This window comes from Streptococcus sp. HMSC061D10 (genome assembly GCF_001808865.1).
Taxonomy (GTDB): domain Bacteria; phylum Bacillota; class Bacilli; order Lactobacillales; family Streptococcaceae; genus Streptococcus.
Window position 1 is genome coordinate 130,631 of the sequence record NZ_KV795020.1, and the last position, 92,483, is coordinate 223,113.

General features: G+C 39.5%; 89 protein-coding genes and 1 pseudogene. 14 read left to right on the forward strand and 76 right to left on the reverse strand.

All coding sequences use genetic code 11. The annotated features are described in order from the left end of the window. Positions 1-121 precede the first annotated feature (121 nt). The 19 genes from ftsX to HMPREF2728_RS07370 all read right to left on the reverse strand — a co-directional run bounded on the left by ftsX (position 122) and on the right by HMPREF2728_RS07370 (position 20,946). Positions 122-1,048: a permease-like cell division protein FtsX gene (ftsX, locus tag HMPREF2728_RS07280; RefSeq protein ID WP_070459836.1), complete on the reverse strand. Its 927-nt coding sequence runs from the start codon at positions 1,046-1,048 to the stop codon at positions 122-124. Beyond that, positions 1,041-1,733 carry a cell division ATP-binding protein FtsE gene (gene ftsE / locus HMPREF2728_RS07285; protein WP_049508675.1) on the reverse strand — a complete coding sequence of 231 codons (693 nt, stop codon included), beginning with the start codon at positions 1,731-1,733 and terminating at the stop codon, positions 1,041-1,043. Before ftsE ends, ftsX begins: the two co-directional genes overlap by 8 nt. A gap of 15 nt (positions 1,734-1,748) precedes the next feature. Next, positions 1,749-2,844 (reverse strand): peptide chain release factor 2 gene (gene prfB, locus HMPREF2728_RS07290; protein ID WP_148130293.1). Its coding sequence is split into 2 segments (ribosomal slippage): positions 1,749-2,771 and positions 2,773-2,844, totalling 1,095 coding nucleotides; the frame shifts between segments, so codons are not numbered across the junction. Positions 2,845-3,140: 296 nt separating this feature from the next. Further along, on the reverse strand, positions 3,141-5,651 hold the full coding sequence (locus HMPREF2728_RS07295) for an MBL fold metallo-hydrolase (protein ID WP_075227648.1): 2,511 nt from the start codon (positions 5,649-5,651) through the stop codon (positions 3,141-3,143). Positions 5,652-5,730: 79 nt separating this feature from the next. Further along, positions 5,731-6,441, reverse strand: coding sequence for a LicD family protein (locus HMPREF2728_RS07300; protein WP_075227501.1), 711 nt, complete (start codon positions 6,439-6,441; stop codon positions 5,731-5,733). A gap of 3 nt (positions 6,442-6,444) precedes the next feature. Beyond that, the gene (locus HMPREF2728_RS07305; RefSeq protein ID WP_075227502.1) at positions 6,445-8,592 is read right to left on the reverse strand and encodes a LicD family protein; all 2,148 of its coding nucleotides are present in this window, start codon (positions 8,590-8,592) and stop codon (positions 6,445-6,447) included. Positions 8,593-8,600: 8 nt separating this feature from the next. Further along, entirely contained in the window at positions 8,601-9,566 is a 966-nt protein-coding gene (locus tag HMPREF2728_RS07310) for a glycosyltransferase family 2 protein (RefSeq protein WP_075227503.1), read from the reverse strand. Beyond that, positions 9,550-10,395 carry a LicD family protein gene (locus tag HMPREF2728_RS07315; protein ID WP_075227504.1) on the reverse strand — a complete coding sequence of 282 codons (846 nt, stop codon included), beginning with the start codon at positions 10,393-10,395 and terminating at the stop codon, positions 9,550-9,552. Before HMPREF2728_RS07315 ends, HMPREF2728_RS07310 begins: the two co-directional genes overlap by 17 nt. Positions 10,396-10,535: 140 nt before the next feature. Beyond that, positions 10,536-11,855 carry an LCP family protein gene (locus tag HMPREF2728_RS07320; RefSeq protein ID WP_075227505.1) on the reverse strand — a complete coding sequence of 440 codons (1,320 nt, stop codon included), beginning with the start codon at positions 11,853-11,855 and terminating at the stop codon, positions 10,536-10,538. Next, positions 11,852-12,700: a prephenate dehydratase gene (pheA, locus tag HMPREF2728_RS07325; RefSeq protein WP_075227506.1), complete on the reverse strand. Its 849-nt coding sequence runs from the start codon at positions 12,698-12,700 to the stop codon at positions 11,852-11,854. The genes HMPREF2728_RS07320 and pheA overlap by 4 nt, the downstream gene beginning before the upstream one ends. Further along, the gene (locus tag HMPREF2728_RS07330; protein WP_075227507.1) at positions 12,697-13,173 is read right to left on the reverse strand and encodes a shikimate kinase; all 477 of its coding nucleotides are present in this window, start codon (positions 13,171-13,173) and stop codon (positions 12,697-12,699) included. The genes pheA and HMPREF2728_RS07330 overlap by 4 nt, the downstream gene beginning before the upstream one ends. Then, positions 13,166-14,449 (reverse strand): 3-phosphoshikimate 1-carboxyvinyltransferase, encoded by a 1,284-nt coding sequence (aroA, locus tag HMPREF2728_RS07335; protein ID WP_075227508.1) that lies wholly within the window; start codon positions 14,447-14,449, stop codon positions 13,166-13,168. The genes HMPREF2728_RS07330 and aroA overlap by 8 nt, the downstream gene beginning before the upstream one ends. A gap of 89 nt (positions 14,450-14,538) precedes the next feature. Continuing rightward, entirely contained in the window at positions 14,539-14,877 is a 339-nt protein-coding gene (locus HMPREF2728_RS07340) for a YlbF/YmcA family competence regulator (RefSeq protein WP_075227509.1), read from the reverse strand. A gap of 11 nt (positions 14,878-14,888) precedes the next feature. Further along, positions 14,889-15,992, reverse strand: coding sequence for a prephenate dehydrogenase (locus HMPREF2728_RS07345; protein WP_075227510.1), 1,104 nt, complete (start codon positions 15,990-15,992; stop codon positions 14,889-14,891). Between the two features lie 9 nt (positions 15,993-16,001). After that, positions 16,002-17,168 carry a chorismate synthase gene (gene aroC, locus HMPREF2728_RS07350; protein ID WP_075227511.1) on the reverse strand — a complete coding sequence of 389 codons (1,167 nt, stop codon included), beginning with the start codon at positions 17,166-17,168 and terminating at the stop codon, positions 16,002-16,004. 9 nt (positions 17,169-17,177) lie between these two features. Then, on the reverse strand, positions 17,178-18,245 hold the full coding sequence (gene aroB / locus HMPREF2728_RS07355; RefSeq protein ID WP_075227512.1) for a 3-dehydroquinate synthase: 1,068 nt from the start codon (positions 18,243-18,245) through the stop codon (positions 17,178-17,180). Between the two features lie 16 nt (positions 18,246-18,261). Then, a complete protein-coding gene (locus HMPREF2728_RS07360; protein ID WP_075227513.1) occupies positions 18,262-19,119 on the reverse strand; it encodes a shikimate dehydrogenase in 858 nt (285 codons plus the stop codon). Further along, entirely contained in the window at positions 19,109-19,786 is a 678-nt protein-coding gene (gene aroD, locus HMPREF2728_RS07365; RefSeq protein WP_070459889.1) for a type I 3-dehydroquinate dehydratase, read from the reverse strand. Before aroD ends, HMPREF2728_RS07360 begins: the two co-directional genes overlap by 11 nt. Further along, on the reverse strand, positions 19,783-20,946 hold the full coding sequence (locus HMPREF2728_RS07370; protein WP_075227514.1) for a class I SAM-dependent rRNA methyltransferase: 1,164 nt from the start codon (positions 20,944-20,946) through the stop codon (positions 19,783-19,785). Before HMPREF2728_RS07370 ends, aroD begins: the two co-directional genes overlap by 4 nt. 245 nt (positions 20,947-21,191) lie before the next feature. Between HMPREF2728_RS07370 and HMPREF2728_RS07375 the strand changes: the two genes are divergently transcribed. Next, positions 21,192-22,643 (forward strand): alpha-amylase, encoded by a 1,452-nt coding sequence (locus tag HMPREF2728_RS07375; RefSeq protein WP_075227515.1) that lies wholly within the window; start codon positions 21,192-21,194, stop codon positions 22,641-22,643. Positions 22,644-22,884: 241 nt separating this feature from the next. Here the strand turns inward: HMPREF2728_RS07375 and HMPREF2728_RS07380 are convergent, their stop codons facing one another. The 4 genes and pseudogenes from HMPREF2728_RS07380 to HMPREF2728_RS11030 form a co-directional block, all read right to left on the reverse strand. Further along, positions 22,885-23,559, reverse strand: a complete 675-nt coding sequence (locus HMPREF2728_RS07380; RefSeq protein ID WP_075227516.1) for a DnaD domain-containing protein — start codon at positions 23,557-23,559, stop codon at positions 22,885-22,887. Between the two features lie 8 nt (positions 23,560-23,567). Further along, positions 23,568-24,512 (reverse strand): homoserine O-acetyltransferase MetA, encoded by a 945-nt coding sequence (gene metA / locus HMPREF2728_RS07385; RefSeq protein WP_001122704.1) that lies wholly within the window; start codon positions 24,510-24,512, stop codon positions 23,568-23,570. Positions 24,513-24,705: 193 nt separating this feature from the next. Next, complete coding sequence (locus tag HMPREF2728_RS07390) at positions 24,706-25,218, reverse strand: adenine phosphoribosyltransferase (RefSeq protein WP_006154681.1); 513 nt, start codon at positions 25,216-25,218, stop codon at positions 24,706-24,708. 122 nt (positions 25,219-25,340) lie between these two features. Beyond that, a pseudogene (locus HMPREF2728_RS11030) lies at positions 25,341-25,799 on the reverse strand (hypothetical protein); the annotation flags it as partial. Between the two features lie 123 nt (positions 25,800-25,922). On the opposite strand from HMPREF2728_RS11030, the gene HMPREF2728_RS07400 reads away from it, so the two are divergent. Further along, positions 25,923-27,179, forward strand: a complete 1,257-nt coding sequence (locus HMPREF2728_RS07400) for an ISL3 family transposase (protein ID WP_083280569.1) — start codon at positions 25,923-25,925, stop codon at positions 27,177-27,179. 188 nt (positions 27,180-27,367) lie between these two features. On the opposite strand, the gene HMPREF2728_RS07405 is transcribed toward HMPREF2728_RS07400, so the two are convergent. The 8 genes from HMPREF2728_RS07405 to cdaA all read right to left on the reverse strand — a co-directional run bounded on the left by HMPREF2728_RS07405 (position 27,368) and on the right by cdaA (position 35,776). Further along, on the reverse strand, positions 27,368-29,236 hold the full coding sequence (locus tag HMPREF2728_RS07405; protein ID WP_075227518.1) for an ABC-F family ATP-binding cassette domain-containing protein: 1,869 nt from the start codon (positions 29,234-29,236) through the stop codon (positions 27,368-27,370). Further along, on the reverse strand, positions 29,233-30,432 hold the full coding sequence (locus HMPREF2728_RS07410) for a CCA tRNA nucleotidyltransferase (RefSeq protein ID WP_075227519.1): 1,200 nt from the start codon (positions 30,430-30,432) through the stop codon (positions 29,233-29,235). The genes HMPREF2728_RS07405 and HMPREF2728_RS07410 overlap by 4 nt, the downstream gene beginning before the upstream one ends. Beyond that, positions 30,429-31,196, reverse strand: coding sequence for a 4-hydroxy-tetrahydrodipicolinate reductase (gene dapB / locus HMPREF2728_RS07415; protein WP_075227520.1), 768 nt, complete (start codon positions 31,194-31,196; stop codon positions 30,429-30,431). The genes HMPREF2728_RS07410 and dapB overlap by 4 nt, the downstream gene beginning before the upstream one ends. 281 nt (positions 31,197-31,477) lie before the next feature. After that, positions 31,478-32,326 carry a DegV family protein gene (locus HMPREF2728_RS07420; protein WP_075227521.1) on the reverse strand — a complete coding sequence of 283 codons (849 nt, stop codon included), beginning with the start codon at positions 32,324-32,326 and terminating at the stop codon, positions 31,478-31,480. A 3-nt stretch (positions 32,327-32,329) separates the two neighbouring features. Then, on the reverse strand, positions 32,330-32,704 hold the full coding sequence (locus HMPREF2728_RS07425) for a DUF1149 family protein (RefSeq protein WP_001050093.1): 375 nt from the start codon (positions 32,702-32,704) through the stop codon (positions 32,330-32,332). 65 nt (positions 32,705-32,769) lie between these two features. Continuing rightward, the gene (gene glmM, locus HMPREF2728_RS07430) at positions 32,770-34,119 is read right to left on the reverse strand and encodes a phosphoglucosamine mutase (RefSeq protein WP_075227522.1); all 1,350 of its coding nucleotides are present in this window, start codon (positions 34,117-34,119) and stop codon (positions 32,770-32,772) included. A gap of 21 nt (positions 34,120-34,140) precedes the next feature. Continuing rightward, entirely contained in the window at positions 34,141-34,932 is a 792-nt protein-coding gene (locus HMPREF2728_RS07435) for a CdaR family protein (protein ID WP_075227523.1), read from the reverse strand. Beyond that, the gene (gene cdaA, locus HMPREF2728_RS07440; protein WP_060955431.1) at positions 34,919-35,776 is read right to left on the reverse strand and encodes a diadenylate cyclase CdaA; all 858 of its coding nucleotides are present in this window, start codon (positions 35,774-35,776) and stop codon (positions 34,919-34,921) included. Before cdaA ends, HMPREF2728_RS07435 begins: the two co-directional genes overlap by 14 nt. Before the next feature lie 134 nt (positions 35,777-35,910). On the opposite strand from cdaA, the gene HMPREF2728_RS07445 reads away from it, so the two are divergent. Then, a complete protein-coding gene (locus HMPREF2728_RS07445; protein WP_075227524.1) occupies positions 35,911-36,879 on the forward strand; it encodes an NAD(P)/FAD-dependent oxidoreductase in 969 nt (322 codons plus the stop codon). Between the two features lie 33 nt (positions 36,880-36,912). Here the strand turns inward: HMPREF2728_RS07445 and whiA are convergent, their stop codons facing one another. The 13 genes from whiA to rlmD all read right to left on the reverse strand — a co-directional run bounded on the left by whiA (position 36,913) and on the right by rlmD (position 49,355). Then, positions 36,913-37,824 carry a DNA-binding protein WhiA gene (whiA, locus tag HMPREF2728_RS07450; protein ID WP_075227525.1) on the reverse strand — a complete coding sequence of 304 codons (912 nt, stop codon included), beginning with the start codon at positions 37,822-37,824 and terminating at the stop codon, positions 36,913-36,915. After that, positions 37,821-38,798 carry a YvcK family protein gene (locus HMPREF2728_RS07455; protein ID WP_075227526.1) on the reverse strand — a complete coding sequence of 326 codons (978 nt, stop codon included), beginning with the start codon at positions 38,796-38,798 and terminating at the stop codon, positions 37,821-37,823. The genes whiA and HMPREF2728_RS07455 overlap by 4 nt, the downstream gene beginning before the upstream one ends. Continuing rightward, the gene (gene rapZ / locus HMPREF2728_RS07460) at positions 38,795-39,685 is read right to left on the reverse strand and encodes an RNase adapter RapZ (protein ID WP_075227527.1); all 891 of its coding nucleotides are present in this window, start codon (positions 39,683-39,685) and stop codon (positions 38,795-38,797) included. Before rapZ ends, HMPREF2728_RS07455 begins: the two co-directional genes overlap by 4 nt. Positions 39,686-39,736: 51 nt before the next feature. Further along, positions 39,737-40,117, reverse strand: a complete 381-nt coding sequence (locus HMPREF2728_RS07465) for a RidA family protein (protein WP_075227528.1) — start codon at positions 40,115-40,117, stop codon at positions 39,737-39,739. Positions 40,118-40,126: 9 nt separating this feature from the next. Further along, positions 40,127-40,714: a ribosome biogenesis GTP-binding protein YihA/YsxC gene (yihA, locus tag HMPREF2728_RS07470; protein ID WP_006148034.1), complete on the reverse strand. Its 588-nt coding sequence runs from the start codon at positions 40,712-40,714 to the stop codon at positions 40,127-40,129. 8 nt (positions 40,715-40,722) lie between these two features. Beyond that, a complete protein-coding gene (gene clpX / locus HMPREF2728_RS07475) occupies positions 40,723-41,955 on the reverse strand; it encodes an ATP-dependent Clp protease ATP-binding subunit ClpX (RefSeq protein WP_075227529.1) in 1,233 nt (410 codons plus the stop codon). Between the two features lie 31 nt (positions 41,956-41,986). Beyond that, entirely contained in the window at positions 41,987-42,157 is a 171-nt protein-coding gene (locus tag HMPREF2728_RS10680) for a hypothetical protein (RefSeq protein WP_000442253.1), read from the reverse strand. Then, positions 42,157-42,663, reverse strand: a complete 507-nt coding sequence (locus tag HMPREF2728_RS07480) for a dihydrofolate reductase (RefSeq protein ID WP_075227530.1) — start codon at positions 42,661-42,663, stop codon at positions 42,157-42,159. Before HMPREF2728_RS07480 ends, HMPREF2728_RS10680 begins: the two co-directional genes overlap by 1 nt. 127 nt (positions 42,664-42,790) lie before the next feature. Next, positions 42,791-43,309 (reverse strand): Dps family protein, encoded by a 519-nt coding sequence (locus HMPREF2728_RS07485; protein ID WP_075227531.1) that lies wholly within the window; start codon positions 43,307-43,309, stop codon positions 42,791-42,793. 149 nt (positions 43,310-43,458) lie between these two features. Continuing rightward, positions 43,459-45,240: an ABC transporter ATP-binding protein gene (locus tag HMPREF2728_RS07490; RefSeq protein WP_075227532.1), complete on the reverse strand. Its 1,782-nt coding sequence runs from the start codon at positions 45,238-45,240 to the stop codon at positions 43,459-43,461. A gap of 10 nt (positions 45,241-45,250) precedes the next feature. After that, complete coding sequence (locus HMPREF2728_RS07495; RefSeq protein WP_075227533.1) at positions 45,251-46,987, reverse strand: ABC transporter ATP-binding protein; 1,737 nt, start codon at positions 46,985-46,987, stop codon at positions 45,251-45,253. Between the two features lie 124 nt (positions 46,988-47,111). After that, positions 47,112-47,870, reverse strand: a complete 759-nt coding sequence (tpiA, locus tag HMPREF2728_RS07500) for a triose-phosphate isomerase (protein ID WP_000087887.1) — start codon at positions 47,868-47,870, stop codon at positions 47,112-47,114. 117 nt (positions 47,871-47,987) lie between these two features. Continuing rightward, a complete protein-coding gene (gene rlmD, locus HMPREF2728_RS07505) occupies positions 47,988-49,355 on the reverse strand; it encodes a 23S rRNA (uracil(1939)-C(5))-methyltransferase RlmD (RefSeq protein ID WP_060955422.1) in 1,368 nt (455 codons plus the stop codon). A 55-nt stretch (positions 49,356-49,410) separates the two neighbouring features. Between rlmD and HMPREF2728_RS07510 the strand changes: the two genes are divergently transcribed. From HMPREF2728_RS07510 to HMPREF2728_RS07520, 3 genes are all read left to right on the forward strand, one after another. Next, positions 49,411-50,184: an aminoglycoside 3'-phosphotransferase gene (locus HMPREF2728_RS07510; protein ID WP_075227534.1), complete on the forward strand. Its 774-nt coding sequence runs from the start codon at positions 49,411-49,413 to the stop codon at positions 50,182-50,184. A 10-nt stretch (positions 50,185-50,194) separates the two neighbouring features. Further along, positions 50,195-50,971, forward strand: coding sequence for a recombination regulator RecX (gene recX / locus HMPREF2728_RS07515; RefSeq protein ID WP_060955420.1), 777 nt, complete (start codon positions 50,195-50,197; stop codon positions 50,969-50,971). 88 nt (positions 50,972-51,059) lie between these two features. Continuing rightward, a complete protein-coding gene (locus tag HMPREF2728_RS07520; protein WP_000775325.1) occupies positions 51,060-51,593 on the forward strand; it encodes a nucleoside tri-diphosphate phosphatase in 534 nt (177 codons plus the stop codon). Between the two features lie 323 nt (positions 51,594-51,916). Here HMPREF2728_RS07520 and HMPREF2728_RS07525 read toward each other — a convergent pair whose 3' ends face one another. From HMPREF2728_RS07525 to HMPREF2728_RS07555, 7 genes are all read right to left on the reverse strand, one after another. Beyond that, positions 51,917-52,774, reverse strand: coding sequence for an Rgg/GadR/MutR family transcriptional regulator (locus tag HMPREF2728_RS07525; protein ID WP_075227535.1), 858 nt, complete (start codon positions 52,772-52,774; stop codon positions 51,917-51,919). 12 nt (positions 52,775-52,786) lie between these two features. Next, positions 52,787-53,560: a class I SAM-dependent methyltransferase gene (locus HMPREF2728_RS07530; RefSeq protein ID WP_075227536.1), complete on the reverse strand. Its 774-nt coding sequence runs from the start codon at positions 53,558-53,560 to the stop codon at positions 52,787-52,789. A 296-nt stretch (positions 53,561-53,856) separates the two neighbouring features. Then, positions 53,857-54,624, reverse strand: coding sequence for an epoxyqueuosine reductase QueH (locus tag HMPREF2728_RS07535; protein ID WP_000567559.1), 768 nt, complete (start codon positions 54,622-54,624; stop codon positions 53,857-53,859). A 70-nt stretch (positions 54,625-54,694) separates the two neighbouring features. Further along, positions 54,695-55,891 carry an MFS transporter gene (locus tag HMPREF2728_RS07540; RefSeq protein ID WP_075227537.1) on the reverse strand — a complete coding sequence of 399 codons (1,197 nt, stop codon included), beginning with the start codon at positions 55,889-55,891 and terminating at the stop codon, positions 54,695-54,697. Positions 55,892-56,112: 221 nt separating this feature from the next. Further along, positions 56,113-57,456, reverse strand: a complete 1,344-nt coding sequence (asnS, locus tag HMPREF2728_RS07545) for an asparagine--tRNA ligase (protein ID WP_049530249.1) — start codon at positions 57,454-57,456, stop codon at positions 56,113-56,115. Between the two features lie 150 nt (positions 57,457-57,606). After that, entirely contained in the window at positions 57,607-58,785 is a 1,179-nt protein-coding gene (locus HMPREF2728_RS07550; protein ID WP_075227538.1) for a pyridoxal phosphate-dependent aminotransferase, read from the reverse strand. Next, positions 58,782-59,270 (reverse strand): cell wall elongation regulator TseB-like domain-containing protein, encoded by a 489-nt coding sequence (locus HMPREF2728_RS07555; protein ID WP_025171282.1) that lies wholly within the window; start codon positions 59,268-59,270, stop codon positions 58,782-58,784. The genes HMPREF2728_RS07550 and HMPREF2728_RS07555 overlap by 4 nt, the downstream gene beginning before the upstream one ends. Before the next feature lie 261 nt (positions 59,271-59,531). On the opposite strand from HMPREF2728_RS07555, the gene HMPREF2728_RS07560 reads away from it, so the two are divergent. Continuing rightward, positions 59,532-60,080 (forward strand): NADPH-dependent FMN reductase, encoded by a 549-nt coding sequence (locus HMPREF2728_RS07560; RefSeq protein WP_075227539.1) that lies wholly within the window; start codon positions 59,532-59,534, stop codon positions 60,078-60,080. 50 nt (positions 60,081-60,130) lie between these two features. Here the strand turns inward: HMPREF2728_RS07560 and HMPREF2728_RS07565 are convergent, their stop codons facing one another. Further along, positions 60,131-61,321, reverse strand: coding sequence for an O-antigen ligase family protein (locus tag HMPREF2728_RS07565; protein ID WP_075227540.1), 1,191 nt, complete (start codon positions 61,319-61,321; stop codon positions 60,131-60,133). Positions 61,322-61,531: 210 nt separating this feature from the next. Here HMPREF2728_RS07565 and birA point away from each other — a divergent pair, with 210 nt between their 5' ends. Beyond that, positions 61,532-62,467 (forward strand): bifunctional biotin--[acetyl-CoA-carboxylase] ligase/biotin operon repressor BirA, encoded by a 936-nt coding sequence (gene birA, locus HMPREF2728_RS07570; protein WP_075227541.1) that lies wholly within the window; start codon positions 61,532-61,534, stop codon positions 62,465-62,467. A 55-nt stretch (positions 62,468-62,522) separates the two neighbouring features. On the opposite strand, the gene HMPREF2728_RS07575 is transcribed toward birA, so the two are convergent. From HMPREF2728_RS07575 to HMPREF2728_RS07605, 7 genes are all read right to left on the reverse strand, one after another. Further along, positions 62,523-63,713, reverse strand: coding sequence for an acetate kinase (locus HMPREF2728_RS07575; RefSeq protein ID WP_060955412.1), 1,191 nt, complete (start codon positions 63,711-63,713; stop codon positions 62,523-62,525). 49 nt (positions 63,714-63,762) lie between these two features. Then, positions 63,763-64,716 (reverse strand): class I SAM-dependent methyltransferase, encoded by a 954-nt coding sequence (locus HMPREF2728_RS07580; RefSeq protein ID WP_075227542.1) that lies wholly within the window; start codon positions 64,714-64,716, stop codon positions 63,763-63,765. 103 nt (positions 64,717-64,819) lie between these two features. Then, positions 64,820-65,932, reverse strand: a complete 1,113-nt coding sequence (locus HMPREF2728_RS07585) for an N-acetylmuramoyl-L-alanine amidase family protein (RefSeq protein WP_075227543.1) — start codon at positions 65,930-65,932, stop codon at positions 64,820-64,822. A gap of 120 nt (positions 65,933-66,052) precedes the next feature. Then, positions 66,053-67,660 carry a CTP synthase gene (locus HMPREF2728_RS07590; RefSeq protein WP_075227544.1) on the reverse strand — a complete coding sequence of 536 codons (1,608 nt, stop codon included), beginning with the start codon at positions 67,658-67,660 and terminating at the stop codon, positions 66,053-66,055. A 316-nt stretch (positions 67,661-67,976) separates the two neighbouring features. Further along, positions 67,977-68,552 carry a DNA-directed RNA polymerase subunit delta gene (gene rpoE, locus HMPREF2728_RS07595; RefSeq protein ID WP_000418422.1) on the reverse strand — a complete coding sequence of 192 codons (576 nt, stop codon included), beginning with the start codon at positions 68,550-68,552 and terminating at the stop codon, positions 67,977-67,979. Between the two features lie 281 nt (positions 68,553-68,833). After that, the gene (locus tag HMPREF2728_RS07600) at positions 68,834-70,033 is read right to left on the reverse strand and encodes an ABC transporter permease (protein ID WP_075227545.1); all 1,200 of its coding nucleotides are present in this window, start codon (positions 70,031-70,033) and stop codon (positions 68,834-68,836) included. Continuing rightward, complete coding sequence (locus HMPREF2728_RS07605; protein ID WP_006147212.1) at positions 70,030-70,923, reverse strand: ABC transporter ATP-binding protein; 894 nt, start codon at positions 70,921-70,923, stop codon at positions 70,030-70,032. Before HMPREF2728_RS07605 ends, HMPREF2728_RS07600 begins: the two co-directional genes overlap by 4 nt. Positions 70,924-71,250: 327 nt before the next feature. Between HMPREF2728_RS07605 and HMPREF2728_RS07610 the strand changes: the two genes are divergently transcribed. Further along, entirely contained in the window at positions 71,251-72,156 is a 906-nt protein-coding gene (locus HMPREF2728_RS07610; RefSeq protein ID WP_075227546.1) for an alpha/beta fold hydrolase, read from the forward strand. 119 nt (positions 72,157-72,275) lie between these two features. Here the strand turns inward: HMPREF2728_RS07610 and pheT are convergent, their stop codons facing one another. The 12 genes from pheT to HMPREF2728_RS07670 all read right to left on the reverse strand — a co-directional run bounded on the left by pheT (position 72,276) and on the right by HMPREF2728_RS07670 (position 84,386). Beyond that, positions 72,276-74,681 carry a phenylalanine--tRNA ligase subunit beta gene (pheT, locus tag HMPREF2728_RS07615; RefSeq protein WP_075227547.1) on the reverse strand — a complete coding sequence of 802 codons (2,406 nt, stop codon included), beginning with the start codon at positions 74,679-74,681 and terminating at the stop codon, positions 72,276-72,278. Between the two features lie 77 nt (positions 74,682-74,758). Further along, on the reverse strand, positions 74,759-75,268 hold the full coding sequence (locus tag HMPREF2728_RS07620) for a GNAT family N-acetyltransferase (RefSeq protein WP_075227548.1): 510 nt from the start codon (positions 75,266-75,268) through the stop codon (positions 74,759-74,761). Continuing rightward, on the reverse strand, positions 75,268-76,314 hold the full coding sequence (gene pheS / locus HMPREF2728_RS07625) for a phenylalanine--tRNA ligase subunit alpha (RefSeq protein ID WP_075227649.1): 1,047 nt from the start codon (positions 76,312-76,314) through the stop codon (positions 75,268-75,270). The genes HMPREF2728_RS07620 and pheS overlap by 1 nt, the downstream gene beginning before the upstream one ends. A 276-nt stretch (positions 76,315-76,590) precedes the next feature. Beyond that, entirely contained in the window at positions 76,591-77,307 is a 717-nt protein-coding gene (ldcB, locus tag HMPREF2728_RS07630; RefSeq protein ID WP_075227549.1) for an LD-carboxypeptidase LdcB/DacB, read from the reverse strand. An 11-nt stretch (positions 77,308-77,318) separates the two neighbouring features. Further along, positions 77,319-77,780: an HIT family protein gene (locus HMPREF2728_RS07635; RefSeq protein ID WP_075227550.1), complete on the reverse strand. Its 462-nt coding sequence runs from the start codon at positions 77,778-77,780 to the stop codon at positions 77,319-77,321. Positions 77,781-77,833: 53 nt separating this feature from the next. Continuing rightward, on the reverse strand, positions 77,834-78,790 hold the full coding sequence (locus tag HMPREF2728_RS07640; protein ID WP_075227551.1) for a hypothetical protein: 957 nt from the start codon (positions 78,788-78,790) through the stop codon (positions 77,834-77,836). A gap of 17 nt (positions 78,791-78,807) precedes the next feature. Next, complete coding sequence (locus HMPREF2728_RS07645) at positions 78,808-79,845, reverse strand: M42 family metallopeptidase (RefSeq protein WP_075227552.1); 1,038 nt, start codon at positions 79,843-79,845, stop codon at positions 78,808-78,810. A gap of 97 nt (positions 79,846-79,942) precedes the next feature. Next, positions 79,943-81,268 (reverse strand): branched-chain amino acid transport system II carrier protein, encoded by a 1,326-nt coding sequence (gene brnQ / locus HMPREF2728_RS07650; protein WP_060955398.1) that lies wholly within the window; start codon positions 81,266-81,268, stop codon positions 79,943-79,945. A gap of 166 nt (positions 81,269-81,434) precedes the next feature. Then, the gene (locus tag HMPREF2728_RS07655; protein WP_075227553.1) at positions 81,435-81,716 is read right to left on the reverse strand and encodes a rhodanese-like domain-containing protein; all 282 of its coding nucleotides are present in this window, start codon (positions 81,714-81,716) and stop codon (positions 81,435-81,437) included. Beyond that, positions 81,713-82,303, reverse strand: a complete 591-nt coding sequence (locus HMPREF2728_RS07660) for a uracil-DNA glycosylase family protein (RefSeq protein WP_075227650.1) — start codon at positions 82,301-82,303, stop codon at positions 81,713-81,715. The genes HMPREF2728_RS07655 and HMPREF2728_RS07660 overlap by 4 nt, the downstream gene beginning before the upstream one ends. 67 nt (positions 82,304-82,370) lie before the next feature. Further along, positions 82,371-83,771 (reverse strand): dipeptidase PepV, encoded by a 1,401-nt coding sequence (gene pepV / locus HMPREF2728_RS07665; RefSeq protein ID WP_075227554.1) that lies wholly within the window; start codon positions 83,769-83,771, stop codon positions 82,371-82,373. Positions 83,772-83,780: 9 nt separating this feature from the next. Then, the gene (locus HMPREF2728_RS07670) at positions 83,781-84,386 is read right to left on the reverse strand and encodes a nitroreductase family protein (RefSeq protein ID WP_075227555.1); all 606 of its coding nucleotides are present in this window, start codon (positions 84,384-84,386) and stop codon (positions 83,781-83,783) included. Between the two features lie 222 nt (positions 84,387-84,608). Between HMPREF2728_RS07670 and HMPREF2728_RS07675 the strand changes: the two genes are divergently transcribed. Further along, positions 84,609-85,418: an amino acid ABC transporter substrate-binding protein gene (locus tag HMPREF2728_RS07675; protein ID WP_075227556.1), complete on the forward strand. Its 810-nt coding sequence runs from the start codon at positions 84,609-84,611 to the stop codon at positions 85,416-85,418. A 64-nt stretch (positions 85,419-85,482) separates the two neighbouring features. Here the strand turns inward: HMPREF2728_RS07675 and HMPREF2728_RS07680 are convergent, their stop codons facing one another. Continuing rightward, positions 85,483-86,316, reverse strand: coding sequence for a metallophosphoesterase family protein (locus HMPREF2728_RS07680; RefSeq protein WP_075227557.1), 834 nt, complete (start codon positions 86,314-86,316; stop codon positions 85,483-85,485). 218 nt (positions 86,317-86,534) lie between these two features. Here HMPREF2728_RS07680 and HMPREF2728_RS07685 point away from each other — a divergent pair, with 218 nt between their 5' ends. The 4 genes from HMPREF2728_RS07685 to HMPREF2728_RS07700 are packed head-to-tail and all read left to right on the forward strand — an operon-like array spanning position 86,535 to position 88,190. Then, positions 86,535-86,729, forward strand: coding sequence for a helix-turn-helix transcriptional regulator (locus HMPREF2728_RS07685; RefSeq protein WP_001082470.1), 195 nt, complete (start codon positions 86,535-86,537; stop codon positions 86,727-86,729). 14 nt (positions 86,730-86,743) lie between these two features. After that, complete coding sequence (locus HMPREF2728_RS07690) at positions 86,744-87,286, forward strand: DUF3278 domain-containing protein (RefSeq protein ID WP_075227558.1); 543 nt, start codon at positions 86,744-86,746, stop codon at positions 87,284-87,286. Positions 87,287-87,296: 10 nt separating this feature from the next. Then, the gene (locus HMPREF2728_RS07695) at positions 87,297-87,638 is read left to right on the forward strand and encodes a hypothetical protein (protein ID WP_075227559.1); all 342 of its coding nucleotides are present in this window, start codon (positions 87,297-87,299) and stop codon (positions 87,636-87,638) included. A 12-nt stretch (positions 87,639-87,650) separates the two neighbouring features. Further along, positions 87,651-88,190 carry a DUF3278 domain-containing protein gene (locus tag HMPREF2728_RS07700; protein WP_075227560.1) on the forward strand — a complete coding sequence of 180 codons (540 nt, stop codon included), beginning with the start codon at positions 87,651-87,653 and terminating at the stop codon, positions 88,188-88,190. 75 nt (positions 88,191-88,265) lie between these two features. Here HMPREF2728_RS07700 and HMPREF2728_RS07705 read toward each other — a convergent pair whose 3' ends face one another. The 4 genes from HMPREF2728_RS07705 to HMPREF2728_RS07720 all read right to left on the reverse strand — a co-directional run bounded on the left by HMPREF2728_RS07705 (position 88,266) and on the right by HMPREF2728_RS07720 (position 92,301). After that, entirely contained in the window at positions 88,266-89,162 is an 897-nt protein-coding gene (locus HMPREF2728_RS07705) for a TDT family transporter (RefSeq protein ID WP_075227561.1), read from the reverse strand. A 108-nt stretch (positions 89,163-89,270) separates the two neighbouring features. Beyond that, entirely contained in the window at positions 89,271-90,335 is a 1,065-nt protein-coding gene (locus tag HMPREF2728_RS07710) for an acyl-CoA dehydrogenase family protein (protein WP_061862753.1), read from the reverse strand. A gap of 14 nt (positions 90,336-90,349) precedes the next feature. Next, a complete protein-coding gene (locus HMPREF2728_RS07715; protein ID WP_045763587.1) occupies positions 90,350-90,898 on the reverse strand; it encodes a carboxymuconolactone decarboxylase family protein in 549 nt (182 codons plus the stop codon). Between the two features lie 224 nt (positions 90,899-91,122). Further along, positions 91,123-92,301: a ryptide export MFS transporter gene (locus HMPREF2728_RS07720; protein ID WP_075227562.1), complete on the reverse strand. Its 1,179-nt coding sequence runs from the start codon at positions 92,299-92,301 to the stop codon at positions 91,123-91,125. Positions 92,302-92,483 lie beyond the last annotated feature (182 nt).

Below are 92,483 nucleotides of genomic sequence, written 5' to 3' on the forward strand. Positions count from 1 at the left end.
ACGTGGTTTGAAGAGATTTTTGAAGAGTATGATTTATAAGTTCAACATAAAAAGTAGGACCATCAGACTCGGTCAAGCCTGATGGTATCCTACTTTTATAGATTTTAGTAAACTATCTTACTTAGATTTTCAAGAATCGACGCATTGAGATTCCTGAACCAAGTGAACCGATACAGATTCCGATGACAAACAAGAGACCGATCATCAATGGAATAAAAGCATCTGGGGTAATCAGAGATAGATTTTGTCCAACCAAAGATGGGTTAACTGATTGGTAGACTCGGTTATAGATAAAGTAAACCATGATTGATGGAATAGTTGCTCCTAATAGCCCAATGAAGGCTCCTTCTAGCAAGAATGGACCACGAATGTAGCTATTTTTGGCACCAACCAAACGCATGATTTGAATTTCACGACTACGTGAAATGATAGTGATACGAATGGTATTTGAAATCAAGAAGACTGCGATGAAAATCAAGAGTCCTGCAATGACCAATCCCCAAACACGGATGAAGGAAGCCAACTTGAAGAGACGCTCCGTATTGGCACCACCGTCTTGAACCTCAGAAACTCCTTCGATTTTCTTAGCTTCTTCAGCGACTGGTTTCACATCACTTGGTGAATTGGTATCGACAATGTAGGCATCATGAAGTGGATTGGCATCTCCTTCAAAAACCTTCCACTCGTCACCCATGGTTTCAGTCAACTTTTGGTACTGCTCTTCTTTACTTGAGAAGGTTACATTTTTAACGGCTGGCATAGCCTTGAGGGCATCATAAACCTTGTGGTAGTCATTGTTAGTGACTGTCTGGCCTTCTTTTACGATGGTTTCACTATTGTCTTCAACGTCTTTACGGACATAAACCATGACACGTACGTTGTTTTCGATATCCGTTGCCAATTTTGCAGTATTAAAGATAACTGAGGCAAAAATAGCAACCAAGGTCAAGGTAATCATTACTGAACTGACAGCAGCAATGGTCATCCACCCATTACGCTTTAAACTCTTTAAAGCTTCGAATAGGTGGCGGAAAAATCTACTAATCATCGTATCCGTACTCTCCTTTCGCTTCGTCACGAACCACACGACCATTCTCGATGGCAATGACACGGTGGCGCAAGGTATTTACGATTTGGCTGTTGTGGGTCGCCATCAAAACAGTTGTCCCTTGAAGATTGATGCGCTCCAAAAGGTTCATGATTTCCCATGAATTATCTGGGTCCAAGTTACCTGTTGGTTCATCCGCAATCAAAACTTTAGGATTGTTTACGATAGCGCGAGCAATGGCGATACGTTGTTGCTCACCACCTGATAATTCATTGGGGAATGAACGAACCTTGTGTTTTAAACCAACAAGATCCAAAACTTCCATAACACGTTTTTTGATATTACGACGGCTTTCACCGACAACCTCCATTGCGTAAGCAATGTTCTCATAAACGGTTTTCTTTGGCAAAAGTTTGTAATCCTGAAAGACAACTCCAACATTACGACGAAGGAGCGGAATATCTTTCTTTTTAATCTTCACGAGGTTAAAACCTGCAACCTGCAAACTTCCTTTTTCAACTTTAACCTCACGATACAAGGCACGGATAAAGGTTGACTTACCTGCACCTGAAGGACCTACGATATAGGCAAACTCTCCTGGTTCAATATTTACAGAGACGCCACGTAGGGCTGTTGTCCCGTTGTCATACTTTTTGACAACATCTCTCATTTCAATGATCGACATGTGACTTCCTTTCTTTTAACTAATACGCCATTTTAGATAGGCATCGATGAAACCATCTAAGTCTCCATCCATGACCTTATCTACCTGCGCAACTTCAAAACTGGTACGGTGATCCTTCACCATGGTATAAGGGGTAAATACATAGGAACGAATTTGGCTTCCCCATGTGATTTCTTTCTTATCCCCCTTAAGGGCATCTACCTCCGCAGCTTTCTTTTCCTGCTCCATCTGATAGAGTTTTGCCTGAAGCATCTTCATCGCACGGTCACGGTTTCCATACTGAGTACGGTCAACAGTCGATGCAACAACAATTCCTGTTGGAATGTGGGTCAAGCGGACACCTGTTGAAACCTTGTTGACGTTTTGTCCACCTGCTCCACCCGAGCGGAAAGTATCCATCTTGATATCATCTTCTCGGATGTCAACTTCAATAGTATCATCCAACTCTGGCATAACCTCTACAGAAGTAAACGAGGTGTGACGACGCTTAGCTGAGTCAAATGGTGAGATACGTACCAAACGGTGAACTCCCATTTCTGACTTGAGAAGTCCATAAGCATTTGGCCCTTCAAAAGACAAGGTCACCGACTTAATTCCTGCTTCATCACCAGCTTGATAGTCCAAGACTTCAACCTTAAAGCCTTTAGCGTTACCATAACGAGTGTACATACGAAGGAGCATATCGCCCCAGTCTTGGGCTTCTGTTCCACCAGATCCTGGGTGAATCTCTAAAATAGCATTATTATGATCATAAGGCTCTGATAAGAGCAAGGTCATCTCGTAGCTAGTCATCATCTGATCTAGCTCAGCTAGCTTCTCCACCAACTCATCCTTAACAGACTCATCCTCTGCTAAAAAGTCTAGTAAGATTGCAACCTCATCCTGCAACTCTTCCATGGTATGGAAGGTATTGTAGGTATTTTTTAGTTCGTTTAATTCTTGCGACGTTTTTTGGGCCGCAATATTATCGTTCCAAAAATCAGGTTCTGTCATTTTGTTTTCCAAAATGGCAATTTCTTCTTCTAACCCTTCGAGGTCAAAGAGACCCCCTAAAAGAAGCTAATTTTTCACGATTGGCGTCAATTTTTTGACGAATTTCTGAAATGTCCATATATACTCCTTTTTTGTATCGTTTTATTATACCATAATTTTTCTTATTTATCTAATCGGTGTTTTTTAAAATTTCTTATCAAAATATTTCGATTTGAAGACTAAGAGAATGTTTTCAACAATTTAGGGGGTAAAGAATCAAAAAACATCCCAAAGCTGATCAATATTCTCATTCTAAAAACATTGATCGATTCTTTGAGATGTATATAAATACTATTTCATGAGAAAGCTAGGTAGTTACTGAAATACTAGCACATAGGGAACTTTCTCAAAGACTTAGTATGAGGTAGAAAGCACTTATTCTTTATCTGCCTTCAAAGTCGAAGTTTCTTGGGCATCTGCTGATTTTTCTTCCTTATCTACCGGCTTATCAGAATCCTTCTTAGGATCTTCTTGATCTCCCTGAACTTCTTCCTCTTTTACAGGATTTAAGCTCCAAATACCATCTTGATTGACCTTGTAGCCATCAGGTGTTGTTCCATTTCTTAGAAGTGAACCATCTGCTTGGAAATAGTACCAGTTGTCATTCAACTGTTTCCAACCAGTCTCCATTGCGCCGCTAGTATTGAGATAATAACGAGAGCCATCAATCTCTTGAAGACCTGTTGCCATGACTCCGTCCTCAGTTTGGAGATAGTACCAGATCCCCTTATCTTTGAACCAACCTGTCTTCATAGCTCCACTGCTTGTGAAGTAATAATAATGATTATCAAACCATTTCCAACCGGTTTTCATGGCTCCACTTGCATTGAGATAATAGCGAGTACCTTCAATTTCTTGAAGGCCAGTTTGCATGATACCTTCTTTATCTAGATAATACCAAAGATCGTTTTCTTTGAGCCATCCTGTCTTCATTGCTCCACTGCTTGTGAAGTAGCTATAATGATTATCAAGCCATTTCCAGCCGGTCTGCATAGCTCCACTTGCATTGAGATAATAGCGAGCACCTTCAATTTCTTGTAGGCCAGTTTGCATGATACCTTCTTTATCTAGATAGTACCAAAGACCCTTATCTTTGAGCCAACCTGTCTTCATTGCTCCACTACTTGTGAAGTAGCTATAATGATTGTCAAACCATTTCCAGCCAGTTTGCATAGCCCCACTTGCATTGAGATAATAGCGAGTACCTTCAATCTCTTGGAGCCCAGTTAGCATGACACCTTCTTTATCAAAGTAATACCAAGTATCTTTATCCTTGATCCAGCCTGTTTTCATCGCTCCAGAACTTGCAAAATAGTTCCAATGCCCTTCAATCAAGGCCCAACCTGTTTGCATAACTCCCTTATTATCAAAGTAGTAGGTTACTCCATTGATTTCTTTTTTACCAACTATTTGTTTTCCTTCTTCATCAAAGTAGTACCAGTTTGATTCAATCTTTTTCCAACCAGAGCCTGTCTCATCTGACTGTAATGCCCCACTACTTGCAAAGAACATTTTCTTACCATTAAAGACTTGTGAGCCAGTAAGCATTTTACCATCTTTATCAAAGAGGTACTTCTGCCCACCGATTTCAGCTAGTTCATTATAAAGTCTTGCACCTGTAGAGCTAATATAGTACCATGAACCATCTTGCTTGAACCAGCCCTCATACTGCATCTTACCATTACTATTAAGATAATACCAGTTGCCTTCCAGTTTTTCTCTACTATCATTTAAATGAATCCATTTGCTTGCCTGCATTTGACCTTTTCCATTAAAGAAATAATAGATATTATCTATCTTTCTCCATCCAATGGCCATTTCATTATCTGATAGACGATATTTCCAGTAACCATCTTCTTGATACCATTCTTCAGATACTGTAGGAATATCTGGGAAAGAATCAGAAACATTTGTAAAACCAGAATCAGCAATATTAAATACCGTCGCATCCTTAGTTAGACTAGAAGCATGAACAACCTGAATATTCTTCTTTTTTAGATAATCTCTTGTTGAAGCCAGATTTGCGTCATAAGAAGACGTATGGACAACCATACTAGGTGAAAGAGAATCTAAAAAAGGAATTGTATTTGAAATTTGAGCATCATAATGATGATTCCATTTCATCATGTCTACTTTGCCAATTTCTGGGCCTAATCTATCCTCAGCACCTTCAGCATTATCTAAGTCGCCACCAAGATAAATTTTTTTCCCTGCAACTGTTACAACTGCAACCAAGGAATTCGAATTATCATCATAGACTCTTTTCAATTTGCCATCCGGACCATACTCATTCTTATAATTATAGAGTTGGATATCCATATCGCCCAATTTGAAACGACTATCTTCTTCCTTAATATCTTGAACAATTGTTACTCCTTTTTCACGAGCAACATTGAGTGCATTATCATAATTAAAAAGGTTATCCCACAGACGCCATTTACTGGTAATTCTCTCATCAGTATATTTTTTTAAATAAAGTTTTCCGACTGGATAACGTTTTAGAATCTCATCTGCGCCACCGATATGATCACTATGGACGTGGGTTCCTAAGATAAAATCAAATTTTTGAATACCTAGTCGATTTAAATGGCGAAATAATCTATCTTCCAAAACAAGCTCATTTTGCCTTGTAATACCAACTCGGCTTGGATAACGCGGATCCGTTCCATCTGGAAAATCATAATCTTCCCCCATGTCAATTAGGGCATAATGTCCATTACTCTCCAATAGAATGGCATCACTTCCTGAAGCTCCCTTGGTATTGATAAAGTGAATACGATTCCCAGAACCTGCTGAGATAGTGTCTGCCTTTACTGCTTGCAAGTGACTGGCAGTAACTGACAAAAGTATAATACTAAATAAGATTGTCTTCTTTAAATTTTTCAAATCTATCACTTCTTTCCTTAAAACTTATCTGGTGTCATTCACAAATAGACTTTGTAATTCATTTGTAAGTGTACTTAGCTTATTTCTTTAAAACAACTCGAGCAAAGTTGGCATCACCTTGTTTATAGATTGGATTTTCTTTCCAATTATAATTGGTATTTGGAGTTTCAAAATCAGCTCCATACAAGTGACTGATATAGTCTCTAGTATTCTCTGGAATTTTCACATCTACGCCCTTAAAGTTTGCGACTTGTAATTGACTGAATGGCAATTCGTAATGATAGACCTCATGACGAGTTGGTACTCCCAAAGCATTAATCATAAAGAAAATCGTATCGGAGGAGATTGTTTCCCCTTTTTTATCATAAACAATAAGATCTACATTCAAACCTTTAAAGCTGTATGATAGTTCTACCAATTGTTCATTGTAATAAAATTCTTTGGTTCTTGAAAAACCTCTTTCCAAGAGATATTGTTCATCCTCTACAAAGCGTTGATAATCTGGAATAATGATGCCAAAATCCATATCCAGGTCATGGCTAATAAAATCATTTTCTCTAAAAAAGCCTAATAGAGTCCCAAAATCCAACCAAATATCATAATCTTTTAAAGGAGAACTATAAATCGTTTGAAGAATCTCTTCAAAGTTGTCTTTTAACAACTCACTTCTTTTGGAGTCCAATTCAACGTTCGCTTTGTCATTGAGACTTTTAATGATTGGTAAGTTCTTGATGAGGTCTTTCTTGTCCCCTAAAAGACTTGCCAAACTTCTTTTTAACCATTGTAACACGTCTTACACCTCTTTTATATAAGCGACAAAATCATCATGTTTCACTCGTTTTTCAACTGGTGGAATTTCCATAAAATCATCACCGTAGATAGCTGATAAGATCTGGTGAGAAGCTGCTGGAATTTTATAAATTCTATCTTCGAATGGGCTGTCCATTACTTTATCAAGCAGCGTCTTCTCAAATTTTGTAGAAGTTCTCTTATTTTCCATCAAATAATCAATAGAATCATTATCATTAGCCTGCATTGAGAGAATGTTCATTTTTTTATTCCAAGTTTTAACTCTTGTTAAACGGAAAACAAGTACTAATAGATATCTGACAAGATTCTTAAATCCAGCATTTTTACTATGAATACCATAGAGAGTATAAACAGAAAGTCTACGATAGGTATCTAGTTTAACCATCTCTTTATTGACATCAGCATAATAATCAAATGGGAAAACATCCACGCAAATTCCTAAATCGATATCATTTTCAATATAGTTATTCTCATAAACGGTACGAGCATCATATACTCGATAAAATGGATAAGGATAGCGAGCATCATTTTCCCAAGATACTACTTTGTAGATAGGGTCATTGTCCCGTAGAACTGCTTGATATAACTTGTCATACTCATCACGTTTCAATGAGATATCAACATCATCATCCCAAGGGATGTAGCCCTTATGTCTAACGGATCCTAATAGAGTTCCATAAGCCAAAGAATAACTAATATTCTCTCTTTCACAGAGATTGTGGATATAATCCATTACCCCTAATTCTACTTCTTTAATCTCTTCTTCAGATAGTTTTCTGTATCCATCTCTCTTTTTAGAAATAACAGAGAAATAATAGCCTGAGATTATAAACAGAATACAACCTAATAATGAGATACCATAGAAGGTTGAACTCAAGAATAAGTTAGAAATCAAGATAACGACGGTCATCAGTAATCCTGAAACAAGCTCATGATCAATTCTATCTTCCTCTTTGTCTTTTTTGAATTTTCTAAGACTTGCAAAGATAAATGAGAGCATGAAAATAGCGATCGGCACGATACCAAAGATTCCGTTATAGAATAATAACTCTAGGTATCCATTGTGAGTTAAGTAATGTTGTTTAATGATATATGCACTTGCATCATAAGTTTTCCCTAATTCATACCAGTTTCCTGCTGAGTAACCAAATAGAGGTCTCTTTGGAATGAACGAGGCTGTCGATTGCCAAATAGCAAAGCGGTTATTGGAAATATTTTCTTCGCTGGTATCAGTTCGCTCCAAAGTCAAATTATTGTTTTCACCTTTTTCCTTATTTCGTTGAATTTCAGCTGAGTGAGCTTTCAAATACAGATCACTACTGTACTTGACACCATTATAAGATAAAAATACTAGTCCAACTGTTAACAATACAGCGACAAAAGATTTTAGCTTGTTACGGAAGTCAAATTTCACCAAAGAATATAGAAAAGCGGCCACAACCAAACAGATGTAGGTCGTTCTTGAACCAGATAAAACGATATAAGCGAAATTAAGAAGAATGGATGAAATAGCTAAGGTTTTAACAAATTTACTGAAGAAAGTTAGCCTCATCCCTAAGTAAATAATAATAATTAAGGAGATAATCGATAAATAATTAGGACTTGCTAAAATACCAAATAAACGGGATTCAACAAATCCTTGACGAATTAACAAGCCTTTATAGTCGAAAACTCTGTAACCAATCAACATAAAGAATTGAACAAGAGAAATGAAAACTCCCACAGTATTAGCTACAGTAATCACTGAGAAGAATAAGTTAAACAAAAGTCGAGACTTTTCTTTGGTAAAGGTCTGAAAAATTGGATAAATAGCAAAGAAATAGATAAAGAATACTACTAAGTTCTTGATATTCGTTGAAAAGCCATACTTAATCACCAGTAAACTTGTGATAATATTCATGGCAAAAAAGAGAATTAGATACTCAATTTTTCTCACAAATAAATAAGCTTTTTTTACAAAGAAATTATATAAACCCAGTAAAACTCCCATCAGAGTCATGCCTAGGGTAACAAATTTATTAGCAGAAATGAATTGAAGTGGAACAATTAGTCCTGCCATACAATAAAAAGATATGACTGATAAAAATACCAGATTAATTTTAAAATAGTTTTTCTCAATAATAGAAATCATTTTCTCTCCTAACGGTTATGTTGACCAAGTAAGATCTTAGTGTAGAGCTTTCTGTTGAATAGTAGAGCTAGAAAACTTATTTTTCTAGCATTGGTAAATCTAGCATCTCTTAAAATATTCACTCTATTCTGTTTTAGATAATGTATCAATTTATCTTCTAGTAATTTATCTTTAAAATCGGAATCAATCAACAATCTATCCAAAACATAGAAATAGGCCCAATTTAAACGCATCGTTGCAACATCAGCAATTGTGGGATAGTGCTCCCTTATTATATTCGCATTTTGCTCATAAGCCTCAATCACATTTAAAAATTTTAATGAGAATTTTTGTGTAGTAATACTGTTTTCACGATGTACATAATAATACTTTTTCTCATTGGTCGCAACAACCTTCTGACACTGATCCAATAAACGAATCATAATAAAGGCATCTTCAGCAATTTTTCCAACTTCAAATCTTAGATGATTAAAGAGTTCTTTTTTATATAATTTATTAACAGCAGTCACAGACAAAATCTTTGCTTCCATGACCATTTTGATAGCTTCTTCTGAAGATAATTGCCAAGTTTTAATCTCTGAAACTTGTTTTTCAGGAATCTGATGAAAGACATCGTAGTGACCACACATTGATAAATCTGCATTGGCCTCTCTTAAATGACGGTAGAGAGTCTCGTACATATCTTCGTCAATATAATCATCGCTATCAATAAAGCCAATCAAATCTGAACTTGCTTCATCAATTCCTCTATTTCGAGCATCAGACAAACCACCATTTTCCTTATGAATAACCCGAATTCGTTTATCTCTCAAGGCCAGCCGATCACACAAGTCCCCACTCTCATCAGTCGAACCATCATTTATAAGGAGCAATTCAAAATTGGTATAAGTCTGCTTTAAAATCGACTCTACGCAGCGTTCCAAATAAGCTTCTACATTATAGACAGGAACAATGATACTAATTTTTTCTTGCATTGTATTCTCCCATATATTCTCTATAACTCTTATCCATATCTGCTATAAGGGCATCGTGGTGAGGCACTTGCTTGTCAGCTGGTGGTGGTGTCATGTAGTCACCAAAAGCTGTACTGAGATAGGCATCATAACCAACTGGAATAGGTATTTCTGTTCCTTCAAAAGGTAAGAAAATGTTGTCTTCAAAGGCTTGAATTGGGTATTTCTTCTTCATGTAACCTGGACCTGAGCATAACTCTGTGATGCCATCACTTTCAGCTGGTCCATACTTGGTCATTTCTTTCTCAGCCTTTTTCCAGATACGATAGCGAAGGGCTTTAGGAGTTAATCCTAATAAAATCGTGCTGCCCCACTTCATGAGAGCTCCGTGCTTTTCTGGAATGGTTTGTGCACAAAATAGAGAATAAATCAAAGCCCAGCGGACCTGTTTCTTGCGCTCTGCTGGATTTTTAGGGTAGTAGTCCAAGGGAAGAACATCCAAAGCCAAGCCGTGGGGAAGATCCAAATCTTGTTGATAAGGCTTGATACAAGTCGTCTCCTTGTCTCGAATAGTGATAAAGAGATTGCGGTCAACAAAGTCTCTATCACTCTTTGATAGGAAGTAACGCTCATCCGCATATTGAGGCCATAACTCTGCTAGTTTTTCATAGTCCTTTCGTGGCATAAAGAAGTCCAAATCATCATCCCAAGGAATAAAACCTTTATTTCGTAGAGCTCCAATAGCTCCTCCACCACACAAATAACAGAGTAAATCGTGTTCTTTACAAAAGGCGACAAAATATTCAGCCATCTCTAGGCTACGAGCTTGAATTGCCTTTAAATCATTCATCTCATTCTCTTCCTCTTCTATAGAATACATCATTCTATTATACCATAAAAATAGTTTATAAATCCATCTGACCATGTGAAAAATCAAAGCCCAAGATAACCATTTTCATAGGTACCTCAAGCTCTGATTCATTTTACATGTTATCTAAATCCCATTTGGGCCAATTTATTTTGGTAAGCTTTTTGGTCCACTCGAAGGGATTGACCGCCGTATACATCAAAGTCATCTACCCAGTCTCCAAGTTCTGGGACTGTCAATCTTTCAATACCATTCTGCGCTCCTTCAAGGACTGATAAACCGTTGGTCAATAAGAAGGTATATGGAAGGTTTGTAGAGGTCATGGCGAAAACTTTCCCGAGTGCTTCTGAGCCGGTGAAAAGTTTTGTAGGATCCTTAATCTGCTGCAAGACAGCTGTCATGACCTGCTGTTGTCTACGAGTACGGCCATAATCCCCTTCATCATCATCACGGAAACGTGCATAGTTCAGAAGAGTCGAACCATTCATCTGTTGTTTTCCAACTCGAATGGTTTGAGTCGGTGACTCAGTTTCCGTTGCATGCAAGTCATCGCCTACAGTCGCTTCTGTAACTGGAACCCCATTTAGAGTTGAAAACTGGGCATCAATAGTCACCCCGTCAGGGAAAAGCGTATCAATGGCTGTCGCAAAGGCTTGGAAATCGACAAGTGCATAATATTTGATGTCTAGATCAAAATTATCCTTGAGCACCTTGCGGACCATTTCAGCTCCTTGTTTACCTTCTTGTTCCCCTAATTCATAGGCCAAGTTTAATTTATGGTCGGTCTGTTTTTGACCATTGATGACTTGGCTATACCCATCAATATAGACCAAATTATCACGCATAAAGCTAACGAGCTTCAATTTTTTATCTTTGCCACTTACATTCAAAACCATAATGGAATCTGTCCGTGTTTCTGCACTATTCTGTCCAATACGGCCATCCGTACCCAAAATCAGAATATTAACCCCATCACGCGTATCTTGTCCATTGAAGACTTCAACCTGAGCAGCTTTGGCATCTTTGGGCCCATTTGAACTATTAGGGTTCGCCGATTGGAAGCCTTTTAAGAACATGACGATCATTCCTACTGCTACACAAAGCAATATCATCCCTAACCAAGCAAATAAGCGTTTAAAACGAAAACCCCTTTTTTTCTTTTGCTTCTTAGCTTTTGGAATCTTCGTTTCCAGTTGATCTCCACTACTACGGCGACTAGAACGACTACGATTAGCATAGGTTGGCAGGTCGATACCAGAGTCTGAAAGAAGTTGTTCTTTGGCTTCTGGATTGAAAACTTCTGCTGAATCTTTTTGACCTTCTAACTTGGCTTGTAAAAAGGCAAATTCTCTCTTTTCTTTCTCATTCAAATAATGAATGTTTTTCAAAAGATAGTCATATCTCAGTTTTTCATGATGTGTCAAAGGATTCTCTCTAGTCATTCCTTCTCCTTCCCTTTATCCTGAATGGTATAGATAGGGTAAGCTCCTAGTATTTTATACTGGATTCCAATCGTTTCTAGTTCTTTTTGAGCAAAATGGACCAGTTCTTTATCAGCATAGTCCACATCAATGATAAAAAAGTATTCGCCCAAGGCTGTTTTTAGGGGACGACTTTCTATCTTGGTTAAGTCAATCCCTCGCCAAGCAAAGGTCGAGAGTGCCTTGTAAAGTGCACCAGGTAAATTGTCTGGCAAGGTTACTGCTAGGCTCATTTTTTCAGTTGCATCTTGTAAAGGAATCTGTGGCAACTCTGCACCCAAAACCCAAAAGCGAGTGAAATTAGCTTCCATCTCTTGAATATCTTGAGCAATTAATTCCAAACCATATTCTCCAGCCGAACTTTTAGGGGCAATGGCCGCAAATGGTTGATCAGGATGCTCAGAAACATAGCGCGCAGCGTAGGCTGTACTGGCAGTGACCTCCAGTTGAGCGTCTGGATAATGCTCATCAATAAATTTCTTCCCCTGTGCCAAAGCTTGTGGGTGAGAAAAGATTTTCTCTATTTTAACTTGCCCTGGCACCGCCATCAACTGTTGATGAATTGGCTGTACAATCTCCGCCACAGCTTGAATTCGAGCCTGGTGGAAAAGATAGTCCAAGGTTTCATGAACACTACCTTCAATAGAATTTTCAACTGGCACTACTGAAAAATCTACTAAGCCCTGTTCGTAAGCCTTGATAACGTCCGTAATATTTGAAAAAGGCTCTAGTTCCTCATGAGGAAAAGCCGTTTGCACCACATGGTGCGAAAAAGATCCTTTAGGACCTAGATAGGCAATTTTCATGTCAATTCCTCTATAATCTCCTCTGGACTTAGCTTGGACACATCGATAACTTTACTAGCCACTTCCTCATACCAAGCCTGTCTTTCTTTAAAAATCGCAGCCAATTCTTCCTTACTATGCTTTAAAAATAGTGGGCGTTGATTGTCCTCATCGGCTGAAATTCGCTGGTACAGGGTCTCAAAATCTGCTTTTAGGTAGATATTATCTAGATTTTGCTTTAGCAAGGCACGATTACGCGGAGAAACGACTACTCCTCCCCCAGTTGACACGACTTGGTCTGTTTTTAATAAATCAGCTAAAATTTCTGATTCTACCTGACGGAAGGCTGCTTCTCCTTTTTCTTCAAAGAAAAGAGCAATCGGCATCCTCAGTCGGTCTTCCAACAAGGCATCCATGTCTACAAAGTCAGGATCTAATTCTCTAGCAATAGTAGATTTTCCTGCACCCATAAAACCTAGTAAAACCTTAGCCATGAATCAAAGTCTCCAAATCATCAAAGAAGCTTGGATAGCTAGTATTAATAGCTTCAGCACGATCTAATTCGACCTCTCCATCTGCCACTAAAAGAGCTGCAATGGCTGCCATCATGCCGATACGGTGGTCACCAAAGGTATTTACTCTGGCTCCGTGGAGAGCAGATTTCCCTTTGATAATCATGCCGTCTGCTGTAGGAGTAATAGCTGCCCCCATGCTATTTAAAGCATCTGCAACAACCTGAATACGATCCGTTTCTTTGACCTTAAGTTCTTCTGCATCTTTGATGACTGTTTGACCTTGAGCTTGGGTAGCAAGGAGGGCGATAATTGGCAATTCATCAATCAAACGTGGAATCAAGGCTCCGTCAATCTCAGTTCCTTTTAGGTCTGACGTCTCAACAGTCAAGGTTGCAGATTTGGCAATTGGATCAACATCAGTAAGTTCTAATTTCCCACCCATAGCACGGATAACATCAATAATCCCTGTACGAGTTTCATTAATACCAACATTCTTAAGTACCACACGAGAATTAGGAACAATCAAACCTGCCGCCAACCAAAAGGCTGCACTAGAAATATCTCCTGGTACAACAACTGTTTGTCCACTTAGTTTCTGTGGCCCCTGGACAGTGATTGTCTTACCATCGACACTCAAATCACCTCCGAATTGTTGGAGCATATCTTCTGTATGGTTACGAGTGCACTCCTTCTCAATGATGACAGATTGACCCTGAGCCTGCAAAGCCGCAAAAATTAAGGCTGACTTAACTTGTGCAGAGGCGATTGGCAATTCGTATTGAATAGGTCTTAAGTTTTTCGTTCCCTTTAAGTGTAACGGTGGCAAGTCTCGCTCTGTTTGACCTGAAATGCTAACTCCCATTTTTTTCAAGGGAAGAGTCACACGATCCATGGGGCGTTTAGAAAGACTATCATCTCCAAACATCTCTACTTCAAAGTCTGCACCAGCAAGGACACCTGAAATCAAACGAATAGAGGTGCCAGAATTGCCCATATCGAGAGCATTCTGAGGAGCTTTCAATCCATCCATCCCAACACCTTGTATGGTAACGACACCGTCTTTGTCCTCAATCTCTACGCCGAGGTCCCGAAATACTTGCATGGTTGATAGGACATCTTCACCACGCAAAATATCATAAACTTTAGTCTCACCTTCAGCCAAGCTTCCAAAAATAATAGAGCGATGACTGATGGATTTGTCACCTGGTACGCGAATGCTACCATTCAAATGGTTAACGTTAGTTTTTAACTTCATACTAGACCTCATACTGACAATACTTTTTCTTATTTTATCACAAAAAGTCAGAAATTTCTTAAAAATTCCTGACTTTATGAGGTAAATTCTTATTTTAAAAGTTCTGAAATTGGTTCAAATACGATTTTTTCAATATCAGATAGATAAATAGAAAGTTGTTGCTGTTTGGCAAAGAAAGCTGATAAAAGAGCGTTACCTTGAATCTGCTTACCAAAGCTTTCCATTTTTTCTTGGAAAGAAGCGTCGGGCATTTGACCAGTTTGTGCCATGACTTGGATTTCATGTTGAAAAGCAATATAATCTGCAAAGATTTTACTAGCTTCTTCATCGGCTTGGATAGCATCTCTAGCTTCCTTAACCGCCTTGTATTCAGGCAATTCGCGTAGTCCACGACTAAGTTCGTTTGCACTATCATAAATATTTGACATAATTGTCCTCCTTATTTGATAACGACTGTGTAATTCGTATTTTCTGTAATGACTTGCTCAGCACGTTTTAAATCCTGAGCATTCTTAAAGGAAATTTGCAGAATCCCGTGAATATCTTCACGGTTTTCCTCATTGATATGGATATTGACCAAGGAAGTTCCTCTTAGCAATTCCAAGATGCGCAAGATAACATCTTCTTCATCGGGAACATCTACATAGAGGTCAAATGAGCTATCTACTCCGCCACGTTTATGAATTTCCATAGCTTGACGTTGTTCACGCGCTTGATTGAAAAAGTTCCAGATTTGGTTTTCATCACCCTTACTGATAGCTTGTCCAATCTCGTCCAAACGGCCCTTGAAGTCCTCGATGCGTTCAATAATGGTATCCCGATTGGATAAGAGGATAGAAGTCCACATACCTGGCTCGCTTTCAGCAATCCGAGTCATATCACGAAAACCACCTGCCGCAAAGCGTCGCGCCATTTCATGCTCTTCAGCATAACTTGCAGTTTGTTCCATCAGGCCTGATGCTAAGATATGCGGAAAATGGCTAATCTGAGAAGTCACTCGGTCATGTTCTTCAGCATCGATTTCGATGAAACGAGCATGGAGTCCTGAAAGTAGGTCTTTCATTTCTTCAAGCGTATCTGGAGTCGTTAGACTCGAAGGCGTAAAGATATAGTAGGCATTTTCAAAGAGATTAACATCGGCAGAAGCCGCTCCTGTCTTGTGACTTCCTGCCATGGGATGAGCTCCAACAAAGCGAACAGACTTATCAGCAAAACACTTCTCAGCTGTAGCCACGATAGCTGACTTGGTCGATCCAGCATCGGAAATAATGACACCTTCTTTCAAGTCCAAGTTGGCCAATTCCTTAATAAAGGCAATGGTTTGCTTGATTGGTAAGCTGAGGATAATAACATCTGCAAGTGGAGCAAAACTAGCAAAATCATCTGTCGCACGATCAATCATTCCTCGCTCCAAAGCAATATCTCTAGACGCTTGACTACGATTGTATCCTAAAATTTCATAATCAGGATGATCCCGCTTGATTCCGAGTGCCATGGAAGCACCAATCAAACCAAGGCCTGCGATATAGATGGTTTTTGCCATAAGAACTCCTTAATAATTCTTTGTATACTCCCGATGTTTAGCAACAGCTTCTTTTAATTCTTCTAGATTATCAGATGAAAATTTCTCTAAGATTTCTTGAGCCAAGACTGTTGCTACGACTGCTTCCATAACAACACCTGCTGCTGGAAGAGCGGTTGGATCACTTCTCTCCACCGTTGCCTTATAAGGCTCATGGGTTTCAATATCGACACTCATTAATGGCTTATAGAGAGTCGGAATTGGTTTCATAACCCCACGGACAAGAATCGATTGGCCATTGGTCATACCACCTTCGAAACCTCCGAGATTATTAGTCCGACGAGTATAGCCATCTTCTGGTGACCAGAGAATTTCATCCATGACTTGGCTGCCCTTGAGATAACCTGCTTTAAAACCAAGTCCAAACTCCACACCCTTAAAGGCGTTGATTGAAACAACTGCTTGAGCTAATCTTGCATCTAGCTTGCGATCCCATTGGACATAGGAACCCAGACCAACCGGAACACCACCGACAACTGTTTCGACAACACCACCAATAGTATCTCCATCACGTTTAATCTGATCAATATAATCCTTGATCTCCTGCTCACGTTCTTGGTTGACGATAGAAACTTCTGACTGGGCAGCTAGTTTTTTAATCTCTGCGACTGTTAAGTTTTCTGGAACATTGATTTCCTTACCACCAAAAACAACAACATGGTTAGCAATTTCAATATCAAGTTCAGCTAAGAGCCGCTTGGCAACAGCTCCAACTGCCACTCGCATAGTCGTTTCACGGGCAGATGAACGTTCTAATGAATTTCGCAAATCATCAAAGCGGTATTTGATACCTCCTACCAAGTCAGCGTGACCTGGGCGAGGATGTGTGATTTTTCGTTTACTTTTAAGTTTATCCTCAATATCCTCAGCAGACATGATATCTAGCCATTTTTGATGGTCTTTGTTAATGACATCCATGGTAATGGGAGCCCCTGTCGTCTTTCCGTGGCGAACACCAGAAGTAAAGACAACCTGGTCACTTTCAATCTTCATACGACCACCACGTCCGTATCCACCCTGGCGACGTTTGAGATCCTCATTAATATCTTCTGCAGTTAAAGGAAGACCTGCTGGGATTCCTTCAATTATTGCTGTCAGACGAGGACCATGTGATTCTCCTGCTGTTAAATATCTCATACATTCTCCTTATTTTACTAAGTAATCTTTCATTTCTTCCAGAGAAACTGGATGAATCTTTGCTGAACCAAGCTCTGGTACCAAGACTAATTTCATGGTGTTGCCACGTGCTTTTTTATCATGAGTCAAAGCCTGATAAAGCTTATCAAGGTCCCAGTTTTCATAATCAACAGGAAGGCCAAATTTCTGACACATTTCTCGGATAGACTGAGTGATTCCAGCTGGCATAAAGCCCTTTTGTTCTGCTACCTTAGAAACCTGAACCATTCCCATCGCTACTGCCTCACCATGCATGACACGTCCATAACCAGCAGTTGCTTCAATGGCATGGCCGATTGTATGACCAAAGTTGAGATACAGACGAATGCCATTGTCCAATTCATCCTCAACTACCATCTTGCGCTTGACCTGGCAAGAATGCTCAATCAAACTCTCGGAATGTTCCAATATGCTTTCGACAGAACCATCCATTTCAGATAATAATTCCCAGAGTTCTGGATCTTCAATTAAGCCATACTTGATGACTTCACCCATTCCTTCAATCAATTCTCTTTTCCCTAAGGTTTCAAGAACGTTTGGGTCAATCAAAACACCATCTGGCTGGGCAAAAGTTCCCACCATATTCTTGGCAAAAGGAGTATTCACTCCTGTCTTACCCCCGATTGAAGAGTCAACTTGAGCTGTCAAGCTAGTCGGAATTTGAACAAAGTGAATACCTCGCATATAGGTAGAAGCTACAAAGCCAGCCAAATCACCAACTACACCACCACCTAAAGCTACGATTCCGTCACTGCGAGTCAAGTCTTGCTTAACTAGAAATTCATAAGCCTTTTGAACCGTGGTTAGATTTTTTCGCTCTTCCCCCTCTAGAAAGTCAAAAACTGCCACTTGAAAACCAGCATCCTCTAAGCTCAATTTTACTTTTTCTGCATAGAGAGAAGCCACATGGTTATCGGTAATGATAACGACTTTTTGCGGTTGCCAAAGTTCCCGCAACCATTTTCCTGCTTGAGACAGGCATCCTTTTTCAATCTGAATATCATAAGGATGGTGGGGAAGGTCTATTTTGATTTTCATAGCAGTTCTCCTTTTTTCATTTTTGATACTTTTGTTTTAGTAATTCCCAGATTTGATCGGTTGGCATTTCCTTGCCGGTCCATAACTGAAAAGCTTCAGCTGCTTGGTAAAGCAACATGCCCAGGCCATTAACAGCATGATTGCCCTGGTTTCTTGCCAAATTTAAAAATGGTGTCTCAAAGGGTTGATAAATCACATCAGCTACCAAAAGCTTCTCTGGTAAAACGACACTTGCTGGGATTGGCAAAGATACTCCATCCATGCCAACACTAGTCGCATTTACCAGTAAATCCGAATCAATTATCCTTGCTTGCAGTTCAGAAACATCTTCTAAAGCAAATAAATCTACTTTAAATCCAGTCGCATTCTGTAGTTTTTCTAGGTAAGGTCTTGTTTTTTCTATTGAAGCCAAACGTACAAAGACAGAAACTTGACCCACTCCATCCAAGATTGCCTGTGCCAAAATTGCCTTGGCTGCACCGCCTGCACCTAACAAAACCATTTTTTTCCCTGATATTTTAAAAGAAGGCAAGCTCTTAAAGAATCCCTTGCCATCTGTATTATATCCAATTAATGTTCCTTCTCGATTCACAACTGTATTAACTGCACCAATCAACCGAGCTTCTTCACTCAACTGGTCCAGATAAGGAATCACTTGCTCCTTGTAGGGCATAGAAAGATTGATTCCATACATCTGATAGCGACGAATATTAGCAACTGTTTCTGCCAAGTCAGTAGCTTCTACTTCCCAAGCTAGATAAACACCATTGGTATGAGTTGCCTCAAATGCGCTATTGTGAATGAAGGGAGAAATGGAATGTTTGATAGGATTTGCGACTACAGCTGCTAAACGTGTGTAGCCATCAATCTTCATTTAGTATCTCCCGAATTTTTTTCATGCTAGAAAGTGAAATCTGTCCTGGAGCACTGGCTTCATCCAGACTTGCAAAAGACCAGCTAGAACCCGTCACATCTGAAGTGATACGAGAAACCTTACCCACTTTCCCCATAGAAATCGTCACATATTCTTGTTCTGGGTTCAATGTTTTAAAGCCACGTGTAAAGTTCATAAGGTCCAATACATCTTGTTCTGTTTGAGCCATAACCGATACTTTAACCACTTTCGGAGTTAGACTGGTTAGCTCGGATAAGATTTCCATCATATTCTCTGGAGTTTCTTGAAAGTTATGATAACTCAAGACTAGATTTGGAAAATCAAGCATCTCTTCAAAAACATCCTTGTGAGAAAAATACTCAAAATCAATATATTCTGGTTGATAGAGTTGAGCTACATCTTTGATAATTTGTACATACTCTGCCGAATCCAAATCTATCTCTCCTCCCTCAGCACGAGTTCGTAGGGTAAAGAGGAGTTCGCGACCTGCAAATTTTTCAAAAATAGCTGGGGCTACCTGTAAAATAGCTTCCTTTGGTAGGAAATCGGCACGCCACTCAATGATATCAGCATCAATATACCGCATGGCATCGATTCCTTGCGCCTCTTCTAAACTCTTTGGCATTACTGAAACGACTAATTTCATTTAGTTACCTTCATGCTAATCACCTTGAGGTAATTACTACTTTCATCTTTTTCATTGTAGACAAAGTCTGCTGGAAGTCCATACTTTTGAAGAACCTGATATTTTCTTCCTGCGAATCCTTTGTCGATTTGTTCTATAAATTTTTGACGGGAAACATTGGCAGCATTGGTGCTAGCAATGATCATACCTCCCGGATTTAAAATCTCTAAACTCTGGGAAATCAACTTGTGATAGTCCTTAGCTACAGAGAAAGTTTGCTTTTTATTACGGGCAAAGCTAGGTGGATCCAGAACGATCATATCATAAGATAAGCCCTTACGTTTAGCGTATTTAAAGTATTCAAAGACATCCATAACAATGAAACGATGACTGTCAAGACTGAGTCCATTGGCATGAAAATGAGCTTCTGACAGTTCTCTCGAACGTTTGGCTAGGTCTACAGAGGTTGTTTCACTAGCACCTCCCATGGCTGCAGCAACTGAGAAGGCTGCTGTATAGGAAAACATATTTAGCAAGGACTTGCCCATGGCTAAACCATCAACTAAGCTACCACGCACTTCATGCTGATCCAAGAAAATCCCTGTCATAAGACCATCATTCATAAAGACTTGGTACAAGACTCCATTCTCAAGAACTGTAAAATTTTCTGGTGCTTCTTGACCATAGATATGGGCAGACTCATAGTCTAGACCTTTAAAACGAATCTTTTCATAGACACCTAAGACTTCAGGGAAAACCTGAGCAAAAGCTGCTAAAATCTGTTGGCGAAGCCCATAGATATAGGAGTTATACCATGAAAAAACAACATAATCTCCATAGAGATCCAAAGTCATTCCACCAAAACCATCGCCTTCTTGATTAAACAAACGAAAGGCAGTTGTCAACTCATCTTGATAGTAAGCAGAACGTCTTTGTTTGGCTTTTTCAAACAAACTTTCAAAGAATTTTTGGTTAAAAGAAAGCTTCTGGTTCGTTACAAACCAACCAATCCCCTTATTTTGACGAGATAAATAGGCCTTGCCCAAAAACTGCTTGTTTTGACTCAATAACTCAACTTCTTGATCAGTTTCAGATAGTTCTGGAAAATCAATTTCCTCCAAAAGTACTAGACCTTGGTTTAGTTTTTTTTCAACACGTCTACTGACGAATACTTTATTCATAAACACTATTATAACAAATTTTATGACAATTCACAAAATAGAAACTATTGATTTATCCATCATCTTGCCCTATCTGATAGAATTTTTCCTCCCATTAGTCCTACTATTTTTATTTTATATATTTCAACACTTCTAGTTGAAAAATAGACATAAAATTTAAAGAGTTTAATTTAAGCGCAAACGTTTGCGCAGAAGCTGACTTTATGCTACAATAATTCTCATCACTGTAAGTAAGAGGATAAACTATGAAAAATCAAGCCTTAATGCAATATTTTGAATGGTATCTACCCCACGATGGAAAACACTGGAAACGCCTTGCTGATGACGCTGAACACCTAGCTAACTTAGGCATTAGTCACATTTGGATGCCACCTGCTTTTAAAGCAACAAATGAAAAAGATGTTGGTTATGGCGTCTATGACTTGTTTGACCTTGGAGAATTTAATCAGAAGGGTACTGTACGTACTAAGTATGGCTTTAAAGAAGACTATCTTCATGCCATCCAAACTTTAAAATCTCATGGGATTCAACCAATGGCTGATATCGTCTTAAATCATAAGGCAGCCGCTGACCATTTAGAATCTTTTCAAGTTATCGAAGTGGATCCAGAAGATCGAACTGTGGAACTAGGAGAACCTTTTACCATCAATGGCTGGACTGGTTTTTCTTTTGATGGACGACAAAATACCTACAATGACTTCCACTGGCACTGGTACCACTTTACTGGAACTGACTACGATGCTAAACGCCGTAAATCTGGAATCTATCTGATACAGGGAGACAACAAAGGCTGGGCTCATGAGGAATTAGTCGACAATGAGAATGGCAATTACGACTATCTCATGTATGCCGATCTAGATTTCAAACATCCTGAAGTGATAAAAAATATCTACGATTGGGCAGATTGGTTTATGGAAACAACTGGTGTGGCAGGTTTCCGCTTGGACGCCGTTAAACACATTGACTCTTTCTTTATGCGCAATTTCATTCGCGATATCAAAGAAAAATATGGCCAAGATTTCTATGTCTTTGGAGAATTCTGGAATCCAGATAAGGAAGCAAATCTGGATTACCTTGAAAAGATTGAAGAACGCTTTGATCTTGTCGATGTTCGCCTTCACCAAAATCTCTTTGAAGCAAGCAAGGCTGGAGAAGACTATGATTTGACAACCATCTTTGAGGATAGTCTAGTACAACTCAATCCAGATCGAGCTGTAACCTTTGTCGATAACCATGATACTCAACGTGGCCAGGCTCTTGAATCCACTGTTGAAGAATGGTTTAAACCAGCAGCCTACGCTCTTATTCTCTTACGTCAAGAAGGTCTTCCATGTGTATTTTATGGAGACTACTATGGTATTTCTGGTCAATATGCTCAGCAAGATTTCAAAGATGTTCTTGACCGTTTGCTAGCTATTCGAAAAGAGTTGACTTACGGAGAGCAAACCGACTACTTTGATGCCCCAAATTGTATCGGTTGGGTCCGTTCAGGAGCTGAGGATCAATCGCCACTTGCTATCGTGATTTCTAATGCCCAAGCAAACTCTAAAACCATGTTCGTCGGTCAAGAATGGACTGACCAAACCTTTGTTGATTTGCTTGGTAACCATCCTGACCAAGTAACGATTAATGCTGAAGGTTATGGAGATTTCCCAGTTACAGAACGCTCTCTTAGTGTATGGGGACTGGCTAACTAATCAATTAATACTCTTCGAAAATCTCTTCAAACCACGTCAGCTTCCATCTGCAACCTCAAAATAGTATTTTGAGCTGACTTCGTCAGTTCTATCCACAACCTCAAAACAGTGTTTTGAGCAACCTGCGGCTAGCTTCCTAGTTTGCTCTTTGATTTTCAGAGTATAAAACACACAAAAAATGCCCACAAGCTAGATTTTCTTTCTAGCCTGTAGGCATTTTTTTCTATTATCAATACTTAAATTAGTCTTTCCAAAGATCCATAGCATTTTGAAAATCTGCAGAAACTTGAACATTTTGAGGATTAGTCGCTTCTCTCTCCTGACGCTTAGCCTCTACCTGAACTACACTCTTAATGCCTTCATGACGCCAGTTTCTTAGGATAGCCTGGATGTACTTCCAATTTGGTTTTCCATTCAAAACGGCCTCACGTAGGGCCTCTTTGATCAGGTCCGCACTGGTCCCGTCTTCTTTTAAACTCTTTTCCAAATCTTCGATCTCAAAAGGACTTAAGAGACGACCTAGCTCTTGTTGGAAGGTTTCCACCAAGTCTTTCAAATCATTTTTAGCGGGTAGCGCTTGGCTAGGTTCTTGCTTTTCAAACAGTTGGTCTAAGCGCTCTAAAGCTAAAGTCGCATCAAAAATCACTTCTATTTCTCCATTGAGTTCAATGGTTCGGTATTGGAGTAAGCCTTTTTCGGTCAAGCGTGAAATCGCTTGATTGACTTCATAGACTTGCTTGCCTATTTTCTCAGCAATTTGGCTTGGGGACAATTCCCCTAAGGCTGTTGTATTTTGTAGGTAAAAGAATTGCCAAACTAAGAAATCATCGCTTGATGAGAAAAGTTGATTGTAGTTTAAGAGCAGAGCACTTGGTAAGACCAAATTCCCTGATTTGAAAGCATCTAAATATGTCATAATTCCTCTTATAAATATCCAAAATGAGATACATCTTCTTCTGCACTCTTCCACTCAAAAGGCGTTTCTTGGTAAACTGCATAATTTACCCAGTTACTGAAAAAGAGAGCTGCTGAGGAACTCCAACGCATACAAGGAAGTTCATGGATGTCATCATTTTTGAAATAATTTTCTGGTATATGGGGATCTAAACCAGCATCTAGATCTCTAAAATATTCCTTGGCTAGCGTATCACGATCATACTCCAAATGCCCAAAGCTATAAACTTCTCTTAAATCTCGGCTTGCAAGGATAGAGATTCCCACTTCTTTTCCAGATGCTAAGATCTCTAAATTTGTTTTATTTACAATGTCTTCTTTGAGAATTTCTGTGTGACGAGAATGGGGAGACACATACAAATCATCAAAACCTCTCAGCAAAAGATGACCTTCTTTTAAAACATCCTGAGGATAAATTCCCGAAAGTTTTTGAGCCATCTGGTGTTTATCTACGCCGTAACGATAGTAGAGGCCAGCCTGTGCTCCCCAGCAAATATGCAGGGTTGAAAAGACATGAGTCTTTGACCAATCGATGACCTGAGTAAATTCCTCCCAATAGTCCACTTCTTCAAAAGGGAGATGCTCAACTGGTGCTCCTGTGATAATCAAGCCATCAAAATACTGGTCTTGAACTTCCGAGAAGGTCTTATAAAAAGTCTCCATATGTTCAGAACGAGTTGTTTTCGACTGATGACTTTCCATATATAAGAAATCAATATCTAACTGCAAAGGAGTATTAGCTAAATGTCGTAAAAGCTGAGTCTCTGTAACCATCTTCTGTGGCATCAAGTTTAAAATCAGAATTTTCAGTGGTCGAATATCTTGATGAGCCGCCCGCTGGTCATCCATGACGAAAATATTTTCCGTTCGTAAAATCTCAACTGCTGGCAATTTTTTATCTATTCGAATCGGCATGGAAATCTCCTTACTGTATCAAGTTTAGGCTCAAGTGAACATACAGTCATCAAATGAAAAAATCAGCTGACGAAAGTCCTTCCCTTTATTATACTGTAAGAAGATATAGTTTTCAATTATAGTTTTTCTCTAACTAGATATAGCCTTTTTTTATATCAGATGAAGAGAAAACAGCCCTAGGGACTGTTTTTCATTAATAATGCATAAGCACCTTGTAGTCGTAATCTCCGATAGCTTCACGACCTTTAAGCTCATCAAGTTCGATCAAGAAGGCACAACCTGCTACGACTCCACCCAATTTTTCAATCATTTCGATTGTAGCCTTAACAGTACCACCTGTTGCCAAGAGGTCATCTACGATCAGAACACGTTGCCCTGGTTTGATAGCATCTGCGTGCATAGTCAAAGTATCAACACCATATTCTTTTTCATAGTCAGCTGAAATCACTTCGCGTGGCAATTTTCCTGGTTTACGCACAGGTGCAAAACCAATTCCCAACTCAAAAGCAACTGGACATCCAACGATAAATCCACGCGCTTCTGGTCCTACGATCATATCAATCTTTTTGTCAGTAGCATATTGAACAATTTCACGAACAGCGTAGCTGTAGGCATTTCCATCTGCCATCAATGGGCTAATATCACGGAAAGTAATTCCTTCTTGTGGATAATTTTCAATACTTGCAATGTAATCTTTTAAGTTCATAGCATTTCTTTCTTTTTAAGTTTTTACTCCCTATTATACCATAAATCTTAGAAAAGAGAAATAGAAAGAAACCCTGGAAACTGAGTCCAAGGCTTCTAATCAAATCTGTAACTATTGCTCGTTTAATGAAATCTTTCCTTCTTTTTGCTTTTAGAGTTTTGATTGAGTTGACGATTTTGTTCGATACGCCACTCTCGCTCAAAGTAGGACATGGCTTCAAAGACTCTTCGCGGTAAACCGACATCCAGCAAGTAGATTGGGATTTTTAAAACGTTAGAATATTTAGCAGTCGTAAATCTACTTCGTAGACGATTCTATAGAGATTTCGTTTTTACAAGGTCTTTGTCATAAAAATGAACTTCAATAATATAAAAATCCCTTGCATTTCTACTACCCTTAATTATCGTGAGAGCAAAATTTTCTACCTGCCCCCAAGAATAAAACTGCCAATCTTTTTTAGGATGTGGCTTATAGAAAAAAACTTGAGACGTACATTTCAAATACTCTTTATCTGAAAAAAGAAGTCGCAAACGTTCATACAAAATCCACCCAACAATGATGATTAAGAATAAGACAAAGAGGGCTCTATAATTTCTGTAGTGGGTAAAACCACCATAGGAATTATAGAACCTATTTTATTGTAGAAAAAAAGTCCCATAAGACCTATAATGAAAAGTGACCAAACCATCATTAGAAAGAATCTTATGGAACAATTAAATTTTATCACAAACTTGCTCGGAATTAAAGACAAAAATATTATTATCTTAGATTATCTTGATGCTGGAACGCATAAAGAAGTCATCGCTAAACTCGATTATCCTGCACCTAAATGTCACAACTGTCAAGGACAAATGGCTAAATATGACTTTCAAAAAGAATCTAAAATTCCCTACCTCGAATGTGCAGGATACAAGACTCTCATTCGATTGAGAAAACGCCGTTTCCGTTGTAAAGTCTGCGGGAAAATAACTGTCGCAGAGACTTCCTTAGTCAAAAAGAATCACCAAATCGCGACCATCGTCAACCAGAAAATAACTCAAAAATTAATCGAAAAAGTCCCTATGACGGCTATCGCAGAAAGTCTATCTGTCTCTACTTCGACAGTCATTCGTAAATTGAAAGAATTCAAATTCAAGACAGATTTATCTTTCCTTCCAACTCACATGTCTTGGGATGAATACAGCTTCAAGAAAGGTAAGATGAGCTTCATTGCACAGGATTTTGATTCCAGAAAGATCGTAGCTATCCTGGATGGGCGAACTCAAGTGACTATTCGCAATCATTTCCTTCGTTATTCTAGACAGGTGAGAAGTCGCGTGAAAGTCATTACCATGGATATGTTTAGCCCCTACTATGATATTGCCAGAAAACTTTTTCCTAACGCTAAAATCGTTCTCGACCGCTTTCACATTGTCCAACATCTCAGTCGAACTATGAATCGTCTTCGCATCCAAGTCATGAATCGTTTTGATCGCAAATCGCACGGATATAAGGCGCTAAAACGTTACTGGAAACTCATTCAACAGGATAGCCGTAAACTTAGTAATAAACGTTTTTATCGCCCTACTTTTCGCTCACACTTGACTAATAATGAGATTCTTGAAAAGCTCCTTGCATACTCTCAAGAACTTAGAGAGCACTATGAATTCTATCAACTATTACTCTTTCATTTTCAAGAGAAACAAGCGAACCATTTCTTTGATCTGATTGAAGAAACAATTTCCTGTGTAAATCCTATCTTTCTAACCGTTTTTAAGACCTTTTTGAAAGATAAGGACAAGATTATGAACGCACTAGAACTGCCCTACTCAAACGCGAAACTAGAAGCTACTAATAACCTCATCAAGGTCATCAAGCGCAATGCTTTTGGCTTCCGGAACTTTGAAAACTTCAAAACTAGAATCCTCATTGCTTTGAACATCAAAAAGGAGAGAACCAATTTGGTCCTCTCCAGGTTATAACTTTTCATCAACCCACTACAGTTGACAAAGAGCCACAAAGAGTCTTAATGCCACCAATCCCACAGGTGCCTCCTTGGGATAGGTCATCATAAAAGATAGGATCCAAAGAAGAAAAGCTAACTCAACTAAGCAGAGAAGAATAGTCCAGATGATTTTCTTACTGCTCCATTTGATGATTTTTTCTTCCATTAAGCCAACTCACTTAAATATTCATAGCGTTCATATTTTTCAAGCAAGGCTTCATTCTTCTCATCTAACTCTTTTTGAAGAGTAGCTAGCTTCCCAAAGTCAGAGCCATTGGCCTGCATTTCCTCTTCAATAACAGAGATACGATTTTCCAAGGCTTCGATATCACTTTCAATACTTGCCCACTCCTGCTTTTCTTGGTAGGTCATTCGTTTCTTCTCTTCACGGACTTTGACGACTTTTTCCTTCTCAGCCTTTTGAACTTGACTTGTTGCTTCTGCTTCGAAGGCTTTTTCATCTAGGTAGTCGGTATAGTGGCCAAAGAACGGACGTATGATGCCATTCTCAAAAGCAAGAATCTTAGTCGCCACCTTATCAAGGAAATAACGGTCGTGACTAACTGTCAAGACTGGACCTGCAAAACCTTGTAAAAAATTTTCCAGAACAGTTAAGGTCGCAATATCTAAATCATTTGTCGGCTCGTCCAAAAGTAGCACATTGGGTTTTTCCAATAGCAACTTAAGGAGGTAGAGACGTTTTTTCTCACCACCAGACAACTTCTCAATCAAGGTGCCGTGAGTTGAGCGTGGGAAGAGAAATTGTTCTAATAACTCCGCGATAGATGTCGTAGTACCACCGCTAGTCTTAACCTCTTCTGCCACTTCTTGCAGGTAATTGATAACCCGCTTACTCTCATCCAAGCCTTCGATTTGTTGAGAGAAATAGGCGATGCGAACCGTTTCACCGATAATAACCTCTCCTTCAGTCGGTTTCAATCTTCCTGCAATTAGGTTAAGAAGGGTTGACTTCCCAACACCATTGTCACCAACGATTCCGATACGGTCTTTGGCTTGAACCAAAAGGTTAAAATGTTGCAGAATCTGTTTGTCGTCATAGGCAAAGGAAACATCCTTAAACTCGATGACCTTTTTACCGATACGGCTGGTTTCAAAATTCATGCTCAAGTCTGTCTCAGCTGTAGTTCCTGAGACTTCTTTTTTCAAGTCATGGAAACGATTGATACGAGCTTGTTGCTTGGTCGCACGAGCCTGTGGTTGTCGTCTCATCCAGGCCAATTCTTGCTTATAAAGTTGCTCTTTTTTGTGAAGAAGAGCTGCGTCACGCTCATCCTGTTCAGCCTTGAGACGAACATAGTCTTGGTAATTTCCTTGATATTCGGTCAAACCAGCTCGGTCCAACTCGAAAATTCTCGTCGAGAGCGCATCTAGGAAGTACCGGTCGTGGGTGATAAAGAGAACCGTTTTCTTGGAATTTTTCAAAAAGAGGGTCAGCCATTCAATGGTGGCAATATCCAAGTGGTTGGTTGGTTCATCCAAAAGCAAAAGATCGTGATTTCCTAACAGCACTTGGGCCAACTGAACCCGTCTTCGCAAACCACCTGACAGGGATCCAACGGGAGTTGATAAATCTTGAATTCCCAACTTGCTGAGAACGGTCTTGACCTGACTCTCAATTTCCCAAGCTTGGAGAGAGTCCATTTCTGCCATGACCCGTTCCAAACGCGCCTGCTTATCCTCACTGTAGTTGAGCATAAGAAGTTCATACTCACGAATGAGCTGGATTTCCTTGAGGTCGCTGGATAGGACTGTATCCAAGACCGTCTTGCTATCATCAAAATCAGGATCTTGGGTCAAGTAACCAATCTTGTAGTCGTTTTTTGCCGAAAAAGGGCTTACGTCACCATCAAAACCAGAAACTCCTGAAAGCACATCTAAAAGGGTTGTTTTCCCAGTTCCGTTGACACCGATAAGACCGATTCTATCCAAGTCATGGATGATAAAGGAAATATCCTTAAAGACAGTCTTGTCTCCAACGGATTTACTTAGTTTTTCAACAATAAAATCACTCATTTTTTCTCCCTCAAGTAGGCATGAATAGCTTCCAAGTTATTTTCCAAATCTCCATCGACAATAGCATACTCAATCTCTGCTAAAATTTCTCCCATTTCTGGTCCTGGCTGATAGCCGTATTCCTTGATGAGAATCCCACCATTGATTTGAATTTCTTTCTTATCATGGATGGTTAGGCTGTGGTAAGTCTCTTCGATAGCCTGTGGATTGACTTCTTTTCCTTGAGCCTGACGAAGATTTTCAGCCTGTAAAAGCAAATCTAGATCAAAACGGTAACAATCGCGCTTGCTTAGTTCCCCTTCTTCACGAAGTTCTAAGATCGTAAGTAAATCTTGAACTTTCTTAGCGAATTGACGCGAAGTTTTCCAATGTTTCAAAAATTGTTGAGCATCTTCCACTTCTAAAACCCATAAAAGTGCAGCCCAGGCTTGTTCAGAAGATTCAAAGGTAAAATCAGCATCTAAGTCAAATAAAGATTGGAGGTTCTCCTGACTACCAGCCATATCCGGAAGATAATCATAAGCTTTACTTGCAATCATAGAAGACAGACCTACTCGCCAATGAGGAGCTAGTAGAAGTTTATCAAATTCAACAAAAGTACGTTCCACAGAAATCTTCTCTAAGAGTGGTGTCAGATCTTTCATAGCTTCAAAAGTTTCTTGCTCAAGCTCAAAGCCAAGACTGGCCTGAAAACGGAAACCACGCATAATCCGCAAAGCATCTTCGTTGAAACGCTCACTAGCTACACCAACTGCTCGTAAAACTTGATTTTCTAGATCTCTCAAACCATCGAACAAATCAATGATTTTTCCCATCTCATCCAAGGCAAAGGCATTGACTGTGAAATCACGGCGTTTGAGGTCCTCTTCTAACGAACGAACAAAAGAAACTGAACTTGGTCTACGGTAGTCTACATAGACATCCTCAGTTCTAAAAGTGGTTACTTCGTACTCTTCATCTCCGTCTAAAACCAAAACTGTTCCGTGCTCAATGCCAATGTCAGCTGTCCGTGGAAAAATCTGCTTGGTCTCTTCTGGATAAGATGAAGTCGCAATATCCACATCATGGATGGGACGATTGAGTAGGGCATCCCTAACAGAGCCTCCAACAAAATAGGCTTCAAAGCCTGCTTCTTTAATTTTTTCTAATACTGGTAAAGCCTTCTGAAATTCAGAAGGCATTTGTGTTAATCTCATAATAAGTGTTCTAATCCATAGACAAGCTCATGACGCTTGACAACTTCTTTGATTCCCAAATTCACCCCTGTCATGAAGGAGCTACGATCATAGGAGTCATGACGTAGAGTCAATCCTTCTCCCTGATTTCCAAATATAACTTCCTGATGAGCTACCAAACCTGGCAAACGGACTGAGTGGATTCGCATACCATCAAAGTTGGCTCCACGTGCCCCTGAAATGAGTTCTTCCTCATCACTAGCACCTTGTTGGATAGACTCACGAACTTCTGCCATCAATTCCGCAGTTTTGATAGCTGTTCCGCTCGGAGCATCTTTTTTCTTGTCATGGTGAAGCTCAATAATCTCTACATTTGGGAAGTATTTTGCAGCTTGTGTCGCAAATTGCATGAGCAAGACAGCACCCAAGGCAAAGTTAGGAGCAATCAAGCCACCCAAGTTTTTAGAACGAGAAAATTCTTTTAGTTCTTCTATTTCTTGACTAGTGAAACCTGTTGTTCCAACGACAGGAGCAAAGCCATTTTCAAGTGCAAAGCGTGTATTCTCATAGGCAACAGCTGGTGTTGTAAAGTCCACCCATACATCTGCCTCAAAACCTGCCAAGTCATTCTTATCATTGAATACTGGAATTCCCTGCCAGTCAGATGCAGACTCAAAAGGATCTAAAACCGCTACCAGTTCAAGTTCAGGATCAGACAAAACCATTTGACAAGCAGATTGGCCCATTCTCCCCTTAAAACCAGCAATAATTACTCGAATACTCATCTCAATCTCTACTCCTGTTTAAGATACAAAGGACGTTAGCTGCCCATGAAAAATAGGGAATGGCGCTGACTTTCCACGAAAGGCAAGACAGGCATCTTTTTTCAAGAGGCAGGTAGTCCGTGTTCAATTTCTAAGATACAAAGCCTGTAAGAACACAAAGTGAAAATAGGAGGTCTGATCAAGGAGTGTATACTTCTTGGAAGAACTATCTTTTTCACACCGGGTTCCAGGCGTGTTCAATTTTAAGATCCAAAGGACGTAATCTGTCCATGAAAAATAGTCTAAATTATGGGTGTATATCCCAGAGCAATACTTCCTTCTCCCAGGTGAGTCCCAATAACACTACCGAAGGTTGCAATTGAAACATCTGTAGCCACTCCACCATCGATTAAAAGCTGGCGCAAATCTGCTGCTTTTTGAGGAGCATTCCCGTGAATGACAGTAATCTGGTAATTCCCATTAGTTGTTGCTTCTTTAACAATTTCAACTAAGCGTTTTGTAGCCTTTTTCTCTGTACGAACCTTTTCATATACTTCTATCACACCTTGGTCATTGAAGTATAGGATTGGTTTGATACTAAGGAGATTCCCCAAAATAGCCGCACCATTAGAGAGTCGTCCCCCCTTAACTAGATGGTCAAGATCATCCACCATGATAAAGGCTGAGGTATTTTCAATCTGTTCAGTTACTTTCTCTAAGATAGACTCAAAGCCATCTCCTTGCTCTGCCCATTTAAAGACACTCTCAACCATATAGCCTAGGGGAGCGCTTGTAATACGGGTATCAGGAAAGGCAATGGTTAACCCTTCATATTCATCCTTCATATACTGGATGTTTTGGTAAAATCCTGAAATTCCAGAAGATAGGAAAAGACCTAAGGCATGTGTATAGCCTTTAGCTTTTAATGATGATAAAATTTCATCCAACTTGGCAATACTTGGTTGGCTCGTTTTTGGCAATTCGCTTGCTGAAGCCATTTTTTCATAAAATTCTTGAGCGGTTAGATTTACACCTTCAACATACTCCTGTCCATCGATATTCACAGGAATGTCTAGCACAAATAAATCTTCTTTCCGCAAGGTTTCCGCTTGTAGAAAAGCAGATGAGTCTGTTATGACCGCTAACTTCATTTCTTAAAACTCCAAATTAATTCCCGGTAAATCAAGGGCAATTTCTGTTACTTCATAAGTCAAACGATTAAGCATATCCAAACATGGACGTGCTAGTGTCTCAACCTCTTCTTGGCTGAAATCACTTGGTTGATCGATAATACGACCTTCAACATGGTTGACTTGAGAAATCGTTCCACTAATGACAAATCTATCAAAGACAATCATAAAGCTCAAAACAACTACTAAAGAGGTAACTTGATTTTCTTGATCATGCTGAAGCAACTGGAAGTTTACATCTACCTTAGTTTCAGGTGCTCCATTTTCATTTTCCCATTCAAAGTTACGCGCATCGAAGTGATACTGGCTAACAAATTCTTGTTCACGTTTTAAATTCATTTTCATCTCCATTGGTACAATATAGTTGCCATTGTACCATATTTTTTTATTTTCTGCTAGATTTACTAAATACCAATCTCAGTTTTAACAACTTCAGCAATAGTGTCTACATAGTAGTCTACTTCCTCAGTGGTTGGGGCTTCAGCCATGACACGCAAGAGTGGCTCCGTTCCACTTGGGCGAACGAGGATGCGACCATTTCCTGCCATTTCTTCTTCCATCTTCTCGATAATAGCTTTGATAGCAGGAACTTCCATAGCTTTTTCTTTCATGGTATTTTCCACACGGATATTGACCAATTTTTGTGGGTAAATTGTCACTTCTGAGGCCAATTGAGACAAACTCTTACCTGTTTCTTGCATGATCTTGGTCAATTGAACAGCTGAAAGCTGACCATCACCAGTAGTATTATAGTCCATCAAGATAACGTGACCTGACTGCTCACCTCCGAGATTGTAGCCAGATTTTCTCATTTCTTCAACTACATAGCGGTCTCCAACAGCAGTGACTGCTTTATTGATCCCTTCACGATCCAAGGCTTTATGGAAACCGAGGTTGGACATAACTGTTGTCACAATCGTGTTTTGAGCCAATTGACCTTTTTCAGAGAGGTATTTCCCAATGATGTACATAATCTTGTCACCATCGACAATTTCGCCATTTTCATCAACAGCAATCAAACGGTCGCTATCACCATCAAAGGCTAAACCGATAGCTGACCCGCTTTCTTTTACAAGTTCTTGCAAAGCTTCTGGATGAGTTGAACCAACGTTCAAGTTGATGTTAAGGCCATCTGGTGTTTCACCGATAACTGTTAATTGAGCACCTAGGTCTGCAAAAATTTGACGAGCACTTGTTGCAGCTGCTCCGTTAGCAGTGTCCAAAGCAACCTTCATCCCTTCAAGAGGAGTTCCAGTTGAAACAAGATAGGATTCATACTTACGTAAACCTTCCGGGTAGTCAACAACCGTACCCAAGCCTTCTGCACTTGGACGCGGGAGAGTATCTTCACTGGCATCAAGCAAGGCTTCGATTTCTGCTTCTTTGTCATCGTCTAGTTTAAAGCCGTCACTACCAAAGAATTTAATTCCATTATCAAGGGCTGGGTTGTGACTAGCTGAAATCATAACACCTGCGCTCGCACCTTCTGTTTTAACAAGATAAGCTACTGCTGGTGTTGCAAGAACTCCAAGCTTATAAACGTGAATTCCCACTGAAAGGAGGCCAGCAATCAAAGCTGCTTCTAGCATTTGACCTGAGATACGAGTGTCACGTCCTACAAAAACTTTTGGTGCTTCAGTCGTATGTTGACTGAGAACATAACCTCCAAAACGTCCCAATTTAAAAGCTAATTCTGGCGTAAGTTCTACGTTTGCTTCTCCACGGACTCCATCCGTTCCAAAATATTTACCCATGTTATATCCTTTTCTAATTTTTTAGTCTTTCTTTGAATAGTCTGGTTTGGTTTCAGACCCTGTAGTAGAAGATTTCGTTGAAGATGAGCTAGTCGTTGAAGAGGTAGAACTACTTGCTGATCTAGCTTGTTTCGTTGTTATCTTCATGGTTGTTTCATACGGTGTAATCACCGTTGGTAAAACTGTTCCATTCTTATCAATAGCTTGTAAGGGAACTGAACCTGTATAATTTCCTGTAATTTTTTCACTCGTTGGTAAGACAGCCACAATCTTATCAATCTTAGATAAGGTATCGGTATCACTAGTAACCGAAACGCGTTCGTCTGAAACGGTCACACTATCGATGAGAATTCGTTCATCAACCTTACCAGAGTCGATCTGTGGAGTGACTGGTAAATTATCCCGTGTTGCCTTCTTCCCAATTTTAACGGTGATTTTCTGTGGTGTTGCTAGGGCTGTTAAACCGCTCGGAAGATTCTCAATGGTCAAGGGAACTTCAACGGTTCCTTCAGTAGCTTGTGTCAAATCTGCAATAACCTTGAATTTACGAGTGCTTTCTTGCATCTCACTAGCCAAGGTCACTCGATTGGATCCAGTTAAAAATACCGTTACTTCTGAACTAAAACCGCTAATAAAATACTGCTCGCTATCGTACTGAATATCAATCGGTACATTTACGACCGTATTGGTATAGGTTTCTGTTCGAGCTGGTCTTGCATTATTATTATTTTGGTAATTAATAGAGGTAGCGTAGATAAATAAAACGCAAGCAAATAGGAGTGAGGAGATGATATATAAACTATTTTTTTTCATTCTTCCAGCCTCCTAATATACGCTCTGTTAAGCTTGGCTCTTGTGAATTTTCCGGAATCAGTATACGACGTAGTTCTTCCTCAAATTCTTCCATCGTTAAATCATGCTTAAAGACACCATTATAGGTAATGGAAATGCCTCCAGTTTCTTCTGACACAACAAATGTTAAGGCGTCTGATACTTCAGATAAACCAATAGCTGCACGGTGTCGTGTTCCAAACTCCTTAGAAATACCAGTGTTTTCGGTAAGTGGAAGATAAGCAGATGTTACAGCTATTCGATCCCCTTTTATAATGACTGCACCATCATGTAAAGGTGTGTTTGGAATGAAGATATTGATTAAGAGTTCTGCAGAAATCTTAGCATCTAAAGGAATCCCCGTGGAAATATATTCCTGCAAGGTTCTGACACGCTGAACAGAGACCAGTGCTCCAATTTTACGAGGGCTCATATATTCTACCGCTTTAACAAAGGCCTGAATCATCTGTTCTTCTGAACTCATTGGTGTACTTGAAAAGAAATCAGTCGCACGTCCCAAACGCTCTAAACCTGTCCGAATTTCTGGAGAGAAAATAACTACCGCTGCGATAACACCGTAAGTAATCAATTGATTGATCAACCAGGAAATAGTTGTCAAGCCTAGGGTATTTGCTGCTATCTGAGCTAAGATAAAAACTAAAACACCTCGAACCAGGATCATAATCTTGGTTCCTGCAATTGATTTTGTAAATTGGTATAAGATATAGGCAACGATAAGAATATCAATCACATTTATCAGAATACTCCAAGGACTGGAAAATAAACTAGACCAGTATTGAAGATTAGATAATTGTTGAAAATTCATTCTAGGCCTCCTCTCCATAAAAAAGCTACTCTTCATTATATCATTTTATATGAAAATTTTCTTCCCCCTACTTCATTTTAAATTGGTAGAAAATATGATAGAATAAAATGATAGAAATGAATTAAGGAGAAACCATGTCTGAACTATATGATATCACCATTGTAGGAGGTGGACCTGTCGGTCTTTTCGCTGCCTTTTATGCTCACCTTCGTCAAGCCAAAGTACAAATCATCGATTCTCTTCCTCAACTAGGTGGTCAACCTGCCATCCTATATCCTGAAAAACAAATTCTCGATGTTCCAGGTTTTCCAAACCTCACAGGGGAAGAATTGACTAACCGCCTTTTGGAACAACTTGAAGGGTTTGAGACGCCTGTTCACCTCAATGAAACTGTTCTTGAGATTGAAAAAGAGGATGATGTTTTTAAGATTACAACTAATAAGGGAAATCATACTTCTAAAACCGTTATTATTGCTATGGGAGGAGGTGCTTTCAAACCACGTCCACTTGAATTGGAAGGTGTAGAAGGCTATGACAATATCCACTACCACGTTTCTAATATTCAACAATACGCTGGTCAGAAGGTAACCATCCTGGGTGGTGGGGACTCAGCCGTTGACTGGGCACTAGCTTTTGAAAAGATTGCTCCAACTACACTTGTGCATCGTCGCGATAACTTCCGTGCTCTTGAGCATAGCGTCCAAGCCTTGCAAGAGTCTTCTGTGACTATCAAAACACCATTTGTGCCGAGTCAACTTCTTAGTGATGGCCAAACTCTTGATAAGCTTGAAATCACAAAAGTTAAATCCGATGAGACTGAAAGCATTGAACTCGATCATCTCTTTGTCAACTATGGCTTCAAATCTTCTGTAGGTAATCTTAAAAAATGGGGACTTGACCTTAACCGTCACAAGATTATCGTCAATAGCAAGCAGGAGTCAAGCCAAGCTGGAATTTACGCTATCGGTGACTGCTGCTACTACGAAGGTAAGATTGACTTGATTGCGACCGGTTTAGGTGAAGCACCAACTGCTGTCAACAATGCCATTAACTACATTGACCCAGAACAAAAAGTTCAACCAAAACACTCTACAAGTCTATAAGAAAAGAACCACGAATTATACGATTCGTGGTTTTTACAATTCCTCTGCAATTTTGTTAATCTTTCTCAGTCGATGATTGACACCACTTTTGGTGAGTGGATTTGTCAGACTATCTGCCAACTTTTGAATAGAATAGTCTGGATGCTGAATACGCAGACGGGCAACTTCCTGCAAGTCTGCTGGAAGATTATCTAAGCCAATTCTATCTTTGATTTTACTGATATTGTTAATGGTTTTCATACTCGCTGAAACCGTACGAGCAATATTAGCCGTCTCTGCATTATTGGCACGATTGAGATCATTACGAGTTTCTCGGAGAATCTTGACACCTTCAAAAGTATCTCGCGCCTCCATGGCTCCCACTAAAATCAGGAAATCCATAATATCTTCAGCTCGTTGGAGATAGGTCACTGCACCTTTTTTTCGTTCAATCACCTTGGCATCTAACAAGAACTGCTGCAAGAGCGAAGCGATCCCTTGGGCATGGTCCAGATAAACTGAACTAATTTCCAGCTGATACTTGCCTGACTCGGGATCTCGAATGCTCCCATTTGCTAAAAATGCACCACAAAGATAGGCACGACCTGCTTCTTCATCTTCTAAAATATCCGGATCAATTCCCGTCTCCAGACCAAAGAAAGAATCAGCCAAACGCAAATCCGCTAAAAGTTCTTGGACTTGTTCATCTGTAAACACAGTATAGACCCGATTTTTACGAAGATTGCTTCTCTGATGATGACGAATCTCCGACTTGATACCATAAAAGTGCAAGAACGATTCATAGAGATGGCGGGCAAGCTTGGCACTCTCTGTAACAACGGACAAGGTCAAGCCAGAACTAGACAAACCTACGCTTCCAGACATCTTGATAATGGCTGATAACTCATAGCGACTCAGGTGGTGTTGACCTAGGATTTCTTCTTTTACTGCTACTGTGAAACTCATTTTCTCACCTGTATGATATGCATTAATTCATCCACGATTAAGTCACCATCATGGAAGGCACCACCATTTTCCAAACGTAGGAAGTTGGATGAAATGACACGGGGAACTTGTTGATGCAAACCATCGAAATCATGCTCAACCTGAACTAGATACTCATCGAAACGGTTGGTGTCCATATAGTCTCTTGGAACCTTTTCGATATTAACAAGTACTGTATCAATAAAGGGACGACCAAGATGACGATGCAAGACTTCCACATGATCACTATCTGTAAAATGCTCAGTCTCACCACGTTGTGTCATGATATTGCAAACATAAGCCACCTCTGCTTTGGTTTCAAGAAGGGCTTGTCCAATCTCTTCAATGACAATATTCGGCAAAATGGAGGTAAAGAGTGAACCAGGCCCTAAGACAATCATATCACTCTCAAGAATGGTATTGACAACTCGACGGCTAGCCTGCGGTTTTTCATCATTCAGGGTATTGGTAACATAGACATGGTCAATCATGCCTGGATGGTCTGCAATGTGACTTTCCCCAGCTACTTCTGAACCATCTTTAAAGACTGCATGCAAGGTCAAGGGATGATCACTAGATGGATAAATCTTACCTGTCGTATGGAAAAATTTACTCAGTAGTTGCATAGCATTATAGGTTGAACCCTGCATTTCAGAAAGCCCTGCTATGAGAATATTCCCCAGCGGATGTCCAGCAAAGGCACCTGCATCCTCCGAAAAGCGGTATTGAAAAACCTTCTCATAGAACTTTGGCATATCTGACATGGCAACAAGCACATTGCGTAAATCTCCAGGTGGTGTCAACTGCTGCATATTTTTACGCAGTTCACCTGAAGAACCTCCGTCATCAGCAACAGTTACAATGGCTGCAATGTCAACATCTCTTTCCCGTAAACTTTTTAAAATAACAGGGATACCGGTTCCACCACCAATCACCGTAATTTTTGGTTTTCTCATGAACGGTTTACCGTTTCCTTTCTTCGGTCTTTATCACGATGGCTTTCGTTTACAGGCCAATTTTTCGCCAAATCATTGGCTAATCGTTTAGCGAAGGCAACGCTTCGGTGTTGCCCACCTGTACAACCCACTGCAATGGTTAAAACAGATTTTCCTTCTTTTTTATAACCTGGTAGAATTGGTTCAATTAAGGCTAACAAATGACGGTAGAAATCTTCAGATTCCTCATGATTCATAACATAGTCATAAACGGCCTGGTCTTCACCTGTCTGATTGCGAAGTTCTGGTAGATAGTAGGGATTTGGGAGGAAACGGACATCAAATACCAAGTCAGCATCAATAGGAATGCCATATTTAAACCCGAAAGACATCACCTCGATTCGGAAGGACTGAGCCCGTTCTTGGTCTGAAAACTGCTCTGCAATGGTCTTACGGAGTTCACGAGGAGTTAACTCTGTTGTGTCAACCACGTTTTGACTCATATTTTTCAAGGGTGCCAAGAGTTCACGTTCCAGCTTAATTCCGTCCAAAATACGACCATCTGCTGCCAGAGGGTGACTTCTTCTAGTTTCCTTATAACGTGCCACCAATTCCTTATCTGCTGCATCCAAAAAGAGGATTTTAAAGTCCAAATCATCTTGATTTTCCAATTCATCCAAGACAGCCTGAATCTCTGAGAAGAAAGAACGACTACGCATATCAACCACTAGGGCCAACTTATGATCATCATCCTTGGTCTCAACCAACTGTAAAAACTTTGGTAAGAGGGCAGGCGGCATATTATCAATGGTAAAATATCCTAAATCTTCAAAGGATTGAATGGCTACAGTTTTTCCTGCACCACTCATCCCTGTTACAATCACCAGGTGAAGTTGTTTCTTTGTCATCTTTGTCTCCTTATATCAAAAGAAGTTTGGAAGAACCAAACTTCTACTAGCTTATCCAATCTCTGCGATGACTTCAATTTCGACTTTTACATCGCGAGGAAGACGAGCTACTTCCACAGCTGAACGAGCTGGAAATTCTTTGTTAAAGGCTGTTTGGTATACCTCATTAAAAGGTACAAAGTCGTTTATATCACTCAAGAAACAAGTTGTTTTAACAACATGGTCAAAATCTGTACCTGCTTCTGCTAAAATAGCTCCAATGTTTTTCAAGACTTGTTCTGTCTGTTCTTGGATTGTTTCTCCTACGATTTCTCCAGTTTCAGGAGATAGAGGTACTTGACCGCTAGCGAACAAAAGGTTGCCAACGATTTTTCCTTGAACGTAAGGTCCGATTGCTTTTGGAGCTTTATCTGTATGAATTGTTTTTGCCATATGTATTCCTCATAATTTTTCTAAAATAGCATCCCAAGCTTGGTCCATTCCTGCTTTTGTTACGGATGAAAAGAGGATAAAATCATCGCTTGGATCAAAGTTTAATTTCTTTTTAATTGCTGATTCGTGCTTGTTCCATTTCCCACGCGGAATCTTGTCTGCCTTGGTCGCCACAATGATGACAGGAATCTCATAATACTTAAGAAACTCGTACATCTGTACATCATCTGCCGTCGGATCATGACGAAGGTCAACGAGACTAACAACCGCTCGAAGATTTTCACGAGTGGTTAAGTACTCCTCAATCATGCGACCCCACTTTTCGCGTTCCTTTTTGGAAACACGAGCATAACCGTAACCAGGTACATCTACAAAACGCATCTTATCATCAATATTAAAGAAATTAAGTAGTTGTGTTTTTCCTGGCTTTCCAGAGGTACGAGCTAGATTCTTACGATTGAGCATGGTATTGATAAAACTTGATTTACCAACATTTGAGCGACCTGCGAGCGCAATCTCAGGAAGTTCATCCTGCGGATAGTGGGACTTGTTGGCTGCACTCAGCAAAATCTCAGCATTGTGTGTATTGATTTCCATAATCACCTCTAGGCTGTCTCTAGGATTGGCTTAGCCGTTCCGTCAACCGCTTCTTTTGTGATACGAACTGTTTTCACATTTTCTTGACTTGGAACTTCAAACATAACGTCTAGCATGGTTTCTTCGATGATTGAGCGAAGGCCACGCGCACCAGTCTTACGTTCAATAGCTTTGTTGGCAATCTCTTGGAGAGCCTCATCGTCAAATTCAAGTTCAACATCGTCATATGAAAGCAAGGTCTGGTATTGTTTGACCAAGGCATTTCTTGGCTCTTTCAAAATGCGAACCAAGTCATCTACTGTCAACTGCTCCAGAGCTGCAAAGACAGGCAAGCGCCCTATCAACTCAGGGATAATACCGAATTTTTGAATGTCCTCTGCAATGATCTCTTGCATGTAAGAGCTATTTTCATCAATGGCCTTGTTGTTTTGTCCGAAACCAATGACTTTTTCTCCCAAACGCTGTTTGACAATTTCTTCGATTCCATCGAAGGCACCACCCACGATGAAGAGGATATTCTTGGTATCCACTTGAATCATTTCTTGTTGTGGATGTTTACGTCCGCCTTGAGGAGGGACGCTAGCTACAGTTCCTTCGATAATCTTGAGAAGGGCTTGTTGCACCCCTTCACCAGAAACATCACGCGTGATAGACACGTTCTCGCTCTTCTTAGCAATCTTGTCAATCTCATCCACGTAGATAATTCCACGTTCTGCACGTTCGATGTTAAAGTCAGCTGCCTGCAAGAGTTTGAGGAGGATATTTTCCACATCCTCACCAACATAACCAGCCTCAGTAAGTGCTGTTGCGTCAGCGATTGCAAAAGGTACATTCAAACTTTTAGCAAGAGTTTGAGCAAGGAAAGTCTTCCCTGATCCTGTTGGGCCAATCATTAGAATGTTTGATTTTTGCAAATCAACATCTTCAGTCTCTTCACGAGTGTCATGGAAATTGATGCGTTTGTAGTGGTTATATACAGCTACTGCCAGAGCACGTTTGGCACGATCTTGACCAATCACATAGTGGTTCAAAATGTTTAGGAGTTCGATTGGTTTTGGTACTTCAGATAAGTCTGCCAAGACTTCCTCAGCCAACTCCTCACGAATAATCTCCTGGGCCAACTCCACACATTCATTACAGATAAAGGCATTGTTCCCAGCGATTATTTTTTTAACTTCTTCTTGGCTTTTGCCACAAAATGAGCAATAAACCATCATATCATTTTTCCTATTTGTAGGCATGATTCCCTTCCGTTCTAATTATTCATTCTCTCTAAAATAAGGTCATATAAAAAGCATGAATGCTATTCACCAAGTTTGTAAAGGCATTAAGCCAAAGTAGAGTAGCAAGTCCAAAGCGCTTTTTACGAAAAGCGTGTGTTCCAGCTACAAAACAGACAGCACACAAAAGAGCTGTAAAAAATCCAAAAATACTACGCTCCATTAGACTTCCTTTCTCTTTCTATATTCGATGGTAAAATCATAGGCATTTTTCTCATCTCTAGTATAAGATTTGCTTGCAACAGTCTCAAAAACAGTCAAGTCAAAATCTTCCGGAAAAAAAGTATCCCCTTCAACTTGAGCATGGATTTGTGTCACAATAATTTCATCGAGATAAGGTTCAAAAAGCTGAAAAATCTGCTTACCCCCAATGATATAGAGATTTTTATCCTGGTTATGGTACCAGTCTAAAACATCCTCAACATTTTGGAAAACCAGAACACCCTCAATAGACTCCTGTGTATTTCGTGTTAAAATTAGGGTTTCACGGCCTGGTAACAAACGTCGTCCCATTCCATCAAAGGTTACACGTCCCATTAAAATGGCATGATTCAAGGTTGTTTCTTTGAAATGTTTTAACTCTGCTGGCAAATGCCATGGTAAGCGATCCTCTTTTCCGATTACACCCTTTTCATCTTGTGCCCAGATGGCTACGATTTTCTTTGTCATGCTTTCATCCTTTTTATTGATAGTTCTATTTTATCAAAAATCTTCAAAAAAGACTGTTTTGGAACGCCCTTCGAAATAGAAAAAATCCGTAGAAGTTCTCTACGGATTTTTGACAAAATAGAGTATCTTACAAACCAGGTGCTTGTCCTAATTCTGCAGCAAGCATCCAGACAGTTTTTTCAAGATCTGCCTTAGCACCAACAAAAATATCATTGGTTACATCATCGCCTTCTTCATCAGTCACATCCAAAGCTTTTTGGAAAAGAGTGATAAGGTAACGATAAATTTCAAGAACACGTTCCAAACTTTCTTCTACATTGCGGAACTCTCCAACTTCTTCTTCGATTTCACTGTGTTGAAGGAACTCTGTCAGAGTAGAGTATGGTTTGCCACCAAGAGTGATCAAACGTTCGCTGATTTCATCAAGGTAAGCATCTAGACTATCCATGTATTCATCCATCTTAGGATGCCATACTTGGAAACCACGTCCACGCATGTACCAGTGTACTTGATGAAGAGCAATATGTGCTACGTACAAGTCAGCTACGGATTGATTCAAAACTTCCTTTGTTTTTGCTAGCGCTTCAGGCGCTGATTTAGATAATGTTGTTACATCTTTTAAAGCATCTTTTTTTAATTCAACCATGTTTCTCACCTCGTAATATAATTTTTGCAACCATATTTATTGATTACTACATCAGTATACTACTCCTAGTAGACAAAAGCAAGGAAATTAACTCATATTAAAAAAGTTCTAATTGACTGATAATTTAAGAAAATGAGTGGCTATTTATCCTAGCTATTTTCTCTATTTTTATTCGAAAATTGACTTTGATAAAGGTCATAATAGAAACCTTTTGCGTTTAAAAGACTTTCATGATTTCCTTGTTCGATAATCTGTCCATCTTTAAGTACCAATATCTTGTCCGCTTCCTGAATAGTTGAAAGGCGATGGGCAATGACAAAGCTCGTTCTTCCCTTCATCAAACGTTTCATAGCCTTTTGAATCAAAAGCTCCAAGCGGGTATCGACTGATGATGTCGCTTCATCAAGGATTAGTATTTTTGGATCCGCTAAGAGTGCACGCGCGATGGTTAAAAGCTGTTTCTGACCAAGAGAAATATTACTTGATTCTTGGTTCATTTCCATGTTATAACCACCAGGAAGGGTGCGGATAAAGTGGTCAACATTGGCCGCCTTAGCAGCTTCAACGATTTCTTCATCTGTTGCCTCAAGATTTCCAAAGCGAAGATTTTCCTTGATACTACCTTCATAGAGCCAGGCATCCTGTAGGACCATACCAAACTGTCGACGATAGTCCTGACGAGACAGCTCACGAATATCTTGGCCATCCACTAAAATGGCACCTGCGGTCACATCATAAAAACGCATGAGAAGGTTAATCAAGGTTGTTTTCCCTGCTCCAGTAGGTCCAACGATAGCTACCATCTCTCCAGGTTCAACATCTAGGTTGAAATCGCGAATCAATGGTTTGTTTTCCACGTATTGGAAATCGACATTCTTGAAACTAACTTGACCTGTCAATGGTGCTAGTTCTTTCACTTCAGTAGCTTGGACTTCTTCCTGTTCATCCAAAACTTCAAAGACACGATCAAGCGAAGACTTAGCACTTTGCATTTGTCCTGCTAATTGAGTGATATTTTGAATTGGTTGACTGACCTGCCACACATACTGAACGAAAGCTTGCATATTACCAATCGTCAAGCGCCCTGCAATAACCTGCAATCCACCTAATACTGCAACAATCAGGTAGGTTAAATCAGATACGATGTGAAGGGCAGGCATCATCAAACCTGAAATAAAACTCGCCTTAAATCCGACTTGTTGTAATTCATCCGTAATCTTTTCAAATCTCTCTTGAGAGTTTTCTTCACGTCCGAAAAGTTTTAAAACATTAAAACCTGTCAAGTTTTCTTGCACAAATCCATTCATTCGTCCCAATATAGCTGCCTGCTGTTTAAAGTACGGCTGCGAACGATTTAGAATCGTTTTAGCTCCAAAATAAGTCACTGGAATCGACAAGATAACAATGATAGCCAACTGAAGATTGAGATAGAGGACCATACCCATAACAAAAATAATGGTAAAGACTGCATTAACAATCTGTAAGAAAGATTGTTGTAGAGCGTTCGAAACAGTTTCAACATCACTGGTAAAGCGACCTAGCAAATCTCCAAACTGGTGTTTGTCAAAGTAGGATACTGGGATACGATTGATTTTTTCACTCATTTCATTTCGCAAATCCTGTACCATAGACTGCACAGCATTGGTCATAAAGTAGTTTGAGTAGTAAGACCCCAACTCATAAAGAAGCCCACGCAAGAGATAGATCACTAGAATTACTGCAATATAGCTGGTATTGATGCCCGCTCCTGCAACACCATTTGCCATGGCAAGGAGGTTGCTGGTTAACTCAGTGATAGCAAGTCCCAATACGAAAGGCTCGATGACACTCATAATAACGCTGACTATTTTCAAGAAGACTGCAAAGAAAACAGAGAATCGGTAGGCTTTTAAATAGCTCCATAGACGAGCTAGACTAGATTGTTGTTTCATCCTTTACCTCCTATTCTTCTGTCAGAGACGCATTTTTCAGCTGCGACTCAGCAATTTCTCGATAGATGTCATTGGTTTCCATCAATTCTTCATGACGGCCACGACCAACGATTTCACCCTTATCAAGGACGATAATCTGGTCAGCATCCATGATGGTTCCAACACGCTGTGCAACAATCAATACCGTTGCATCTTGAGTCACTTCCTTGAGACGACGGCGCAAAATAGCATCTGTACGGTAGTCCAAGGCCGAGAAGGAATCATCAAAGATGTAGATGTATGGACCCTTGATGACTGCGCGGGCAATCGACAAGCGTTGCTTCTGACCACCTGATAGGTTGCTTCCGCCTTCTGCCAGATGCGTTGCAAAACCTTCTTCTCGACTTTCGATAAAGTCTTTGGCTTGGGCTACATCAGCTGCTTGGTGCAAGTCCTCATGACTGGCATCCTCTTTCCCGTAACGGAGATTGTCTGCGATAGTCCCAGTAAAGAGCAAGGCTTTTTGTGGAATAAATCCAATCTTCTGACGGAGTGATTTGAGACGGTAATCCCGTACATCAACACCATCGACCTTAATTTTCCCTAGCGTAACATCGTAAAAACGAGGAATCAATTGAACCAGAGTAGACTTACCTGAACCAGTTGAGCCGATAAAAGCAATGGTTTCTCCCGGTTTAGCAGTAAAGGAAATGTTATGCAAAACAGGGCTTTCTGTTTCCCCAGGATAGGCAAAGGTTACATTATCAAATTCTAGATAACCATGGGTTTCTGTTTCTTGAATTCCGTCCTCATTTGGATCAATGGAAATCGGCATATCCATGATTTCCTTCAAGCGTTCACTGGATACGGCCGTTCTAGGGTACATGGTAAAGAGGTTTGACAAGAAAAGGAAGGACAAGAGAGCGTGGAAACTATACTCGATAAAGGCCACCAAATCCCCAATCTGCAAACTTCCCTGTTTGAGAGGATCCAAAGCAAACCAAACGATAGCTACAATCATAGCGATAATGATTTGCACAAATAGTGGCTCCGTCAAACCAGTCAATTTGAACAAACGATTTGAATTATCCGCATAGATCGCATTTTTCTCTTCGAAACGTTTTTCTTGGAAATCTTCACGAGCAAAGGCACGAATCACTCGTAGCCCCATCAAATTTTCACGGACATACTGGTTAATCTTATCCAAAGTTTTCTGTTGTTTTTCAGATAAGGGACGCGTTTTCACCGCCACATAAATGACTACTACAGCTAGAAAAGGAACGGAAAAAGCCACAATCCAAGCTAGTGAAGGACTGGTCAAGAAAATCATGAGAATACTCGACAGCATCATCATGGGAGTGATAACACCCAACTTAAGCGTTTGTTCCGCAAACTGCATGAGGACAAAGGCGTCACTGGTAATACGAGTGACTAGTGAAGACACACCAATTTGTTCATATTCGTGGTGAGAATACTCTTGCAGCTTAGCATAGACATCATCCCGCATGTCCTTAACCATATTCGTGGTCAATTTACTAGCAGCATAAGCTAGAACAACCCGCCCAAATGTTCCCAAGACGATAATAACCAACATGATGATGGCCCAAAAATAGAGTTTATCCTGATCACCTTGGTTTATTCCCTGGTCAATCATGCGGGCCAAAACTGTTGGTAAACCTAGATTGACAATGACAAAGAAAATCGCCCCGAGAAAGTCTAACACTAACCACTTAGGATAGCGTTTGAGATAAGACCAAATATAAAGCATAATTCTCCTTTCTTTTTCTTCTAAAATGCAGAAAAGAGCGTGCTTTCGCACGCCATTTTACTAAAAAGAAGACAGGCAGTCTTAACCTCGAGGGAGGGAACTGTCTGTCTCAGATATTTGAAGCTTATTTTACAAAGTCAAGCAATGCCAAGAAGCTTTCTGGGTCAAGTGATGCACCACCAACAAGAGCTCCGTCAACGTCTGGACAAGCCATGTATTCAGCAACGTTTTCAGGTTTAACTGAACCACCGTATTGAACACGTACTTTGTCAGCTACTTCTTGACCGAAGTCAGCAGCTACAACGTCACGAACAACTTTACACATTTTTTGTGCATCGTCTTGTGAAGCTGATTTACCAGTACCGATAGCCCAGATTGGCTCGTATGCGATAACTGTTGAAGCTACTTGTTCTGCAGTCAATCCAGCAAGAGCAGCAGAAACTTGAGCACCTACGAATTCAGCTGCTTTACCAGCTTCGTAAGTTTCAAGGCTTTCACCACAACAGATGATTGGAAGCATACCGTTAGCAAAGATTGCTTTTGCTTTTTTGTTGATGTCTTCGTCTGTTTCGTGGAAGTAGTCACGACGTTCTGAGTGACCGATAACAACGTAGTCAGTACCGATTTCTTTCAAAACTTGTGGGCTAGTTTCACCAGTGAAAGCACCAGCATTTTCAAAGTAGCAGTTTTGAGCAGCAACTTTAAGGTTTGAACCTTTAGCAGCAGCAAGAACAGTTGTCAAATCAAGAGCTGGAGCTGCGATACCTGCTTCAACAAGGTCTGCTGAAGGAAGTTTTGATGCTACAGCTTCAACGAATGCTTTTGCTTCTTCTGGGTTTTTGTTCATTTTCCAGTTACCAGCGATAAATGGTTTACGTGACATTTCACATACCTCTTTTTTCATTTTATTTTCTACTTATTTTATCATATTTAAAGATAGCTTGCAAATCTTACTCTGTAACTAGAAGTCTTCTTTTCAAAAACTTTCCAGTTGCCGTTTTTATCTAGAAGCTGGCTTTCTCCTGGTTAATTTGACCACTGCTTCTGTTCTAGCCGTGTGTGGAAACATATCAACAGACTGGATATAGTGTAGATCATAGACCTCTACCAGACGGACTAAATCACGCGCCAAGGTAGACACATTGCAGGAAACATAGACCATCTTTTCAGGAGCATACTTGGCAATAGTATCCAAGAGCTTATCATCTAAACCTGTACGTGGCGGGTCCACAATCAAAGCATCTGCACGATAGCCTTCCTTGTACCAACGGGGGATGATTTCTTCTGCAGTTCCTGCTTCATAGTGAGTATTGGTATAACCCATGCGCTTAGCATTTTCTTTGGCATCCTCAATAGCTTCTGGAATAATATCCATCCCTCTCAAGCTTTTGACTTTCTTAGCAAAGGCAAAACCAATGGTCCCAACACCACAATAGGCATCAATCAGATGGTCATTCTCATTTACGTCTAAGGCCTTAACGGCTTCACTATAGAGAATTTCTGTCTGTTCAGGATTGAGCTGGTAAAAAGCTCGTGGTGAAAGAGAAAATTCATAATCAAGAACACCCTCGCGTATGCTATCCTGCCCCCAAATAATCTCGGTCTTGTCTCCATAAATCTCACTGGTTTTTGCAGTATTGGTATTGACTGCAACTGTCACCACTTCTGGAAAATCCTTGACTAGGTCTTGAACTAAGAGAGTCAGATTCAATTGACGGTTGGTGACGATAATGATTTGAACCTGCCCAGTTTTCCGTGCTCGACGAACCATGATAGTCCGAACCCCAAGAATTTTCCGTTCATCTGTAATCGGAATTTGATGATAGGTCAAGAGTTCAGCAATGCGATTGGCAATAATCTGCGTCTCCTTGTCTTGAACCAGACAGTCTTTTAGCTCAACCAAGTAGTGAGAATTCTGAGCATACAAACCTGCCTTGACTTGACCTTTAAACTTTCGCGTTTGAAATTGCAGTTTAGCCCGATAATACTTGGGTTTCTGCATGCCAATGGTTGGTCTGATTTCATAGTTTTCATAGCCAGCAGGTGCAAATTTCTTCAGAGCTTGATGAAGGAGATCTGTCTTGAACTCCAGCTGCTTGTCATAATGCAGATGCATGATTTGACAGCCTCCACACTCATTATAAATGGTACAGTCTGGAACCACTCGAAACTTAGATTTTTTATTGACCTCAAGCAGTTTAGCCTCAACGTAGTTACGCTTAACCGAAGTCACCTGACAATAGATATCTTCTCCCTTGAGGGCACCTGGAACAAAAACGAGGGTTTTCTGGAAAAAACCAATTCCTTCCCCGTTAATCCCCATGCGCTTAATTTTTAATGGAATTTTTTGTTTGACTTTTAGATTCATAAGTCTATTATACCACGTAGTTTCTCAATGGTTAAGAATATGTTACAATAAAACCATGAATACAAAGATATCTTTTTCCTCATTGGATTTTCCTGAGCAATTACGAACTTATATAGAGGGGGCAAGCCTTTCTGACAGCTCTTCTCATTCAGGCGCAAGTGTCCTTTATCTTGACTCAGGTTACTATTTAAAAATAGATCAAAAGGGAAGAATAGAGCGAGAAGCTGGCATTGCAAGGTGGTTTGAAACCAAAGGACTGGGAACTCCAGTTATCCACTATCTATCTACAGATAAAGACTACCTCCTGACTAAAGAGGCTATTGGTCGTAATGCTCTCGCTTTTTTAGATCAGCCAGAAAAAATCTGCCGAACAATGGCAGAGGCTCTTAAAAAGCTTCACAACTTAAACCCACACAATTTTCCATCAGAAAATCATTTAAAATCCTACAAAGACAGAGCCTTTAAAAACTATGAAAAAGGTGAGTTCTATGCCAAGGCGCTCCTACCCCAATTCCAGATTAGCAGTCGCGAAGAGGCCTTCCAACTCATCCAAGAACAAGGGCACCTTTTAAAGACAGATGCCTTCATTCACGGGGACGCCTGTCTACCAAACTTTATTCTCAAAGATGCTGACCATTTCTCTTGCTTCATTGATCTTGGTTTGGCTGATTTCAGTGATCGACATATCGATCTCTTTTGGGCAATTTGGTCCCTCAATTACAACTTAAAAGATCCCAAATATGCTGAACTATTTCTCGACTATTACGGGAGAGAGCTGGTTGTTAGCAACAAACTTCGACTCGTTGCTGCCTTTGAAGCATTTGGATAAAAGGAAAAACATGAAAATCACAAAACTTGAAAAGAAAAAAAGACTCTATCTGCTCGAACTTGATAGCGACCAAACCTGCTACATTACCGAGGATACCATTGTTCGCTTTATGTTAACAAAAGGGAAAGAAATCTCAGCTGAGGAACTAACTGAGATTAAATCCTTTGCGCAATTTTCCTACAGTAAAAATCTAGCTCTCTACCACTTATCCTTCAAGGCCCGTACTGAAAAAGAAGTTAGAGATTATCTTGCCAGACATGAAATTGATGAGAAAATCATTCCCCAAGTCATTCAGTCTCTAAAGAATGACAACTGGATCAATGACCGCCAATATGCACAAGCTATCATCAATTCCAATCAGCTTTCAGGAGATAAGGGAAGCTATATGCTGATGCAGAAGATTTCTCAAAAAGGGGTTGCTAAGTCTATCATCCAAGAAGTCTTACAAGAATTTGATATGGAGGAAGTCGCAGAGCGTACAGCTGAAAAACTACTGAAAAAATACCAAGGGAAATTACCTGCCCGCGCCTTACAGGACAAGATTATCCAAAATCTGACCAACAAAGGGTTTTCCTACTCAGAAGCCAAGGCTGCCTTTGATCAACTTGATAACCAGATCGATGAAGAAACTGTTCAGGAGCTAATTTTCAAAGAGCTCGATAAACAATACCCAAAATACTCACGAAAGTATGAAGGATACGAACTCAAGCAACGTTTAACCCAAGTTTTAGCTAGAAAAGGTTATGATTTTTCGGATATAGCCAGCGCTCTCAGAGAATATCTTTAATTTTTTCATGAAAAAACTAAGAACTTTAAACAAAAATGTGATACAATAGTAAACGATAAACTTATAAATTGTAGAAAGTTGGTTAGTTATGAAACTTCCAAAAGAAGGCGACTTTATTACAATTCAAAGTTATAAGCATGATGGGAGTCTCCACCGTACTTGGCGGGACACCATGGTACTAAAAACAACAGAGAACGCTATTATCGGCGTCAACGACCACACACTTGTTACCGAAAGTGACGGTCGTCGTTGGGTAACTCGAGAACCGGCTATTGTTTACTTTCACAAGAAATATTGGTTTAATATTATCGCTATGATTCGTGAAAATGGTATCTCCTACTACTGCAATATGGCTAGTCCTTACTATCTGGATGAAGAAGCTTTAAAATACATTGACTATGATTTGGATGTTAAAGTTTTTACAGATGGTGAGAAACGCCTCTTGGACGTTGAGGAGTATGAACGACACAAGCGAAAAATGAAGTATTCTTCTGATCTAGACTATATTCTGAAAGAGCATGTTAAGATTCTTGTTGATTGGATTAACAATGAGCGAGGTCCTTTCTCAGAAGCCTATGTCAACATTTGGTACAAACGCTACGTAGAACTAAAGAATCGGTAAAGTTGTCAGAGGTCAGGAACAAAATCCTGACCTCGTTTTTTGGTAGTATAAAATAAGCTGTGTAAACACAAAAAGGAATAAATCCATTATGATATAATTCGTGAGATATACAAAATAAATGGATAGACTAATACTTTTTTAATTTCTTTGTTCCTTGTAAGTTTACAACAACCTTATATTGTTTAATACAAAAATACGAAGATGATTGCTATAAAAGAATTCAGATCACCTTCGTATCAAATTATTTAGTTTTTGTATTTCTATATAACATCAATCTTTTAGTACAACATTTTAATAGGATACCTTAACAGAGAAAATGCTATTTAATCTACCAGCTCATTTAATCGTTTTTGAAAATATAAAGCAATATTTTTAGATTCAATAAACTCAAAGTATTTAATGACATTTTGCATTTGTTTAATTCCAGATTCTTTAGATTCTATCAGGTATATTTTATATCCTTCTACAAACTTGAATGTAGATTTTTCAAAGACTTTTGTGTCATCTTTTAATAATTTTCTTAATTTCATTTCAAAGTAGTCTGCATATGATAGATGTGAATTTTCAAGGCAACAGAACCAAAAATTTAAACAAGCTGACACAACTAAATTTCTATTCTTACCGATTTTTTCGTAATAATGTGTACGCTCTAGTATTTCTTTTCCGACCCTGTAGATATAATCTATTTCAAAAAGATGATATAAATTACCAATCAGCGCTATCTCATAGGACTCCCATCTTTCCTTCTGGAATAAATAGTCATATACTAAATTTAGATCATCTCTACTAACTACATAATTACAATCTATCTGATTTAATAGTCCCTGAACCATAATTGTATTTATTCTATAAGTTTTTTCTCCACTCTTCTCAAAAAGTTTTTGTTGCTCATTTTTTATTTCCTCCAATCCTTTAGTATTCAAACTATAAAAATTTGGAGATAAATTAACCAAAAAATCATCAAGCTCCGATCTTTTATAATGTTCTAGATAATTACAAAAATTCTCGATCGAAACATTGATATTTGATAATAATTCAAAAAACGTTGAAAGAGAAATTTCATTTTCTCCCCTTTCAAATCTAGAAAGTTGAGATTTAGATATAGAATCAGCTGCAGCAGACTTTAAAGAATATCCGTTCAATTTTCTAAAATATCGAAAAGCTTCTCCGTAATTTTTCACAATTTTGTTCCCTTATCTTTCTTTTCGAGCGATAAACATACCATATTCTTTAGGAATGATCAACATACCATTATTAAACTCAATTTCCAATCTATTACGAATTATTTCCTCTTCTAGTAAACCTATTTCGGAAATTCCTTTCAAGGATTGAATATATTGAACTAGATCGTCTATACTTGTTACATGTAGCTCATCATCATAAATTAATTTTTCCACAGTGTCAAAATACCTATTTAAAAAAGCTTTCCCATTTTGTAAAGTAAAAGTTTTATTTTCCAAATTTTGATTAACCACATCTTTAAATAAGCTTGCCAAATAATCTACAACTCCATTTTCACCAAATGTAGCACAATAAAAAATTCCTCCTTTTTTTAATACTCTATTCACTTCAGAGATAGCTTTATCAATGTCATTTACATGATGTAGAAGCATATTAGCAATAACAATATCAAAAGTTTCATTTTTAAAAGAAATATTTTGGATATCCATTCTTTCATAGTTGACATTATCTCTATTTCCAATCACTAACTTCGTAGTTTCTACCATGTCATTAGAAAAATCCGTTATAATCAATTGCTTCATCTTGTCTATTGAATCAAGATTACTTTTCCACAGTTCTCCTGTACCACATCCCAATTCTAGAATCTTTACCTCATCAGTATTTTGGTAGTTAGAAAATATCCAATTGTTAAATCCCAATTTATTTTTAGAATACCTCTTATGCAATTCTACTCGAATATCAAGATTATCATGACTTTTATATTGTTCAATTACTTTATCAATCATTTTAAATGACCTCCACTCTATAATTTGACATTATATCACAAGAATAAAGGTAGTGTAAAATAAGTTGTATAAATGCAAAAAGGAATAATTTTACTGCAGTATTGAACTATTTATTGGACTTCTAGACTCCAAAAAATACTTTTAACCTAAACTTCATTTTTCATCCACAAGTTTTAAGATGCACTGATTTATTAAAGGATTGAGATTCTAGGACTAGGAATTCATAGATTAGTCCATCAATTTCTGGCTATCACTTTCCCCTAGTAAAAAACCTGCCACATTAGGCAGGTTTCCCTTTAAATATCTAACTTCGTAACAGTGAACTTGATATGCGAATAGTCTTTTTCGATATCCTTATCTACCATAAAGGCTGTTGCATCCTTCTTGACCTGTACCAAGTCAATATTCTGTGCTTGAGCGGCATAGACACAGCCACAGTAACATTGTCGATAGATGTCATACTCTTCACACATCTCCACTGAACGTTTATAGCCTTGATTTTTCTTAAAATCACTCGGAAGATAATGAGTTGTGTAGATTTTCTGCACATCAATCCCGATACTATTGATGGTTTGCGAATTTTTGTGAGGACTGATAGTCAGGGCAGAACCGAAGTAATCAAATCCTAAGTCCATGGCCACCTGTGCTGTCTTATCCAGACGATAGTCAAAACAAACCTTGCAACGATCGCCACCTTCAGGTTCTTCTTCCAAACCTCTGACCAGCTGACGGTATTCGTTGGGTTCATAGGGTGCTTCTAGATATTGAACCTTGTTGCCAGTTCGTTCATTGAAATCACTGACAAACTTTTTTGTCACATAGGCACGCTTGTGATACTCAGCTTTAGGATGGATATTTGAATTAGCAAAATAAATAGTCACATCCGCATACTTGGTCAAATACTCTAGAGTGTAGGTGCTACAAGGAGCACAACAGACGTGCATGAGAATGGTTGGTCTTTCTTCATTTTTTTCCCAAACTTGAACCATCTTTTGCATGACTCGGTCATAGTTGATCTTTTGATTGGGATTCATCTTACTTAGAATTTCTTCTACATCGATCATACTCTTCTCCTTTTCCTCTTGCTATTGTACCACAGGATGATCCTTTGGGCAAATAGGTTTTCGTGCTTTACTAAGTTTTTAAGTCCTTATCTAATAGCTTGCCCATCCTTGTCAGACTGATTATTAATATAGGATAAATGAAAAGCAAGATAAGACCTAGAACTAAAAAGACCGCTACAAGACCCCAACGATCGATCAACCAACCTGTCAGTGGAAATATGACAATCATGGAAAGACTAAAGAGCATGGAATTGATACTAAGCATAGTTGCTCTTACACTGGAAGGTAAATAACCTTGTAAGTCATTGAAATAGATAGGCTGATAAACTGCATAAAGTGTATCAGTTAAAAGATATACAAGAAGAAAAGCAAAGGGGGTTCCTAAAAACACCAACAACAAGGCCAAGCCCGTTAGTGCAACAAGAGTCGGAAAAACTCGATTGCTATTCCATTTTTTACCAATTTGACTAGCTACATAAACTGCTATAAGATTTAAGCCACTACCAATCAGCATGACCAGCGATACCTGCCATCCTGCTAAGTCACTTATTTTCTGCTGATAATAAAAGTAAAACATGCACATGAGTGTCCCGACTAGCTGATAAGTCATCATCCAGTAAAAAAGTACTGGTTTTTCCTTCCATTCTTTACGAACTTGCTGGACAATCATTTTAAAGGTTAAGACTTCATTTTTCTCTCTCTTAGCCATTGGTTCTTTCATCAAATAAATCAAGATTATAGACAGAAATGAAAATCCTATAGCAATCATATAGGTCCAGGCAAGTGCTCCGTGAATAAAGAAGCCTGCCACAACTGTACCTAGGGTTCGGGTGACTTCTGCCACACCAGATAAAAAGCTAGAAATCTGAAGATATCGGTCCTTTTGACCCGCTTCAACCGCCGAATCATATAAGAAAGCGGTACTAGTCCCCGAATCAAAATTGTAGGACCAAGCATTAACCATCATGGCAATCGCATAAATCCAAAAATTCCCCTGACCAAACAAAATCAAGATAGAGGACACAATACTGGCCAAGCGAGCCAAATAGAGATTGGTCTTGTAGCTAAATCGATCAGCCAACATACCAGATGGGATTTCACACAAGAGACTTGTCCCATGAAAGATACTCTCTAATAGGCCGATTTGAAGCAAGGATAGACCATTTTGGATGAAAAATAAAATCCAAAAACTGGTAATCCCAAAATAAGAAGTGAATTCCAGACCTGCTAGGAGTGGAATATTGCGTTTGTAAGTTCTTTTAAACATTGTTTTCTCTCTTTCAATATGTAATATGAGTTTTTCTAAAAGACTTACTTAGAGTTGCCTACATTTTCTCCACCTCTTTCATTTAAAGTAATACTCAATGAAAATCAAAGAGCAAACTAGGAAAAGCCGCAGGCTGTACTTGAGTACGGCAAGGTGAAGCTGACGTAGTTTGAAGAGATTTTCGAAGAGTATAAAAACGCCAGACGGCGTTTTTATGGCTATTAAGGTTTGATACGGTGCAACATACGTGGGAATGGAATAGCTTCACGGATGTGTTTAGTTCCAGCTGCAAAAGTTACCATACGCTCGATACCGATACCAAATCCACCGTGTGGTACAGTACCGTATTTACGAAGGTCAAGATAGAATTCATACTCTGTACGATCCATACCAAGTGATTCCATCTTAGCGACAAGGGCATCGTAGTCTTCCTCACGCATTGAACCACCGATGATTTCTCCGTAACCTTCTGGTGCAAGCAAGTCTGCACAAAGCACGCGATCTGGGTTCCCAGGAACTGGTTTCATGTAGAAAGCCTTGATGTCAGCTGGATAGTTGATCACGAAAGTTGGTACACCAAAGTGGTTTGAAATCCAAGTTTCGTGTGGTGAACCAAAGTCATCTCCATGCTCAAGATGTTCGTAGTCAGCATCTTCATCATTTTCATGCTCTTGCAAGAGATCAATCGCTTCATCGTAAGTAATACGTTTGAACGGCTCAGCAATATAACGTTTCAAGAGCTCTGTATCACGTTCCAAGGTTTCCAAGGCTTGAGGAGCACGATCTAGAACACCTTGGAGCAACGCTTTAACATAAGCTTCTTGTAAGTCAAGTGACTCGTCGTGTGTCAAGTATGAATACTCAGCATCCATCATCCAGAACTCAGTCAAGTGACGGCGAGTCTTAGATTTCTCTGCACGGAATACTGGACCAAAGTCAAAGACGCGACCTAAAGCCATAGCACCTGCTTCAAGATAAAGCTGACCAGATTGACTCAAGTAAGCTGGTGTTCCAAAGTAGTCTGTTTCAAAAAGTTCTGTAGAATCTTCTGCCGCATTTCCTGAAAGGATTGGGCTATCAAATTTCATGAAGCCATTCTTATCAAAGAACTCATAAGTTGCATAGATAATAGCGTTACGGATTTGCATCACTGCTACTTGCTTACGAGAACGAAGCCACAAGTGGCGGTTATCCATCAAGAAGTCTGTTCCATGTTCTTTTGGAGTGATTGGGTAATCTTGAGATTCACCGATGACTTCGATGTCTGTAATATCCAACTCGTAACCAAATTTAGAACGTTCGTCTTCTTTGACAATCCCTGTCACAAAAACAGATGTTTCTTGGCTTAGGCGTTTGATGGTGTCAAATTTTTCAAGACCTACTTCTTCTCCAAATTTTTCGATAAAGTTTGGTTTAAAAGCCACACCTTGGAAAAAGGCTGTTCCGTCACGCAATTGTAAGAAGGCAATTTTCCCTTTTCCAGATTTGTTGGCAACCCAAGCACCGATAGTGACTTCTTGACCAACGTAATCTTTTACTTCGATAATTGTTACACGTTTTGTCATCATTTATCTTCCTTTTTTCGTTTAACTTGTCCAAAGACATCATTACTCACTATTTTACCACAAATAATGCCTGATAGCTAGCTTGTTCGACAGAAATTCATAAGTTTTTAAACACAAAAACCTCCGCAAAGAGGACGGAGGTTTAACTTCTTATTTTTCCATAAATAGGTGCAAACGACGAATAGCTTCTTTAAGAGTTTCCAAGTCTGTCGCATAGCTGAGACGGATATTCTCTGGCGCACCAAAGCCTGCTCCTGTAATCAGGGCCAGACCAACTTCTTCAAGAATAGCCGTTGTAAATGCTGTTACATCTATATAGCCTTTCATCTCCATAGCTTTTTTAACATTTGGGAAGAGATAGAAAGCTCCTTGCGGTTTGACTACTTCAAAGCCAGGGACTTGGCACAAGAGAGGATAAATAGTATTGAGACGTTCCTCGAAAGCCTGACGCATGGTTTCTACAGAGTCTTGTGGACCAGTTAGCGCTTCGATTGTTGCGTATTGAGAGACAGCAGTCAGGTTAGAAGTCGTTTGACCAGTCAATTTACTCATAGCAGCAATGATTTCTGGATCACCTACTGCATAACCTACCCGCCAACCAGTCATAGCATAAGCTTTAGATACACCATTGATGACAATGGTTTGTTTGCGAATAGGTTCTGAAAGACTAGAGATTGGAATAAATTCGTTACCGTTATAGACCAAACGACCATAAATATCATCGGCCAGGATGAGGATATCATGTTCAACAGCCCAATTTCCGATAGCCAAGAGTTCCTCACGAGAGTATATCATACCGGTAGGATTAGATGGTGAGTTCAGAACCAAGACCTTGGTCTTATCTGTGCGAGCAGCTTCTAATTGCTCCACAGTTACTTTAAAGTGATTGTCTTCCTTGGCTTGGACAAATACTGGAAGGCCACCAGCCATCTTAACCTGATCTCCATAGCTGACCCAATATGGTGTTGGAATAATGACCTCATCTCCAGGATTAATCACAGCCATAAAGAAAGTATAGAGGGAGAACTTGGCACCGGTAGCAAATGTGACCTCATTAGCCACTACAGAATAACCATAATAACGTTCAAAATAGGTATTGACTGCTGCTTTTAACTCAGGCAAACCTGAAGCTACCGTATAGAAAGAAGCACGTCCATCTCGAATGGCTGCAACAGCAGCATCTTGAATATTTTCAGGAGTATGGAAATCGGGCTGACCTAAAGTTAAGAAAAGTACATCTTTTCCTTCAGCCTTTAACTTCTTTGCTCTTGCATCACTAGCCAGAGTGACACTTTCTTCCATTTCTAAGACACGTTTAGATAATTTCATAGCTTCTCCTTTTCGATTAGGGCACCAGTTTCAAAATCTACTAGATAATAGTCTCCTCCAGACTTGATTTCCCAAACAGGCTTTTCAGCATAGCGTCCAAAGGTAACCGTATCAATTTCAGTAGCTCCTTTTTCTCTAACAACTGCTTCTGCTTTTTCTTGTGAAGTACCATTTTCTAGTTGATATACGTAAATATTGTTATTACTTTTCTCTATTAAAACAGCAACTGGTTTCTGATTCTTATCTTGACCAAGAACGCTATAATAGCTTTCTAAGCCATTAAAGATATCAACTTGGCTGACCGTTTCTAGATTCGCATACTGCTTAGCCAGTTTTTCCCCTTCCACCTTTGCTGTCTGATAAGGCTTCATGCTAAGCCACACCAAATAGAGAAAGGAAGAAGTCACAACTAGAGCCAACAGGGTCAAACCAATGCTGTACTGAAATAATAAGGAATTTTTTTCTTTTTTCTGTCTCATTTTCACTCGTCTATTTTACCATCTATCCAAGTGAATTACAAGTGAATAAAGGAGGAGGATTTGGCTCGGAACTTCTCTTATGACAGGAGTATATGACGCTTGAATCATTGATTTCACAGACTTTTCATAATCTCTACTCCTAAAAATAATCTTGACTATCATCGATTTTTATTTTCTGAGCAGATTTCTTGCAAATGATTTCGTTTTGTTGTAACATTGTTTATAACAACAGAGAAAGCTCTGATTAAAATATAAAGGAGACTCCCTATGTCTAAAAAAGTATTATTTATCGTTGGTTCACTTCGTGAAGGTTCCTTCAACCACCAAATGGCGCTAGAAGCCGAAAAAGCTCTTGCAGGAAAAGCTGAGATTAGCTACCTTGACTACTCAGCAATCCCACTTTTTAACCAAGAACTTGAAGTTCCAACTCTTCCAGCTGTAGCAGCAGTTCGTGAAGCTGTTCTGGCTGCTGATGCTATCTGGATTTTCTCTCCAGTCTACAACTTCTCAATTCCTGGAACAGTTAAAAACTTGCTTGATTGGCTTTCACGCGCTCTTGACTTATCTGAAACTCGTGGTTCATCTGCCCTTCAAGATAAAATTGTTACTGTGTCTTCAGTAGCAAATGCAGGTCATGAACAACTCTTTGCAATCTACAAAGACCTCTTGCCATTCATCCGTACACAAGTTGTAGGTGATTTTACTGCAGCTCGTATCAATGATTCTGCTTGGGGAGATGGTAAACTAGTCCTTGAAGACAGTGTTGCTACTTCACTAAAACAACAAGCTGAAGACTTGGTTCAAGCTATTCAATAATTGAATTGAAAAAAAGATAGTAGAAAATGTTAATTTCTACTATCTTTTTCTTAATCAACTAATTCATCAATCATACTATGTTTTAGTGGTAAACTACACATCACTAACAGGAAAATAAAAGATGATTGAATCCAAAAGAGAGCCAAATCAAAAATTCCGTGCACAGCTACTACTGTCAAGAAAGAGAGGTAAAGTCCAAGGATAGGACGCTTACTAGGTACTTGACTCATATCAATCAACATTCGTACCGGAGTGGCAGAGGCAATCCCCAAGAGAACGGTACCGACAACTCCATAACTCAAAATCGTATCTATATAAATACTATGAGCATGTTCATGATAAGGTGCTCCAATACGAGGGAAAGAGTGCATGTAGGTTAGCGGTCCTTCACCCCAGAATGGATTTTGCTTAAACAAGGCCATTCCAGCATTCCAGATAGAAACACGTTCTTCCATAGATGAATCTAAGGTTCCCATTCGAACACCCAAATCACTCGAAAATAGAAAGGCTAAACCAACCCCAAAAACTCCTATACTAAGCCAGAAGGCACGCCAGTTTTTAATGGTCGTGAAGAGGTAAATGATGGCTCCAAAGATGATGGCTGGAAAAGCCGTCCGATTCTGCGTAAAGTTTAAACCGAATAAATTAGCAAAGATGGCAATCATAGAAAAGATTCGTAACCACCTTAACTTAGTTGTGCTAATCAGATAAAAACCAATCATGATACAGAAACAACAGATAATTCCATAGTAATTAGGGTTAAAGAAGGCAACCTCCGCTCGGTTTTGATGCCAAACCTGCATCCGTGGTGAGAGGAAGGTATAATCAAATTTCTTTACAATTTGGAAATGTTCCAAGGCTGCAAAGACTGCTGCCAAGACACTCGAGGCTAAAACTCCTTCAATCGCCAACCTGAAAAATTTAGGAGTCAATTGAGCTTGGTAATAGTAAAAGAAGATGGCAAACAGAAACATGGCCACCGAAGAAACTACTCCCATCACATTTTTTGCTAGAAGAGAAATTGCAGTGCTATAAGCAATAAAAAAGAGCAAGATAGGGTGTTGAGACAAACGTTTCAAGATTCCCTTCATCTCCCCGGTATATACTAACCAAAGTAAGTAAGAGATAAAAATAATAACAAAAAGATAAAAAGGGAGAAAAATACTCAGAATAACTCCTAAAAGAAGTCCTTCTTGTTTCGATAAACTTTTTAACTTTTCAATGACACCTATTGATTTCACAACAGATCCTTTCCTTCTGAATATCACATTCAGATAAATAAGTTATTAAAACATTTTACCATTTTTCAAGAGATTTGAAAACCTCTTTGCCTCTATACTCCTAACTAAAACTGGGTAAAATTTTATAGTTAGCTAAGATTACTTGAAAATCGCTATCCCTTTTTTAAAAATATGGTACAATAAATCTAATTGTTCCAGAAAGGGTCTAGCATGAAATCCTACCAAGAAGTCTATAAAATACTAGCTACTGAAACTGATTATCTAAGCGGAGAAAAAATAGCTGAGAGATTAAACCTATCTCGAACTTCCGTATGGAAGGCGATCCAACGTCTCCAACAAGAGGGGCTGGAGATTGACAGTATCAAAAATCGTGGGTATAAACTTCTGGACGGAGACCTTATCTTGCCTCAGGAAATCGAAGCGAATAGTTCCATTACTGTCCAGTTTAAACCCTCAACAAAATCTACCCAAACCGATGCTAAAGAGGCTATGGAAGCTGGTGCTAAAGGGGATAAACTCTACCTTTCCACTAGCCAAACTATGGGACGCGGTCGTTTTCAACGTCCTTATTACTCACCTGATAAGGGGGGAATTTACATGTCCCTTCACCTACAACCCAATCTCCCTTACCAGAAACTTCCCGCCTATACACTTCTAACAGCTGGGGCTATCTACAAGGCTATCAAGAATCTTAGTTTGATTGATGTGGATATCAAGTGGGTCAATGACATTTATCTGAACCAGAAAAAAATTGCTGGTATTCTAACAGAAGCCATTACCTCCGTCGAAACTGGACTCGTTACAGATGTTATCATTGGGGTCGGGATCAACTTTTCTATCGCTGATTTTCCCAAGAATCTACAAACTAAAGCTGGAAGCCTATTTACTCAAAATACTCCCATTACTCGCAATGAATTGATTGCTGAAATCTGGAAATGTTTCTACGAAACAGAAGCCGATGAACTCCTCTATCTCTATAAAAAACGCTCTATCGTTTTAGGAAAAGAAGTCTCCTTTAAGCAAGAGCACCAAACTATCTCAGGTAAAGCCTGTGACATCTCTGACCAAGGACAACTACAGATAGAATTAACCACTGGTGAAAAAATTTGGCTCAATAGTGGTGAAGTTTCGCTGACTAAATGGTAGTTCTACTAGATCAAAAAAATCGACCTTCAATAAGAAAGGTCAATTTTTTGTTCTTTTATTTTTTCAAACGTTCAACATCACGCGCGATAACGAGTTCTTCATCCGTTGGAATAACAAGTACACGAATTTTTGCTGCTTCTGTTGAGATATCTCCAGTCACACCAAAGACATTTTTCTCTGGATCTACATCACAACCGAACCAAGAAATACCAGTGATAACTTTTTCACGCACACCAGTTGCATTTTCACCAACTCCTGCAGTAAAGATAATGGCATCTGCTCCGTTTAGGACAGCCAAGTATTGTCCGATGTGTTTCTGGATACGGTCAACGTACATTTCAAGAGCCAATGTTGCATCAGGATCACCTGCTTCCATTGCTGCTTGAACATCACGCATATCACTAGACTTACCTGAAACACCCAACAATCCTGACTCGCGATTGAGGATGCGACTGATATCTTCAGGCTTGTTAAAGTCCTCTGTATATTGCATTAAATATGGAATGATAGCCGGGTCAATATCCCCTGTACGAGTTCCCATCATAACACCACCAAGTGGAGTGAATCCCATTGAGGTATCAACAGATTGACCACCCTTAACAGCTGTAATAGAAGCACCATTACCGATGTGACAGGTAATCAATTTCAACTCTTCAAGTGGGCGTCCCAAGAGTTTTGCTGCTTCTTGTGCAACGTACTGGTGACTTGTACCGTGAGCTCCATATTTACGAACCTTGTTTTCTGTATAATACTTAGTTGGTAATGGATAACGGTAGGCTTTCTCTGGCATTGTTGTGTGGAATGATGTGTCAAAAACTGCTACACTTGTGATCTCTGGCAACAATTCTTTGAAGGCACGAATTCCAGCAGCGTTTGCAGGGTTATGCAATGGAGCAAGAAGTCCTAGTTCTTCGATTTTTTCTAGAACATCCCCTTCAACAACTGTAGACTCTTTGAAGTATTCTCCACCTGCAACAACACGGTGTCCAACACCAGTAATTTCATCATAAGCTTTGATAATATCAAAACGGATCAAGTCATCAAGCAAGATTTTTACAGCCAAAGTGTGGTTTTCAATGTCAAGAACTTGCTGTTCTGAACGACCATCAAACTTAACTGTAGAAATAGAATCTTTCAATCCAATGCGTTCAATCAAACCTTTTGCAAGTACTTTTTCTTCTGGCATTTGGTAAAGTTGCCATTTCAAACTTGAGCTTCCAGCGTTAATTGCAATGGTTTTTGTCATAATGTTTCCCCTTTTTTAAGCGTTTTCAACTATTATATCAAAATTTATACTAGATTTCATGTTCTTGACACCAATTTTGAAAATTTTCCTTAAATTCCAACAAAATTTCAGGATCTCGAAGACTAGCAAGTGGATAAACGAATGGCTCAAAGCCTTCTACCACTTTCTTTTGTACAACAAAAATGGTCTTAGACTGGGCTCCTTGAGCGAAGAGATCCTCTGGTAAAGCTACGATAGCTACTAGTTGAGCCTGGTCAGTCAGCCAGGATTTCAAGAGGTCACTCTGGGAACTCGTCAAAAGATCTGTTGGTGCAAGGAAAATAGCATAGCCTCCCGTCTTAAGATACTTGAGAGATTGCTCCATTAATAGATGATGAGCATAAGTATGTTCATCCTTTGCTGCCACTTGGTAACGTGAAGCAATCTGATCGTCTGGGTAGTAGCCAATCGGGAGGTCGCTCACGATAATATCACTTTCTTTTAATACTTGTGGACGTACTGCATCTCCTTGGACAAAGCCCATTTGAAGATCCATAACTTCCGCCATGCTTGCAGCCAGATCAATCAAGAGATCATCAAGCTCAATCCCTAGGTAATCTACCTTTTTGTTCATGGACGTTAAAAAGCTAGCACCCAGAATTCCCATCCCAGAGCCCAATTCTAGTAGACTTAGATCTTTAGCAGGCCACAATTGCTCCATCAAAAAAATCATCAAGTGACCAATCGCATCTGGTGTAAACTGGTGGTTGGCCTGAAGAGGTTCTGTTTGTGCTGCCTTCATTAATAAGAATTGGTAGGTTCGTAACCACTCTTCTTTTCGAAGAGCCAATCGTTTTAAAGCTTGATTGTTTTTCTTGACATCTTCCAGATTTGTCTGACCATCCAGATAGATTCCATTTTGCTCAATTAAGGCATCGTAAAAATTTGTCGTCAAATCATTTTGAATGATTTGGACATTTTCTAGTAAATAGGTATATGCTTGTTCAATTTTTTCAAAATCCATACCCTTATCTTACCAAAAATAATGTCCTTTTTCCAGATTTTCATAATTGTGCAAATGAAAAAAAGAAAATCTACCTTCCTAATAGATTTTCTCTGTTTCATGATTATTTCCAAGCACCACTGGCATCTACATAGTAGCCATCTGGTGTGTATGTGTTGCGAAGCATATTACCAGATGAAGCCAGATAGTACCACTTACCATTGTCTTTGACCCAGCCTGTTGCCATTGCACCAGAATCTTTTAGGTAATACCAAGAGCCGTTATCTTTGATCCAGCCTGTTGCCATTGAACCTGAGTCTTTTAGATAATACCAAGTACCACCATCTTTAAGCCAGCCTGTCGCCATTGAACCTGAGTCTTTTAGGTAATACCAAGAACCGTTATCATATAACCAATCAGCTGAAATCATAGCTCCTGACGATTTAAAGGCATACCAGCTGCCACCTTGATGAAGCCATGTTTGATTAAACATAACCCCTTTATCATCCATAAAATACCAAGTTCCTCTGTCCTTAACCCAAGCATCTTTAACTAGTTGGCCTTGTTTTTGATAGTACCAGTTTTGTTTTGATTTTAGCCAGCTAGCAGTTTCAAAGATTGGAGAAAGTTCTACATATGATCCACTACTATTATATTTCCGAACAATTCTTCCTGGTTTAATTAAATTAAGAGTTCCTTCTTCACGCCAGGCAACAACAGATTTTCCTGATGTTTCAGTTGGAAGGTTTGCAATATAAGATTCATTTAGAGAATCCCATGAACTTTCTAAGATTTGATCCCCATCGAGAACAAAGTAACCACTCTTAGCGTCATCTGAATAAACATCGTCAACTACTTTAGTCGACCAAGTCTTCACTTCATTTCCACTCTTAGCTTCTACCACAATATTCCCACGGTATCCATAAGGGATATAAAAGTGTAGAAAACGTCCCATATCTTCAGTTTTAGATACTGTTCTTTCCTCAGCTAAGAAGTTAGTATTTTGCTTTTCTCCATTCAATCTAACTGTCCATTCGATCGCGCTATTACTAGGTAAATCTAACACTTTAATATTTACTTCATATCCATTATTAATCTTGCTGACTTTCCCATTCTCGTATCGAATACCACCTTTAATAGGCCATACCTCTTGTAATTCAAAAGCCTTGGCAGATTGAGGGAGAGCCAACATAGCTAAACCTGTTAAAGACAAACTAAATAGTGTGATTTTTTTCATAGGATTTCCTCCTGTTTTTTTATTTACGTTAATTATATCACTATGTTATTTTTTTGCAAGAGATATCCTAAATTTATATAGGAAAAACCTCTGAGATGACTCTCAAAGGTTTAATCATGACTATTTACTATTTTCAACCGCTGCTGTTACAAAAGCAGTATAGAGTTCTTCTGGGCGGTTTGGACGACTTGATAGCTCTGGATGGTACTGACAAGCCACAAAGAATTTATTTTCTGGAATTTCCACAATTTCGACCAAACGATTATCTGGTGACACTCCTGAAAAGACAAAACCTGCTCCTTCAAACTGTTCACGAAAAGCATTGTTAAACTCATAACGGTGACGGTGACGGCGTTGCACCACCTCTTTGTTATGATAAGCTGCCGCTGCCTTAGAACCACGTTTTAACTTAGAAGGATAAAGTCCCAAACGAAGGGTACCACCCATGTCCTCAACATCAATCTGATCACGCATGATATCGATGATAGGGTATTTGGTATCAGGATTTAGCTCTGCTGAATTAGCTCCTTCAAGACCTAAGACATTACGGGCAAACTCGATACAGGTCAACTGCATACCCAAGCAGACTCCAAGCATTGGTACATCATTTTCACGCGCATAGCGAATCGCTTCAATCTTACCTTCTGTTCCACGTTGGCCAAAACCACCTGGAACGATGATTCCGTCAGCGTCAGATAGAAGTTCTGCCACATTGTCAGCTGTCACATCGTTAGCATTGACCCAATCAATCTTCACTTCTGCATCATTGGCATAACCAGAGTGTTTCAAAGCTTCAACAACTGAGATGTAGGCATCTTGCAACTCAACATACTTACCAACAAGGGCAATCTTGACTTGTTTTTTGAGATTCATGACCTTGTCAACCATAGCTGACCACTCTGTCATATCTGCTGCAGGTGCATCAATTTTCAAATGGTCACAGACGATTTGATCCATGCCTTGTGCTTGCAGATTAAGTGGGATTTGGTAAAGATGATCCACATCCAAGGACTCGATAACTGCTTCTGGCGCCACATCACAGAACTGGGCTAGTTTATTTTTAATCCCTTGTCCTGCTGGTTTTTCTGTACGAATGACCAACATATTTGGCTGGATTCCCAGACCACGCAATTCTTTGACAGAGTGTTGAGTTGGTTTGGTTTTCATTTCACCAGCTGCCTTGAGGTAAGGAAGCAAGGTCGTATGGATATACATGACATTATCTGCACCCACATCTGCTTTCATCTGACGAAGAGCTTCTAAGAATGGAAGGGACTCGATATCGCCGACTGTTCCCCCAACCTCTGTAATAATAACATCAGAGTCAGTCGTTAGAGCAGCACGCTTGATTTTTTCTTTCAAAGCATCTGTAATATGAGGAATAACTTGGACAGTTGCACCCAAATACTCTCCACGGCGTTCCTTACGAAGAACTTCGCTGTAGATTTTACCAGTTGTCACGATTGAATATTTGTTGAGGTTGATATCGATAAAACGTTCATAATGACCCAAGTCCAAATCTGTCTCAGCCCCATCATCAGTTACAAAGACTTCCCCGTGCTGGTAAGGGCTCATGGTTCCTGGGTCGATATTGATATAAGGGTCAAATTTTTGAATGGTCACCTTCAAACCACGGTTTTTTAAAAGACGTCCAAGACTCGCTGCAACGATCCCTTTTCCAATAGACGACACCACACCACCAGTGACAAAAATATATTTCGTAGACATAGATTCCTCTTTCTAAAATGTTCAAGGTCTTGTTCACTAACAGGGGATTGAGAAAACAAGACCTTCATCAATAACTACACCCCAAGAAGAAAAGCTTCTTGGAAAACAAAAATAGCTCCCTAATAACTAGGGAGCTCCGACCTCTAAAAGAGGTGCCCGAACAATATATTACCTCAAAATGAATCATTTGTCAAATAGAACAAATCGTTGACTTGGCGCATTCCTGCTTACAAAACTAATTCAGACTAATACAAAAAAGCTGGACTAGGAAATCGAGACTTGATAGACCGATTCCTGCTCCAACTCCTTTTTATTTTTATTCTTCCTCTTCTTCAGAGTCTTCGTCGTCTTCTTCATTAAGATCGACTTCTTCATCTAGATCATCTGGGGCGATTTCATTGATTTCAGCATCGTAGGCTTCCACTTCATTCTTCTCATCATCTGGATTTTCATCATCATAAGAAAGAGCTGGATCTTCTTCGTAGGCGTCTTCATCCTCTGGATCATCTGCACTGTAATCAATAGCATCTGCATCACCATCCATAAAGGCGTTGACACGTTTTTTCTTAGCCTTAGGTGCTACTTCTTCATCATCACTTTCTTCAAGAGCAATGATTTCCTCATCGATTTCATCCACTCCATACCATGAACGAAGGCCCCATTTGTTATCTCCAAGTGAGATAAAGCTACCGTCAAAGTTTAACTCTGTATAGAACAAAGGCAAAGCTTCACGAATATCGCTATTAGAGGTACCGAGATAGTTTTGGATTTCATTAACCAAATCACTAAAATGCATTTCGTGATCACGACCACGGAGTTCCAAGATGGCACGAGCCACCTCAATCATAGATAGTTCACTTTTTTCTTGCCCAGCAAATACTTCTAATTCCAAAGCGTTTCTCCTCATTTTTTACTACTAACGTCAGAGTGGATAAACTCTGATCTCATTTTATCATGTACTCTTTATTGTACGATAATTTTGCCTAATAGTCAAAGGTTTAGGAGAAATAAATGTGAAATATTTCAGCTAATCAATACTCAATGAAAATCAAAGAGCAAACTAGGAAAAGGCCACAGGCTGTACTTGAGTACGGCAAAGCGACGCTGACGTGGTTTGAAGAGATTTTCGAAGAGTATAAAAGACCTGGGAGATACACTCACAGGTCCGATACTTTATTTATAACTTAAAGCTCGTTTAAAGGTTTTCCAGATACCTAAATCATCTGTTTGGAGAACTAGACTAGCATACATACGTCCGATAAATGCTGTTGCAGTAACTGCAAAAATAATCGTTATAGCAAGCGAAATCCAAGCTTCTAGTCCATTAGCGTAACCATTGATAGCTCTGAAAGGCATAAAAAAGGTCGAAATGAAAGGAATATAAGAACCGATTTTCAAAATCAAATTGTCTCCTGCGGCTCCTAGTGCAGTAACGCCAACAAAACCAGCTATTATCAAAATCATCAACGGAGACAAGGCCTTTCCTGCATCTTCGGGACGAGAAACCATGGAACCTAAGAAGGCTGCCAAGACTACATACATGAAGAGACTGACTAAGATAAACAATAAGGTGTTAAGCGAGAAGGCCTCTCCCAAGTGATTTAGAATACCTGAATTAGCCAAGATAGGCATATCCTTAAAGAATAAGATAGCTCCAAGACCACCAACGACATAAATACCAATATGAGTCAAAATCACAAGAAGTAAGGCAATCATGCGTGCGTAGAAATAATGGCTAGCACGAATGCTTGAGAAGACCACTTCCATGATTTTGGTTCCTTTCTCGCTGGCTACTTCTTGAGCAGTGACACTAGCGTAAGTAATCAAAATCATATAGAGGAAGAAACCCAGTCCTGCAGCCGCAAAGGTTTGAACCAACTTTTTATTTTCCTTGGCTTCATCAATCTGTTCTGTAAATTGAACCGTTTGAGCCAAGCGTTTTTCCTGTTCCTGAGACAAATTTGCTTCTGAACGGTTGAGTTGGGATTGGAGTTCATTCAACTTAGCGGTCACTGCTAACTTAATGCCACTCTCTAGTGAAGTTTCACCATGATAGACTGCCTTGAGGACACTGTTCTCCTGGTCAATAGTTAGATAGCCTTTTATTTTTTCATCCTTGATGGCTTCTTGGGCACTCGCTTCATCCTTATAGTCAAAGTTAAGACCATTGGTCGATTTAAGTTCTTCTGTAACAAGAGGAACAGAACTAACTACTGCTACCTTACTATTTTGAGCCAAGGAAGAACCTTGGAGAACACCAATTCCTCCAGATAGACCTAAAAAGAGGAAAGGCGAAATCACCATAAAGAAGAAACTCCACGACTTGACATGTCTTAGATAGGTTTCTTTGATTACAACCCACATATTTCTCATACTTCCACCCCTGATTCTAATTTAAAGATTTCATCGATTGTTGGAGCTTGTTGATCAAAAGTCGCGATATATTGACCTTGAGTCAAGATTGGAAAGAGCTCTCTACCTGCACTTTCATCATCTAAAATCAACTTCCAACTACCTTGCTTGGTCAAGCTAACCTGTTTAACATGAGGAAGACTCTCCAGTTCTTCCTTGCTTCGTTCGCTTGAAACAAAAAGTCGTGTTTTCCCGTATTGATTGCGGACCTCTTGAACCGGTCCATGCAAGACGACACGCCCATCACGAATCATCAGGATATCATCACAAAGTTCTTCGACATTGGTCATGACATGGTCAGAAAAGATAATGGTTGCTCCACGCTCTTTTTCTTTCAAGATAACCCGCTTAAGGAGTTCGGTATTGACTGGATCCAAGCCACTAAAAGGCTCATCTAGGATAATCAAGTCTGGCTCATGAATCAAAGTGATAATCAGCTGAATCTTCTGTTGATTTCCTTTTGAGAGACTCTTAATCTTGTCCGTCAGTTTTCCCTTGACTTCCAGTTTTTCCATCCATTGAGGGAGTTTTTCTTTGATTTCCTTGGTGTCCATGCCTTTTAGGGTCGCCAAGTAACGAACTTGTTCAAGGACTGTCAATTTAGGCATAAGACTACGTTCTTCAGGGAGATAACCAATGCGAGCATAAGTCTCCTGACGAATATCTTGACCATCAAGCTCAATCTCCCCTTGATAGTCTAAAAATTTCAAAATACTGTGAAAAATAGTTGTTTTCCCAGCTCCATTTTTCCCAACCAGCCCCAAAATACGACCTGGTCGTGCTTGAAAGTCAACACCAAACAAAACTTGCTTAGGCCCAAAACTTTTCTCTAGATTCCTTACTTCGAGCATCATCCACCTCCGAAATTTATTGCACTCATTATACTCCTTTTTGATAGCTTTTACAATGATTTATGTACATTTTTAAATCTTGATTTCAAGAAGGATATTTTCTGGATAGGAACTTTATTAGCTTATCACCAAGCATTTTAGTCCTCCAGATTTTAAGTGATAAATTTATTATACTCATTTCTTGATAAATCCGTTGGCTATGTCCTCAAATGTTCATTTTTAGTCCTGAATTGTTACTACTAATCTTCATCATCCTGCCTAGCTTATCGTGCTATTTTATGGTATATTTTTGATAGACTATAGATTATCATCAGCAAGGAATCTGATATGAAAAAAAGACTTAAACTCGAACCAAACAACAATAACTTAATCATTTGGGAAGCTGAACAGGCAAAAGCCGTTCTTCAGCTTGTACATGGAATGGTTGAATACGTAGAACGATATGAAGAATTTGCTCTAGCCATGAATAAAGAAGGCTTTACTGTTATCGGCCATGATCATCTCGGCCATGGTCATACCGCTCAAAATCCAAGTCAACTCGGAGTCTTTCCTGAATCTCCCGAGGAACTCATCGATGATATTGAAAGAGTGACCTCCTTCATTCAAGAAAGCTTTCCAGGACTTCCAATCATCCTTCTAGGGCATTCTATGGGTTCTCTTATGTGTCGCTATTATGTAGCTAAACGAAAACCACCTATCAATGCCTTGATTATCATGGCGACTGGTCAACAATTTCAGTTTTTAACTCGATTTGCTCTCATCCTAACAGAATGCATTCGACTTATAAAAGGGAATAAACACCGTAGTAAACTTCTAACCTACCTGTCCACTGATAGTTTTAACCGTAGTATTAAAAATCCTAAAACATCCGTAGATTGGCTCTCAAAAAATGAGGAATCCAATCATGCTTATCTGAAGGATCCATTCTGTCAATTCATACCTACTATTCCTATGTACAGATCTATTTTTTACTTTTCTAACCAAGTAGCGAGTAAACAAGTGATCGATGAGATTCCAACCCAACTCCCTATTCTCGTGATTTCGGGACAAGAAGATCCTCTAGGCGAAAATGGCAAAGGTATAGAGAGATTTGTAAAACTCCTAAAGGCTTCACATTCGAAAGTAAGCCTCCGATTAGTTGAAGAGGCTCGTCACGAAATTCTAAACGAGAACAATCGAAACGATACCTATCACTTCATAGCTGATTGGATGACAAAAAATACCGATGTTTGATCATCTTGTAACAGTATTAAAAAGGAGTTGTTTCCCCGTCAATTTGATTCAATCATCAGGCTAAAACTTGATGATTTTTTCTACTAAAAAATCCATCCCTAGGGATGGATAGAAGGTTTTTAACGCACTTCTGCATTCACTTTTTCTTCTAGTGATGCTTGGATTTTTTCCATGTAGCGTGCGACTTCTTCGTCGGTCAAGCTATCTTCTGGATTTTGGAAGGTCAAGCTATAAGCCATTGACTTCATACCAAGTCCTAGTTTTTCGCCTGAGAAGACATCAAAGAGTTTGATAGCTGTCAAACGTTTCACGCCTGCAGCTTGGATAGCGTCTACAACTTCTTGGTGTGTGACTTCTGCCTTGAGGAGAAGGGCGATATCACGGCTCACCGCTGGGAATTTGGTGATTTCCACAAATGGAGTGGCTGGTTGAAGAGCTGTCTCAATAGCTGAAAGGTTGAGCTCTGCTACATAAGTTTCTGGAATATCGTAAGCTTTAGCTGTAACAGGATGTACTTGACCGAGGAAACCAAGGACTTGGTCACCGAGTGAGATCAAGGCTGTACGTCCTGGGTGAAGACTAGCAATTTCAGAGGTTGCTGTATAAGTCACTTCAAGCCCCAAGCGAGCAAAGAGAGCTTCCAAAATTCCCTTAGCATAGAAGAAGTCAACAGGAACTGCCGCAGTTTGGAAGTCTTTTTCAGCAACTAAGCCAGTCAAAGCAAAGGCAAAGCTATTGATTTCATTTGGCAATTCTTCTTTTGGATTTCCTGTTTGTTCAAAAACTTTTCCAATCTCGTAAAGAGCCAGGTTTTTGTTCTTACGAGCTACGTTGTAGGCAACTGTATCTAAAATACCTGAAACCATATTTTGACGGAGGACTGAACGGTCCACTGTCATTGGCCACATCAATTCTGTCAAATGACTTGGTTGAATCGTAAACTCAACTGCTTTTTCAGGAGTTGTTAGAGCGTAGGTGATGATTTCTGTCAGACCCGCTCCTTCTGCAATGGTACGTACTTGACGACGAAGTTTTTGTGTCGCAGTCAATTCACCTGCTGTCCCATCGTCTTTTGGAAGACTGGTTGGCAAGCGGTCATAACCATAGATACGAGCGATTTCTTCAAAAAGATCCGCTTCGATAGTGATGTCCCAACGACGACGTGGTACGCTTACTGTGAAGCTATCTGCATTTCCAGAAAGGCCAAATCCAAGACGACGGAAGACATCTTCTACATCAGCAAATGAAAGCTCTGTACCGAGGACACGGTTGACATCAGCAAGAGTTGAAGAAACTTCCACATCAGAAGTGTCAAGCTCACCTGCTGAAACAATGCCCTTACGCACTGTTGCACCTGCAAGCTCTGCAATCATGCTCGCTGCCGCATCAAGGGCTTCATTGACAGTTGCCACATTGATGCCTTTTTCAAAGCGAGAAGAAGATTCTGAACGAAGGTTGAGGCGACCACTAGTCTTACGGATAGATTTGCCATTGAAAACAGCTGCTTCAAGGACAACACGACTAGAGCTTTCAGAGATTTCTGTAGCCTGACCACCCATAACACCTGCAAGGGCTACTGGTTTATCAGCAACAGTAATTACGAGGTCATTTGTTTCCAAGTCACGTTCTTCACCGTCCAAGGTCACCAATTTCTCACCAGCACGAGCCTCACGCACACGAATCTCGTTTCCTTCAAAGGTATCTAAGTCAAAGGCATGCATGGGCTGACCAAAGTAAAGCAAGATATAGTTGGTTACGTCAACTACATTGTTAATCGGACGGATACCTTCATTCATGAGAAGATTTTGCAACCATTGTGGACTTGGTGCGATGGTCACATTATCCAAGATACGAGCCGCATAGTAAGGAGCCTTGTCTGTCTCAATGCTGACAGAAAGAGCGTCTGCTGCAACTTGGTCCGTTTCTGTTAAGGTAAATTCTTTAAAGTTGACTGCCTTGTCATAGATAGCTGCTACTTCGTGAGCTACCCCACGCATAGAAAGAGCGTCTGCACGGTTAGGTGTGATAGAAAGCTCGATGATTTCATCATCCAAGTCTAGGTAAGAGAAGACTTCCTCACCTGGAACGGCATTTTCTGGCAAGATTTGGATACCATCTGCAAATTCTTTTGGTACAACTGAGTCAGAAATTCCCAATTCACCAAGGGAACAGATCATTCCGAGAGATTCCAAACCACGGATTTTCCCTTTTTTGATCTTGTAGTTGTCAGCGATACGAGCACCTGGAAGTGCCACCATGACCTTGATACCAGCACGCATATTCGGTGCACCACAAACGATTTGACGGGCTTCTTCTTCGCCAACGTTAACCTGACAAACATGGAGGTGAGTTTCTGGCACATCTTCACAAGACAAGACTTCTCCGACGACAATTTTTGAAAGACCAGCAGCCGGTGATTCAACACCTTCTACTTCGATCCCTGTAGTTGACATTTTCTCAGCCAACTCTTGTGATGGCACATCAATATCCACCAATTCTTTTAACCATTTGTATGATACTAACATAATTTAGTTTCCCAGAATGACCGTTGCCACTCTAGTTTTTTTCCTTTCCTATCATTTCATATAGAAGAATCATCTTCTTACCTTAATTTCTTTTTCAGTAACCAATCCGTATCTACCTTTTGCCCAACCATAAAACTATGTTGGCTAAATTTTTCAAAACCATATCGATTATAAAATGCTTGAGCTTTTGTATTATGCTTCCAAACACCTAGCCAAGCCCAGGAAAAACCATTGTTTTCGGCAAGTTCCAAAGCGAATTCAAATAGTTGCTTACCAAGTCCAAATCCTTGGTATGTTTGTAGCACATAGAGACGTTGAATTTCAAAAGCGTTCTCTAATTCTCTCTCGGTTTGAGCATTCCCCCAGTTAACTTTGAGAAAACCAGCTATCTCCTCTTCATGCATAATGAAATAGGTCGCTGATTCAGGATTTTCTAACTCAGCTGACAAAACTCTCAGACTATAAGCCTCTTCAAAGTATTTCTGTAACTGCTCTTCCGTATTATCATGAGCAAATGTTTCACGAAAGGTTTGTTTGGCAATCTGGGACAACACCCCAACATCTGTCTTTTCTACTTTTCTAATCATTATTTAAACTGTTCTGAGAAGCGGACATCGCCTTGGTAGAATCCACGGATATCGTTGATTCCGTAGCGAAGCATGGCTACACGCTCTTGACCAAGACCAAAGGCAAAGCCAGAGTAAACAGTCGCATCGATACCACTCATCTCAAGGACACGTGGGTGAACCATACCGGCACCCATAATCTCGATCCAACCTGTTTTCTTACATACATTACATCCGTCTCCGCCGCACTTGAAGCATGAAACGTCAACCTCAACAGAAGGCTCTGTGAATGGGAAGTAAGATGGACGCAAACGAATTTGACGCTCTTCACCAAACATTTTTTGGACAATTAACTGAAGAGTTCCTTGAAGATCGGCCATAGAGATGTTTTTCCCAACAACCAAACCTTCGATTTGGTGGAATTGGTGACTGTGGGTTGCATCGTCCGTATCACGACGGAATACACGTCCTGGTGAGATCATCTTCAAAGGACCTTTAGAGAAGTCATGGGCATCCATCGCACGCGCTTGAACTGGAGACGTGTGGGTACGGAGCAAGATTTCTTCTGTGATATAGAAAGTGTCCTGCATATCACGGGCTGGGTGGTCTTTTGGAAGGTTCATACGTTCAAAGTTGTAGTAATCTTGCTCCACTTCAAATCCATCCACAACTTGGTAACCCATACCGATGAAAATATCTTCAATTTCTTCACTAGTTTGTGTAAGAACGTGACGGTGACCAGTCGCAACTGGACGACCTGGAAGTGTCACATCAATGCTCTCGCTAGCTAATTGTGCAGCGACTTTCTTTTCTTCCAAAAGCTTAGCTGTTTCTTCAAAGGCAGCTGTCAAGATATCGCGCGCTTCATTGACGTGTTTCCCGATAACAGGGCGCATTTCAGCTGATACATCCTTCATCCCTTTGAGAATTTCAGTCAATGAACCTTTTTTACCAAGGACAGAGACACGCAATTCTTGCATTTCTTTTTCATTTTCAGCAGTAATCTGCTTCAAGCTAGCTAGCGTTTCTTCACGAAGCGCTTTTAATTGTTCTTCAATAGTTGACATAATTCCTCCATCAGTCTCTCGTAGATAAAAAGAAAACCACATGTCAAAAACTCCACTCGGAGCGTTGACACGCGGTACCATCCGTTTTCATCTGACAAGTCAGACCTTTATTTCTGAATCCATAGGCAAGTGAATTCACCCAGCTTTCATATAGAGAGCTTTCAGTCACGGCTCTCCTCCCTGATATACTTCCCCTGAGATACTAGTCTTGCAGATTCCTATTTAATTATTATTCATTTTATCAAATTTTAAGTAATCTTGCAAGATCTTTTGCGACTAATCAACATAGTCTCCACCTTCAAAGCCATAATACTCTTCCAGACTGAGGCCACTTGCAGCGATTTCTTTGGCTTCTTTGCCGACGTAGCGAAGGTGCCATTCCTCGGCCATATAACCAGTTTCTTTTTCCTTACCTTTGAGATAACGGACGACAAAGCCATAGTCAGCCGCATGGTCCAAAAGCCATTGGGCAGCCTTTTCTTCTGTCACTAAGTTTCCATTTGTTCCTATTAGGTCAAAGGCAAGCCCAGTTTGGTGTTCACTATAGCCAGGTCTTGCAGAATAGCGGTCAGCCTCAGCCTTGCCATCTTGGTTGACATAATCCTGATACAGTTTAACCTGAGTTTCATAACTTCTAAATCCACTATAGTGGTCGCTAATCGGGAAACCTGCTTGCTGCATAGCTGCAATGAGTTTTAACAGTTCTGCCTTTGCGGTAGGATTTTCTCCTGGATTGTAATCTTTTGACATAGGATAATGCTTATTAGCGACAACAATCTCATCGTACTTTCCTTGAATGCTGTAGTGATCTCCTTTGTTAACCACTTCTGCTTTCTTTTGACTAGCTTCTTGAGACTTACTTCCCGCGGTTCCTTCTTCTACAGTCTTTTGTTCTGTAGAAGACTTGGCCTCTGTAGTTGCTGTCTTTTCTTGCGAACATGCCGCCAATGTCAAGGCTAATAATCCTGATAAGATAAGGTATCTTTTTTTCATCTGTTATCCTTTCATTTAATCATCTGGTTTAAAGTCTCAGATAATCTTGCAATCAAGTCTTCTAATTTACTTCCCTTAACTTGATATTCTTCAGCAATCATTTCTTCCCATGGAACCCACCAAACTGGACCACGACCATTAAGACCGTGTCCCTTCATATCACCCTCTCGTCTTGGAAAAATATGCCAGTGGGCATGTGCATCTCCATTTCCTAACAACTCTACATTCATCTTTTCGGCAGAAAAAGCCTTAGAAACAGCTTCCTGAACCAGACTCATTTCCTCTAGAAAGCGAAGTTTAACGCTCGGATCTAGTTGGTGTAGTTCTGTAACATGTTCCTTGGCTAGGAATAGAGTGTAACCTTCAAAATACTGGTGGTCACCAATGACAACATATCCTGTTTCTAATTCCTTGGCAAAGTAGGGATTGTCACCAGACTTGATGAGTTCAATTCGTTGACAGATAAGGCACATAAGTTTCTCCTTTCAACTCTAAAAGAGGGTGATTAAGGTCAAAGAGTCGGTGTTTATAGGTCATCATTCCCCTCCCTCTTATCTTTATGAAATAAAATCTTAATCTTATTTAAAAATGGAATAACTTTAAAATAATTTCTAAAGCGTCTCTTACTTAACTTGGGTCCCTGTAGTTTTCGATATTCTTCAATATAAATTGTAGATACTTTACCAATTTCACTTTCCCCGAAAATAATAGCTTTTGAAATTACTTCACCAAGACTTAGACAAAATGAAACCATTCCAACAAGCAGAGCAATAGAAGAATTATTATACAAATAATACGCTATTCCAGCATCAACTGCGGCAATAACGAAAAGGAGTACTGTAATGCGTATTTCAGATTTTCTATCATCGCTTTCATTAATACTCAATTCTGGGAGTAAAAAAAATAAAATCACTACTACAAGTAAGCAAAAAGCCAAAACCAAAGAGTCTATAGTAGATTGTTCAATAAAACTCTGATACCAAGAGTATATGAAAAATACCTGAAGTAATAACATCGCATACTGAAATAAATAAAACCATATTTTAGCTGAATTTATGATCGGAATATTATTTTCTACTTTAATATCTAGTAATCGTTTAGAAATTTGTATCCGATGAGCTAGTTCTTTTAAATCTTCTATTTGAAGTATTTGAGAAGCAAGTTTTTTCTCTATCATTTCTATTTGATACCACACATATCCATCATCTTCTATCCACTGATATTTTCCAAAAGTTTTTATTTTTCGTCCATACGGATTAATTTTTTGAGAAATTTTAAAAAGTAGTTTTTCTAAATCTGGATTAGTAATTCCTTTATTGACCAGTTCATCAGCATAAACAACTAGTTCTTTAAAGTTTTCTTGTTTATTTTCATACACATACTTACGATAGTCCTCTTTTTTCTTTTGAAAATAAGCATACAAACTCGAAATCAACCCTGTTATTATAGCAGGCGTTGCTATTTGTTTCAGTATTTCATACATAGTACTTTATCGACTCTTCAGTCCACCAACTCACTCTTAAGATAAGCATCCACCATACGCTCAGTAGCCACTACAGAATCAATATGAGTACGCTCATATGAGTGACTTGACTCAATACCTGCTCCTAGAAGAGCGTGCTTAACCTCTGCTCCAGCTGACATCGCTGCAGAAGCATCAGAACCGTAAAATGGATAGATATCTAGTTTGAATGGAATGTCTTGCTCTTTTGCGAGAGCTACCAAGTGTTGACGGAATTCATAGTGGTAAGGACCAGAAGCATCTTTAACACAGATAGATACTGTGTACTCGTCTGTCTGCTGGTCATCTCCCATCGCTCCCATATCCACAGCTAGATATTCGACAACTTGACTAGGGATGCTTGAGTTAGCACCATGCCCCACTTCTTCAAAGACTGAAAAGGCAAAATGCGTAGTGACAGGAAGTTCAATTCCTTCTTCTTTGTAGACTTTGAGGAGATTAAGGAGAATAGCTGCGCTGACCTTGTCATCCAAATGACGAGACTTGATAAATCCTGTCTCAGTCACGACAGTTCGAGGGTCAAAGCTGATAAAGTCACCAACCTCGATACCGAGTGCGCGCGTTTCTTTTTCATTGGTTACTTTTTCATCCAAACGAACTTCCATATTGTCCTGTGTGCGTTCAGCAGTTCCAGCATCTTTATAAACGTGACAAGAAGTTTGGTGGATCAAAATCGTACCTGATACAGTTTTACCTGTGCTAGCTACATGGACCGTACAGTTTTCACCTTCAATCATGTTCCAAGGATAGCCACCAATACGATCCATTTTGAGTCGACCATCTGGTTTAACAGCACGAACGATAGCTCCCAGAGTATCCACATGGGCAGTTACATAGCGATGCTGCTCGTCATTTTTACCTTTAATGGTAACATTAACTCCACCCTTAGCTGTGCGGACTGGTTGGTAACCTAGTTTTTCAAGCGTCTCAACTAAATAATTCGTAATTTCACGCGTAAAACCTGTTGGTGACGCGATAGCAGTTAGTTCTTTGATATATTCTACAGTTTGATTCATTTTTTCACCTCTTTTGCTACCTATTATAACACATTTATCATCGGATAAAAAAAGAAAATCACTCCTGTAGACTTAGCTACAAAAGTGATTTTAGTGATTATTCCATTTCAAAAGCTTCACTTTCTTGTTTATTTGGAAGAACAAGAGAAAGTAGAATTCCGATAATAGCTGGTACCAACCATGGCAGAGAAGCCTCCGCAAATGGTAGAGCGTTCACGATATTTGCAAGGACCTCAACTTTAAAAGTAGATCCTAAAACACTTGCAATAGCAATGGCTGTGACAATACCAACAGTTAATTGCATTCCTGGTTTTGAAAGAGCAACAAACTTGTTCACAATCACAATCATGACAATGGCAATCGTAATCGGGTACAAAATAACGAGAACTGGTACAGAGTATTTAATAATAGCACTCAAACCAAGATTTGCAATGGCAAAACCAATCAAGGTAAAGACAGTCGCATAAACCTTGTAGCTGATTTGTGGGAAACGTCCGTTAAAGAACTCAGCAGTTGATACAATCAAGCCTACAGTCGTTGTAAAGCAAGTAACAGTTACCATAACTGCTAGGAAAAGCTGTGCTGTCGAACCAAAGATTTCTTGAGTCGCTTGAGACAAGATATAAACTCCAGGAGTTCCACTCTTCATTGCTTCTTCTGTTACTGGGAAATGATTGCCCAAGAAACCTAGACCGATGTAGAGAGCACTAAATCCAAGAGCTACAACAATTCCAACCACCCAAATGGTTGAAATGTACTCTTTCTTGTTTGAAAAACCAAGTTGTTTCAAGGTTTGTACTGCAATAACACTGAAGGCAACCGAAGCAAGCGCGTCAAGTGTATTGTATCCTTCTAAGAAACCAGCTCCAAAGGCGGAAGCTTGATAAGCTCCTGAAGCTGCTTGTGGTGCGTTCCCACCATACTTGAAAGCTCCAAGGATAACCAGAATAACAATTAAGATGGCAAAAACTGGAGTCAAGACTCGACCGATACGATCCAAGATTTTTGAAGGATTCAAGGAGATTAGGTATGCAGCTACAAAGTATAGAATGGTGAAGACAATCAAACCTAAACCTTTATCTGCTTGATCTAATAGCGGACTAATACCAACTTCAAATGATGTCGTTGCTGTACGTGGAATGGCAAAGAATGGACCAATCGACAAGTACAAAGCTGCAAGATAAATTGTCGCAAACCATGGTGAAATTTTCTTAGAAATTTCATAGATATAGCCCTTTGGATTAAGGGTTCCAATGATTAAGGTTAGGACGGCAATCCCAACACCTGAAAATACAAATCCTGCAATGGCAGGAAGGAAGTTTTCTCCAGACTGTGCGCCTAGAGTTGGAGGGAAAATCAAGTTACCTGCTCCAAAAAATATTCCAAACAGGAGTAATCCTGTTAAAGCACCTTTTTTAGCCATAAACTCTCCTTATTAAAAATAAAATACTTTCTTAGTATAACATGATTAAAGGCTAGAAAAGGCTGTCACGAAACAATTCTGAAATGTTTTCAATTTTCCGAATTTTAATGCAAAAAAATCCTTCGAAGCCTTCCCATTTTTTTAAAGGTTTCGAAGGAAATTTTTCTTATTCAAAGGCATCCATGCCACCTTGGACATTGACAACCTCATAGCCATGTTCTGCTAAAAATTGGCAGGCACGTGCGGAACGTATTCCTGACTTACAGATCACGTAGTAAGGCTGGGTTTTATCTAGTTGCTCATAAGTATCTGCCAGTTGACTCAGAGGTAAATTACGAGCGCCTTCTAAATGAAGAGTCTCAAATTCCTCTACTTCTCTCACATCTAATACAGAAAGCGACTCTTTCTGATAAAGGTGATAAAAATCGTCAAAAGTAATTTCTTTCATTCTTTTTCTCCTAAAATAGTTTTAATTCTTTTTTTCAAATCTGGAACCACTTCAGACTCAAACCAAGGATTTTTAGCTATCCAAATTTGATTACGAGGAGAAGGGTGAACTAGTGGGAAATAGGTTGGTAAGTAGTTCTGGTAATGTTTTACCCTTTCTGTTACCTTGCCACTGACTTTCTCATTTAGATAGTAGGCTTGGGCATACTGCCCTATCAAGAGGGTTAATTGAATATCTGGTAATTCATGTAATAACTGTGGGTGCCACTTTTCTGCAAAACCTGGACGAGGCGGAAGATCACCCGACTTGCCATGTCCTGGAAAATAGAAATCCATGGGCATGACTGCAAAATAACCTGAGTTGTAAAAAGTATCTTCATCCACACCCAACCACTCCCGCAAGCGATCTCCGCTTTTATCCTTCCAGTAAAGCCCAGCTTCTTGGGTTTTGAGACCAGGCGCTTGACCAATGATATTGATACGAGCCGTTTTTGGTGCTGCAAAGAGAGGCTCGATACCTTGCTCAGTATAATGTTGATTTTGTGGATCTTCCATGATAGCTTGTTTGATTTTTTGAATTTCTGACATGGATTCTTCTCTTTCTCTAGCAATTTCAAAAAGAAGTCTAAGCATAAAATCTCAGACTTCTATAGCATTATTTGATCAATTCATAGATAGCTTCAGCGTAGATGGCTGCTGCACGGAAGAGATCATCCAAGGCGATAAATTCATTGGCTTGGTGCATGGTGTCGATAGAATCTGGGAACATAGCACCGTAAGCTACACCACGTTCTAAGAGACGTCCGAAAGTTCCACCACCAATAACTTGTTCATGCCCTTGAAGTCCAGTTTGTTTTTCATAAACATTTAACAAGGTTTGGACAAGCGGATCTTCCATTGGTACATAGTGAGGTGTGTGACCATGTTCTGATAAGCTAACAGATACAACTGGCAAGCTTTCAAGAACTGACTTGATTTGCTCTGGACTTGTTCCTTTTGGATAACGGAAGTTAAGGGCAATGGTATTGTCAGCACTTGTTTCATCAAAGCGGAAGACACCAGCATTCATAGAAAGAGCACCCATCTTTTCATCCACATGAGCCACTTTCAAGTTTTTGCCTTCATGGTCATTTAAAAGAATCTTACCAGCAATGTCAAGGAAGTCTTTTGCAGGTCCTTCAAAGGCAAATTGGCTGAGGAAGAGGGCAAGATAAGTCGCACCATTGACACCTGAAGCAGGCATAGCACCGTGAGCAGATTTACCGATAATCGTAACCTTGTACTTGCCGTTCTCTTCTTGAATGTCTCCTCTAAGCTTGTGCTCTGCAACAAAGGCATCTAGTTTAGCTTGCAAGTCAGCCAAGTCACCTGAAACAACTGCCGTTGCTGACTCAGGTACCATGTTTTCACGCAAGCCACCTGTAAAGCTATGAAGACGAGCTACACCTGTATTTTCACCTGCAAAGTGAAGGTATTCTGTTATATTTCCTTTTTCACCATTGATAATAGGGAATTCAGCATCTGGAGAGAAGCCAAAGTCTGGTTTTGCAAGTCCTACATGGTCAAAGTAGTAGTCCATATCTGCCCAACCTGATTCTTCATCAGTTCCGACGATAAAACGAACTTTTTTAGAAGTTGGAAGTCCCAATTCTTTGATGATTTTCAAACCATAGTAACAAGCCGTTGTAGGACCCTTGTCATCTGAAGCACCACGCGCATAGAGACGACCATCCTTGATGGTTGGAGTATAAGGATCAGTGTCCCATCCGCTACCTGCTGGCACCACGTCCATGTGGGCAAAAATTCCAAGAACTTCTTCACCTTCACCAAACTCAAAATGTCCTGCATAGTTATCAACATTTTTTGTTGGGTAGCCATCACGGTCAGCGATTTCAAGGAATTTCTCCAAAGCTTTTACTGGCCCAGGTCCAAATGGATGTTGAGCATCTACCTTGCTGTCATCACGTTCTGAGTTGATTTCCAAAAGGCTAAACAAGTCAGCCAAGAGGTCTTCTTTACGTTTTTCTACTTCTGCTGTAAAATCAATAACTGTCATTTTTTCTTCCTATCTTTTTTCGATAATTTCATCTACTGGCAAGCGGTAACTTGGTTCTAATTTCTCATCTGTGTATCCCACTGTAATCAAGAGCTCTGGACGGAAGCGTTCTTCGATTTCCAAGACTTCGTTGACTTTTGATTTGTCAAAATCAAGGATAATATTTGATCCGATTCCTTGGTCAGTCAATGCAAGGACTAAGTTCATAGCTACAAGCCCAGCATTAAGAGCCAAGTAGTCACTGACTTGCTGTTCGTTATAACGTGCAAATTCTGCTGGAAGATTTTTCATAAAGTACTGTAGTTGTTCTTCTGAGAAATTATTGGCACCACCAATTCGAGCAATCTTGCGGGCGCGTTTGGCTAGGTCTGTATCAGTAAACAAGGCAATGGTCACAGGTGCAGATGCTACCTGTTCAAAGTTTGAACCGTAAGCCAATTTTGCTAGTTCAGCATTTCTCTCACGAACCACGACAAATTTCCAAGGCTGACTGTTGTGAGCGCTTGGGGCCAAGGTTGCGATTTCGATAGCTGTACGAACATCCTTAGGATCAACTGGTTTATCAATAAAGTGCTTGGTCGCATGACGTTTTTTATTTAACTCAAGAAATTTCATAATTGATTTCCTTTTCTATTTCTACTGCTTCCATTTTACCATATTTTGAAAGAGCTTGCAGAGATTTTTCATTAGTGAAACAAATTATCTTTTTTCTTACTTGAGTTGTTTACTACAAAACTGGAAATTATAATATTTCTCTATCACTTCCATAAAAAATATATATTGGATATCTGATTGATTGTCTGGTAAGCTAGATACCATTAAGTAAAGGAGACTCTTATGAAAAAATTATTCTTATTATTAGCTATTAGTCCCTTGTTGGTTGCCTGTGGACAATCTAAACAGGATAGTGCTTCTACTTCCACTGCTAGTCCTAAAACCATTGTCGTAGCAACTGCTGGAGACATCCCCCCTTTTGATTTTGAAAAAGATGGAAACCTAACTGGATATGATGTTGAAGTTTTAAAAGCAGTCGATGAAAAACTAGACCAATACAAGATTGAATTTCAAAAAACAGCTTGGGAAAGTATCTTCCCTGGAGTGGATGCTGGCCGTTACCAAGCTGCTGCCAATAACCTAAGCTACACCAAAGAGAGAGCAGACAAATACCTCTACTCCCTACCTATCGCTAAAAATCCTTTAGTTCTCGTGAGCAGAAAAGACAAGACTCTTACTTCTCTGCAAGACATCGCTGGTAAAACAACCCAGGATGATACAGGAACTTCTACTGCCAAAGTCGTTACCGACTGGAATCAAAGCCACTCTGACAATCCTGCCACCATCCAATACTCTGGTGAGGATGTCGCTAAACGTCTGACTGATCTTTCAAATGGCGAGTTTGATTTCCTAATCTTTGATAAAATCTCTGTTCAAAAAATTATTCAAGACCGAGGTTTAGACTTGAACGTAGTCGACTTGGAAAGCAACGACAATCCAAACAACTACATTATCTTCTCAAGCGACCAAAAAGAATTTAAAGACAAATTTGACAAGGTCCTCAAAGAACTCTACCAAGATGGAACCCTTGAAAAACTCAGCAAAACCTATCTCGGTGGTTCTTACCTACCAGATCAATCTCAATTACAATAAGATATATTAAAAACGATTGGCTAGTCCAATCGTTTTATTTAGTATTTGTTTGTTAAAGCAACTCTTACAAAAAATCAAAATAATTTTTGACATCCTTGATATAACCATGTTTTTCATTGAGGCTGGCTAACAAATCTCTATTATGTCCTTGGTAATTGTCCTCTCGCCGCAATTCTTCATACATTTCGATAAAAGGAAGGCCTTTTTCCTTGGCTGATTCTAACTCTGCTTCATAATCATAGGCAACCTTACGAAATTGGATATTGACCAATTCACCATTTTCAACTTCGAGTAAGGCATACTGGGCTCGGTGATTTTTCAGCCCTTTCCAGTTAAAATAAGGCATACCAATCGAACCTGGATTGATGATTTGTTGCCCTTGGCTACCATAACGAAGCAACTGCTTGTGAACATGACCATAGACTGCCACGTCCGTTACCTCATCTAGCAGTTGGTCAAATTTATCTGTATTATTTTCAACCAGCAAATCACCACCATAATTTTTCTCAGGCAAATTATGTGAAAGAGAAAAGCGTAAGCCTTCTACTTCTTTTTTGGCTACCATAGGTAGATTTCTCAACCAATCAATATGCTCTGGGTTTAGACGCTCCATCAGATACTGAGTCATCCTGAGAAGCTGAATTTCTTGGGGATCCTCTAAACCATATTGCCCATCTAAAGCCTCTAACACACAATCATCCCAGTTGCCTCGAACAGATGCTGTAATGGGAAGGTCTTTCAAAAGAGCCACCAAGTCATTTGCTCCCGGCCCAGGAAGAAAAATATCTCCCAGAAGCCAATATTCAGTCGCTCCCAAATTTTTAGCGTCCTCAAGCACTCCAGCTAAGGCTGTCGTGTTGCCATGAATGTCTGATAAAATTGCAATCTTATGGTTCATTTTCTGCTCTTTCTTTAGTGTATAGCTTTCAGTCTATCCAATTCACTCTTATAATTTTGTACTTTTCTTCATTATAGCATAAAATCGCTAGAAGATTTTATAATGGAAATATTATCACCAAGATTCTTTTAAAAATATGTCAAAAATAGTTGACATTTTATTTTTTAAAAGATATACTATAGTCAAATATATGTGACATAATCAAATAAGGAGGAAGAATGAATCGTGTGAAAGAATTCCGCAAGGAATTGGGCATATCCCAGCTCGAACTTGCAAAGGATATCGGTGTCTCTAGACAAACCATCAACATGATTGAGAATGACAAGTACAATCCTACTCTAGAACTCTGTCTCAATCTCGCTCGTAGCCTCCAAACAGACCTCAACAGTCTTTTTTGGGAAGATGATTTTTAACAAAAGGAGAAAAAATGAAAAAAGAAACCTTCACTGAAAAACTGATCAAACGCACATATGGTATTTCTGGACCACTTGATGAACACAAGCAACGTGAGGCTGACCGCATCGGAAATAAAATCTTTATGGTTCTCTTTTATCTCATGATTTTTGGCAATCTCATTCCCTTTGTCCTTGCTTATAAATATCCACAAATCGTCGCATTTGGATATCCAATCATCATCTTTCTGATTTCTATGGTTTGTGCTATCTATGTCACTAGTCAAACTACAAAAACTGGTATTGCTTCTATTGATCCTGACGTGTTGAACCAGAAAGAAAAGAAACAGTTACGTAATCCTGGACTTAAAGCTGGTCTAGTCTATGGAATAGCCATGTTCTTTGGAATGCCACTTCTCGATATCCTAATGGATGATAGCAAAAGCTATCTTACCGCTCTTTTGAATACAAGAAGTATCTTGTCAACCATCGTTGCAGCCTTCTTTTTCGGATTAACAGTGCATATTGTCATCACTCTTCGTATTCAAAAAGCTAGAGAAGATCAAGACGACGATTAGGAGGAAACTTATGAAATCACTAGTAACTTTAATTCTCAGTCATATTTTGGTCAGTATCTTTATGACAGTTTTCCTAGTTTATGGCCAAGTTACGCGTCCTTTTCTGATCATCTTCCTCTTAGCCCTTCCTGCCTTGAACAAAGGACAAAGATTTCAGAAAATCACATCAAAAAAAAGACGCCTCTTAAACGCATCTCTCTGCTTTATTCTCGTATCTTTCCCACAACTGTTAACGAATTCTATGGATTGGAGATATCTACTATTTCTAACCATCTGTATCGTTTTTAGTCTAGTCTACTTCTATACTCTCTATCAACTCTTTAAAGAAGCTAATCAAAAACAAGGTTATTAAGAGGTCACTACCATGAAAAAAGAAGACTTAACCACTCGCTTAGTTCGGAATTTCTTTCATATCCAAGGACCCTTTGATGAATGCCGTCAAGAGGTCATCTATAAGGCTTGCGCCCGTTCCATGGTCCAAATCTTTTACTCTTCCTTCTTTCTCTTCCTGTTCTATCTTTTGTTTGGGCGCTTTATAGAGATAGTTCGAACGGCTATGCCCTATCTCTACTTCTTGATGATTTTTACCCTCAGTCTCAAGGCAAGATATTCTACTAGAGGACTCCACTTAGAAGATGATGATCAATCCGAGATTCCACAAATCACTTACAGCAAGCGTCAAATCAAGTTAAGAAGTTGGTTAGTTGGAACTAGCATCCCAACTCTCTACTTATTTATCCTATTTTCCAAAAAAGTAATCCTTGAAAATCACTCCATTACAGATTTCTTTTTGCAGTTTCTGGAGCTCAAAATGATTGCATTTTTCCTACTAGTAGGACTTGGAGTAGGATCAATCTTTGGTACTATGACTTATTATTTTTTATCTGAACATGAAGAACAGTAGGTATAAGCTGAACTAATTAATTTACACGTTCGCGATAGAAGAACCCCCTAACACTTCTCAGTGCTAGGGGCTTTTTTAGCTTCTTAAATACCGCATATACTCTACTAATACATAGACAAGGATTGTTAAACAAATGATCGTTTCGAGCAAAACGAGAAGGTTAAGGACTGGAATCTGCAGAATGCCTTGGGCCATTTTTAATGAAGTTGCTGTGATGATAGTTGGGAAGGTTAGGGCTGAAAAAGCTGGTTGAAATCCCTGTTTTAAAATCATTGGTAAGCGACTGAGGACAAAGAAAAAGAAAGTCTGTGAAGCAAGGATCATGACTAGCAAAATCCAGCCATGAAGTCCTGAACCTTCGATCCGAACGAGTGCTGCTAACAGTAGAGAAAAGGGAGCACAATAGATTCCTTCTTGCCCCAGTAAAGCCCGTGGCAATGGATTACTTTTCAAATCTTGATATATCAAAGGATAAAGGAAAAGGGTTAAGGTAAATCCAAAAATCCAAGCTCCATAGGCAATCTCGACTATGCCCACCACTGGGTAGGTCAAGCTTGCTACTGCTATTCCCACATAAAGAACTGTCCAACTTGGCGTTGCACTCGTTCTTGGTTTAGTCTGCACATAATTTTTAGTGAAGTAGATGATTAAACCTACATCTAAAAGAAAAGCAAACCACCAAAGAATCTGCGCAACAATGCTCATGTTCATGGGTAAGATTCGTAACAAATAAGTTGATAAAATCATCCCTGCCATGGGAAAGGTCGCCATTCCCGATAATAGAGGAGCTTTCTTAAGTTCTTGCTGGCTTTCTTGCCAATCACTAAGATGACTGTATAAAAAATAAAACCATAAAATCAAGCCTGACAAACTAAAGACGTGCGATAATAGTGGAAAAATATCCAGGATGAGATTGCCTGCTCCAGCCAATCCCAATAAGCACCCTGAAAAGGCCAAGGGGAGTTTTTTCATGTGAACCTCCAATAGTCATGTTATTATCAGTATAGCATAAAAGCGCTTAAATGAAGTATTAAAAAACGAAGTTTAAAAAGATAAACCTCGTTTTTATTTTCTTTATTTTTAGTTTGTCGCTAGAATATGTCGCAATTGCACAGCACTAGGAGAAACAATTGGCAAAAAGGCACCTTCATTCCAACGACGTATGAAACCGGATGTCGATTTACTAAAGTATCCTCTACCGCCACCAGCTTGTAGTTCTAATAAGAGACTTTGAGCAACAACATCAACAATATCAATCCGTAACTGGAAAAGCTCACGCGGATTTCTAACGAAGTAGGACTCTTCAGATAGTCCTTGATAGAGAGAATGTCGAATATCATCTAACTGTTCGACCTGATGCTGCCATTCTTCCTTCAAGACACCTCGTTTCCCCAATTCTTTTTCGACTTCTGAGAGTGAACGTTCAGCTAAGCCAAAGGCTAGGCCAAATTGGTAGCCTAAAAAGGCTGGACGATTTTGCGCTAAAAATTGATGAGCATCCTTGGATAGAATCCACTCTTCCTTTAAAGGGACCTTGTTAAAAGTCAGAGCTGCTGTATTACCTCCTTGAAGAGAGACAAATTCCAAATCTTCGGAACGACTAAAGTTTTCTGCGTCTGATGGTACGGCTACTACATAACTTGTACTCGGATCATCTGCAAATCCTGCTACAAAAATAGTGAGGAAGCGATCCCTACGAGCATTGGTTACCCAAGGAAGTCGTCCTTTAAGATAATAATTCCCATTTTCTTCAAGGATACGAACATTTAGTTCCTCTAAGTCAGATAGATACTTAACCGCATTAGACAAGGCCGTAGCACCTGCATATTCTCCTGATAAGAGTTTTTCCAAGTAAACTTCTTTGAAATAAGCATTGTCAGTATGTAGAATATTGTCTATTAAAGTTCGTTGCCCCCATGAGATAAAGGAGGCTGTTAAGGAATGTTGAGCGAGTTCTGCAAGGATATCGATAACATCTTGGTCACTTCCACCTAGCCCTCCAAGAACTTTTGGTACTCCTACACGAAAGGCACCTTCTGCAGCAATTTTCTCAATCAGCTCTTCTCCAGCTTGACATGATTTTTTGTCAATTTCATCGGCGTGCTGGTCTAACCAACTTAAGAATTCTTCTGAAAAAAATCCCATACTCTACCCTCCTCTTATGCATAAGGTTGTAATTCTGGATTAATCGGTGTGTTAGCTAGATTGTTGGCATAGTTACAAAGACTTGCTAGACTGACACCGAGAACAACATCCAAGGCATTTTCTTGTGTATAGCCTGCTTCAAGAAATTCTCCAAGAGCTTCATCTCCTACGCGCCCTTTGGTATTGATAACTGCCAAGGTAAACTTAGCTAGAGTATCCAGCTTAGGATCGCTTTCGATTGGAGTACGATTGCGAAGGGCTTGAAGTAGGTCATCGTTCATCTGGATTTGCTTGATAGAAAAGGCTGTATGGCCAGCGACGCAGAAGGCACAACCGTTGGTTACAGCTGCAGTGATTTGCACCACTTCGCGTTCTACAGGTGTTAGACTATTGCGACGGTTAATAGCTCCAACAGTGCGATAAGCCTCTAGGGCTGTAGGGGCATTGGCCAAAAGACCGATAAGATTTGGGATATAACCATTGTTGTCCTTTTGTACCGTTTCAAGAACTTCTTTCACTTCTGCTGGTGCTGATTCTACTGTGTGGATAGTAAATGTTGTCATAAGGGGACCTCTTTTCGTTTTGTAATTAAATAGTTTCTGCGAAAATCTTACGAAATCTCATCAGCCTATTGAACAAATCCTTGCCTTGATTGATGACTCATTAGCTTTTCGTTGACAATAAGTCTAACACAGAATCTATACCTTGCATAATATATATTTTAAATTGCACTGATAAAAAATTTTTATGAAAACAAAAAATCACACCAGATGTGTGATCATAACTGTTAATTTATCTGATGCTTGTTTCTTAAAACTAAGATGGACTCTACTAGCAAGTAGAATATAGCCAGGCCAAAACCAGTAAATACACCAAAATATTCTGTGATAAAACTCATTAGAAAAACAGAGACAGAAAAGGCCAACGTAGAGACAACTTCGATAACGGAGTAAACATTCACAAGTTCCTTCTCATCAACCGATTCCTGTAATAATACACTCTCAGGAACTTCCTTAATCTGAGATAAAAAACCAATTACTAGAGATAGGAATAGAAAAGCAGGTGGATTTGGAAATAACACTATCAACAGAGTTACTAGTGCTGTCGCTAACAAAGAAAAGGTCATAGTTTGATATTTATAGGTAACAACTTTCTCTGCTAGACGGAAGACAATAGCACCTCCCAAGATAATCCCCAAGGAATAGGATGTATTGACGTAGCCCCAATAGCTTTCTGACCGATGTAAAATCTCAGTCACAAAAACAAGTAAAACAGAAGATACCCAGATAGCATTGGCTAGAATTTCTAAAAGATTGGCTTGGACAATAAAGCCTAATCTTGATTCTTTAGCCACCAATCTCCAACCTTTTGTTAACGTCTCAACATTCGTTTCTGAGGACAACTCTTCTTTTTCGACTAGTGGCAAACCGAACATCAAAATCGTCGAAAATGTAAACAAGGCTAACACAATGGGCAGGCTAGGATTCATTCCCAGATTCGCAAATAAGAAACCTCCTAAGCCCCAACCAACTAGTTGTACACTTTCACCACTCATAGAAATGGCCGCGTTCGCTTTAGCTAAATCACTTGCATATCGTGGAACAATCGCATAGGAAACAGGCGCTGCAAAGCCATCCAAAACGGAGATTAAGGTAACAATAGCATATAAAAGAGGGAGGGAAATAGTTTCAGATTGCTTGAGTAGAAAAACCAAAATCGCTAGCAGAATCGTCTTACCCAATTGAGTCAAGAAAAGAACACGATTTAAAGCTAATCTCTTTGTTACTAACGGGACTAAGAAACTGGCTAAAAAGGAGGATAGACCTATCAGAATTGGTACTAGGGAGGTTGAAATGACCGAACCAGATAAGACAAACACATTTGCAATCACAATGACTCTAAAAAAGACATCTGCTAGATTTGCTAGTCCCTGTGAAGTCACTAATTTTCGAATATCTTTTGACATAAACACCTCCAGTTTATTTCTCTTTCGCACATAGATGAAACAAGACATATCAGAACAAAAACAGATTTATGCTGACTATTATACAATAAATAAAAGTGCAAATAAAGGATATCATAAAAGAAGTACTCTTGAATTTCATTCATCTTATGACATAATACTCTTCGAAAATCTCTTCAAACCGC

Coding starts and splice junctions, on each gene's coding strand:
- ftsX (WP_070459836.1), bottom strand. CDS start 1,048: ATGATTAGTAGATTTTTCCGCCACCTATTCGAAGCTTTAAAGAGTTTA.
- ftsE (WP_049508675.1), bottom strand. CDS start 1,733: ATGTCGATCATTGAAATGAGAGATGTTGTCAAAAAGTATGACAACGGG.
- HMPREF2728_RS07305 (WP_075227502.1), bottom strand. CDS start 8,592: ATGATTTCTATTATTGAGAAAAACTATTTTAAAATTAATCTGGTATTT.
- HMPREF2728_RS07310 (WP_075227503.1), bottom strand. CDS start 9,566: ATGCAAGAAAAAATTAGTATCATTGTTCCTGTCTATAATGTAGAAGCT.
- HMPREF2728_RS07315 (WP_075227504.1), bottom strand. CDS start 10,395: ATGAATGATTTAAAGGCAATTCAAGCTCGTAGCCTAGAGATGGCTGAA.
- HMPREF2728_RS07320 (WP_075227505.1), bottom strand. CDS start 11,855: ATGACTAGAGAGAATCCTTTGACACATCATGAAAAACTGAGATATGAC.
- pheA (WP_075227506.1), bottom strand. CDS start 12,700: ATGAAAATTGCCTATCTAGGTCCTAAAGGATCTTTTTCGCACCATGTG.
- HMPREF2728_RS07330 (WP_075227507.1), bottom strand. CDS start 13,173: ATGGCTAAGGTTTTACTAGGTTTTATGGGTGCAGGAAAATCTACTATT.
- aroA (WP_075227508.1), bottom strand. CDS start 14,449: ATGAAGTTAAAAACTAACGTTAACCATTTGAATGGTAGCATTCGCGTA.
- HMPREF2728_RS07340 (WP_075227509.1), bottom strand. CDS start 14,877: ATGTCAAATATTTATGATAGTGCAAACGAACTTAGTCGTGGACTACGC.
- HMPREF2728_RS07345 (WP_075227510.1), bottom strand. CDS start 15,992: ATGGCAAAAACCATCTATATCGCAGGCCTTGGTTTGATTGGTGCTTCC.
- aroC (WP_075227511.1), bottom strand. CDS start 17,168: ATGAGATATTTAACAGCAGGAGAATCACATGGTCCTCGTCTGACAGCA.
- aroB (WP_075227512.1), bottom strand. CDS start 18,245: ATGAAAATCAAAATAGACCTTCCCCACCATCCTTATGATATTCAGATT.
- HMPREF2728_RS07360 (WP_075227513.1), bottom strand. CDS start 19,119: ATGAAGATTGATGGCTACACACGTTTAGCAGCTGTAGTCGCAAATCCT.
- aroD (WP_070459889.1), bottom strand. CDS start 19,786: ATGAAATTAGTCGTTTCAGTAATGCCAAAGAGTTTAGAAGAGGCGCAA.
- HMPREF2728_RS07370 (WP_075227514.1), bottom strand. CDS start 20,946: ATGAATAAAGTATTCGTCAGTAGACGTGTTGAAAAAAAACTAAACCAA.
- HMPREF2728_RS07375 (WP_075227515.1), top strand. CDS start 21,192: ATGAAAAATCAAGCCTTAATGCAATATTTTGAATGGTATCTACCCCAC.
- HMPREF2728_RS07380 (WP_075227516.1), bottom strand. CDS start 23,559: ATGACATATTTAGATGCTTTCAAATCAGGGAATTTGGTCTTACCAAGT.
- metA (WP_001122704.1), bottom strand. CDS start 24,512: ATGCCGATTCGAATAGATAAAAAATTGCCAGCAGTTGAGATTTTACGA.
- HMPREF2728_RS07390 (WP_006154681.1), bottom strand. CDS start 25,218: ATGAACTTAAAAGATTACATTGCAAGTATTGAAAATTATCCACAAGAA.
- HMPREF2728_RS07400 (WP_083280569.1), top strand. CDS start 25,923: ATGGAACAATTAAATTTTATCACAAACTTGCTCGGAATTAAAGACAAA.
- HMPREF2728_RS07405 (WP_075227518.1), bottom strand. CDS start 29,236: ATGAGTGATTTTATTGTTGAAAAACTAAGTAAATCCGTTGGAGACAAG.
- HMPREF2728_RS07410 (WP_075227519.1), bottom strand. CDS start 30,432: ATGAGATTAACACAAATGCCTTCTGAATTTCAGAAGGCTTTACCAGTA.
- dapB (WP_075227520.1), bottom strand. CDS start 31,196: ATGAGTATTCGAGTAATTATTGCTGGTTTTAAGGGGAGAATGGGCCAA.
- HMPREF2728_RS07420 (WP_075227521.1), bottom strand. CDS start 32,326: ATGAAGTTAGCGGTCATAACAGACTCATCTGCTTTTCTACAAGCGGAA.
- HMPREF2728_RS07425 (WP_001050093.1), bottom strand. CDS start 32,704: ATGAATTTAAAACGTGAACAAGAATTTGTTAGCCAGTATCACTTCGAT.
- glmM (WP_075227522.1), bottom strand. CDS start 34,119: ATGGGTAAATATTTTGGAACGGATGGAGTCCGTGGAGAAGCAAACGTA.
- HMPREF2728_RS07435 (WP_075227523.1), bottom strand. CDS start 34,932: ATGAAAAAAAATAGTTTATATATCATCTCCTCACTCCTATTTGCTTGC.
- cdaA (WP_060955431.1), bottom strand. CDS start 35,776: ATGAATTTTCAACAATTATCTAATCTTCAATACTGGTCTAGTTTATTT.
- HMPREF2728_RS07445 (WP_075227524.1), top strand. CDS start 35,911: ATGTCTGAACTATATGATATCACCATTGTAGGAGGTGGACCTGTCGGT.
- whiA (WP_075227525.1), bottom strand. CDS start 37,824: ATGAGTTTCACAGTAGCAGTAAAAGAAGAAATCCTAGGTCAACACCAC.
- HMPREF2728_RS07455 (WP_075227526.1), bottom strand. CDS start 38,798: ATGAGAAAACCAAAAATTACGGTGATTGGTGGTGGAACCGGTATCCCT.
- rapZ (WP_075227527.1), bottom strand. CDS start 39,685: ATGACAAAGAAACAACTTCACCTGGTGATTGTAACAGGGATGAGTGGT.
- HMPREF2728_RS07465 (WP_075227528.1), bottom strand. CDS start 40,117: ATGGCAAAAACAATTCATACAGATAAAGCTCCAAAAGCAATCGGACCT.
- yihA (WP_006148034.1), bottom strand. CDS start 40,714: ATGGAAATCAATACACACAATGCTGAGATTTTGCTGAGTGCAGCCAAC.
- clpX (WP_075227529.1), bottom strand. CDS start 41,955: ATGCCTACAAATAGGAAAAATGATATGATGGTTTATTGCTCATTTTGT.
- HMPREF2728_RS10680 (WP_000442253.1), bottom strand. CDS start 42,157: ATGGAGCGTAGTATTTTTGGATTTTTTACAGCTCTTTTGTGTGCTGTC.
- HMPREF2728_RS07480 (WP_075227530.1), bottom strand. CDS start 42,663: ATGACAAAGAAAATCGTAGCCATCTGGGCACAAGATGAAAAGGGTGTA.
- HMPREF2728_RS07485 (WP_075227531.1), bottom strand. CDS start 43,309: ATGGTTGAATTAAAAAAAGATGCTTTAAAAGATGTAACAACATTATCT.
- HMPREF2728_RS07490 (WP_075227532.1), bottom strand. CDS start 45,240: ATGAAACAACAATCTAGTCTAGCTCGTCTATGGAGCTATTTAAAAGCC.
- HMPREF2728_RS07495 (WP_075227533.1), bottom strand. CDS start 46,987: ATGCTTTATATTTGGTCTTATCTCAAACGCTATCCTAAGTGGTTAGTG.
- tpiA (WP_000087887.1), bottom strand. CDS start 47,870: ATGTCACGTAAACCATTTATCGCTGGTAACTGGAAAATGAACAAAAAC.
- rlmD (WP_060955422.1), bottom strand. CDS start 49,355: ATGAATCTAAAAGTCAAACAAAAAATTCCATTAAAAATTAAGCGCATG.
- HMPREF2728_RS07510 (WP_075227534.1), top strand. CDS start 49,411: ATGAATACAAAGATATCTTTTTCCTCATTGGATTTTCCTGAGCAATTA.
- recX (WP_060955420.1), top strand. CDS start 50,195: ATGAAAATCACAAAACTTGAAAAGAAAAAAAGACTCTATCTGCTCGAA.
- HMPREF2728_RS07520 (WP_000775325.1), top strand. CDS start 51,060: ATGAAACTTCCAAAAGAAGGCGACTTTATTACAATTCAAAGTTATAAG.
- HMPREF2728_RS07530 (WP_075227536.1), bottom strand. CDS start 53,560: ATGATTGATAAAGTAATTGAACAATATAAAAGTCATGATAATCTTGAT.
- HMPREF2728_RS07535 (WP_000567559.1), bottom strand. CDS start 54,624: ATGATCGATGTAGAAGAAATTCTAAGTAAGATGAATCCCAATCAAAAG.
- HMPREF2728_RS07540 (WP_075227537.1), bottom strand. CDS start 55,891: ATGTTTAAAAGAACTTACAAACGCAATATTCCACTCCTAGCAGGTCTG.
- asnS (WP_049530249.1), bottom strand. CDS start 57,456: ATGACAAAACGTGTAACAATTATCGAAGTAAAAGATTACGTTGGTCAA.
- HMPREF2728_RS07550 (WP_075227538.1), bottom strand. CDS start 58,785: ATGAAATTATCTAAACGTGTCTTAGAAATGGAAGAAAGTGTCACTCTG.
- HMPREF2728_RS07560 (WP_075227539.1), top strand. CDS start 59,532: ATGTCTAAAAAAGTATTATTTATCGTTGGTTCACTTCGTGAAGGTTCC.
- birA (WP_075227541.1), top strand. CDS start 61,532: ATGAAATCCTACCAAGAAGTCTATAAAATACTAGCTACTGAAACTGAT.
- HMPREF2728_RS07575 (WP_060955412.1), bottom strand. CDS start 63,713: ATGACAAAAACCATTGCAATTAACGCTGGAAGCTCAAGTTTGAAATGG.
- HMPREF2728_RS07580 (WP_075227542.1), bottom strand. CDS start 64,716: ATGGATTTTGAAAAAATTGAACAAGCATATACCTATTTACTAGAAAAT.
- HMPREF2728_RS07585 (WP_075227543.1), bottom strand. CDS start 65,932: ATGAAAAAAATCACACTATTTAGTTTGTCTTTAACAGGTTTAGCTATG.
- HMPREF2728_RS07590 (WP_075227544.1), bottom strand. CDS start 67,660: ATGTCTACGAAATATATTTTTGTCACTGGTGGTGTGGTGTCGTCTATT.
- HMPREF2728_RS07600 (WP_075227545.1), bottom strand. CDS start 70,033: ATGAGAAATATGTGGGTTGTAATCAAAGAAACCTATCTAAGACATGTC.
- HMPREF2728_RS07605 (WP_006147212.1), bottom strand. CDS start 70,923: ATGCTCGAAGTAAGGAATCTAGAGAAAAGTTTTGGGCCTAAGCAAGTT.
- HMPREF2728_RS07610 (WP_075227546.1), top strand. CDS start 71,251: ATGAAAAAAAGACTTAAACTCGAACCAAACAACAATAACTTAATCATT.
- pheT (WP_075227547.1), bottom strand. CDS start 74,681: ATGTTAGTATCATACAAATGGTTAAAAGAATTGGTGGATATTGATGTG.
- HMPREF2728_RS07620 (WP_075227548.1), bottom strand. CDS start 75,268: ATGATTAGAAAAGTAGAAAAGACAGATGTTGGGGTGTTGTCCCAGATT.
- pheS (WP_075227649.1), bottom strand. CDS start 76,314: ATGTCAACTATTGAAGAACAATTAAAAGCGCTTCGTGAAGAAACGCTA.
- ldcB (WP_075227549.1), bottom strand. CDS start 77,307: ATGAAAAAAAGATACCTTATCTTATCAGGATTATTAGCCTTGACATTG.
- HMPREF2728_RS07635 (WP_075227550.1), bottom strand. CDS start 77,780: ATGTGCCTTATCTGTCAACGAATTGAACTCATCAAGTCTGGTGACAAT.
- HMPREF2728_RS07640 (WP_075227551.1), bottom strand. CDS start 78,790: ATGTATGAAATACTGAAACAAATAGCAACGCCTGCTATAATAACAGGG.
- HMPREF2728_RS07645 (WP_075227552.1), bottom strand. CDS start 79,845: ATGAATCAAACTGTAGAATATATCAAAGAACTAACTGCTATCGCGTCA.
- brnQ (WP_060955398.1), bottom strand. CDS start 81,268: ATGGCTAAAAAAGGTGCTTTAACAGGATTACTCCTGTTTGGAATATTT.
- HMPREF2728_RS07655 (WP_075227553.1), bottom strand. CDS start 81,716: ATGAAAGAAATTACTTTTGACGATTTTTATCACCTTTATCAGAAAGAG.
- HMPREF2728_RS07660 (WP_075227650.1), bottom strand. CDS start 82,303: ATGTCAGAAATTCAAAAAATCAAACAAGCTATCATGGAAGATCCACAA.
- pepV (WP_075227554.1), bottom strand. CDS start 83,771: ATGACAGTTATTGATTTTACAGCAGAAGTAGAAAAACGTAAAGAAGAC.
- HMPREF2728_RS07670 (WP_075227555.1), bottom strand. CDS start 84,386: ATGAAATTTCTTGAGTTAAATAAAAAACGTCATGCGACCAAGCACTTT.
- HMPREF2728_RS07675 (WP_075227556.1), top strand. CDS start 84,609: ATGAAAAAATTATTCTTATTATTAGCTATTAGTCCCTTGTTGGTTGCC.
- HMPREF2728_RS07680 (WP_075227557.1), bottom strand. CDS start 86,316: ATGAACCATAAGATTGCAATTTTATCAGACATTCATGGCAACACGACA.
- HMPREF2728_RS07685 (WP_001082470.1), top strand. CDS start 86,535: ATGAATCGTGTGAAAGAATTCCGCAAGGAATTGGGCATATCCCAGCTC.
- HMPREF2728_RS07690 (WP_075227558.1), top strand. CDS start 86,744: ATGAAAAAAGAAACCTTCACTGAAAAACTGATCAAACGCACATATGGT.
- HMPREF2728_RS07695 (WP_075227559.1), top strand. CDS start 87,297: ATGAAATCACTAGTAACTTTAATTCTCAGTCATATTTTGGTCAGTATC.
- HMPREF2728_RS07700 (WP_075227560.1), top strand. CDS start 87,651: ATGAAAAAAGAAGACTTAACCACTCGCTTAGTTCGGAATTTCTTTCAT.
- HMPREF2728_RS07705 (WP_075227561.1), bottom strand. CDS start 89,162: ATGAAAAAACTCCCCTTGGCCTTTTCAGGGTGCTTATTGGGATTGGCT.
- HMPREF2728_RS07710 (WP_061862753.1), bottom strand. CDS start 90,335: ATGGGATTTTTTTCAGAAGAATTCTTAAGTTGGTTAGACCAGCACGCC.
- HMPREF2728_RS07715 (WP_045763587.1), bottom strand. CDS start 90,898: ATGACAACATTTACTATCCACACAGTAGAATCAGCACCAGCAGAAGTG.
- HMPREF2728_RS07720 (WP_075227562.1), bottom strand. CDS start 92,301: ATGTCAAAAGATATTCGAAAATTAGTGACTTCACAGGGACTAGCAAAT.